The organism is Kribbella sp. C-35 (assembly GCF_046549195.1).
Classification (GTDB): Bacteria; Actinomycetota; Actinomycetes; order Propionibacteriales; family Kribbellaceae; genus Kribbella.
In genome coordinates this window covers 511,704-624,605 of sequence record NZ_JAJPWG010000005.1, presented here as the reverse complement: position 1 = coordinate 624,605, position 112,902 = coordinate 511,704, and the positions used below count along the sequence as shown (strand labels likewise).

Annotated in this window: 112 protein-coding genes and 1 pseudogene (2 of these 113 running past the window's edge); 79 read left to right on the top strand and 34 right to left on the bottom strand. The window is 68.9% G+C overall.

Annotated elements, in window-relative coordinates; translation table 11 throughout:
- The 5 genes in view from ACLJOO_RS33315 to ACLJOO_RS33295 are tightly spaced (at most 32 nt apart) and all read left to right on the top strand, a layout consistent with a single transcriptional unit that may run on beyond the window.
- A protein-coding gene (locus tag ACLJOO_RS33315; protein ID WP_410791620.1) for an alpha/beta fold hydrolase crosses the window boundary here: on the top strand, positions 1–745 show its 3' portion. Its footprint begins 260 nt before the window's first position; 745 of the gene's 1,005 nt are visible here — the last part of the coding sequence; its start codon lies off the left edge, out of view; it ends in the stop codon at positions 743–745.
- 13 nt (positions 746–758) lie between these two features.
- A complete protein-coding gene (locus tag ACLJOO_RS33310; protein WP_410791618.1) occupies positions 759–1,664 on the top strand; it encodes a proline iminopeptidase-family hydrolase in 906 nt (301 codons plus the stop codon).
- A 28-nt stretch (positions 1,665–1,692) separates the two neighbouring features.
- A complete protein-coding gene (locus ACLJOO_RS33305; protein ID WP_410791616.1) occupies positions 1,693–2,121 on the top strand; it encodes a helix-turn-helix transcriptional regulator in 429 nt (142 codons plus the stop codon).
- A 32-nt stretch (positions 2,122–2,153) separates the two neighbouring features.
- A complete protein-coding gene (locus ACLJOO_RS33300) occupies positions 2,154–2,579 on the top strand; it encodes a VOC family protein (RefSeq protein WP_410791614.1) in 426 nt (141 codons plus the stop codon).
- Positions 2,580–2,591: 12 nt separating this feature from the next.
- Complete coding sequence (locus tag ACLJOO_RS33295) at positions 2,592–2,945, top strand: GntR family transcriptional regulator (RefSeq protein WP_410791612.1); 354 nt, start codon at positions 2,592–2,594, stop codon at positions 2,943–2,945.
- Here ACLJOO_RS33295 and ACLJOO_RS33290 read toward each other — a convergent pair.
- Complete coding sequence (locus ACLJOO_RS33290; RefSeq protein ID WP_410791611.1) at positions 2,929–3,657, bottom strand: class I SAM-dependent methyltransferase; 729 nt, start codon at positions 3,655–3,657, stop codon at positions 2,929–2,931. The two genes, ACLJOO_RS33295 and ACLJOO_RS33290, sit on opposite strands and share 17 nt — an antisense overlap.
- Before the next feature lie 59 nt (positions 3,658–3,716).
- On the opposite strand from ACLJOO_RS33290, the gene ACLJOO_RS33285 reads away from it, so the two are divergent.
- The 3 genes from ACLJOO_RS33285 (at position 3,717) to ACLJOO_RS33275 (ending at position 6,913) form a co-directional block, all read left to right on the top strand.
- The gene (locus tag ACLJOO_RS33285; RefSeq protein WP_410791888.1) at positions 3,717–4,226 is read left to right on the top strand and encodes a DUF1990 family protein; all 510 of its coding nucleotides are present in this window, start codon (positions 3,717–3,719) and stop codon (positions 4,224–4,226) included.
- Positions 4,227–4,254: 28 nt separating this feature from the next.
- Complete coding sequence (locus ACLJOO_RS33280) at positions 4,255–4,782, top strand: hypothetical protein (RefSeq protein ID WP_410791610.1); 528 nt, start codon at positions 4,255–4,257, stop codon at positions 4,780–4,782.
- Positions 4,783–4,894: 112 nt separating this feature from the next.
- Positions 4,895–6,913 (top strand): GxGYxYP domain-containing protein, encoded by a 2,019-nt coding sequence (locus ACLJOO_RS33275; protein ID WP_410791609.1) that lies wholly within the window; start codon positions 4,895–4,897, stop codon positions 6,911–6,913.
- Between the two features lie 48 nt (positions 6,914–6,961).
- Here ACLJOO_RS33275 and ACLJOO_RS33270 read toward each other — a convergent pair whose 3' ends face one another.
- Together ACLJOO_RS33270 and ACLJOO_RS33265 are read right to left on the bottom strand one after the other, a co-directional pair.
- Positions 6,962–8,185 carry a vanadium-dependent haloperoxidase gene (locus tag ACLJOO_RS33270; protein WP_410791608.1) on the bottom strand — a complete coding sequence of 408 codons (1,224 nt, stop codon included), beginning with the start codon at positions 8,183–8,185 and terminating at the stop codon, positions 6,962–6,964.
- Positions 8,186–8,309: 124 nt separating this feature from the next.
- A complete protein-coding gene (locus ACLJOO_RS33265) occupies positions 8,310–8,945 on the bottom strand; it encodes a hypothetical protein (protein ID WP_410791607.1) in 636 nt (211 codons plus the stop codon).
- Between the two features lie 106 nt (positions 8,946–9,051).
- On the opposite strand from ACLJOO_RS33265, the gene ACLJOO_RS33260 reads away from it, so the two are divergent.
- The 17 genes from ACLJOO_RS33260 (at position 9,052) to ACLJOO_RS33180 (ending at position 27,856) form a co-directional block, all read left to right on the top strand.
- On the top strand, positions 9,052–9,858 hold the full coding sequence (locus ACLJOO_RS33260) for a GNAT family N-acetyltransferase (protein ID WP_410791606.1): 807 nt from the start codon (positions 9,052–9,054) through the stop codon (positions 9,856–9,858).
- A 45-nt stretch (positions 9,859–9,903) separates the two neighbouring features.
- Entirely contained in the window at positions 9,904–12,528 is a 2,625-nt protein-coding gene (locus tag ACLJOO_RS33255; RefSeq protein ID WP_410791605.1) for an accessory Sec system translocase SecA2, read from the top strand.
- A 35-nt stretch (positions 12,529–12,563) separates the two neighbouring features.
- Positions 12,564–13,499 (top strand): VC0807 family protein, encoded by a 936-nt coding sequence (locus tag ACLJOO_RS33250; protein ID WP_410791887.1) that lies wholly within the window; start codon positions 12,564–12,566, stop codon positions 13,497–13,499.
- The gene (locus tag ACLJOO_RS33245; RefSeq protein ID WP_410791604.1) at positions 13,496–14,431 is read left to right on the top strand and encodes a hypothetical protein; all 936 of its coding nucleotides are present in this window, start codon (positions 13,496–13,498) and stop codon (positions 14,429–14,431) included. The genes ACLJOO_RS33250 and ACLJOO_RS33245 overlap by 4 nt, the downstream gene beginning before the upstream one ends.
- 35 nt (positions 14,432–14,466) lie before the next feature.
- Positions 14,467–15,861 (top strand): replication-associated recombination protein A, encoded by a 1,395-nt coding sequence (locus ACLJOO_RS33240; protein WP_410791603.1) that lies wholly within the window; start codon positions 14,467–14,469, stop codon positions 15,859–15,861.
- Positions 15,858–16,166 (top strand): nuclear transport factor 2 family protein, encoded by a 309-nt coding sequence (locus tag ACLJOO_RS33235; protein WP_410791602.1) that lies wholly within the window; start codon positions 15,858–15,860, stop codon positions 16,164–16,166. The genes ACLJOO_RS33240 and ACLJOO_RS33235 overlap by 4 nt, the downstream gene beginning before the upstream one ends.
- A gap of 95 nt (positions 16,167–16,261) precedes the next feature.
- Positions 16,262–16,888, top strand: coding sequence for an excalibur calcium-binding domain-containing protein (locus ACLJOO_RS33230; RefSeq protein WP_410791601.1), 627 nt, complete (start codon positions 16,262–16,264; stop codon positions 16,886–16,888).
- 152 nt (positions 16,889–17,040) lie between these two features.
- Positions 17,041–17,451, top strand: a complete 411-nt coding sequence (locus ACLJOO_RS33225; protein ID WP_130388436.1) for a DUF948 domain-containing protein — start codon at positions 17,041–17,043, stop codon at positions 17,449–17,451.
- Positions 17,448–17,699, top strand: a complete 252-nt coding sequence (locus tag ACLJOO_RS33220; RefSeq protein WP_410791600.1) for a DUF6167 family protein — start codon at positions 17,448–17,450, stop codon at positions 17,697–17,699. Before ACLJOO_RS33225 ends, ACLJOO_RS33220 begins: the two co-directional genes overlap by 4 nt.
- A 5-nt stretch (positions 17,700–17,704) precedes the next feature.
- Positions 17,705–20,374: an alanine--tRNA ligase gene (gene alaS, locus ACLJOO_RS33215; RefSeq protein ID WP_410791599.1), complete on the top strand. Its 2,670-nt coding sequence runs from the start codon at positions 17,705–17,707 to the stop codon at positions 20,372–20,374.
- An 11-nt stretch (positions 20,375–20,385) separates the two neighbouring features.
- The gene (gene ruvX, locus ACLJOO_RS33210) at positions 20,386–20,844 is read left to right on the top strand and encodes a Holliday junction resolvase RuvX (RefSeq protein WP_410791598.1); all 459 of its coding nucleotides are present in this window, start codon (positions 20,386–20,388) and stop codon (positions 20,842–20,844) included.
- 11 nt (positions 20,845–20,855) lie between these two features.
- Positions 20,856–22,040 carry an endolytic transglycosylase MltG gene (gene mltG / locus ACLJOO_RS33205; RefSeq protein WP_410791597.1) on the top strand — a complete coding sequence of 395 codons (1,185 nt, stop codon included), beginning with the start codon at positions 20,856–20,858 and terminating at the stop codon, positions 22,038–22,040.
- A 6-nt stretch (positions 22,041–22,046) separates the two neighbouring features.
- Positions 22,047–22,871 (top strand): shikimate dehydrogenase, encoded by an 825-nt coding sequence (locus tag ACLJOO_RS33200; protein ID WP_410791596.1) that lies wholly within the window; start codon positions 22,047–22,049, stop codon positions 22,869–22,871.
- On the top strand, positions 22,858–24,402 hold the full coding sequence (locus ACLJOO_RS33195) for an FAD-binding protein (RefSeq protein WP_410791595.1): 1,545 nt from the start codon (positions 22,858–22,860) through the stop codon (positions 24,400–24,402). Before ACLJOO_RS33200 ends, ACLJOO_RS33195 begins: the two co-directional genes overlap by 14 nt.
- 14 nt (positions 24,403–24,416) lie before the next feature.
- On the top strand, positions 24,417–25,466 hold the full coding sequence (locus ACLJOO_RS33190) for a DUF2330 domain-containing protein (protein ID WP_410791594.1): 1,050 nt from the start codon (positions 24,417–24,419) through the stop codon (positions 25,464–25,466).
- Between the two features lie 19 nt (positions 25,467–25,485).
- Positions 25,486–26,193: a prepilin peptidase gene (locus ACLJOO_RS33185; protein WP_410791592.1), complete on the top strand. Its 708-nt coding sequence runs from the start codon at positions 25,486–25,488 to the stop codon at positions 26,191–26,193.
- Positions 26,194–26,281: 88 nt separating this feature from the next.
- On the top strand, positions 26,282–27,856 hold the full coding sequence (locus ACLJOO_RS33180; protein WP_410791591.1) for an FAD-binding protein: 1,575 nt from the start codon (positions 26,282–26,284) through the stop codon (positions 27,854–27,856).
- A gap of 1 nt (position 27,857) precedes the next feature.
- On the opposite strand, the gene ACLJOO_RS33175 is transcribed toward ACLJOO_RS33180, so the two are convergent.
- Positions 27,858–28,967, bottom strand: coding sequence for an ADP-ribosylglycohydrolase family protein (locus ACLJOO_RS33175; protein ID WP_410791589.1), 1,110 nt, complete (start codon positions 28,965–28,967; stop codon positions 27,858–27,860).
- A 125-nt stretch (positions 28,968–29,092) separates the two neighbouring features.
- On the opposite strand from ACLJOO_RS33175, the gene ACLJOO_RS33170 reads away from it, so the two are divergent.
- From ACLJOO_RS33170 to aroB, 6 genes are read left to right on the top strand one after another with little or no spacing between them, the layout of a single operon-like run.
- A complete protein-coding gene (locus tag ACLJOO_RS33170) occupies positions 29,093–29,293 on the top strand; it encodes a hypothetical protein (protein ID WP_410791588.1) in 201 nt (66 codons plus the stop codon).
- Positions 29,294–29,330: 37 nt separating this feature from the next.
- Complete coding sequence (locus ACLJOO_RS33165) at positions 29,331–29,597, top strand: type II toxin-antitoxin system Phd/YefM family antitoxin (RefSeq protein ID WP_410791587.1); 267 nt, start codon at positions 29,331–29,333, stop codon at positions 29,595–29,597.
- On the top strand, positions 29,594–30,004 hold the full coding sequence (locus tag ACLJOO_RS33160; protein WP_410791586.1) for a type II toxin-antitoxin system VapC family toxin: 411 nt from the start codon (positions 29,594–29,596) through the stop codon (positions 30,002–30,004). Before ACLJOO_RS33165 ends, ACLJOO_RS33160 begins: the two co-directional genes overlap by 4 nt.
- A gap of 43 nt (positions 30,005–30,047) precedes the next feature.
- Positions 30,048–31,247 carry a chorismate synthase gene (gene aroC / locus ACLJOO_RS33155; protein ID WP_410791585.1) on the top strand — a complete coding sequence of 400 codons (1,200 nt, stop codon included), beginning with the start codon at positions 30,048–30,050 and terminating at the stop codon, positions 31,245–31,247.
- Positions 31,244–31,744 (top strand): shikimate kinase, encoded by a 501-nt coding sequence (locus tag ACLJOO_RS33150; RefSeq protein ID WP_410791584.1) that lies wholly within the window; start codon positions 31,244–31,246, stop codon positions 31,742–31,744. The genes aroC and ACLJOO_RS33150 overlap by 4 nt, the downstream gene beginning before the upstream one ends.
- The gene (gene aroB / locus ACLJOO_RS33145) at positions 31,741–32,862 is read left to right on the top strand and encodes a 3-dehydroquinate synthase (protein WP_410791583.1); all 1,122 of its coding nucleotides are present in this window, start codon (positions 31,741–31,743) and stop codon (positions 32,860–32,862) included. Before ACLJOO_RS33150 ends, aroB begins: the two co-directional genes overlap by 4 nt.
- An 85-nt stretch (positions 32,863–32,947) precedes the next feature.
- Here the strand turns inward: aroB and ACLJOO_RS33140 are convergent, their stop codons facing one another.
- Together ACLJOO_RS33140 and ACLJOO_RS33135 are read right to left on the bottom strand one after the other, a co-directional pair.
- Positions 32,948–33,448, bottom strand: coding sequence for an RNA polymerase sigma factor (locus ACLJOO_RS33140; RefSeq protein ID WP_410791582.1), 501 nt, complete (start codon positions 33,446–33,448; stop codon positions 32,948–32,950).
- Between the two features lie 47 nt (positions 33,449–33,495).
- Complete coding sequence (locus ACLJOO_RS33135; protein WP_410791581.1) at positions 33,496–35,478, bottom strand: HelD family protein; 1,983 nt, start codon at positions 35,476–35,478, stop codon at positions 33,496–33,498.
- A gap of 48 nt (positions 35,479–35,526) precedes the next feature.
- Between ACLJOO_RS33135 and ACLJOO_RS33130 the strand changes: the two genes are divergently transcribed.
- From ACLJOO_RS33130 to ACLJOO_RS33120, 3 genes are all read left to right on the top strand, one after another.
- Positions 35,527–36,117 (top strand): TetR/AcrR family transcriptional regulator, encoded by a 591-nt coding sequence (locus tag ACLJOO_RS33130; protein ID WP_410791580.1) that lies wholly within the window; start codon positions 35,527–35,529, stop codon positions 36,115–36,117.
- 14 nt (positions 36,118–36,131) lie between these two features.
- Entirely contained in the window at positions 36,132–36,569 is a 438-nt protein-coding gene (aroQ, locus tag ACLJOO_RS33125) for a type II 3-dehydroquinate dehydratase (protein WP_410791886.1), read from the top strand.
- 107 nt (positions 36,570–36,676) lie between these two features.
- The gene (locus ACLJOO_RS33120) at positions 36,677–37,549 is read left to right on the top strand and encodes a helix-turn-helix domain-containing protein (RefSeq protein WP_410791579.1); all 873 of its coding nucleotides are present in this window, start codon (positions 36,677–36,679) and stop codon (positions 37,547–37,549) included.
- A gap of 66 nt (positions 37,550–37,615) precedes the next feature.
- Here ACLJOO_RS33120 and ACLJOO_RS33115 read toward each other — a convergent pair.
- Positions 37,616–38,437: pseudogene (locus ACLJOO_RS33115) on the bottom strand (EamA family transporter); the annotation flags it as partial.
- A 74-nt stretch (positions 38,438–38,511) separates the two neighbouring features.
- Between ACLJOO_RS33115 and ACLJOO_RS33110 the strand changes: the two are divergent.
- Positions 38,512–39,009 carry a MarR family winged helix-turn-helix transcriptional regulator gene (locus ACLJOO_RS33110; protein ID WP_410791578.1) on the top strand — a complete coding sequence of 166 codons (498 nt, stop codon included), beginning with the start codon at positions 38,512–38,514 and terminating at the stop codon, positions 39,007–39,009.
- Between the two features lie 6 nt (positions 39,010–39,015).
- Positions 39,016–40,167, top strand: coding sequence for a methyltransferase, FxLD system (gene fxlM, locus ACLJOO_RS33105; RefSeq protein WP_410791577.1), 1,152 nt, complete (start codon positions 39,016–39,018; stop codon positions 40,165–40,167).
- Here the strand turns inward: fxlM and ACLJOO_RS33100 are convergent.
- Positions 40,145–40,996 (bottom strand): hypothetical protein, encoded by an 852-nt coding sequence (locus ACLJOO_RS33100; protein WP_410791576.1) that lies wholly within the window; start codon positions 40,994–40,996, stop codon positions 40,145–40,147. The genes fxlM and ACLJOO_RS33100 overlap by 23 nt on opposite strands.
- 144 nt (positions 40,997–41,140) lie before the next feature.
- On the opposite strand from ACLJOO_RS33100, the gene efp reads away from it, so the two are divergent.
- Both efp and nusB read left to right on the top strand, forming a co-directional pair.
- A complete protein-coding gene (efp, locus tag ACLJOO_RS33095; RefSeq protein ID WP_131293876.1) occupies positions 41,141–41,704 on the top strand; it encodes an elongation factor P in 564 nt (187 codons plus the stop codon).
- A 35-nt stretch (positions 41,705–41,739) separates the two neighbouring features.
- On the top strand, positions 41,740–42,150 hold the full coding sequence (nusB, locus tag ACLJOO_RS33090; RefSeq protein ID WP_131293877.1) for a transcription antitermination factor NusB: 411 nt from the start codon (positions 41,740–41,742) through the stop codon (positions 42,148–42,150).
- Positions 42,151–42,425: 275 nt separating this feature from the next.
- Here nusB and ACLJOO_RS33085 read toward each other — a convergent pair whose 3' ends face one another.
- Positions 42,426–42,941 carry a transcriptional regulator gene (locus ACLJOO_RS33085; RefSeq protein WP_130388461.1) on the bottom strand — a complete coding sequence of 172 codons (516 nt, stop codon included), beginning with the start codon at positions 42,939–42,941 and terminating at the stop codon, positions 42,426–42,428.
- A gap of 206 nt (positions 42,942–43,147) precedes the next feature.
- Between ACLJOO_RS33085 and pyrR the strand changes: the two genes are divergently transcribed.
- The 15 genes from pyrR to coaBC all read left to right on the top strand — a co-directional run bounded on the left by pyrR (position 43,148) and on the right by coaBC (position 57,849).
- On the top strand, positions 43,148–43,789 hold the full coding sequence (pyrR, locus tag ACLJOO_RS33080) for a bifunctional pyr operon transcriptional regulator/uracil phosphoribosyltransferase PyrR (RefSeq protein WP_410791574.1): 642 nt from the start codon (positions 43,148–43,150) through the stop codon (positions 43,787–43,789).
- On the top strand, positions 43,786–44,724 hold the full coding sequence (locus ACLJOO_RS33075) for an aspartate carbamoyltransferase catalytic subunit (protein WP_410791573.1): 939 nt from the start codon (positions 43,786–43,788) through the stop codon (positions 44,722–44,724). The genes pyrR and ACLJOO_RS33075 overlap by 4 nt, the downstream gene beginning before the upstream one ends.
- Positions 44,721–46,013, top strand: coding sequence for a dihydroorotase (locus ACLJOO_RS33070; RefSeq protein ID WP_410791572.1), 1,293 nt, complete (start codon positions 44,721–44,723; stop codon positions 46,011–46,013). Before ACLJOO_RS33075 ends, ACLJOO_RS33070 begins: the two co-directional genes overlap by 4 nt.
- A complete protein-coding gene (locus ACLJOO_RS33065) occupies positions 46,010–46,507 on the top strand; it encodes a hypothetical protein (protein ID WP_410791571.1) in 498 nt (165 codons plus the stop codon). The genes ACLJOO_RS33070 and ACLJOO_RS33065 overlap by 4 nt, the downstream gene beginning before the upstream one ends.
- A complete protein-coding gene (gene carA / locus ACLJOO_RS33060; protein ID WP_410791570.1) occupies positions 46,504–47,625 on the top strand; it encodes a glutamine-hydrolyzing carbamoyl-phosphate synthase small subunit in 1,122 nt (373 codons plus the stop codon). Before ACLJOO_RS33065 ends, carA begins: the two co-directional genes overlap by 4 nt.
- Complete coding sequence (gene carB, locus ACLJOO_RS33055) at positions 47,625–50,930, top strand: carbamoyl-phosphate synthase large subunit (protein ID WP_410791568.1); 3,306 nt, start codon at positions 47,625–47,627, stop codon at positions 50,928–50,930. Before carA ends, carB begins: the two co-directional genes overlap by 1 nt.
- Complete coding sequence (locus tag ACLJOO_RS33050; RefSeq protein ID WP_410791567.1) at positions 50,923–51,954, top strand: quinone-dependent dihydroorotate dehydrogenase; 1,032 nt, start codon at positions 50,923–50,925, stop codon at positions 51,952–51,954. The genes carB and ACLJOO_RS33050 overlap by 8 nt, the downstream gene beginning before the upstream one ends.
- Positions 51,955–51,977: 23 nt before the next feature.
- Positions 51,978–52,814 (top strand): orotidine-5'-phosphate decarboxylase, encoded by an 837-nt coding sequence (pyrF, locus tag ACLJOO_RS33045; RefSeq protein WP_410791885.1) that lies wholly within the window; start codon positions 51,978–51,980, stop codon positions 52,812–52,814.
- Between the two features lie 85 nt (positions 52,815–52,899).
- A complete protein-coding gene (locus ACLJOO_RS33040; protein ID WP_410791565.1) occupies positions 52,900–53,883 on the top strand; it encodes a DUF4037 domain-containing protein in 984 nt (327 codons plus the stop codon).
- A 358-nt stretch (positions 53,884–54,241) separates the two neighbouring features.
- On the top strand, positions 54,242–54,619 hold the full coding sequence (locus tag ACLJOO_RS33035; protein WP_410791564.1) for a hypothetical protein: 378 nt from the start codon (positions 54,242–54,244) through the stop codon (positions 54,617–54,619).
- Between the two features lie 104 nt (positions 54,620–54,723).
- On the top strand, positions 54,724–55,098 hold the full coding sequence (locus ACLJOO_RS33030; RefSeq protein WP_410791563.1) for a hypothetical protein: 375 nt from the start codon (positions 54,724–54,726) through the stop codon (positions 55,096–55,098).
- A 117-nt stretch (positions 55,099–55,215) separates the two neighbouring features.
- The gene (gene mihF / locus ACLJOO_RS33025) at positions 55,216–55,530 is read left to right on the top strand and encodes an integration host factor, actinobacterial type (protein ID WP_130388471.1); all 315 of its coding nucleotides are present in this window, start codon (positions 55,216–55,218) and stop codon (positions 55,528–55,530) included.
- Positions 55,531–55,586: 56 nt separating this feature from the next.
- Positions 55,587–56,210 (top strand): guanylate kinase, encoded by a 624-nt coding sequence (gmk, locus tag ACLJOO_RS33020; protein WP_410791884.1) that lies wholly within the window; start codon positions 55,587–55,589, stop codon positions 56,208–56,210.
- A gap of 2 nt (positions 56,211–56,212) precedes the next feature.
- Positions 56,213–56,515, top strand: a complete 303-nt coding sequence (gene rpoZ / locus ACLJOO_RS33015) for a DNA-directed RNA polymerase subunit omega (RefSeq protein ID WP_130388473.1) — start codon at positions 56,213–56,215, stop codon at positions 56,513–56,515.
- A gap of 38 nt (positions 56,516–56,553) precedes the next feature.
- Positions 56,554–57,849 (top strand): bifunctional phosphopantothenoylcysteine decarboxylase/phosphopantothenate--cysteine ligase CoaBC, encoded by a 1,296-nt coding sequence (gene coaBC / locus ACLJOO_RS33010; protein ID WP_410791560.1) that lies wholly within the window; start codon positions 56,554–56,556, stop codon positions 57,847–57,849.
- Here coaBC and ACLJOO_RS33005 read toward each other — a convergent pair.
- Positions 57,826–58,740 (bottom strand): GNAT family N-acetyltransferase, encoded by a 915-nt coding sequence (locus ACLJOO_RS33005; protein WP_410791559.1) that lies wholly within the window; start codon positions 58,738–58,740, stop codon positions 57,826–57,828. The genes coaBC and ACLJOO_RS33005 overlap by 24 nt on opposite strands.
- 91 nt (positions 58,741–58,831) lie before the next feature.
- Here ACLJOO_RS33005 and ACLJOO_RS33000 point away from each other — a divergent pair, with 91 nt between their 5' ends.
- The 3 genes from ACLJOO_RS33000 to ACLJOO_RS32990 all read left to right on the top strand — a co-directional run bounded on the left by ACLJOO_RS33000 (position 58,832) and on the right by ACLJOO_RS32990 (position 63,423).
- Positions 58,832–59,944: a winged helix DNA-binding domain-containing protein gene (locus ACLJOO_RS33000; protein WP_410791558.1), complete on the top strand. Its 1,113-nt coding sequence runs from the start codon at positions 58,832–58,834 to the stop codon at positions 59,942–59,944.
- Positions 59,945–60,133: 189 nt separating this feature from the next.
- Entirely contained in the window at positions 60,134–61,327 is a 1,194-nt protein-coding gene (gene metK, locus ACLJOO_RS32995; protein WP_410791556.1) for a methionine adenosyltransferase, read from the top strand.
- A gap of 62 nt (positions 61,328–61,389) precedes the next feature.
- Entirely contained in the window at positions 61,390–63,423 is a 2,034-nt protein-coding gene (locus ACLJOO_RS32990) for a primosomal protein N' (protein ID WP_410791555.1), read from the top strand.
- On the opposite strand, the gene ACLJOO_RS32985 is transcribed toward ACLJOO_RS32990, so the two are convergent.
- Together ACLJOO_RS32985 and ACLJOO_RS32980 are read right to left on the bottom strand one after the other, a co-directional pair.
- Positions 63,420–64,493: a phosphotransferase enzyme family protein gene (locus tag ACLJOO_RS32985; RefSeq protein ID WP_410791554.1), complete on the bottom strand. Its 1,074-nt coding sequence runs from the start codon at positions 64,491–64,493 to the stop codon at positions 63,420–63,422. The two genes, ACLJOO_RS32990 and ACLJOO_RS32985, sit on opposite strands and share 4 nt — an antisense overlap.
- Before the next feature lie 7 nt (positions 64,494–64,500).
- Entirely contained in the window at positions 64,501–65,490 is a 990-nt protein-coding gene (locus ACLJOO_RS32980; RefSeq protein ID WP_410791553.1) for an ArsR/SmtB family transcription factor, read from the bottom strand.
- A 63-nt stretch (positions 65,491–65,553) separates the two neighbouring features.
- Between ACLJOO_RS32980 and ACLJOO_RS32975 the strand changes: the two genes are divergently transcribed.
- Positions 65,554–66,765 (top strand): MDR family MFS transporter, encoded by a 1,212-nt coding sequence (locus tag ACLJOO_RS32975; RefSeq protein WP_410791552.1) that lies wholly within the window; start codon positions 65,554–65,556, stop codon positions 66,763–66,765.
- On the opposite strand, the gene ACLJOO_RS32970 is transcribed toward ACLJOO_RS32975, so the two are convergent.
- Entirely contained in the window at positions 66,698–68,017 is a 1,320-nt protein-coding gene (locus ACLJOO_RS32970) for an MFS transporter (RefSeq protein WP_410791551.1), read from the bottom strand. The genes ACLJOO_RS32975 and ACLJOO_RS32970 overlap by 68 nt on opposite strands.
- A 96-nt stretch (positions 68,018–68,113) precedes the next feature.
- Here ACLJOO_RS32970 and ACLJOO_RS32965 point away from each other — a divergent pair, with 96 nt between their 5' ends.
- From ACLJOO_RS32965 to ACLJOO_RS32955, 3 genes are read left to right on the top strand one after another with little or no spacing between them, the layout of a single operon-like run.
- Entirely contained in the window at positions 68,114–69,097 is a 984-nt protein-coding gene (locus ACLJOO_RS32965) for an Lrp/AsnC family transcriptional regulator (protein ID WP_410791550.1), read from the top strand.
- Positions 69,094–69,714: an HAD family hydrolase gene (locus ACLJOO_RS32960; RefSeq protein ID WP_410791549.1), complete on the top strand. Its 621-nt coding sequence runs from the start codon at positions 69,094–69,096 to the stop codon at positions 69,712–69,714. The genes ACLJOO_RS32965 and ACLJOO_RS32960 overlap by 4 nt, the downstream gene beginning before the upstream one ends.
- A gap of 4 nt (positions 69,715–69,718) precedes the next feature.
- On the top strand, positions 69,719–70,261 hold the full coding sequence (locus tag ACLJOO_RS32955) for a DUF1707 domain-containing protein (protein WP_410791548.1): 543 nt from the start codon (positions 69,719–69,721) through the stop codon (positions 70,259–70,261).
- Positions 70,262–70,277: 16 nt separating this feature from the next.
- On the opposite strand, the gene ACLJOO_RS32950 is transcribed toward ACLJOO_RS32955, so the two are convergent.
- Positions 70,278–70,838 (bottom strand): CGNR zinc finger domain-containing protein, encoded by a 561-nt coding sequence (locus tag ACLJOO_RS32950; protein ID WP_410791547.1) that lies wholly within the window; start codon positions 70,836–70,838, stop codon positions 70,278–70,280.
- A gap of 91 nt (positions 70,839–70,929) precedes the next feature.
- On the opposite strand from ACLJOO_RS32950, the gene ACLJOO_RS32945 reads away from it, so the two are divergent.
- The gene (locus ACLJOO_RS32945) at positions 70,930–72,102 is read left to right on the top strand and encodes an epoxide hydrolase family protein (protein ID WP_410791546.1); all 1,173 of its coding nucleotides are present in this window, start codon (positions 70,930–70,932) and stop codon (positions 72,100–72,102) included.
- A gap of 17 nt (positions 72,103–72,119) precedes the next feature.
- On the opposite strand, the gene ACLJOO_RS32940 is transcribed toward ACLJOO_RS32945, so the two are convergent.
- Positions 72,120–72,641 (bottom strand): cupin domain-containing protein, encoded by a 522-nt coding sequence (locus ACLJOO_RS32940; RefSeq protein ID WP_410791545.1) that lies wholly within the window; start codon positions 72,639–72,641, stop codon positions 72,120–72,122.
- 74 nt (positions 72,642–72,715) lie between these two features.
- Here ACLJOO_RS32940 and ACLJOO_RS32935 point away from each other — a divergent pair, with 74 nt between their 5' ends.
- Positions 72,716–73,321, top strand: a complete 606-nt coding sequence (locus tag ACLJOO_RS32935; RefSeq protein ID WP_410791544.1) for a TetR/AcrR family transcriptional regulator — start codon at positions 72,716–72,718, stop codon at positions 73,319–73,321.
- A 16-nt stretch (positions 73,322–73,337) separates the two neighbouring features.
- Here ACLJOO_RS32935 and ACLJOO_RS32930 read toward each other — a convergent pair whose 3' ends face one another.
- Together ACLJOO_RS32930 and ACLJOO_RS32925 are read right to left on the bottom strand one after the other, a co-directional pair.
- Positions 73,338–74,477, bottom strand: coding sequence for a hypothetical protein (locus tag ACLJOO_RS32930; protein ID WP_410791543.1), 1,140 nt, complete (start codon positions 74,475–74,477; stop codon positions 73,338–73,340).
- On the bottom strand, positions 74,477–75,634 hold the full coding sequence (locus ACLJOO_RS32925) for a C39 family peptidase (protein WP_410791542.1): 1,158 nt from the start codon (positions 75,632–75,634) through the stop codon (positions 74,477–74,479). The genes ACLJOO_RS32930 and ACLJOO_RS32925 overlap by 1 nt, the downstream gene beginning before the upstream one ends.
- Before the next feature lie 353 nt (positions 75,635–75,987).
- On the opposite strand from ACLJOO_RS32925, the gene def reads away from it, so the two are divergent.
- From def to ACLJOO_RS32905, 4 genes are read left to right on the top strand one after another with little or no spacing between them, the layout of a single operon-like run.
- Positions 75,988–76,536, top strand: coding sequence for a peptide deformylase (gene def, locus ACLJOO_RS32920; RefSeq protein ID WP_410791541.1), 549 nt, complete (start codon positions 75,988–75,990; stop codon positions 76,534–76,536).
- Positions 76,533–77,465, top strand: a complete 933-nt coding sequence (fmt, locus tag ACLJOO_RS32915; RefSeq protein WP_410791540.1) for a methionyl-tRNA formyltransferase — start codon at positions 76,533–76,535, stop codon at positions 77,463–77,465. Before def ends, fmt begins: the two co-directional genes overlap by 4 nt.
- Positions 77,462–78,835 carry an RsmB/NOP family class I SAM-dependent RNA methyltransferase gene (locus ACLJOO_RS32910; RefSeq protein WP_410791539.1) on the top strand — a complete coding sequence of 458 codons (1,374 nt, stop codon included), beginning with the start codon at positions 77,462–77,464 and terminating at the stop codon, positions 78,833–78,835. The genes fmt and ACLJOO_RS32910 overlap by 4 nt, the downstream gene beginning before the upstream one ends.
- Entirely contained in the window at positions 78,832–79,809 is a 978-nt protein-coding gene (locus ACLJOO_RS32905; protein ID WP_410791538.1) for a DMT family transporter, read from the top strand. The genes ACLJOO_RS32910 and ACLJOO_RS32905 overlap by 4 nt, the downstream gene beginning before the upstream one ends.
- Here the strand turns inward: ACLJOO_RS32905 and ACLJOO_RS32900 are convergent.
- Positions 79,806–80,759 (bottom strand): DMT family transporter, encoded by a 954-nt coding sequence (locus ACLJOO_RS32900; RefSeq protein ID WP_410791537.1) that lies wholly within the window; start codon positions 80,757–80,759, stop codon positions 79,806–79,808. The two genes, ACLJOO_RS32905 and ACLJOO_RS32900, sit on opposite strands and share 4 nt — an antisense overlap.
- Positions 80,760–80,859: 100 nt before the next feature.
- Between ACLJOO_RS32900 and ACLJOO_RS32895 the strand changes: the two genes are divergently transcribed.
- The 4 genes from ACLJOO_RS32895 to ACLJOO_RS32880 are packed head-to-tail and all read left to right on the top strand — an operon-like array spanning position 80,860 to position 86,130.
- A complete protein-coding gene (locus tag ACLJOO_RS32895; protein WP_410791536.1) occupies positions 80,860–82,065 on the top strand; it encodes a cysteine desulfurase-like protein in 1,206 nt (401 codons plus the stop codon).
- A 33-nt stretch (positions 82,066–82,098) separates the two neighbouring features.
- Positions 82,099–83,646: a hypothetical protein gene (locus ACLJOO_RS32890; protein ID WP_410791535.1), complete on the top strand. Its 1,548-nt coding sequence runs from the start codon at positions 82,099–82,101 to the stop codon at positions 83,644–83,646.
- A 46-nt stretch (positions 83,647–83,692) separates the two neighbouring features.
- On the top strand, positions 83,693–84,853 hold the full coding sequence (locus ACLJOO_RS32885; RefSeq protein ID WP_410791534.1) for an ROK family transcriptional regulator: 1,161 nt from the start codon (positions 83,693–83,695) through the stop codon (positions 84,851–84,853).
- 8 nt (positions 84,854–84,861) lie between these two features.
- On the top strand, positions 84,862–86,130 hold the full coding sequence (locus tag ACLJOO_RS32880; RefSeq protein ID WP_410791533.1) for a glycoside hydrolase family 125 protein: 1,269 nt from the start codon (positions 84,862–84,864) through the stop codon (positions 86,128–86,130).
- On the opposite strand, the gene ACLJOO_RS32875 is transcribed toward ACLJOO_RS32880, so the two are convergent.
- The 6 genes from ACLJOO_RS32875 to ACLJOO_RS32850 form a co-directional block, all read right to left on the bottom strand.
- A complete protein-coding gene (locus ACLJOO_RS32875) occupies positions 86,123–86,968 on the bottom strand; it encodes an ABC transporter permease subunit (RefSeq protein ID WP_410791532.1) in 846 nt (281 codons plus the stop codon). The genes ACLJOO_RS32880 and ACLJOO_RS32875 overlap by 8 nt on opposite strands.
- Complete coding sequence (locus ACLJOO_RS32870) at positions 86,958–87,857, bottom strand: ABC transporter ATP-binding protein (RefSeq protein WP_410791531.1); 900 nt, start codon at positions 87,855–87,857, stop codon at positions 86,958–86,960. Before ACLJOO_RS32870 ends, ACLJOO_RS32875 begins: the two co-directional genes overlap by 11 nt.
- 81 nt (positions 87,858–87,938) lie before the next feature.
- Positions 87,939–88,604: a response regulator gene (locus tag ACLJOO_RS32865; protein ID WP_410791530.1), complete on the bottom strand. Its 666-nt coding sequence runs from the start codon at positions 88,602–88,604 to the stop codon at positions 87,939–87,941.
- A gap of 10 nt (positions 88,605–88,614) precedes the next feature.
- Positions 88,615–89,262 (bottom strand): response regulator, encoded by a 648-nt coding sequence (locus ACLJOO_RS32860; RefSeq protein WP_410791529.1) that lies wholly within the window; start codon positions 89,260–89,262, stop codon positions 88,615–88,617.
- Positions 89,259–90,401, bottom strand: a complete 1,143-nt coding sequence (locus ACLJOO_RS32855) for a sensor histidine kinase (RefSeq protein ID WP_410791528.1) — start codon at positions 90,399–90,401, stop codon at positions 89,259–89,261. The genes ACLJOO_RS32860 and ACLJOO_RS32855 overlap by 4 nt, the downstream gene beginning before the upstream one ends.
- A 62-nt stretch (positions 90,402–90,463) precedes the next feature.
- Complete coding sequence (locus ACLJOO_RS32850) at positions 90,464–91,186, bottom strand: FadR/GntR family transcriptional regulator (RefSeq protein ID WP_410791527.1); 723 nt, start codon at positions 91,184–91,186, stop codon at positions 90,464–90,466.
- A 74-nt stretch (positions 91,187–91,260) separates the two neighbouring features.
- On the opposite strand from ACLJOO_RS32850, the gene ACLJOO_RS32845 reads away from it, so the two are divergent.
- A complete protein-coding gene (locus ACLJOO_RS32845; protein WP_410791526.1) occupies positions 91,261–92,472 on the top strand; it encodes an alpha-hydroxy-acid oxidizing protein in 1,212 nt (403 codons plus the stop codon).
- Here ACLJOO_RS32845 and ACLJOO_RS32840 read toward each other — a convergent pair.
- The 7 genes from ACLJOO_RS32840 to ACLJOO_RS32810 all read right to left on the bottom strand — a co-directional run bounded on the left by ACLJOO_RS32840 (position 92,416) and on the right by ACLJOO_RS32810 (position 99,465).
- Entirely contained in the window at positions 92,416–93,888 is a 1,473-nt protein-coding gene (locus tag ACLJOO_RS32840; protein ID WP_410791525.1) for a sensor histidine kinase, read from the bottom strand. The two genes, ACLJOO_RS32845 and ACLJOO_RS32840, sit on opposite strands and share 57 nt — an antisense overlap.
- On the bottom strand, positions 93,885–94,550 hold the full coding sequence (locus ACLJOO_RS32835; protein ID WP_410791524.1) for a response regulator transcription factor: 666 nt from the start codon (positions 94,548–94,550) through the stop codon (positions 93,885–93,887). The genes ACLJOO_RS32840 and ACLJOO_RS32835 overlap by 4 nt, the downstream gene beginning before the upstream one ends.
- 32 nt (positions 94,551–94,582) lie before the next feature.
- Complete coding sequence (locus ACLJOO_RS32830) at positions 94,583–95,347, bottom strand: ABC transporter permease subunit (RefSeq protein ID WP_410791523.1); 765 nt, start codon at positions 95,345–95,347, stop codon at positions 94,583–94,585.
- Between the two features lie 34 nt (positions 95,348–95,381).
- Positions 95,382–96,251, bottom strand: a complete 870-nt coding sequence (locus tag ACLJOO_RS32825; RefSeq protein WP_410791522.1) for an ABC transporter ATP-binding protein — start codon at positions 96,249–96,251, stop codon at positions 95,382–95,384.
- Positions 96,252–96,358: 107 nt separating this feature from the next.
- Entirely contained in the window at positions 96,359–97,492 is a 1,134-nt protein-coding gene (locus ACLJOO_RS32820) for a sensor histidine kinase (RefSeq protein ID WP_410791520.1), read from the bottom strand.
- A 78-nt stretch (positions 97,493–97,570) separates the two neighbouring features.
- Entirely contained in the window at positions 97,571–98,209 is a 639-nt protein-coding gene (locus tag ACLJOO_RS32815) for an MSMEG_1061 family FMN-dependent PPOX-type flavoprotein (protein WP_410791519.1), read from the bottom strand.
- The gene (locus ACLJOO_RS32810) at positions 98,209–99,465 is read right to left on the bottom strand and encodes an MFS transporter (RefSeq protein ID WP_410791518.1); all 1,257 of its coding nucleotides are present in this window, start codon (positions 99,463–99,465) and stop codon (positions 98,209–98,211) included. The genes ACLJOO_RS32815 and ACLJOO_RS32810 overlap by 1 nt, the downstream gene beginning before the upstream one ends.
- 121 nt (positions 99,466–99,586) lie before the next feature.
- On the opposite strand from ACLJOO_RS32810, the gene ACLJOO_RS32805 reads away from it, so the two are divergent.
- Positions 99,587–100,033, top strand: a complete 447-nt coding sequence (locus ACLJOO_RS32805; RefSeq protein WP_410791517.1) for a hypothetical protein — start codon at positions 99,587–99,589, stop codon at positions 100,031–100,033.
- 6 nt (positions 100,034–100,039) lie between these two features.
- On the opposite strand, the gene ACLJOO_RS32800 is transcribed toward ACLJOO_RS32805, so the two are convergent.
- Entirely contained in the window at positions 100,040–100,684 is a 645-nt protein-coding gene (locus tag ACLJOO_RS32800; RefSeq protein WP_410791516.1) for an alpha-ketoglutarate-dependent dioxygenase AlkB, read from the bottom strand.
- Between the two features lie 793 nt (positions 100,685–101,477).
- On the opposite strand from ACLJOO_RS32800, the gene ACLJOO_RS32795 reads away from it, so the two are divergent.
- The gene (locus tag ACLJOO_RS32795) at positions 101,478–103,826 is read left to right on the top strand and encodes a DUF222 domain-containing protein (RefSeq protein WP_410791515.1); all 2,349 of its coding nucleotides are present in this window, start codon (positions 101,478–101,480) and stop codon (positions 103,824–103,826) included.
- Between the two features lie 517 nt (positions 103,827–104,343).
- Here the strand turns inward: ACLJOO_RS32795 and ACLJOO_RS32790 are convergent.
- Positions 104,344–104,586 carry a hypothetical protein gene (locus tag ACLJOO_RS32790; RefSeq protein ID WP_410791514.1) on the bottom strand — a complete coding sequence of 81 codons (243 nt, stop codon included), beginning with the start codon at positions 104,584–104,586 and terminating at the stop codon, positions 104,344–104,346.
- Between the two features lie 168 nt (positions 104,587–104,754).
- On the opposite strand from ACLJOO_RS32790, the gene ACLJOO_RS32785 reads away from it, so the two are divergent.
- From ACLJOO_RS32785 to ACLJOO_RS32775, 3 genes are all read left to right on the top strand, one after another.
- Complete coding sequence (locus tag ACLJOO_RS32785; RefSeq protein ID WP_410791513.1) at positions 104,755–106,134, top strand: amidohydrolase; 1,380 nt, start codon at positions 104,755–104,757, stop codon at positions 106,132–106,134.
- 15 nt (positions 106,135–106,149) lie between these two features.
- Positions 106,150–106,947, top strand: coding sequence for a dienelactone hydrolase family protein (locus ACLJOO_RS32780; RefSeq protein ID WP_410791512.1), 798 nt, complete (start codon positions 106,150–106,152; stop codon positions 106,945–106,947).
- A gap of 381 nt (positions 106,948–107,328) precedes the next feature.
- Positions 107,329–107,910: a hypothetical protein gene (locus ACLJOO_RS32775; protein WP_410791511.1), complete on the top strand. Its 582-nt coding sequence runs from the start codon at positions 107,329–107,331 to the stop codon at positions 107,908–107,910.
- Here ACLJOO_RS32775 and ACLJOO_RS32770 read toward each other — a convergent pair.
- Positions 107,907–109,241, bottom strand: coding sequence for a glycoside hydrolase family 71/99-like protein (locus ACLJOO_RS32770; RefSeq protein WP_410791510.1), 1,335 nt, complete (start codon positions 109,239–109,241; stop codon positions 107,907–107,909). The genes ACLJOO_RS32775 and ACLJOO_RS32770 overlap by 4 nt on opposite strands.
- Positions 109,242–109,398: 157 nt before the next feature.
- On the opposite strand from ACLJOO_RS32770, the gene ACLJOO_RS32765 reads away from it, so the two are divergent.
- The 3 genes in view from ACLJOO_RS32765 to ACLJOO_RS32755 are tightly spaced (each overlapping or abutting the next) and all read left to right on the top strand, a layout consistent with a single transcriptional unit that may run on beyond the window.
- Positions 109,399–110,670, top strand: a complete 1,272-nt coding sequence (locus ACLJOO_RS32765) for an ROK family protein (RefSeq protein WP_410791509.1) — start codon at positions 109,399–109,401, stop codon at positions 110,668–110,670.
- Positions 110,667–112,169 (top strand): sugar ABC transporter ATP-binding protein, encoded by a 1,503-nt coding sequence (locus tag ACLJOO_RS32760; RefSeq protein ID WP_410791508.1) that lies wholly within the window; start codon positions 110,667–110,669, stop codon positions 112,167–112,169. The genes ACLJOO_RS32765 and ACLJOO_RS32760 overlap by 4 nt, the downstream gene beginning before the upstream one ends.
- Positions 112,169–112,902, top strand: partial view of an ABC transporter permease gene (locus ACLJOO_RS32755; protein WP_410791507.1) — the 5' portion only. The gene runs 316 nt beyond the window's last position; only the first 734 of its 1,050 coding nucleotides appear in the window; it begins with the start codon at positions 112,169–112,171; its stop codon lies beyond the right edge, outside the window. The genes ACLJOO_RS32760 and ACLJOO_RS32755 overlap by 1 nt, the downstream gene beginning before the upstream one ends.

Here is a 112,902-nt window from a genome sequence, read left to right as displayed (position 1 = left end):
GTCGACGGACCAGGAGTTTCCGTCGCTCGTCACGATGGCGGACAACGTCCACGCGCAGCACCGGCTGCTCACCGAGCAGTTCGGGATCGATCGCCTCGCCGCGGCGTACGGGTTCTCGATGGGCGCCGGCCAGGCGTACCACTGGGCGGCCGGCTATCCCGACTTCGTCGAGCGCGCGATCGTCGTCTGCGGCAGCGCGCGGATCTCGCTGCACAACCGGGTCTTCCTGTCCGGGTTGCTGCGGATCCTCGAAGCCGCCCCCGAGTACGACGGCCAGGGGCGGTTCACGGCTGAGCCGGTCGCCGCCAAGCGCGCGTTCGCGCACGTGTACGCCGGGTGGGGGCTGAGTCAGGACTTCTACCGGGAGCGGTTGTTCGAGTCCGTGCTGGGAGCGCCGGATCTTGACTCGTACCTGCAGACTGATTGGGTGGATCGCTTCGCCGAGGGCGCTGCCGCCGACCAATACGCGCAGGCGCTCACCTGGTTGGAGGCTGACATCAGTACGCCGTTCGACGGAGACCTGGTCGCTGCGCTCAGGGCGATCACAGCCAGGGTGCTGCTGATGCCATCGGCCACCGACCTCTACTTCCGAACCGCGGACAACGAGCTGGAGCTGACCTCGTTGCGGACAGCGGAACTGGTGGAGATCCCCAGCATCTGGGGGCATCGCGCGGGCTCACCGCGCGACATCCCCGCCGACCTCGACTTCCTCCGTCGGCAGGTGCGTGACTGGCTGGACACCTGAAAGGACACTCTTGATGAGCTACGCGATCCTGCCGTCGACGAGCAAAGGGCGAGTGCCGTTCTCCGACGGCGAGACCTGGTACCGGATCACCGGTGACCTGAGCAGCGGAGTCACACCGCTGGTCGTCGCCCACGGCGGCCCAGGTGCGACGCATCAGTACCTGCTGTCGTTGACCGCGATGGCCGCGGACAGGCCAGTGATCCACTACGACCAGCTCGGGTGCGGCAACTCGACGCATCTCCAGGACGCGGACCCTTCGTATTGGACTGTCGACCTGTTCCTGGCCGAGCTCGACAACCTCCTGGACCATCTGGGGATCGCGGACGAGTATCACCTCCTGGGTCAGTCGTGGGGCGGCATGCTGTCGGCGGAGCACGCGGTGCGGCGTCCTGCCGGTTTGCGGCGACTGGTGATCTCCAACTCCCCGGCTTCGATGCCGTTGTGGCTCGAGGCCGCCGGGTCGCTGCGTGCGGAGCTGCCGGCGGAGGTCGAGGCGACCCTGCGCAAGCATGAGGAGGCCGAGACGACGGAATCGCCGGAGTACGAAGCCGCGATGAAGGTGTTCTACGAACGGCACGTCTGCCGGGTCGTCCCGAACCCGCCGGAGGTGGCGGCGGCCTTCGCGTCGATCGATGCGGACCCGACCGTCTATCACACGATGAACGGGCCGAGCGAGTTCCACGTCGTCGGCAGCCTGAAGGACTGGACGATCGTCGACCGGCTGCCGGAGATCGCCGTACCGACGCTCGTCCTCTCAGGTGCGTACGACGAAGCCCGGCCGGTGTGCGTGGCGCCGTACGCGGAGCTGATCCCGGGGGCGCGCTGGGAGGTGTTCCAGGAGTCCAGCCATCTGCCGAACGTGGAGGAGCCGGAGCGCTACGTCGCGGTCGTCGAGACGTTTCTGCGCGGCGAGGCCTGAGCGCCGGCCGACCGGCTACGCTCACAGTGTGTCGATCGTCGTACCGGTGGAGTTGTTGCCGCATCTGCGGCGGGCTCGGGACGTTGCCGATCGCAACTATGCCGAGCCGCTCGACCTGGCTGCGCTGGCGGCCGCGGCGGGTGTGTCGAAGTACCACTTCCTGCGGTGTTTCGCGGCGGCGTACGGCGAGACGCCGATGCAGTACGTCACGCGCCGGCGGATCGAGCGCGCGACGGATCTGTTGCGGGCGACGAACCTGACCGTCACCGAGGTGTGCGGGATGGTCGGGTACAGCAGCCTCGGGTCGTTCTCGCAGCGGTTCACCGAGCTGGTGGGGATGACGCCGACGCAGTACCAGCGGACGCAGGCCGGCGCGCGGATCCCGGGGTGTTTCGTGTTCATGCTGGGACTGAACTCAGCAATTCCGGAGAAGCCGGCGGGGGCGTCCGGGGCCTAGCGTCGTACCGAACACAACGATGAGGAGCTGCCGTGATCACCAACATCAGCCTGATCAGTGTCTTTGTCGACGACATCGACGAAGCGAAGGCCTTCTACACCGAGAAGCTCGGGTTCGCGCTGAAGAACGACGTGAGTCTGCCCGACTTCCGCTGGTGCACCGTGTACCACGCCGACCACCCGGAGCTGGAGCTGCAGCTCGCGCTGCCGGGCCCGCCGCTGGACGAGGAAGCAACCGCGGCGATCAAGCGGATGATGGCGAAGGGCACCATGCACGGCTTCGGCATCGCCACCGACGACTGCCGCAAGACCTTCGCCGAACTGACCGCCAAGGGCGTCGAGTACATCCAGGAACCCTCGGACCGCCCGTACGGCGTCGAAGCGGTACTGCGCGACAACTCGGGCAACTGGCTGGTCCTGGTAGAGCAGCGCCCGTACACCGCGGAGGACTTCACCTGAGATGCTGACCGGATGGACATCACAGTCGATCCGGTCGGGCTGACGCCGCCGTACGAGCAGGTCCGCTCGCAGATCGAGGCGTTGATCCGCGCGGGCGAGCTGGCGCGGGGCACCCGGCTGCCGACGGTGCGCCAACTGTCGCTGGACCTCGGGCTGGCCGTGAACACCGTCGCCCGCGCCTACAAGGAACTGGAAGCCGACCACCTGGTCGAGACCCGAGGCCGCAACGGCACCTTCGTCCTGGCCTCCCGCAGCCAGATCAACGACGCCGCGACGCATGCCGCGGCCGTCACCTTCGCCCGAGCCGCCCACAAAGCGGGCCTGTCATTGGCCGAAGCAACCCAGATCCTCACCCACGCCTGGTAGGCGTGCAGATCACGTCGCCTCTGAGCTCGCCTTCCTGGGAGAGGACCTGAAGGCCGTTGGCTTCCAGTTCGGCACGGAGGGCCTCGGGGCGCAGGTGGCGGCGGTGGGGGAGGTACCAGGTGTTGTCGAGTTGTACGGCGTCGTCGGCTGGCTCGGTGGATCTCTCGTAGCAGATGCCGGTGGTGGCGTCGTACCGGAAGTTGTCCTCGTAGACGCGGTCCGGGTCGTACATGGCTGTGGAGAGGATGTAGTGGCCATTGGGTTTCAGGCGGTCGCGTACGGCGGTGAGGACGCTGGCACGATCGGGGTCCGTGACGATCGACTGGAGGCAGTAGCTGTCGAGGATGACGTCGTACTGCTTGCTTCCGGCCGGCATCGCACACACGTCCTGCACACTGAAGTTGACGCTCACACCTCGCTGTCGCGCGAACCGGCGGGCGAGGGCGATCGCTTCCGGGATCAGGTCGATCGCGTCGACGCGGAACCCACGCGCCGCGAGGAAGCATGCCGCGGCGCCGGTGCCGCAGCCGTACTCCAGTACGTCGGCTGTGGTGAGCCCTAGGCGGACGAGGGCGCGTTCGAGGAACGCCCGGTTCGGGAACGCGTCGAAGTCACCGGTCCGATCGTCCTCGAACAGGTCGTTCCACTGCGTCAGACCTTCTTGCTCGAGCCGCCGGTAGGCCGCCTGGTGCTCGGCGTAGTAGTACCGCACCCGCTCACTATGTCTCGCCGCGCTCCGGCGAACCACACAATTAGGTTGTGAACACAGGCATGACGTACTCAGCCGTCGGGGCGACGTGCGTCTCCGACCCCGACTGGACAGTCGCGCCGCCTGGGTATCGATGCCTTGAGCGGACGACCCGCATCGGACAGGGGCTGGAGTGCTGGGACGTCGTGACGGCTGCCATGGGGCAGTGGACGATCAAGACCCGCAGCGGGTTCTCCGTCCGGCCCTGTACCGACGGCGAACCGGCAGTTCGGGAAGGCCAGGACTACACGCTGCTCGCTGCGCTCGGACCGTGCACCCTGAGAGAGCCGGTTCGGGTTGTCGCGGTGGTCGCTCGTCCTGATCGCCGGGGCTTTGCGTACGGCACGCGACACGGCCACCCCGTCTCGGGTGAGGAAGCGTTCATCGTGCACCGCTCACCCGACGGGGCGGTGTGGCTGACGATACGGTCCATGACCCGGCCTGGCCGAGGGCTGTGGTGGTTGGCCTTTCCGGCAGTTCTGGTTGCCCAACGCTGGTATCGCCGGCGCTATCAGAGGGCCTTGATGCCGTGACGGCCCGTGGCTCCGGGAAGATGTGCGCATGAACGAGGATGAGGATCTCCAGCTCGAGCAGGCGGCCCGCGAGACAGCCGAGCTGGAAGCCGAGCAGATCCGCGCAGACGTGGAGGATGCGAAGACTGACCCCGCGGTTCAGGAGGAGTGGATCCGGCAGTCGAATCTGATGTACGGCGGACTGGCTGCCGCCGGACTGGTGGTCGTCCAACCGTTCCTGACTGCGTCGCCGCTGGATCTGACCGCGACGATCTGCGTTGTCGCGTTCGCGGTCGCGATCCCGTTGCTCGCGGCGCTCCTGGTCCTGAACCGGCAGGAGGCGTTCCGCCGCCAGGTGACCAGGTCCGTCCTTGTCAGCGTGGCCAAGGCGGCCGCCGAAGGGTCCGCGTTCGTCGGCCTCACCGCGGCGTTCTGGCACATCTCGACGATCGCCGGCATCACGTTCCTCGCCGTCGGCATCTTCGCCGTCGGCGTCCACTCCGCCGGTTACTCGAAGCTCGAGTACGACGGCAAGTTCCGCTCCCGATTCCCCCGTACCAAGCCGCCCACTTCCTGACCCCGCGCGGAAACGATTCCAAAAGTACGGCGTGAGGTATGTACACGCTCTCTTGGCGTTGCTAGATTCCGGGCTGATTTGACATCGATGTCAACCTCAGGGAGTGGTCGCGATGGTTTCGAGACGTGCGTTCCTGGCGGGCAGCGGTGCGGTGACGGCGGGTGGTCTCGGCTTGGTTCCGGGGCTTACGACGACAGCGCAAGCTGCAGTTTCATCGACGTCCGGCAGCCCCGCTCGGCTGCTGCCGGTGTTCAACCGCCCGAGACACCTGGATTACGGCGATGTGAGCAAGCTCAGCGGGGGAGACCAGACCCTGCTGACAACGTTGCAAGGCATCGTCAACCGTACAGAGCCCGAGTTGTACTTCCTGTACGACACCGGCACGGTGAGCGTGCCGGATGCCAAGTGGCTGGCCGACATGCATCTGCCGACCAAGCTGTACAAGAACCCGCTGGACCTGGTCGCGAAGTACAGAAGCCGGATCCGCGGTGCGATCGTGCACGACCCCGACGTACCGGACTCGCTGAACGTGGCGACGACGCTCGCCGGGCTCGAGAACGCGGTCGTCGCCGACGCGGATCAAGCGAAGGCGCACGGTCTGAGGATCGTGAAGGACCTGCGCGGGATGTTCGACGACGACCGCGTGAAGACGTACCGCTGGCAGCTGGACAACCTGTTCCCGAAGGTCACCCACAAGCTGCTCGCCGGCCTCCCGCCGACCCGCGTGGTCGACGTCGAGGGCGTGCAATGGCAGGAGATCGCCCGCGAGACCCAGCAGATCCGCGACTCGTCGAACCGCGGTACCTACAACCTGGACGTCTCCGCGAAGCTCGGTAAGGAGGCCGTGTACGTCCGGTTCGCGGACTCGTTCACCGACGACGGCTGGGGTGCGTCGGTGCGCCACGTGTCCATCAAGGCCAACGACACCGTGATCGCCACCTTCGAGCCGAACACCCCGGAGGAGGCGCCGTACCTGTTCGACGGCTCGCACTCCTCGATCGGCGGCGAGGCCAATCGCTTCGCCGACGGCGGCAACTACTGGATCTACCGCATCGAACCACCAGCGGGTACGACGTCCCTCGTCGTGACCGTGGAGATGTGGAACCAGTACCTGGTCTCCGCGACCGACACGTCGCCGACCCGCATCGAACCGTTCGCGTACTTCCGCGACTATGTGGTGGCCACCAAGGCCCTGGTGAGCTGGCTACCGCCGGGCGGTGCGACGGGCGAACTGCTCATCGAGCACTACGCGAAGTACCCGACGCTGGCGCCGTACATGGGCTGGTTCGCGAACGACGTCTCCGGTGAGTGGGACGGCGTCGATCTCGCGAGCAAGGGTGGTTCGCCCGTGGTCGCGGCCGACTTCTACATGAACGGCACCGTGCACGCCGGCTTCACGGCGCCGATCTCCGACAAGCCTCGGCCGGTACGGCGGATCGACAAGCCGAAGAACAAGGTCTACCTGACGCTGACCTTCGGCGAAGGCGACAACATCCAGTACTGCCAGCGCCGGCTGCGCGAGATCTGGGACGACCCGAAACGCGGCCAGGTGCCGACCAACTGGACCATCAGCCCGTTGCTCGCCGAAACCGGACCCGGCCTCTACAGCTACTTCCAGCGCACCGCGACCGCCAACGACCTCCTGGTCTGCGGACCGTCCGGCGGCGGCTACACGTACCCGGGTTCGTGGGTGCCTGCCGAGCTGACGGAGTACCTGAAGATGACCGGCGGCTTCATGCGCCGTACCGGGCTGGACGTGGTGTACGCGTACAGCAGCAGGCAGGACGACAAGTGGATCCTGCTGTCGGAGGAGATCGCCGGCGGGTACAACGAGTACACGCCGGTCAAGGGGATCATGCAGACCTGGGACGGCGACCCGCTCACCGTCCGGCAAGGCGGTCTGCCGATCACCGGCCAGTGGGGCGCACCCGGTAAGGCCGCCGAGTTCAAGGCCGCGCTCGACCAGCGGATCGCCAACTGGGACGGTGCGAGCCCGCTGTTCATCTCCGGCGGGATCGGTGCCTGGTCCTGGGCGCCGTCCGACATGGCCGAGCTCGGCGCACTGCTCACCGACCCGTACGAGGTGGTTCTGGCGAACAGCTTCTACGACCTGCTCAACAGGTTGCTGTAGAAAGCACGCTCCGGCGGGCGGTTCGCTCTCCGCCCGCCGGAGCGTGGGTCAGTAGAACAGTCTGTAGGCGTTACGGAGTGCGTTGGCCGCCACCTGTCGACCAAGGGTCACTCCGACGGTGTCCGCCGTACGGGTGTGGATGCCGGACCAGACGCGTGCGTCGACGTTCTCGAGCGTGAGCTGGTGCCAGTTGCTGTAGGTGCGGGTCACGCCCGGCGCGGTCGGGCTGCCGATCGTGTAGGGCTTCGCGGTGCGTGCGCCGACCAGTGTGGTCAGTACCTGCTCGGCCGAGCCGGAGTACGTGTTGTGGCCGCTCGGGTAGTCCGGGTGGGCCGGAGTGTCGTGCAGTGGTGTCCAGTCAGCGTCGACCGTTGCGCGGAGTGCGGTGACCGGACGCCAGCGCAGGTAGGTGTACTTCGTGTCGGACGTGGCGATCTGTGTGTCCACTGCGGCCACGTGGAACAGCGCGACCAGCTTCGTTCGCTCCGCCAACGGACGGTGCGCTGCTTCGGACAGCGCCGCTCGCAGCGGCCCGGTGTAGAGCACGTACGACGAGCCGAGCCAGAACGTGGCTGTGTCCGTCTGGGCCTGCGTGCGCGTCGTACTGTTGCGCGCCCCATCGGCGCGTACCTCTGCCAGGTCGCGGTTGTAGCGGGGCGAGCCCAGAACGGGCGGCGGACCTGGACGGAACTGGTCGGCACTCTCGAGCAGGAACGGCTTCGCCAGCCGGTTCCCGTACTGAGTCCCCGGGCTGTACGTCGGTGGCGTCGACCGCCAGATCCCAGCATCGGTGGACGGTGGCGTGAATGGTGCATTGACCGAAGCCGGGTCCAGTCCGTCGTTGGCACGCGATGCCAAGACCGCCTGTGCCTGTTGGCGTCCTGCCGCAACACCTGCTGTCTCTGCACTGCCGTCGGGGATACGCGCGAGAGTGGTGGTCAGAGCCTGGTCGAGCTCGGTCTTACGAGCCGGTGCGAGAGTCACCAGGGTCTCGTGGACCGCACTGGCCAATGCGGCTTCTTTGTACGGCGTTGGTGCGGCAGGTGATCGGAGGAGCGCGCGTGTCGCTGCGGTCCAGCCGATCGCCCAGGTGCGGTTGTTCGTCACCTGGGTCGGGGCGCCGGCTGCTGCGATCGTGTCAGCTGTGACGTCGTACCACTCGAGCGCGACGTCGGTGCGGGGCGTCGTACCGGCAGCCGGCACGGAGATCAACGTGGACAGGGCAAGGGCGGGAACTGCCGCCAGGGCAAAGGGTTTGCTTAGATTCGTCACGCCTGGATCGTGACAGGCGACAGCGTCGCGCAAAGTGCCATATCACTACTTGGAAACTAGACATTCCGCTTGACACCTCGAGGCGCGGCCGCCCGCGGGGAACGGGCGGCCGCTGGGGTGGGGCTTACCAGTGGTGAGCGACGTCGATCACCAGGCGGGAGTTCGAGCCCGGTCCTGCGAGCGTGAAGACGCGGAACGGGAGCCGAGCGCGGACGCCCAGGCCGATCGTCGTCTGGCCCTCGAAGCTGCCGGCGAAGGCGACCTGCCGGAACGTGCTGTACCCGCTCACGTTGGTCAGTTCCTTGGGGTTCTTCGGCGCGTACGTCGTCCTGCCGGTGTCGATGTTGTACGCCGGCGCGCGGACGACGATCTGCAGTTTCGCCCCGCCGCGCAGCGGGACCAGGAACCCCGAGCCGTCCTGGTAGACGTTGCGGACGTAGCGGACGTCGTACCCCGTGGGGCCGTTGGCCAGGTCGACGACGAGCCGGTCGTAGCAGGCGTGCCGTCCGGTGCGGACGTTGGTGACCGACGTCGTCGCGGGCGTCGTCGCCCGTACCCGGTTGTTTGTCTCGGGCAACGATCCCCAGCCGCGCGGGCAGGACGCGGTAGTTGCCGAGGCGGTTGTCGAGGAGGTTGCCGAGGTGGTCCGGGGGGCGGACGCGGAGCCGGCGAGGTTCGGTGCGGCGATGGCGGCGGCGGGGATCGCCAGGATGGCGACTGCGGCGAGCATCGTCTTGCGCGTGATGTGGTGGATGTTCATGGTGTGTTCCCCCCTTATGAGGACACTTACTTGGACGACACCAGTGGCCAACTGGTTTACTTTTTATGCCGGTGATTTCAGGTAGTCGATCGGGCACGATGTGCAGATGACCCCTGAAGAGCTGCTCGACGTGTTCCACCGCCGGATCCGGCTGCCGGACGCCGACGCGATCCCCGGCTGGAAGCAGGAGCACGACGGCCCTGACGGCATGGTGCACCGCTCGTACGTCGAGGGAGTCGAGGGAGCCGGGTTCGTCGAGACGCCGCGTGGGCTGGGCGACGACCCGGATGCGGTGATCGCCCAGGAGGTGGCGTTCTTCCGGGAGCGCGGTCTGCCGTTCGAGTGGAAGACGTACGCGTACGACGAACCGGCTGACCTTGGTGAGCGGCTGGTCCGGGCCGGGTTCACGCAGGAGGAGCCGGAGACGCTGATCCTCGGCGAGGTGGACCGGATCCTCGAGCGTCCGTCCGCGCTGCCGTCGAAGGTCCGGCTGCGGGAGGCCGACGGGCCGGACGACTACCACCGGATCGGCGTACTCACCGACACCCTGTGGCACAACGGTCTCGAACGGATCGTCGAGCGGCTCGCGGGTGAGGCGCGGATGTTCCCGGACCGGCTGTCGGTGTTCCTGGTCGAGGACGCGCTGAAAGGTCCGGACGGACCCGCCGTGTCAGCTGCCTGGATCCGGTTCCATCCGGGCACCGGGTTCGCCAGCCTGTGGGGCGGCGGCACGCTGCCGGAGTGGCGCCGGCAGGGCATCTACAGCGCCCTGCTCGCCCACCGCGCCCGCCTCGGGAAGGAGCGTGGCTACGAGTTCCTCCGCGTCGACGCGTCCGACGACTCCCGCCCCATTCTGCAGAAACTCGGCCTCTACGGCGTCACTGTGACCACACCGTACGAATGGACACCCTGACCTGACCTGCGGAACGACACACGAAGGCTGTACGTTGCCTGCATCATGGCCCTGAAAATCGCTTCTCGCTTCCGCCGGCTGCTGCAGCGCCCCGGCTCGATCGATCTCGGCCCGTACGAACGGCTCACCCAGCTGGTCGGCGAGGCGGAGGAATCGGTCCTCTCCCTGACCGACGAAGAGCTCACCGAGGCGGTCGCGGAACTCCGCACCACCGGCGGGCTGCACGAGGACGAGCAGATCGAGTTCCTCGCGCTGGCCCGGGAAGCGGGGAACCGGGCGATCGGCGAGCGCGCGTTCGACGGCCAGGTCGTCGGCGCGCTGGCGATGCTGCAGGGCCGGGTCGTCGAGATGGCGACCGGTGAGGGCAAGACACTGGCCGGCGCGATCGCCGCCGCCGGGTACGCCGTGGGCGGCCGCAAGGTGCACGTGCTGGCGGTCAACGACTACCTGGCCAAGCGCGACGCCGAGTGGATGGGCCCGGTGTACGAGCTGCTCGGCGTCACCGTGTCGCACGTCGGCCAGGCGTCCACGCCGGAGGAGCGCCGCGAGGCGTACCAGGCGGAGGTCTGCTACGTCCCGGTCAGCGAGATCGGCTTCGACGTACTGCGGGATCGCCTGGTCACCGACGTCGCGGACCGGGTCACCGTCGAGGCCGACGTGGCGCTGGTGGACGAGGCCGACTCGGTGCTGATCGACGAGGCCCGCGTGCCGATGGTGCTCGCCGGCGCGACCCGCAACGAGGCGCTCGATGACGACGTCGTCCAGCTGGTCCGGACGCTGCGCGCGGGAGTCGACTACGAGGTCGACGGCGACGGCCGCACGGTCGCGCTGACGGATCGCGGCACCGACAAGGTCGAGCAGGCACTCGGCGAGAGCGCGGCCGCGGCAGCAGCTGAGGTCGGCGAGGCAGCTGAGGTCGACGAGGTCGACCCCGAGGAAGATGCCGACGCCGGCGTCGAGACCGATGCCGACGCCAGCACAGACGCTGTCGCGGACGACGCTGTCGCGGACGACGCTGACGCGGAGGACGAGGTCGCGGAGGAGGCTGAGCTTCCGCGGTTCAATCTGTACGACGACGAGAACCTGGATCGGCTGACCCAGATCAACGTCGCGTTGCACGCCGAGGTGCTGCTGCGCAAGGACGTCGACTACCTGGTCCGGGACGGCAAGGTCAGCCTGATCAACAACAACCGCGGCCGGATCGCCAAGCTGCAGCGCTGGCCGGACGGTCTGCAGGCCGCAGTCGAGGCGAAGGAGGCCGTGCCGGTCAGCGACTCCGGCGAGGTTCTCGACAGCATCACCGTGCAGGCGCTGATCAAGCAGTACAAGTCGCTGTGCGGCATGACCGGTACCGCGGTGGTCGTGGGGGAGTCGCTCCAGGAGTTCTACGACGTCGAGGTCGCCGTCGTACCGCCGAACAAGCCGAACGTCCGCAAGGACGACCAGGACCGGCTGTACCTGACCGTCGACCAGAAGAACACGGCACTGGTCAAGCACATCGGCGAGGTGCACGAGACCGGGCGCCCGATCCTGATCGGGACCCACAGCGTCGAGGAGTCCGAGCAGCTCAGCGACAAGCTCGAGGCGGCCGAGATCGAGCACGTCGTACTGAACGCGAAGAACGACGCCGAAGAGGCGGCGATCATCGCGGAGGCCGGCGTGCCGGGGACGGTGACCGTGTCGACACAGATGGCCGGCCGCGGTACGGACATCCGGCTCGGCGGCAAGGACGAGACGCACGACAAGGACAAGGCCCTCGAACTCGGCGGCCTGTACGTCGTCGGCACCGGCCTCCACGCATCGCGGCGGCTGGACGACCAGCTGCGCGGTCGCGCCGGACGCCAGGGCGACCCGGGCGGGTCGCTGTTCTTCGCGAGCCTCGCCGACGAGCTCGTCACGCGGTACTCCGTTTCGTCCGGCCTCCGCCCGCACCCGGACGACACCGGCCGGCTCACGGACCGCAAGTCGGTCGGCATGCTTGAGCACGCGCAGCGGGTCGCGGACGGCGCGAACGCGGAGCTGCACCGTACGACGTGGCAGTACAACCGGCTCACGGGACAGCAGCGCGCGATCCTGCTGGAGACCCGCGAGAAGGTGCTGACCGAGGACCTGGCCGCGGACGAGCTCGCCGAGCGCGCCAAGGAGCGGTACGACGAACTGGTCGACGAGGTCGGCGAGGACGTGGTGAAGGCCGCGGCGCGGCGGATCGCGCTGCGGCATCTGGACCGGCGCTGGACCGACCACCTGGCGTACCTGGCGGACCTGCGCGAGGGCATCCACCTGCGGTCGCTGGCCGGCGGCATCGTGCACCTGAAGCCGATCGACGAGTTCAACAAGTCGGCGATCGCGTCGTTCGACACGCTGATCGAGGACTCCTGGAAGGACGCGGCCGAGACGTTCGCGGACGCGGAGATCACCTCTGACGGCCTGAACGAGGAGACGAGCGGGATCCCGCGGCCGACCGCGACCTGGACGTACCTGGTCAACGACAACCCGTTCGGCACCGAGGCGGACCGGATCCTCGGCCGGCTGCGGAACGCGATCAAGCCCGAATCGGTCTCCGAGCCCGAGGAGATCCTCGCCGAGCAGTTCGACGAGGACGACCTCCCCGAAGAACTCCGCGACGCCGACGACGAGGACGACGACGCGGACAAGGGTTCTAAGAAGTAGCCTGGAGATCGGGTTCGACTTTGGTCTAGGTGCGGATGGCCGTCGGCTCGATGCCGGTCGGCGGCTCGGTGGGCGACGCTCTCGTCATGCCCAGCACGCACAGCGGTCCCCGGCTCCTCGTCGTCGACATCGCCCTCCCACTCGGACTCTTCTACGGTCTGCGGGCGCTCGGTGCGAGTGACCTGACCGCGCTGGTCGTCGGCGTGGTCCCGGGCCTGATCAGTTCGGCGGTGTCGCTCGTGCGCACCCGCCGTACCGACCTGGTCGGGATGGCTGTCGTGGTGAGCATGGTGGCGAGTTCGGTGGTCGCCGTGCTGGGCGGGGACGCGCGGTTGCTGCTCGTCCGCAACGCATGGATCAGCCTCCCGTTCGCCGGCATCACGTTGTGGTCGCTGCGGCATCCGCAACCGCTCACCTACATCGTGACGCTGGCGATGATGCCGCGGCGGGCGCGCGTGATGGAGGAGTTGTGGGAGACCAGCCCGCGGTTCCGGGACGCCTGGAAGTGGATCACGGTGTGGTGGGGGATCGCGACGATCATCGACGGGTTCGTGCGGATCGTGTTGGCGTACACGTTGCCGATCGCCGTCGTACCGGCCACCGACCCGGTGATCACCGCCGTCACGATCGTCGTACTGCAGGTCCCGACGATCGTCCTGCTCCGGCGGAGCGGGACATGGCACCTCGTCTTCGCCCCTCGGCGGCCTACAGTCGGGAGAATGACGGACGACAAGCTGTCACAAGAGCGCATGCGTGACCTGCTGGCCTCCGGCGAGGCGACGTCGATGCTCGCCGGGATGGAGGTGGGTCCGACCTGGTACGACGACCGTTGGTGGTACATCCCGGCCGAGGCCCCGGAGGACGCCGACTACCAGCCGGCCGACCCGGAGAAGTCCGAGCGGTTCGACCGGCTCCGGCGCCGCGCGGAAGCCGTGGACCGTGTGCAGGCCGAGCTGGACAGCAGGCAATGAGTCCGCGGGCCGAGCTGCGGGAGCCGAGCCGGGACGAGCTCGTCGCGGCGCAGCAGGTGGTGGACCTGTTCGCTGCCGAGGCGCTGCTCGCCATCGACCGGTACGAGCGGGCGTTTCCGGCGGACGCGCCCGACAAGGAACGGCGTACGGCGGACCGGCTCGCGCACTGGTGGCGCAAGCTCGACCTGGACGACGTACGCATCGATCCGGAGGGAACGGACGCCGAGCAGATCCTGGTGGCGGCGGCCGATCTGGCCCTCGACCCGGAGAACCACTGGGGCCTGAGCCTCGAGGAAGCATCTGCCCAGGCCGTCAACCGGGCCGCGATGGACGGCCGCACGATGCCGACCACGACCGTCGCGGACCTCCGCAAGGACTTCGCCGACGCGTACGGCGGGCGGGTCGACCTGCCCGCGCGGGACGACGAATGGCTCGCGCAGTCGCTGACCCGGCTGGCGCGCGCGAGCGTGCTGCGGGACGTGATCGCGGCGGGTGCACAGGTCCGGGTGAGCGAACCGCTGCGCGCCGCGGCCGACGACCTGGTCCGGCAGGGCCGGCAACTGATGGACGACCGGCTCCATCTCGCTCGGCGTCAAGAGGCGCCGGTCAACCGGCGTCCGTTGATCGCCCGGCAGGCGAAGACCACGTCGATGTTCTTCGCGTACAGCATGGGCGTGGAGCTCACCGGTGCCCCGCTGTGGGCCGACCTGCTGATGAAGACACCCGCGGTCGCGATCCTCTTCAAGGAAACCCGCGACGCCTGGCGAGAGCACGATCACGCCGTTGCGACCCGGCTCGATCCCGCCCAGGCCCAGCTCCGCTCCGTCCGCACCGACCTCACGAACACCCTCGACACCCCGACCCCAGCCACCCGCCGGGACACCCGCGCCCTCCGCAACCCCCACAACCGCCCAGGCGGCCCCGCCCGATAAGCAGGTTTGTCGGTGGGGCTGGTTAGGCTTCTGGGGTGAGTGATGGGTTGTTCGAGCTTCCGGGTGCGCCGGCGCCTGCCCGTGGTGGTGGGAGTTTGGCGGATGCGGACCACACCGCGGCTCCGCTGGCGGTGCGGATGCGGCCGCGCAGTCTGGACGAGCTGGTAGGCCAGCAGCATCTGCTGGCGCCTGGCTCGCCGTTGCGTCGGCTCGTGGAGGGCGATCAGCCGATGTCGCTGTTGCTCTGGGGACCCCCGGGGACGGGCAAGACGACGATCGCGGCGGTCGTCTCGCACCAGACAAACCGGAAGTTCGTGGAGCTCTCGGCAGTCACGGCCGGTGTGAAGGACGTACGGCAGGTGATCGACGGGGCCCGACGCGACCTGTCTCGCGCGACCGGTGCGGTCGAGACCGTGCTGTTCATCGACGAGGTCCACCGCTTCACGAAAGCCCAGCAGGACGCGCTGCTGCCGGGCGTCGAGAACCGCTGGGTGACCCTGGTCGCGGCCACCACCGAGAACCCGTTCTTCTCGGTCATCTCGCCGCTTCTCTCTCGCAGTCTGCTGCTCACGCTCGAGTCGCTGACCGACGACGACATCGCGCTTCTGCTGGACCGGGCGCTGGCCGACGAGCGCGGGCTGAATGGCGAGTTCGAGCTGGCCGCGGACGCGCGGGATCACCTGCTCCGGATGGCCGGCGGGGACGCCCGCCGCGCCCTCACGTACCTGGAAGCCGCCGCCGGCGGAGCCCGCGCCAAACACGAACCGACCGACCAGTCCGAGGCGGCTGCGGCGGTGATTGATCTGGTGACGTTGGAGACGGCGGTCGATCGGGCTGCGGTGCGGTACGACCGGGCCGGGGACCAGCACTACGACGTCACCTCCGCGATGATCAAGTCGATCCGCGGCTCGGACGTCGATGCGGCGATGCACTACCTGGCCCGGATGATCGAGGCGGGGGAGGACCCGCGGTTCATCGCGCGCCGGCTGGTGATCTCGGCCAGTGAGGACATCGGCATGGGGGATCCGACCGCGCTCGGTGTCGCGATCGCGGCGGCCGAGGCGGTGCAGCTGATCGGGATGCCCGAGGCGCGGATCAACCTCGCCCAGGCAGTCGTCGCACTCGCGCTCGCGCCGAAGTCCAACGCGGTGATCATGGCCGTCGACGCGGCGATCGCGGATGTGAAGGCGGGCAAGGTCGGCCCGGTTCCGCCGCATCTGCGGGACGCGCACTACGCCGGCGCGAAGAAGATCGGCCACGGCTCGTCGTACCAGTACTCCCACGACGACCCGCGCGGCGTCCTCCCGCAGCAGTACGCCCCGGACGTGATCGACGGCACTGACTACTACAAGCCCACCCGCCGCGGCGGCGAAGCAGCGTACGCCGACCGCGTCGCCGCCATCCGCAAAATCCTCCGGGACCGCAAGTGAGCCGTACGGCGGACCACGTCGCAGCCTTCAACCTGGCGGTGACGACGGGTGATTGGGACACGTTCGCCGATCGGTTCGCGATGGACGCGACGATGCGGTTCGTCGGGGTTCCGGTTGGGCCGTTCGAAGGGCGGGCGGCGATCGCGGCGGCGTACCGGGAGAATCCGCCGGGCGAGACCATGACGCTGGTCGAGGACGGTGACGGGCGGGCGCGTTTTCGCTGGTCAGGTGGTGGGATCGGCTCGATGGAGCTGCACTGGGGCCCGGACGGAGCCGTCCAGGCACTCACCGTGAGCTTCGATTGAAGCGTTCGAGTCGGTAAGCTACCTCTCGGCCTGGGGGCGGAAGGTATTTGGTTTTGAGGCAGCCCCATCCTCGGCATGTACGTAAGCGTCCGCCGGTGCTCAAGCTCGGCGCAGGCGTGGCCACCGTCGCTGTTCTGGTCGGCGCGGTGTTCCTGTTCTCGTTCAGGTCCCAGCAGTCGGAGTCCGGCCAGGCACCGCAGGCCGCCGATTCGTCCAGTCCGACCATCGATCGGTCGGAGGGTACGTCGCGGTCGAGCGCGCGCCCGTCACTCCCGGTCGGAAAGCCGCTGAATCCGCTTGCACCGCAGACGAGCGCAGGATCCACGTCCAACTCACCGCTGACCGGCCCGGGCACGAACAACCCGACCACCGCGGACCCCACGACGGGCACTCCGCCCGGCACCCCGTCAGCAAGCACCCTGGCGACAACCCCACCGACGACGCCGACGGCAACGACCCCGACCCCACAGACGACCACCACGCCGACCACACCGGCCCCCACCACCCCGGCCCCGACCACCCCGGCACCCAGCAGTACGCCGACCGCCGTACCGTCGGCCACCCCCAGCAGCACGCCCAGCACGACCCCCGCGGTCGTCTACCGGGACTGCGCCGAGGTCCGGGCCGCCGGGAAGGCGCCGCTCTACCGCGGCGAGCCCGGTTACACCCCGGAGCTCGACAGCAACGGCGACGGAATCGCCTGCGAACGCGGCAACTCCTGACCCTCGCACGCGGTTTGGTGAGGGACTGTGATGTGAGGGATGGTGTCCTGGAGCGGAGTGCGATAGGGGCGCGCGATAAGGTCGGGCGGTCCAAAGTTGCGCAGAGTTCGCATCGGGTCGCATGAGGTCGCTACGGAAGGTGGATCGTTTCCATGAGCGTCGGTGAAGTCGCGGGGCTGATAGCCGCCTGCGCGCTGCTCATCCTGGTGGGCCTGCTGGCCTATCCGATCCTGAAGCTCGGCAAGGTGTTCGACGAGACCCGGATCATGGTGAAGGGCGTCTCCGACTCCAGTGTCCCGCTGCTCGGCGAGGTGACCACCACGGTGGCGACCACGAACGCCCAGCTGGCGAAGGTGGACACGATCACCGACAACGCGACCACCGTGACCACGAACGCGGCCGCGCTGATGTCGCTGTTCTCGGCCACCGCCGGCGGTCCGCTGGTGAAGGCGGCCGCGTTCACCTACGGCGTCCGCCGGGCGCTCGGTGAGCAGCAGCGCAAGGACGTGTCGCGGCGCGTCAAGGAAGAGATGAAGGCCGAGCGGAAGGCGCGGAAGCGATGAAGCGGATCTTCTGGCTGATCATTGGGATCGCCGTCGGCGTGTACGCCGTGACCCGGCTGAAGAAGCGGGCCCAGATTCTCGCTCCGGAGAGTGTCCAGGAGTCCGCGGCCAAGCTGGCCGCCGCGGTCCGGCACTTCGGCGACCAGGTCCGCGAGGGCATGGCCGAGCGGGAGACCGAGCTGCGCGACGCGCTGGGCATCGAGAACGCATCCCAGACTGATTCGACACAGCGTGAGGACTACCGGTAACACCCATGGAAACCAGTGAGATCAGGCGGCGGTTCCTGCAGTACTTCGAGGACCGGGGCCACACCGTGGTGCCGAGCGCGCCGCTGCCGTCGCCGGACCCGAACCTGCTGTTCAACGTCGCCGGCATGGCCCAGTTCGTGCCGTACTTCGTCGGCCAGCAGACGCCGCCGTACCCGCGCGCGACCAGCGTGCAGAAGTGCGTCCGGACCCTCGACATCGAGGAGGTCGGCAAGACCACCCGGCACGGCACCTTCTTCCAGATGAACGGCAACTTCTCGTTCGGCGACTACTTCAAGGAAGACGCCGTCAAGTTCGCCTGGGAGCTGGTCACCAAGCCGCAGAACGAGGGCGGCTACGGCTTCGACGAGTCCGTTCTCTACGCCTCGGTGTACTACGAGGACGACGAGGCGATCGACATCTGGAAGCGGGTCGCCGGGCTGCCCGACGACCGGATCGTCCGGCTCGGCATGAAGGACAACTTCTGGTCGATGGGCATCCCGGGTCCGTGCGGCCCGTGCTCGGAGATCCTGATCGACCGCGGCCCGGAGTTCGGCGCGGACCGGGACTGGGAGGCGGGCGACCGCTACCTGGAGTTCTGGAACCTGGTCTTCATGCAGAACATCCGCGGCGAGGGTGGCGGCAAGGACGGGTACGAGATCCTCGGCGAGCTGCCGAAGAAGAACATCGACACCGGTCTCGGCCTGGAGCGGGTCGCGTACCTGCTGCAGGGCGTCGACAACATGTACGAGATCGACGAGATCTACCCGGTGATCGAGAAGGCGTCCGAGCTGAGCGGCCGCAAGTACGGCGCGGAGCACGAGGACGACGTCCGGTTCCGGGTGGTCGCCGACCACGTACGCAGCGCGCTGATGCTGATCGGCGACGGCGTCACGCCGGGCAACGAGCAGGGCGGGTACGTGCTGCGCCGCCTGCTGCGCCGGGCGATCCGCTCGATGCGCCTGCTCGGCTACGAGGACCCGAGCCTGGTCGAGCTGCTCCCGGTGAGCCTGGAGCAGATGAAGAAGTCGTACCCGGAGCTGGTCACCGACTTCGGCCGGATCAGCCAGGTCGCGTACGCCGAGGAGGAGGCGTTCCGCCGTACGCTGACGGCCGGTACGACGATCTTCGACGTGGCGGTGCGCGACACCAAGGCGAGCGGGGCGCACCAGCTGGAGGGCGCGAAGGCGTTCCAGCTGCACGACACGTACGGCTTCCCGATCGACCTGACCGTCGAGATGGCGGCCGAGCAGGGCCTGAACGTCGACACCGAGGGCTTCCGCTCGCTGATGAAGGAGCAGCGCGAGCGGGCCAAGGCCGACGCGCGCGCCAAGAAGGCCGGTCACGCGGACACCTCGGGGTACCGGGAGCTGCGTGAGAAGGGCGTCACCGAGTTCACCGGGTACCAGGAGCTCTCCAGCGACTCCCAGGTTCGCGGCCTGCTGCGCGACGGCACGGTCGCGTCGTTCGCCGAGCAGGGCGAGACCGTCGAGGTCGTGCTCGAGAAGACCCCGTTCTACGCCGAGTCCGGCGGCCAGATCGCCGATGAGGGCCTGATTCTCGGCGACGGCCTGAAGCTGAAGGTGCTCGACGTACAGCGCCCGGTCAAGGGCCTGATCGTGCACAAGGTCGAGGTTGTCGAGGGCGTACTGCGTCCAGGCGAGGACGTGCACGCTGCGGTCGACCACGAGTGGCGGGTCTCGGCCTGCCAGGCGCACTCCGGCACGCACGTCGTGCACGCCGCGCTCCGCCAGGTGCTCGGCCCGAACGCGTTGCAGAGCGGTTCGTACAACAAGCCCGGTTACCTGCGGCTCGACTTCGCGTGGTCGTCGGCGCTGGACCCGGCGACCCGGTCCGAGATCGAGGAGATCGCGAACCTCGCCGTACGCAAGGACCTTCCGGTGTCGGCGCAGTACATGACGCTGCCGGAGGCCCGGGAGTGGGGCGCGCTGGCGCTGTTCGGTGAGACGTACGACGAGCAGGTCCGCGTGGTCGAGATCGGTGGCCCGTGGTCCCGCGAACTGTGCGGTGGCACGCACGTCAAGCACTCGTCGCAGGTCGGCGCGGTCACCGTCACCGGTGAGTCGTCGGTCGGCGCCGGGGTCCGGCGGATCGAGGCGTTCGTCGGCATGGAGGCGCTGCACTACCTCGGCCGCGAGCGGGCGCTGGTCCGGCTGCTCAGCGAGAACCTGAAGGCCCGCCCGGAGGAGCTGCCCGCCAAGGTCGCCGACCTGGCCGAGCGGCTGCGGGTGGCCGAGAAGGAGCTCGAGCGGATGCGCGCCGCGCAGGTGCTGGAGGCCGCCGCCGAACTGGCGAAGAACCCTAAGGACGTCTTCGGCGTCCAGTACGTCGGCCATCGCGCACCCGACGGTGTGAACGGCGGCGACCTGCGCAAGCTGGCGCTGGACGTCCGCGGCCGGATGCCGAACGACAAGCCGGCCGTGGTCGCCGTGCTGAGCGTGAACGACGGCAAGCCCGGCGTGGTGATCGCGCTCAACGACCTGGCCCGTGAGTGGCGGCTGAAGGCCGGCGACCTGGTCCGGATCGCGGCCGAGAAGCTCGGCGGCCGCGGCGGCGGCAAGGACGATGTCGCGCAGGGTGGCGGCACGGACGCGGCCGGTGCCGACGACGCGCTGAGCGCAGTCGAGCACGCGATCGGCCACCAGGTCACCGGCTAGATGAGCCGCCGATGAGGACGGGCGTGCGGATCGCGCTCGATATCGGCGACGCCCGGATCGGCGTCGCGAGCAGCGATCCGCACGGAATCCTGGCCACGCCTGTGGAAACCGTCCGGCGTGGGCCTGGCGATCTGGATAGGATCGCGGCACTCGCCGCCGAACTGGAGGCGTTCGAGATCGTGGTCGGCCTGCCGCGCTCCCTGTCCGGGGGCGAGGGACCGGCCGCGGTGAAGATCCGGGAGACGGCGGAGCAGGTGCGGGACAAGGTGCTGGTAGTGAACTCGGGGACGACGGTGCGGCTGGTGGACGAGCGGTTCACCACGGTCACCGCCGAACGGATGCTGCGGGAACGGGGAAAGAAAGGCTCCAAGCGGCGGGCAGTGGTCGACCAGGCCGCGGCCGTCGTGATTCTGCAACATGCGCTCGACCTCGAGCGCGAGACCGGCAACCCACCCGGGAGGCCCCTGTGAACGGACCATCGGTGGAAGAAGAAGTCAACGAGGGCGAGCGTGATGATCTGGGCAGCGGCCTCGGGCTGCGCGCGGAGACCCGCGTCGAGCGCCGCGCCAACCGGCGCCGCGCGCGCGGCCGCCGCGCCTTCGGCTGCTTCGCCGGCCTGATCTCGCTGCTCGTCGTCGGCGCCCTGGTGGCCGGCGCCGTGCTCGGCTTCGGCAAGGGCAAGGACGCGCTCGAGGGACTCTTCTCCGCTCCTGACTACGAGGGCGCGGGTACCGGCACGGTGGTCGTCGAGATCACCAAGGGCCAAGCGACGGCGTCGATCGCGGACACCCTGGAGAAGAAGGAAGTCGTGAAGAGCGCCCGCGCCTTCGAGCGGGTGGCCCGCGACGATCCGCGGTCGCTGCAGATCCAGGCGGCCACCTACACGCTGCGCAAGCACATGTCGGCCAAGGCCGCTCTCGACCTGATGCTGAACACCGCCGAGTCGGTCCGGGTGGCGCGGATCAGCGTCGCGGCCGGCAAGACCAAGGCCGAGGTCGCGGTGATCCTGCAGGGCTCGAAGATGAAGCTGCCGGCCGGCGCCGCCGCCACGGCACTCGGCAAGCCGGCCTTGCTCGGTCTCCCGCCGTACGCGCACAACAACGCCGAGGGCTTCCTGTTCCCGGGGACGTACGACGTGCCGAAGAACGCGAACGCGTACACGATGCTCAAGCTGATGACCGCTCAGTACGCGAAGACCGCGGCGTCGCTGGACCTGGTGAAGTCCGCGACCAACAAGAAGCTGGATCCGTACCAGGCGGTCATCGTGGCCAGCATCATCGGCGCCGAGACGAACCGGTCGGAGGACTACGCGAAGGTCGCGCGGGTGATCTACAACCGGCTCGCGGCCGGGATGCGGCTGCAGATGGACTCGACGATCCACTACGTGGTCGGCAAGGACGGCGGTGTCTTCACCACGCCCGAGCAGCGCGAGAACCCGTCGCGGTACAACACCTACAAGTACAAGGGCCTGCCGCCGACACCGATCAGCTCGCCGACGCGTGACGAGCTGCGGGCCGCGATCAACCCGGCGCAGGGCTCCTGGCTGTACTTCACGCTGGTCAACCTGGACACCGGCGAGACCGCGTTCGCGAGCTCGGCCGAGGAGCACCAGGCGAACGTGAAGAAGCTGCAGGCCTGGTGCCAGGCCCACAAGGGCAGGTGCTGACCCACCATGACCCGGTGTGCCGTTCTCGGTTCGCCAATCGCGCACTCGCTGTCGCCGGCCATGCATCGGGCTGCGTACGCCGCGCTCGGGCTGGACTGGAGGTACGACGCTTTCGAGGTCGAGGAGGACGAGCTTCGTGGATTCGTCGCGTCGCTCGGTGACGACGTCCGCGGGCTGTCGCTGACCATGCCGCTGAAGCGGGTCGCGCTCGACCTGGTCGACACGGTCGATCCGGTCGCGGAGCTGATCGGCGCGGCGAACACGATGCTGTTCGAGCCGGACGGATCACGGTCGGCGCACAACACCGACGTACCCGGGCTGGTGAACGCGTTCGCCGAGGGGGGCATCACGGCCGCCGAGACTGCGGTGGTGATTGGTGGAGGCGCGACGGCCGCGTCCACTCTGGCCGCGTTGCGGGGCATGAAGGTCACCGAGGTGACGATCGTCGTGCGTGATGTGGCGAAGGCCGAGCGGTTGCTGGATCTGGCCGCGGAGTTGGGACTCCGGACGTCGGTCGCGGACTTCTCGCAGGTCGAGCAGATCGGCGGCTTCGACCTGTGTGTGTCGACGCTGCCCGGCGGCGCGGTCGACCCGTGGGCAGAGCACTTCGCGGCCGTCGCGCCGGTGGTGTTCGACGTGGCCTACCACCCTTGGCCGACCCGGCTCGCGATCGCGGCGCACCGGATCGGTACAGAGCTGTTGAACGGACTTGACCTGCTCGTGCATCAGGCGACCCTCCAGGTGGAGATGATGACGGGTAGGTCGCCGGCTCCTCTGGCGGCCATGAGGGCTGCTGCGCGTGAGGAGCTGGGGGATCGTGAGCCTGCTTGACCGTCGTACCGTTCTGATCGCCGGCGTCGCTGTCACCTTGGCCGGCTGCGGTGACTCGAAGGACTCCGCCAGTACGCCGTCGCAGACCCCGAGCACTGCACCCAGCTCGACGACCGCTCCTCCCAGCACGAGCGCGCCCACCACGACCGCTTCCACCACGCCGAGCGGTACCCCGAGCACGTCGGCGCCCACCCAGACCGCGGCCGGGCCGAACTGGAACTCCCTCGCCGGCTCCCTGAAGGGCCGCCTCTACCTGCCTTCCACCTCCGGGTACGCCGCCGCGCACCAGCTCTTCAACCCGCGCTGGGACAGCGTCCGCCCGACCGCCGTGGTGAAGGCCGCGAACCCCGCCGATGTACAGAAGGCGATCAACTTCGCCCGTGCCAACAAACTCGTCCTCGTCCCGAAGAGCGGCGGCCACTCGTACGTCGGCGCGTCGACGATCGCCAACGGCCTGCAACTCGACGTCGGCGCACTGAAGGGCATGAGCTACGCGAACGGCGTACTCACTGTCGGCGCCGGAGCCCGCCTGTACGACGTGCACGCGTTCCTCGACCGCTACGGCCGCTCGCTGCCGACCGGTACCTGCCCGACCGTCGGCGTCGCCGGCCTGACGCTCGGCGGCGGGATGGGGATCCACACGAGGACCTACGGCCTCACCTGCGACCGTGTCGTGTCGATGGGCGTGATCACCGCGGACGGCAAGGCGCACAACGTCAGCGCGAGTGCTGAGTCCGATCTCTTCGCCGCACTGCGGGGGAGCGGCGGCGGCAACCTCGGCGTGGTCACATCGTTCCAGTTCGCGACGATCCCGGCGACCAAGCTCGGCTTCTTCCGGCTGACCTGGCCGGAATCGCAGGCCGCGGCCGTCGTCCGCGGCTGGCAGAAGTTCGCGCAGAGCGCACCGACCACGGTGTGGGGCAACCTGCACATCGATGCCAAGAGCAACGGAACGCTGTCGATCCGGGTGCTCGGCGTCTCCACCACCGGCGACGCGACCGCGGCCGCCGCGCAACTGGAGTCGTTCGTCGGCGCGAAGGCGTCGGAGCGGTCGCTCTCGGTGAAGTCGCACATGGAAGCGGTCAAGTACCTCGGTGGCGGTACGACGAGCCCGCGCCAGGGTTTCCTCGCCGGTTCCGACGTACTCAAGGGGCCGATGGACGCGACGACGATCACCGGCCTGCTCGGCGCGGTGAAGGCGGCCGCGCGCGCCGGGACGCCGGCGTCCGCGATCCTTGACCCGCTCGGCGGACAGGCCGCGAAGGTGCCGGCCGGCGGCTCGTCGTGGCCGTGGCGCGGCGCGCTGGCCGTGATCCAGTGGTACTCGTCGGCGCAGGGGAAGAGCGCGCAGACGTTCATCTCGAACGGGCACCGCGCGGTCCGGTCAGCCTCGGCGGGCGGCTACGTGAACTACGTCGAGTCCGGACGGTCGGTCAGCTCGTACTACGGCGGGAGCGCATCCAAGCTGCAGGCCGCGAAGAAGAAATACGATCCGACGAACTTCTTCCACACCCCGTACACCCTTAGCTAGCTAGTGTTCGGCCCGTGAAGCTTTGGCGTGTGATCGCGGGTGTGCTGGCTGCTGGACTCGTCGCGGCTGGGGTGACGCCCGCGTGGGCGTGTGCGTGCGGTGGTTACCTGCCGGACGCGCAGTCGCAGGCCCGGGCGTACGGCGAGAACGCGCTGGTCCAGTACGCCGGGGGCACCGAGCAGATCACGCTCTCGATGTCGGTCCACGGCGCGTCGAAGAAGGCGGCCTGGATCATGCCGGTCCCGTCTGCCGCGAAGGTCGACCTCGGCGACGACAACTACCTGTTCTATCGGCTCGACCAGCTGACGCGGCCGAAGCGCGTGGTGAAGAAGACGTACTGGCCGTTCCGCGATCTCGGATTGGGTCGCGGTCGGGGTGACTCGGCCGGCGCCCCGACGGCGGGAGCGGGGGTGAGCGTCAAGGAGCAGATGACGCTCGGCCCGTTCGCGGTCACGCGTCTCGGCGGCTCCAGCGGTACGGCGGTCACGGACTGGCTGCGCACGAACGGGTACGTCGTACCGTCGACGCTGGCCGCGAACCTCACGCCGTACCTGACCGAGAAGTGGGAGATCGTCGCGGTGAAGCTCGCGCCCAAGCAGGCCGGCGAGAGCCTGTCCGGCGCGACACCGCCGCTGCGGCTGACGTTCGCGTCGGACCGGATCGTGTACCCGATGCGGCTCAGCAAAGGCGCGAGCACGACTCAGACCGTCACGGTGTACGTCGCGGCGGAGCACCGGGTCGACGCCACGAAGGTGCCGGACGCCGCCGTGACTCCAGAGTTGCTCTTCGCCGGCCGGCTCGAGACCGACATGCTGCCGAAGCCGACCGACTTCCTGACCGCGTACACGGCGACGTACCGCGAGCCGGGGAAGATCACCGACGACTTCACGTTCGCCCGGGCCGCGAACGACGACGAGTACCAGCGGATCACCTACGTCACCAGGAACGACGGGTTCTGGAGCACCCTCGGGGTGCTGGTCGGCCTGGTCCTGCTCCTGGGCGGCGGGGCGTTCGTGCTCGCGCGGGTGCTGGCCCGGCGGGCGGCCGCGGGCGTCCGCAAGTAGTCGTCTAGGGTCGTGGATCGTGCCGGCTGACAACGCGTTGCTCGCTGCGGGAATCGGCGTGGTCGCCTGCGGTTCCGTGGCGTCCGTGCTCGGCCCTTGGCTGATGCGCCGCATCCCCGAGCCGGAGCTCGAGGAAGGCGAGGCCAAAGTCCCGTACGCCTCGCTGGCCGGTCGGCGAGCGGCGTACTGGTGCGGCGGGCTCGCGGCGGTGGCCGGCGGCATCCTCGGCTGGATGCTCGGTCTGGACGCCGTACTGCCCGCGTGGCTGGTGCTCGTGGTGGCCGGCTCGGTGCTCGGGTACATCGACGCGCGCACGCGGTTCCTGCCGTCGGTGATCATCTGGCCGACGTACGTCGTGGTCGCGGCCGGGCTGGTGGCCGCGGCGCTGGCGACGGGGGAGTGGGGCTCGTTGCGCCGGGCGGCGATCGCCGGCGCGATCGGGTTCGCGGTGTTCTACGTGCTCTGGTTCGCGTTCCCGCGCGGCGTCGGGTTCGGTGATGTGCGGTTGTCGGGGCTGCTCGGGATGGCCCTCGGCTGGCTCGGCTGGGGCGAGTTCGTGTCCGGGTTGTACGGCGGGTTCTTCCTCGGCGCGATCGTCGGGATCGTGCTGATCGCGGCCCGGATCATGACCCGCAAACAGATGGTTCCGTTCGGGCCGTTCATGCTCGTCGGCGCGCTCGGCGGCGTACTGCTCGGCGTCCCGTTGGAGCGGTTGTACGCCGGATAGGGGAGTCCTTCACTCCACCAGATGGCTGATGTGCCGACATCGCTCACCTTCCTAGGGTCGAAGCATTCGAACTCGGGAGGGAATCTCAATGCCAGTCAGTCGTCGTGGTCTCCTGGCCGGAACAGCCGTTGCGGGTGCAGCACTCGCCATACCTGGTACGGCGTCGGCAGCCGTCGTCGTTGGTGACAAGGTCGGCCCGGACGATGCGCGATACCAGGATCTTGTCCTGCGTGGACAGAACCGCCGTTTCGTCGGGAAGCCTGATTACGTGCGCGTGATCCAGTCGGCCGAGGACGCCGTCGCGGCCGTGCAGGACGCGGTCCGCAGCGGGAAGCGGATCGCGGTGCGCGGCGGCGGGCACTGCTTCGAGGACTTCGTGGACAGCAGCGACATCGAGGTGCTGCTGGACATGTCGACGTACGACGCGATCACGTGGGACCCGCAGTACCGGGCCTTCTCGATCGGCGCCGGGGCGATCCTCGAAACCGTCTACAAGGAACTGTTCTTCGGGTGGGGTCTCACGGTGCCCGGCGGCGGATGCGTCGGCGTCGGCGTCGGCGGTCACTTCGCCGGGGGCGGATACGGGCCGCTGTCCCGCAAGTACGGCTCGGTCGTCGATCACCTGTACGGCGTGGAGATCGTGGTCGTCGACGCCCGCGGACGGGCGCGATCGGTGGTCGCCACGCGCGACAACGAGCATCGCGACCTGTGGTGGGCGCACACGGGTGGCGGCGGCGGGAACTTCGGTGTCGTCACCCGGTACCTGATGCGATCTGCCGGGTCGTCCGGCCGGACACCGGGCGAATCGTTGCCCAAGGCACCGGCTGCGTTGCGGTCCAGCATCCTGGTGTACGACTGGAAGACGACGACGCAGGCCGGCTTCCTGCGGACGGTGCGGAACTGGTTCGACTTCTTCGAGCAGCACAACACCGCGGACTCGCCGTACGCGACGCTCTACGCGCCGTTCATCCTCACGCACACGTCGGCCGGGCAGTTCCTGCTCTCCACCCAGATCGACGCGGCCGCGCCGAACGCGGCGGAGCTGATGAAGGCGTTCAACGCGGCGATCGTCGCCGGCGTGGACCCGAAACCGCAGGTGATCGACGTCGGGGAGGGTCCGTTCCTGCACACCACGATGGAGCGGTCGATCGGCGAGACGGCGACGCCGGGGCGCGGGAAGTACAAGGCCGGGTACCTGAAGAAGGGGTACACCGACGAGCAGATCCTCGCGATGTACCGCGGGCTGACCGACTCGACGTACACGGGCCCGGAGTCGTCGGTGCTGCTGATCCCGTACGGCGGCAAGGTGAACACCGTGCCGTCCGACGCGACCGCCGCCGCGCAGCGCGACGTGGTCGCCAAGATGGTGCTCAGCGCGTCGTGGGCCACCGCGGCCGACGACGCCAAGAACCTCGCCTGGGCACGGAAGGTGTACGCCGACATCTACCGCGACACGGGCGGTGTCCCGGTGCCGAACGCGACCAACGCCGGGTCGTACATCAACTACCCGGACGTGGATCTGGCGGATCCGGCGTACAACACGTCAGGTGTGCCGTGGCACGACCTGTACTACCTCGGCAACTACCCGCGGCTCCAGCAGATCAAGTCGAAGTGGGATCCACGCAACGTGTTCCACCACAAGCTCTCGATCGAGCCGCGCTAAGTCACCAACCGGGGTAGCGGGTGGTCCAGGCGGTGTGCGGCCCGTAGTCGCCGTGCAGCCGCTTCCCCTGGCTGAACTCCAGCGCGAAGTCGTCGGCGAGCTGGAGGATCACCGGACGTCCCTCGACGGTGAAGACGAGCTCCGCGGGCAGAGCCGTCTCACCGTGGAGGGCGCCGAGAATGTTCCCGCAGATCGCTCCGGTGGAGTCGCTGTCACCTGAATGGGTGACAGCGAGTGCGAGCGCGTCGAGGAACTGCTCGGGCTCCGGGTAGGCCAGGGCCGCGAAGACCGCGATCGCGAGCGCCTCCTCCGCGATCCAGCCGCCGCCGAGCCGCTCGACGGTGACCGGTCCGGCCGGTGCCGTGGCGGCCAGATGCCGGGCGAACGCGAGCGCCGTACTGGTCTCCTCGTGGCCCTCGTGCTTGACCAGGATGCTGGTGGCGCTGGTGATCGCCTCGTCGAGTCCTGCGCCGCCGCACAGCTCGCGGATGATCGCGGCCAGCGCGCCGGACGCGAGCTTGCCGGTCGCGTGGCCGTGCGTGTAGCCCGCGGCGGTCGCGGCCGAGTCGAAGATCCAGTCGGCCGGGAAGTACTCCGGCAGCAGTCCGAACGGCGCGACCCGCATCACGCCCCCGCAGCCCTTCGAGTCGTTGACGGCCTGGTCGCCGTACTGCGCGATCCGCGCCTCACCCTTGCGGGCCTGGGTCAACGCGCTGAGGCAGGTGTTGCCCGGCGCACGGCGGGCGTACAGCCACTGCTCGCCCAGCAGCCAGCCGTCGGGTTCGCCGGTCGGACCGGGCAGGTTCTGGGTGTCGAGCCACCGGTCGTACGCGTGGTGGACGACGCCCACGGTGAAGCCGAGGCCCCGGTCGGTCCGGACACTCGCCCGGATCAGGCCCTCGACCGTGAACAGCGTCATCTGGGTGTCGTCGGTGATCGTGCCCGCCGGCCATGCTCCGGCGACGAACGTCCGCAGGCGATCCGGGTAGTTCGCGACGATCGAGCGACCGTCATCGAACTCCACCGGCCCACCCAGCGCGTCCCCGATCGCACCGCCCAGCAGGCACCCACGCACCCGCGCCCGCCACGTCTCCTCACCCTGCCGAGTCATGCCAGGACCCTATCGGGGGTGGTGTCAGCGCTACCCGCAAGACGGGAGCTGAAGCCAGTTCGCGCGGCGTTCGTTGCTTCTACGGTCGTTGGTATCAGGTAATCGATCGTCTGAAGGAGCGCACGATGACCACCGCATTCCGTCGTACCGCCGGGCGCCTGGCCGTGGCGGCCCTCGCCACGACCGCCCTCACGGGCGCCGCGATCGCCGGCGGTCAGGCAGCCACGGCCAGCACCAGCTGCAAGGACTCTCCGATCGCCAAGACCTTCAACGCGGTCCTCGCCGTCCGCACCGGCCCCACCCAGGACAACCAGACCTGCGACTGAATTGATGAATCTGTCTAGTCTGTCTAGACTGTTGTCCATGACGGTCACAGCTGGGCAGTGGCAGCTGCAAGAGGCGAAACAGCATTTCAGCGAGCTGATCCGGGCGGTCCGGACGGATGGTCCGCAGTTCGTGACGAAGCACGGGCAGCAGGTCGCCGTCGTGCTGGACATCGTGGACTACCGGCGGATGGTGGGAGTGGAACTGGTGGAGGACTTCAAGAGTTTCCTGGCCTCGGCGCCAGATCTGAGCGATCTGGAGATCGAGCGGTCGACGGAACCGGCGCGGCAGGTCGACTTCGAATGAGCTTTCTGCTCGACACGAATGTCGTGTCGGAGTTGCGCAAGAAGTCTCCGGACTCGGGCGTAGTCGACTGGCTCAAGTCGGTGAAGTCGGCCCAGTTGTACCTGAGTGTGCTCGTCGTCGGAGAGATCAAGCAGGGGGTCGAGCGGCTCGCGACCCAGGATCCCGAGCGAGCAGCTGCGATCGACGACTGGCGGCAGCGACTCGTCCGCGGCTACTCGGACCGGATCGTCCCCGTGTCGCTGGAGGTCGCCGAGGCCTGGGGCCGGCTGACCGCGACCGTCCCGCTCCCGCTGGCCGACGGGCTGATGGCTGCGACAGCCCTCGTCCACGACTGGACGTTCGTCACCCGCAACACCGCCGATGTCGAGCGCACCGGCGTTCGTCTGCTCAACCCCTTCGGCAACTGAGACCGCTGTCCGGGGTGTGAGCGTGCCGTGAAAGAATCGGGGCATGCTGCGCTGGCTCACCGCCGGCGAGTCGCACGGACAAGCGCTCGTCGCCGTACTCGAAGGTCTTCCCGCAGGCGTTGAGGTCACCACGGATGACGTGGCCGACGCCCTGGCTCGTCGTCGGCTGGGGTACGGCCGCGGCGCCCGGATGAAGTTCGAGCGGGACGAGGTGACGTTCGTCGGCGGCTTCCGGCACGGGCTGACTCTCGGCAGCCCGGTCGCGATCGAGGTCGGCAACACCGAGTGGCCCAAGTGGGAGCAGGTGATGAGCGCGGATCCGGTCGACGCGGAGACGCTCGCCGGGCTCGCGCGGAATGCTCCGCTGACCCGCCCGCGGCCCGGTCACGCCGACCTGGCCGGCATGCAGAAGTACGGGTTCGACGAGGCCCGCCCGGTGCTCGAGCGCGCCAGCGCCCGCGAGACCGCGGCCCGCGTCGCGCTCGGCGAGGTCGCGGCCCGCTTCCTCCGCCAGGCGTACGGCGTGACGGTCGTCAGCCATGTGGTCGAGCTCGGCACCGTCAAGGCGCCGTACGGCGTGATCCCGGCGTACGGCGATGTCGCGGCGCTGGACGCGGACCCGGTCCGCTGCCTCGACCAGGACGCGAGCAAGCAGATGGTCGCCGAGATCGACGCCGCGCAGAAGGCCGGCGACACGCTCGGCGGTGTCGTCGAGGTCGTCGTCGACGGTCTTCCGCCGGGCCTCGGCAGCTACGTGCACTGGGACCGCCGCCTCGACTCCAAGCTGGCCGGCGCGCTGATGGGTATCCAGGCGATCAAGGGCGTCGAGCTCGGCGACGGCTTCGAGCTGGCCCGGACGCCGGGCTCCAAGGCGCACGACGAGATCGTCGCCGAGGACGGCTCGGTCCGCCGGACCAGCGGCCGTTCGGGTGGCACCGAGGGCGGTATGAGCACCGGCGAGACGCTCCGGGTCCGCGCCGCGATGAAGCCGATCGCGACCGTCCCGCGCGCCCTCCGCACCATCGACACCGCCACCGGGGAGGCCGCTGCCGCGCACCACCAGCGCTCGGACGTCTGCGCCGTACCGGCCGCCGGCATCGTCGCCGAGGCGATGGTCGCGCTGGTGCTGGCCGAGGTCTCGCTGGAGAAGTTCGGCGGCGACTCGGTCGCGGAGACCGCGCGCAACCACCAGTCGTACCTGGCGGACCTGCCGAAGACGATCACCCCGCGGGAGTGGGAGTGAGCCCGGTCGTCGTCCTGGTCGGCCCGCCCGGATCGGGCAAGTCCACGATCGCGGCGGTGCTGGCGAAGCGACTCGGCGTACCGCACCGCGACACCGACGCCGACATCGAGGCCGCGGCGGGCAAGCCGATCTCGGACATCTTCGTGGACGAGGGTGAGCCGCACTTCCGCAAGCTCGAGCGGGAGGCGATCGCGGCCGCGCTGCAGGGCGATGGGGAGGTGCTGTCGCTCGGCGGCGGCGCGATCCTCGATGCCGCCACCCGCGCGGACCTGGCCGGTCACACGGTGGTGTTCCTCGACGTCAGCCTGGGGGAGGCGGCCAAGCGCGTCGGCCTCAGCGTCGCGCGTCCGCTACTGCTCGGCAACGTCCGGACCCAGTTGCGCAATCTGATGGAGGCCCGTCGCCCGCTGTACGGCGAGGTCGCCAAGCAGACCGTGCTGACCGACGGCAAGACCCCGGACCAGATCGCCGACGAAATCCTGGAGCAACTCGGATGACAGACGACGCGACCGGACCGGTGGGCGCCGAGCCGACTCGGATCCGGGTCGCTGCCGCGGCGCCGTACGACGTTGTCATTGGCAACAATCTGCTCGGTGAGCTGCCGGTGCTGCTCGGTGAGGGAGTGCAGCGGGTCGCCGTCATCCACCCGCGGGCGCTGCGCTCCACCGGTGACGCGATCCGTGACGACCTGACCGGCTCCGGGTTCACCGCGCACGCGATCGAGATCCCGGACGCCGAGGAGGCCAAGACCGCCGAGGTGCTGGCGTACTGCTGGTCGGTCCTCGGACAGGCCGGCTTCACCCGCTCGGACGCGATCGTCAGCGTCGGCGGCGGTACGACAACCGATCTCGCGGGCTTCGTCGCGGCGACCTGGCTGCGCGGCGTGAAGGTCGTGCACATCCCGACCACCCTGCTCGGCATGGTCGACGCGGCCGTCGGCGGCAAGACCGGGATCAACACGGCCGAGGGCAAGAACCTGGTCGGCGCGTTCTGGGAGCCGGCCGGCGTACTGTGCGACCTCGCCTCGCTCGAGACGCTGCCGGTCAACGACTACATCAGCGGCCTCGCCGAGGTCGTGAAGTGCGGTTTCATCGCCGACCCGGTGATCCTCGACCTCGTCGAGAAGGACCCGGCCGGCGCCACAAGTCCGTCGTACGGCGCGACCGAGGAGCTGATCGCCCGGTCCATCCAGGTGAAGGCGGACACGGTCGGCGCGGACCTCCGCGAGCGGACCACCACCGCAGGTGGGCCGATCGGCCGCGAGGCACTGAACTACGGCCACACGCTAGGCCACGCGATCGAGCGCGTAGAGCGTTACAAGTGGCGCCACGGCGCCGCGATCAGCATCGGCATGGTGTTCGTCGCCGAACTGTCCCGCGCCGCCGGCCGCCTCGACGACGCCACCGCCGACCGCCACCGCGCAGTCCTGGAGTCCCTAGGCCTCCCCGTCACGTACCGCCCCGACGCCTGGCCCCACCTCCAAGACGCAATGAAGCTAGACAAGAAGACGCGAGCCGACCGCCTCCGCTTCGTCATCCTGGACGCCCTGGCCAAACCCACCATCCTCGAAGCCCCCGACCCCAGCCTCCTGGTCGCGGCGTACGCCGAGTTGTAACAACCTGGCCGACGGACGGGCCGCGGAGTGCATGGCCGCGAGGTCAGCGGCTGACGGAGATGCCCTGCACCCGGTCACCCGGTTGTCACCCGGCGGTACGCCGTTGCCGCCGACGCTGTGTCCGACCATCGCGATCGTCCACTCCTCGCCGCCGTGCCAGCCGCTCTTGATCTTGGTCGCGTGCACGACCTTCTGGGCGGTGCCGTTCTGCCGCGGTCTCCGCAGAGTGGTCGGGCACGGAATCGGTACGGTTCAGCTGGAGCCGGTCACGCAGCGCCCGGAGGCGCCGCACCGATCGGGTCGCGTGGTTGCACTCCAGCCGGGCGATCGACAACAGGAGCGGTCGCGCGGTCTCCAGCGTGAGCGCGTCGATCCGGTGGTCGGTCGCCCGCCGCCAGAGCATCGTGAAGGTCGCCTGGACGACGTCCTCGGCGATCGACCACGAGCCCGTCCGCCGGAATGCGAAGTTGTAGACCGCGTCGCTGTGCCGGTGGAACAGATCGGACAGTGGGTACTCGTCGGCCTCGCGGAGCCGCTCCCACAGCTCCCGGTCCGACGCCACCGCCTGTCCCGGTCTGTCGTCCATCCGCACCCCCCAGGCTTGGTGTCCTCATACCCGGGAGAGTCCGGTGCTCAGGATCCGGTTCCCTCCAGCTCGGTCGGTAGGTCGGCCTGGTGGAGGATGTCCAGGCGAGACACCGCTCGGGTGAGGACAACATAAAGCCGGTTCAGGCCGCGGGTCTCGGAGGCGACGATCTCGGCCGGCTCGACTGCGATCACGTGGTCGTACTCGAGCCCTTTCGCCAGGCTCGCCGGTACGACGGCGACCCGGCCGTCGCCGTCCGCTGCCGACGTCTCGATCCCGGCCGCCTTCAACGCATCGCTCACCGCGGGCAACTGATGATCGGCGGCAATGACGCCGATCGAGCCCTCGACAGAGAGCGCTCTCCGGATGTTCTCGACGCACGCGGCCGCCAGGTCGTCGACGCGGGTGATGGTCAGCTCGCCGTCGGAGCGGTACGACGTGGTCGGTGGGACCGCGACGTCGAGCGCCTCCAGCAGACGGTTCGCCAGTTCGACGACGGTCGCCGGGACGCGGTATCCGGTGCTCAAGGCAACGATCTCCGTCGCAGGCTTCCCGAGGTGCGTGAGCTGCGTCGCCCAGTCGTCAGCGGCCCAGGCCGTCGTACCTTGTGCAAGATCGCCGAGCACTGTGATCGAGGTGTGCTCGCTGCGCCGCGCGATCGCCCGGCATTGCATGGGGGAGAGGTCCTGCGCCTCGTCCACGATCACGTGACCGTACGTCGTAGAGCGCTCCAGCAACGCGCTCACCTCGTCGAGCAGTACGGCGTCCGCGGCCGTCCAGCGCGCGCTCTTCGCCTTGCGCGGGCGCGACCACGCGATGGCTCGCTGCTCGTCCGCCGTCAGGATGCCCACCTGACTGGGATCGCTCAGATACTCGGCCAGCACCTCGTCGGCCTTGAGCAGCGGCCACACCTCCTCGACGTACGGCGTCACGGCCCGCGCCATCCGCCGCAGCCAGACGCCGTTGCAGTTCTGCCCACGCGCCTCGGCCTGGCGTTGGAACGCGGCGACCAGCCGGGCGATCACTCGCTCGCGACCGGTCAGGTACGTCGTCGCCTCAACCTCGGCCTCGGCCACCATCTCCGCGAACTCGTGCTGATTGACCCGCCACTTGTACGACTCGTCCCGCACCACGACCGCCTGTTCCGGCCGCGCGATCCGGTCGTAGAGCGCTCTCCGAAGGATCTCGGCCATGCGTACGTCGTGCTTGACCGCGGCCGCCGCCATGTCGTCGACCGCGCGGACCTCGCGATCCAGCAGTTGCTCGATCGTGGTCTGCTCCACGTCCACCTCGCCGAGCGTCGGGAGTACGGCGGAGATGTAGTGCAGGAACGCCTGGTTCGGGCCGAGGACGAGGACACCGTTGCGTTCGAGCCGCGACCGGTGCGCATACAGGAGATAGGCCGCGCGGTGCAGGCCGACCGCGGTCTTGCCGGTCCCCGGTGCGCCCTGGATACAGACCGAGACGTCGAGCCCGGTTCGCACGAGCGTGTCCTGCTCCGGCTGGATCGTGGCGACGATGTCCCGCATCGGGCCCACACGGGCCCGCTCGATCTCCCGCCGTACGAGCTCGCTAGCGGTGTCACCAACGCCCGTCTGGAGGTGTTCGTCCTCGAAGCTGGTCAGCCTGTTGCCCGACCAGCCGAAGCGGCGGCGGGTGTCGATCCCACGGGGCTCGACGGCGGACGCCTGGTAGAACGTGGCCGACACCGGCGCGCGCCAGTCGATCACCAGCGGCGGGCGGCCGATCGCGTCCGAGATGTGCCGACGGCCGAGGTAGTACGTCTGCCGGCGGTGCTCGCCGGCGTCCGTGTCGCCGTACGCGATCACGCCGAAGAACGGCGGGTTGTCGCCCTCCTCAGCCATGTCCCGCGCCAGCGTCTTGAGGTAGAAGCCCAGCCGCTCGGCGGTGTACCGGTCACCCCAGGTGTCCTCGCCGACGACCACGTTCTCCCGCGCGCCGGCCACCATCCGCCGCAACGCCTCCCGGCAGCGGCCGGCGTACGCGCGTTCCTCGTCGAGATCCCTCATCCATCCTCCGCGAAAGATTAACCCGGTCAATCTTTTGCCTAGGTTAACATGATCGCTGTGACCGGACTCCGCGAACGCAAGAAGCAGCAGACGCACGACGCCTTGTCGCAGGCGGCGATCGGGCTGTTCCTCGAGCACGGCTTCGACGAGGTGCCGGTCGCCGACATCGCGGCCGCCGCCGACGTGTCCAAGCCGACACTGTTCAAGTACTTCCCGACCAAGGAAGACCTGGTCATGCACCAGATCGCGGACCACCAGGGGGAAGCGGCCCGGATCGTCCGCGCGTCGTCGGCGCCGCCGGTCGAGGCGCTCCGCGACCACTTCCGCACCGGCCTGGCTGAGCGGGAGCCGACGACCGGGCTGAACGACCACCCGCAGGTGGTTGCCTACTACGACCTGGTCTTCGGTACGCCGGCCCTTGCGACCCGGCTGCGCGCGTTCATGGACGAGGACGAGAGAGCGCTCACCGAGGTTCTCGGCGGCGATCTCACCGCGGAGTTGCTGGCCGCGCAACTGCTCTCGACGCAGCGGATCCTCGCCTACCGCAACTGGCTGGCGATCTCCGGCGGGCAGTCCGCCACCGAGCGCTACCCCACGGCAACCGCGGAGGCTGACCTGGCATTCGAGCGACTAGGGTGAACGCTGTGACGGATGTGAGCAGGCGGGTGCTGGTGCTGAACGGGCCGAACCTCGGGCGGCTGGGTTCGCGGGAGCCGGAGAAGTACGGTACGACGACGTTCGCCGAGCTGGTCGGGGTGTGCGAGAAGACCGGCGCCGAGCTCGGGTTCGAGGTCGACGTACGGCAGACCGACGACGAGGCCGAGCTGGTCGGCTGGCTGCACGAGGCCGCGGACAGCCGGATCCCCGTCGTCCTCAATCCGGCCGCGTTCACGCACTACTCGTACGCGCTGCGGGACGCGATCGCGCAGCGGACCGCGCCGCTGATCGAGATCCACCTGACCAATCCGGCCACCCGCGAGGAGTTCCGGCACACCAGTGTGGTCGCCGGGGTCGCGACCGGGACCATCGCCGGATTCGGGCTCGACTCGTACCGGCTCGCGCTCCGCGCGCTCACCACCCTCGATTCATAACCAATCTGCCCTTTCGGGCATCAGGTGGTTGTGGGCAGATTTCGAACCGCAGTGCGGACAGGTTTCTCCGGCGGACGGCCAAGAGATCGGGGTGAGACGCCGGTGAAATGCCGGTGCCGCACCCTAGGCGTTGGATCGTGGTGCCGGCTGATGGTCCGGAAGGGCCGACGGTCCGGTCGCACGATCGGGAGGAAATCGACGCATTGGGGGTTCGTGTGACTACGGATTCGATCCGTTCCGTTCAACAACGCTCTGGGGGAGTGACAAGGATGACGACACAAAAGGTGGGGCAGCCTCTCGGTCAGCAACACCGGATTCCGGTCTGGGTCAAGGCGCTCGACCCGCTGTCGCAGTTCGGGCTGGTGCACACGCTGCGGCAGCGCCCGGAGATCAGCCTGATCGGTGACGCCGACCTGGCGGCCCAGGCATCCTCACAGCTGCCCTCGCAGTCGGCCGACCAGCGCACCGCCCCGCCAGTGGTCGCGTTGGTCGCAGTCGACTCGCTGGATGCCGGTGCTGTTCAGGTACTGCGGGCCGCGACGCAGCGGGGCTGCAGTCGGACCGTGCTGATCGGCAGCACGATTGACGACGAAGCGCTGATGACAGCGGTCGAGCTGGGGGTCTCCGGCGTACTACGGCGTACCGAGGCGACCGGTGACCGGATTGTGCACCTGGTGCAGGCTGCTGCTGCAGGGGACGGCAGCCTGCCCCCGGATCTGCTGGGACGGCTGCTCGGCCAGGTGTCGCGGATGCAGCGGCACGTACTCGCGCCGCGGGGACTGTCCCGCACCGGTCTGTCCGACCGGGAGACCCAGGTACTGCGACTGGTCGCGGACGGCAAGGACACGCAGGAGATCGCCCGGGAGCTGTCCTACTCGGAGCGCACGGTCAAGAACGTCCTCCACGACGTCACCAGCCGGCTGCAGCTCAGGAACCGCTCCCACGCCGTCGCCTATGCACTGCGTGAGGGTCTGATCTGAGGCACTGAACCTGCAGCTCGACAGGTCCTGTCGAGCTGCAGGTCGTACCTGCGCAAACACGAGGGCTGCTAGCACGATGAGGCCACCAACCGCCTGCAGTGCGGTCAGGTGCTGGGCGAGAACCAGCCAGCCCACTGTGGTGGCTACTACTGGGCTGAGCAGGCCCAGGAACGTGACCTCGGTCGGAACGAGTTCCCGGAGTCCGCGGAACCACAGTGCATAGGCGACTGCCGAGCCGAACAGCGCCAGGTACGCGTAGCCGGCGAGGTTCCGCAGGGTGAAGGCGGGGAAAGCGCCCTCGATCAGGAAGGTCACTGGTAGGAGCACCAGCCCACCAGCGACGAGTTGCCAACCAGTCGTGGCCAGCAGGGGAGCAGGTGACGTCCAGCGCTTGCTGAGTACGACGCCGAACGCCATAACGACCGCAGCGCCGGCGGCCGCGAGTACGCCCCACATGTCGAGCCGTGCCGTAGCCCGCAGTACCAGCAGACCGACGCCGAACACGCCTGCCAGCGCAGTGAACACGGTGCGCAGCGAGAGGCGCTGCCGCAGTAGACCAGCTGACAGTAGAGCGACCAGTAGCGGCTGGATCGCACCGACGGTCGCAGCCACGCCACCTGGCAGCCGATACGCACCAACGAACAGCAGCGCGTTGAAGGCGCCGATGTTGAGCGTGCCGAGGACCAGCGAGCGCCACCACCAGCTGCCGCGCGGCAGGACACGGGTGATCGCGACGAGCAGGAGACCGGCCGGCAACGCCCGCAGGAGTGCGGCCAGCAGCGGGCGATGGGGCGGGAGGAACTCGGTGGTCACCACGTAGGTGGTGCCCCAGAGCATCGGCGCGATCGCCGTGGTGAGGAGGATGGTCGAACGTCGATTGCTTAGCACTAAGATAAAGTATCTCAGCGCTAAGGAACTTTCAAGTACCTCACCGCTAAGCGATCTAGGGCTAGGCTGGGTGCATGGCAGATCATGTCGACCTGGTGCTCGAGCAGTGGCGGGCGCGACGGCCCGACCTGGATCCCTCGCCGATGGGGATCATCGGGCGGATGAGCCGCCTCGGCGCGCTGTTCGACGCCGAGCTGCGGCGGAATTTCAGCAAGCACGATCTGGACCGCGCGTCCTTCGACGTACTGGCGACCCTGCGGCGCAGCAACGCCGAGCACAGCCTGACGCCGGCCGGGCTGATGCACTCGTCGATGGTTACGTCGGGCGCGATCAGCCAGCGCCTTGATCGGCTGGAGGCTCGCGGACTGGTGACGCGGGCTCCGAGTGAGACCGACCGCCGTGGCGTGCTGGTGACCCTGACGCCTGAGGGCCTAGAGCTGATCGACAAGGTGCTGCCGACACACGTCGACACCGAGTCCCAGTTGCTCGCCGGTCTGTCGTCGGCCGAACGCGACCAGCTAGCAGGTCTGCTGCGGACGTTGCTGGAGTCGCTCGGGGACAAGCGGGACTGACAGGTCATGACGGGCGTCAGCAGTGACTCAGCACCGGCGGAGTTGCTGCGGACCGCTCTCGTCCGGCAGTTGGTAGCTGATGGCACGATCCGCGACGAGCGGGTGGCAGCTGCGTTCGAGGCCGTCCCACGGCACGTGTTCGTCCCGCACGCTCCGCTCGACATCGCGTACGCGGACGACGTCGTACCGATGAAGCAGAACCAGGCCGGTGTGGTGATCAGTTCGGTGTCGCAGCCGAGCATTGTCGCGCTGATGCTGCAGCAGGCTGAGATCCGGCCGGGGGACAGGGTGCTCGAGATCGGTTCTGGCGGCTACAACGCCGCACTGCTGCGGGAGCTGGCCGGGCCGGGTGGTGCGGTGACCTCGGTCGATATCGATCCGGAGGTGACGGACCGGGCGCGCGAGTCCCTCGACGAGGCCGGGTACGGCGACGTGGCCGTGGTGCGGGCCGATGGTGCGTTCGGGGTTCCGGAGCGGGCGCCGTACGACCGGATCGTGGTGACGGTGACCGCGTGGGACATCGCCAGCGCGTGGCTGCGGCAGCTGCGGCCGGGCGGGCGCATCGTCGTACCGCTGCGGATGCGTGGGCAGACGCGGGCGATCGCGTTCGACCTGGTCGGTGACCACCTCGAGAGCCGGTCTACGACTGTGTGCGGGTTCGTCAACATGCAGGGGGCGGGTGCGGGCTACGAGCGGTTGGTTCCGTTGCAGGAAGGCGTGCTGACGTTCGACGAGGACCAGGAGGGCGAGCCGCATCCGCAGTACGACGTACTGACGTTGCCGACCGAGCAGACGTGGTCCGGGGTCGAGGTGCATCGTGAGGAGCCTTTGCTCGACCTCTACCTGTGGCTGGCGAGCAAGCTGCCCGGGTACTGCGTTCTGTCAGGTGGTGACTGGCCCGCCGTTGCCACGGCGGACAGCCTGGCCTACCTTGCGTCACGCAGCGGCAGTGACGAGGTGCATGTAGAGCTCGGCTGCAGCGGTCATGGTCCGCACGCCGGCCAGCTGATCGATCACATGGTCAACCTGGTGCAGAGCTGGGACGCCATGCACCGCAGGGGTCCGGCGTTCCAGGTGCATGGCTCAGACGCTGTGCTGCCGCCCGGCTTCCATATCGCCCGGCGGCACAGCTACATCACTGTGACGTGGGCGGAGTAGGCCGTGGCGGGTTGCTGACGGTCTGCCACAGCTCCTCGATGTCGGAGCGATCCTCCGGCTCGGGCTCGTCGACCCAGCCGCTGGCCCACACGTTCTCGTCTCGGTCGTTCACGTTGAAGATCGACTCCGCGAACGCCGCCGAACCGACGTACCGCTCCTCATCAGGCTCATCCTGTCCGTCGGAATCGTGCTGAGCTGCCGGCGGAGCGACCAAGGTGCGGGCGTACTTCTGCGCCTCCAGGATGCCCATTTCGCGCTCGTCGCTCAGCAACCGGATCGCGCCGACCTCGTTGTTCGCGTTCATCAAGGCCCGCACCCTGGCGTCCAGGTCCTGCTTCGGCGCCGGCAGGTTGTTCTGCTGCGGCCGGTGCGCCGGCGGCTGGTACGGCCCCGGGTTGTACTGCACCGGGAACTGCGAAGGCTGGAACTGCGCCGGCGGCTGGTACATCCCGGCCGGCGGGTACGGCGTACCGAAGCCGGGCTGCTGTGCCGCCTGGCCGGGGGAGTTCCGCTCACCCGCGTGTCGTGGCTGCCGACCGTTCTGCAGGAGTTGCTGGAGAACCGCCGCGGCCTGCTGACTGCCCTGCGCACTCCCGGTCTGCATCTGCCCCGGTATCGGTGCCGGAGGCGGTCCGCCCGGCCCGGCGGCCTGGGTGAACTGGCCCTGGAACTGGACCGGCTGGTTGCCGCCCTGCTGGGCCTGGATCCGCTCGATCAGCGCCTGCATCCGGGCGCTCTGCTGGCCGTTGCCGCCCTTGGATCCCTGCCGGGCCTTGCCGATCAGGCTCAGCACGATCATCACGACGACGAAGATCACGAACTCCGTCATGCCGGCCTCCTGGCGCCTCCGTGGACGTTCTGGACCACCAGCCTAAGGCCGATCGGGTCTAGTAATTCGGCGGAATCGGAGGAAAGCGGTAGTGACCGCTACAATCTGCTGTTACCGCTGATCGATTTCGAAGGGCATACCCGCGTGGCATCGACGAACGACCTCAAGAACGGCATGGTGCTCGACCTGGACGGACAGCTGTGGTCCGTCGTGTGGTTCCAGCATCACAAGCCGGGCAAGGGCGGCGCCATCGTCCGGACCAAGCTGAAGAACGTGCTGTCCGGCAAGGTGGTCGACAAGACCTTCAACGCCGATGTCAAGGTCGACGTGGCCACGGTCGACAAGCGTGACATGACGTACCTGTACAACGACGGCACGGCGTACGTCTTCATGGACAAGAGCACCTACGACCAGCTGCAGCTGACGCCCGAGGTGGTCGGCGACGCGGTGCACTTCCTGCTCGAGAACCAGGACGCCATCGTCGCGGTGCACGACGAGCTCCCGCTGTACGTCGAGCTCCCGGCCTCGGTCGAGCTCACGGTCGAGTACACCGAGCCCGGTCTGCAGGGCGACCGCTCCAGCGGCGGCACCAAGCCGGCCAAGCTGGAGACCGGTTACGACATCCAGGTCCCGCTCTTCCTGACCACCGGCGAGAAGGTCAAGGTCGACACCCGCACCGGGGACTACCTCGGCCGCGTCACCTCCTGAGCAGCGCAACCTCTAGCGAAAGCCGACAACAGAAGATGTCTGCCCGGAGCAAGGCCCGCAAACGCGCGCTCGACGTGCTGTTCGAGTCGGAGGTCAGGGGGTTGCCGGTCGGCGGCACCCTGGCCGACCGGGTGGCCGACAACGACCCGCCGGTGAACGAGTTCACCGTGGCGCTGGTCGAAGGGGTCGCGAAACACAGCGAGCAGATCGACGACCTGCTCGAGACCCACTCGGTGGGCTGGACGCTGGACCGGATGCCGGCCGTCGACCGGAACATCCTGCGGATCGGCGCCTACGAGCTCCTGTTCGACGACCAGGTGCCGGACGTGGTCGCGGTGAGCGAGGCGGTCGCGCTGGCGCGGGACCTGTCGACCGACGAGTCCCCGACGTTCGTCAACGGCCTGCTGGCCAGACTGCTGCAGCTGAAGCCCACACTGGGCGTCTGACAGCTGCTGGTACGTCGCTGCAGGGCAAAGTCACTGCGCGAGAGATGAGGGGGGCGAGCCCTCTCTGTCAGGCCCGGTGACCGTCTCGGTACGGTCCCGGGCCGCCGTTGCGTCCCCGTGCGCGGCCGGTGAGGTGGTACCTGCCGCATGTACTGCGTTTGGTACTGCGTTGGTAGTGCTCTGTTCCGTCTGTTGAGGAAGGCGGGCGGCCGCGGGCCAGCTGCTACAAGCCCCGACCGTCTAGTGCCTTCGCCAGATTGCTGCCCTCTCAGGCGTCAGGCGCCGGCGGCCTCGGACGATTCCTCGACGTCACCCTTCGCCTCCGGGTTCAGCACACCCCAGGAGATGAAACGCTCGGTCAGCGTCGTCGGCGACTCGTCGTAGATCACCGCGAGCGTCCGCATGTCGTCCTGACGGATCGACAACACCTTGCCGTTGTAGTCCCCGCGCTGAGCCTGGATCGTGGCCGCGTACCGCGTCAGCGGACCGGCCTCGCTCGCGTCGAGGTGTTGCAGGGCCTCCAGGTCGAGGATCAACCGGGGAGGAGCGGCAGCCGCGGCAGCCGCGCTGGCGGACCCAGGGAGCAGCTCACGGATCGGCACGCCGTAGAAATCGGCGAGCTCCGCGAGCTTCTGGACCGTGACGGCTCGATCGCCGCGCTCGTACGAGCCGACGACAACCGCCTTCCAGCGACCCTTGGACTTCTCTTCCACGCCATGCAGCGACAAACCTTGCTGCTGGCGGATGGCACGTAGCTTGCCACCCAGTGTCTTCGCGTATTCGCTCGGCACGCTGGTTCTTCCCTCCGACTAGTTTCGTCATGTCCGGCCCGCAGGGAACGGGCCAGAAGGTGAAACCCCCCTCGATTACACAGAGTAACAATATTCCGGGGTGGAGGCCAGCGTCAAGACGGCGTGTCACATCCGATACCATGTCAAGCGGTCCGAACGTCCTTTAAAGACCCGTCCAGAGAGGCGGGAAAGGAGGAACGGTAGCGATGAGCCCTGCCCAGAGCGCAGAGCACCCCGAGACCGCGCAGCCGCCGAAACGCAGCAGCCGCGAGGTCCTCGACGCTTCCGACATTTCCCGGGCACTGACCCGGATCGCCCACGAGATCCTCGAGCGGAACCGCGGCGCTGACCCGGTCGTCCTGCTCGGCATCCCCACCCGCGGAGTCCCGCTGGCCCGCCGCGTCTCGGCCCGGATCCAGGCCGTTGAGGGGCAGAGCGTGCCGACAGGGTCACTCGATGTGACCATGTACCGCGACGACATCGGTCTCAAACCACCCCGTGGCCTGGAACACACCGACATCCCGGCGGACGGTATCGACGGCAAGGTCGTCGTACTCGTCGACGACGTGCTGTTCTCCGGCCGGACGATCCGCGCGGCCCTCGACGCGCTCGGCGACATCGGCCGCCCGCGCGCCGTACAGCTCGCCGTCCTGGTCGACCGCGGCCACCGCGAGCTGCCGATCCGCGCCGACTACGTGGGCAAGAACCTGCCGACTTCCCTGGTCGAGCGGGTGACCGTGCACCTCACCGAGTTCGACGGCGAGGACGCCGTACTGATCGCCGACAGAGCAGCCGACAGGGCAGCTGACAAAGGGGCCGACACGGCGCCGACAGGGGTGAAGGCATGAAGCACCTGCTGAGCGCCGCGGATCTGAGCCGCGACGAGGCGCAGCTGATTCTCGACACCGCCGAGGAGATGCGGTCGCTGGCCGACCGCCCGATCAAGAAACTGCCCGCGCTGCGCGGGCGGACCGTGGTGAACCTGTTCTTCGAGGACTCCACCCGGACGCGGATCTCGTTCGAGGCGGCCGCCAAGCGGCTGTCCGCAGACGTCATCAACTTCTCCGCGAAGGGCTCGAGCCTGAGCAAGGGCGAGAGCCTGAAGGACACGGCGCTGACCCTGCAGGCGATGGGCGCCGACGGCGTCGTCTGCCGGCACGGATCGTCCGGTGCGCCGCACCTGCTGGCGAAGTCGGGCTGGATGACCGGATCGGTGGTCAACGCCGGCGACGGCACCCATGAGCATCCGACGCAGGCGTTGCTCGACGCGTTCACGATGCGCCGGCACCTCGGCTCGCTGGAGGGTCGCCGGATCACGATCGTCGGCGACGTCCTGCACTCGCGGGTCGCGCGGTCGAACGTGCTGCTGCTCTCGACGCTCGGCGCCGAGGTCACCGTGGTCGCCCCGCCGACGCTGGTCCCCGTCGACATGAGCAGGTGGCCGTGCGCCACGTCGTACGACTTCGACTCGGTGCTGCCGAAGAGCGACGCGGTGATGATGCTGCGGGTGCAGCGGGAGCGGATGAACGACGCGTTCTTCCCGAGCGCCCGCGAGTACACGCGCCGCTACGGCCTGGACAAGAACCGGATGGCGCAGCTGCCGGACGAGGCGATCGTGCTGCACCCCGGGCCGATGAACCGCGGTATGGAGATCAGCGCCGAGGTCGCCGACTCCACCCGCTCCGTGATCGTCGAGCAGGTCACGAACGGCGTGGCGATCCGGATGGCCGTCCTGTACCTGCTGCTATCTGGAAGTAACGAGACCGAGGAGCACACGGCATGACCGCATATCTGATCACCGGCGCGAAGATTGTTGGCGGTGACCAAGCGGACCTGCTGATCGACAACGGCGAGATCGTTGCCACCGGCACCGGACTGGACGTGCCGGCCGACGTGCAGACGATCGACGCCCAAGGGCTGGTCGCGCTGCCGGGTCTGGTGGACCTGCACACCCACCTGCGCGAGCCTGGCCGGGAGGACGCCGAGACGGTCTTCACCGGCACCCGCGCGGCCGCGAGGGGCGGGTTCACCGCGGTCTTCGCGATGGCCAACACCGACCCGGTCGCCGACACCGCCGGTGTCGTCGAGCAGGTCTGGCGTCTCGGCCGCGACGCCGGGTACGCCGACGTGTACCCGATCGGCGCAGTCACGGTCGGACGTAAGGGCACGCAGCTCGCGGAGCTCGGCGCGATGGCTGACTCCGCCGCCCGGGTCCGGGTGTTCTCCGACGACGGCGACTGTGTCTGGGACGCCGCGCTGATGCGTCGCGCCCTCGAGTACGTGAAGGCATTCGGCGGTGTGATCGCCCAGCACGCGCAGGAGCCGCGGCTCACCCAGGGCGCGCAGATGAACGAGGGCGCGCTCTCCGGCGTTCTCGGTCTGACCGGCTGGCCGAGTGTCGCCGAGGAGGCGATCATCGCCCGCGACATCCTGCTGAACGCGCATGTCGGGTCGAAGCTGCACGTCTGCCACCTGTCCACCAAGGGCTCGGTGGAGATCGTCCGCGCGGCGAAGCGCCGCGGGCTCGAGGTGACCGCCGAGGTCACCCCCCACCACCTGCTGCTGACCGAGGAGCTTGCCACCTCCTACAACCCGGTCTACAAGGTGAACCCGCCGCTGCGCACCAAGGAGGATGTCGAGGCGGTCCGCGAGGGTCTGGCCGACGGCACGATCGACATCGTCGCCACCGACCACGCGCCGCACCCGGTCGAGGACAAGGACTGCGAGTGGAGCGCCGCCGCGTTCGGTATGACCGGCCTGGAGACCGCTCTCTCCGTGGTCCAGCACGCGATGATCGACACCAAGCTGCTGACCTGGGCCGACGTCGCGGACCGGATGAGCTACCGGCCGGCCGCGATCGGTCAGGCCGCCGACCACGGCCGCCCGCTGGAGGCGGGTGCGCCCGCGAACGTCGTCCTCTACGACCCCAGGGTCGAGCGGACCGTCGTACCGGAGGAGTCGGTGTCGCTGTCGCGGAACACGCCGTTCGACGGGATGACGCTGCCGGGCAAGGTGGTGGCGACGTTCCTGCGCGGTACGCCGACCGTCCTGGACGGTGAGCTCACCAGGTGAGGGCGTTCCTCGGCATTCTCGGCACGCTGCTGGTGCTGGCAGCGGGCTACTTCGGCATGTACCGGGGCTGGCGGAACCGCCAGTCCCGGCAGGCCGACCTGGCGCCTTTGCCCGAGGCGCCGCCAGAAAACGACTCAGCGACGACGCGTGGTATCGAGGGTGTGTACGTCGCCACGACCAGCGCCGGCGACTGGATGGACCGGATCGCCGTGCACGAACTGGGCGTCCGCGCTACCGCGGACCTGGCCGTCAGTGAGGCCGGCCTGATCTTCCACCGGCAGGGCGCCGCGGATGTCTTCATCCCCGCGGACCACCTGACCGGGGTCCGGACCGACCGTGGCATCGCCGGCAAGGTGACCGCGGAGAAGTCCGGCCTGGTCGTGGTCACCTGGACCCACGACGGCCGTGAGCTCGACACCGGGTTCCGTCCGCGCCGTAAGGCCGACACCGCCGCCCTGACCGCATCAATCTCGACCTTGATCGGAGCACTATGAGCCAGCCAGCGCTGCTCGTCCTGGAGGACGGCCGGTCGTTCGCCGGTACGTCGTACGGGGCGACCGGATCCACGTTCGGCGAGGCGGTGTTCACCACCGGGATGACCGGCTACCAGGAGACACTGACCGACCCGTCGTACCACCGGCAGATCGTCACCCAGACCGCGCCGCACATCGGCAACACCGGGATCAACGACGAGGACGACGAGTCGCAGAAGATCTGGGTCGCCGGGTACGTCGTCCGCGACCCGGCCCGGGTTCCGTCGAACTGGCGCGCCAAGCGATCGCTCGACGACCAGCTGAAGGGCCAGGAGATCGTCGGGATCTCCGGGATCGACACCCGCGCGCTGACCCGGCACCTGCGGGAGCGCGGCGCGATGCGGGCCGGGATCTCCACCGAGATCCTGGACCCCGCCGAGCTGCTGCAGAAGGTCCTCGAGCAGCCGCCGATGGTCGGCGCCGACCTCGCCTCGGAGGTGACGACGTTCGAGCCGTACGTCGTACCGGCCGAGGGGGAGAAGCGCTTCACGGTGGTGGCGCTCGACCTCGGGATCAAGACGATGACGCCGAAGCGGATGTCCGAGCGCGGCATCGAGGTCCACGTCATGCCTGCGAACACCTCTTTGGACGAGGTGCTCGCGGTGAACCCGGACGGCATCTTCATGAGCAACGGCCCGGGTGACCCGGAGACCACCGAGCACCCGACAACGCTGCTGAAGGAACTGCTGCAGCGCGGGAAGCCGTACTTCGGGATCTGCTTCGGGAACCAGGTGTTCGGGCGGGCGCTCGGACTGGGCACGTTCAAACTCAAGTACGGGCACCGCGGCATCAACCAGCCGGTGCTCGACAAGGCGACCGGCAAGGTCGAGATCACCGCGCAGAACCACGGATTCGCGGTGGATGCGCCACTCGACTCGGTGGTGGAAACGCCGTACGGGACGGCTGAGGTCAGCCACGTCTCGCTCAACGACAACGTGGTCGAAGGGCTCAAGCTCACCGGCAAGGACGGGCGTGTGCTCGCCTTCTCGGTGCAGTACCACCCTGAAGCGGCGGCGGGTCCGCACGACTCGGCGTACCTCTTCGACCGCTTTGTAGAACTGATGGAAGGGCGGAACTGATGCCGCGCAGGACAGACATCGATTCGGTCCTGGTGATCGGGTCCGGGCCGATCGTGATCGGCCAGGCCTGCGAGTTCGACTACTCCGGCACCCAGGCCTGCCGAGTGCTCCGCGAGGAGGGCTTCCGGGTCGTCCTGGTGAACTCCAACCCGGCGACGATCATGACCGACCCGGAGTTCGCCGACGCCACGTACGTCGAGCCGATCACCCCGGAGTTCGTCGAGAAGGTGATCGAGAAGGAGCGTCCGAACGCGCTGCTCGCCACCCTCGGCGGCCAGACCGCGCTGAACGCGGCGATCGCCCTGCACGACAACGGCGTACTGGAGAAGTACGGCGTCGAGCTGATCGGCGCGTCCGTCGACGCGATCCAGCGCGGTGAGAACCGGGAGTCGTTCAAGCACATCGTCGAGAAGCTCGGCGCCGAGGTCGCACGGTCGCGGATCTGCCACACCCTGGACGATGTGATGGGTGCGGCCGCCGAGCTCGGCTACCCGCTGGTGGTGCGACCGTCGTTCACGATGGGCGGCGTCGGCTCCGGGATGGCGTACGACGAGCCGGACCTGCGCCGGATCGCCGGGGCCGGACTGCACGCCAGCCCGACCACCGAGGTGCTGATCGAGGAATCGATCCTCGGGTGGAAGGAGTACGAGCTGGAGGTGATGCGCGACAAGGCCGACAACGTCGTGATCATCTGCTCGATCGAGAACGTCGACCCGATGGGCGTGCACACCGGCGACTCTGTCACCGTCGCGCCGGCGATGACGCTGACCGACCGCGAGTACCAGGTGATGCGGGACCTCGCGATCGGCATCATCCGCGAGGTCGGGGTCGACACCGGCGGCTGCAACATCCAGTTCGCGGTCAACCCGGAGGACGGTCGCCTGATCGTCATCGAGATGAACCCGCGGGTGTCCCGCTCGTCCGCGCTGGCGTCGAAGGCGACCGGGTTCCCGATCGCCAAGATCGCGGCGAAGGTCGCCATCGGCTACACGCTGGACGAGATCCCGAACGACATCACCAAGCAGACGCCGGCCAGCTTCGAGCCGACGCTGGACTACGTGGTGGTGAAGGTGCCGCGGTTCGCGTTCGAGAAGTTCCCGGCCGCGGACGCCACGCTGACCACGCACATGAAGAGCGTCGGCGAGGCGATGGCGATCGGCCGCAACTACACCGAGGCGCTGCAGAAGGCGCTGCGGTCGCTGGAGAAGCCGGAGGCCCGGTTCTCCTGGGCCGGCCAGCCCGCCAGCGAGCTCGAACCGTTGCTGGAGGCAATCAAGACGCCGCAGGACGGTCGGCTGCGGATCATCATGGACGCGATCCGGGCCGGCGCCACGCCGGAGCAGATCTTCGATCAAACTCGCATTGATCCGTGGTTCGTCGACCAGCTGTACCTGATCCACGAGACCGCTCTCCAGGTTGCGGCCGCGCCGCGGCTGACGCCTGAGGTGATCAAGCTGGCGAAGCGGCACGGGTTCTCCGACCTGCAGCTGGCCGAGATCCGCGGCCTGACCGAGGACGTCGTCCGCGGTGTCCGGCAGGCGCTCGGGATCCGGCCGGTCTACAAGACGGTCGACACCTGTGCGGCCGAGTTCAAGGCCGAGACGCCGTACCACTACTCGTCGTACGACGAGGAGACCGAGGTGGCGCCGCGCTCGGAGCCTGCCGTGCTGATCCTCGGCTCCGGGCCGAACCGGATCGGGCAGGGGATCGAGTTCGACTACTCCTGCGTGCATGCGTCGATGGCGCTGCGCGAGGCCGGCTACTGCACGGTGATGGTGAACTGCAACCCGGAGACGGTCTCGACCGACTACGACACCTCCGACCGGCTGTACTTCGAGCCGCTCACCTGCGAGGACGTGCTCGAGATCGTGTACGCCGAGTTGCAGGCCGGGCCCGTCGCGGGCGTGATCGTCCAGCTCGGCGGCCAGACGCCGCTCGGGCTGGCGCAGCGGCTCGCGGATGCCGGCGTACCGATCGTCGGAACGTCGCCCGAGGCGATCCACCTCGCGGAGGAGCGGGGCGCGTTCGGCAAGGTGCTCGCGGACGCGAAGTTGCCGGCGCCGAAGCACGGTACGGCGATGTCGGCCGAGGCGGCCCACGAGGTCGCAGAGGAGATCGGGTTCCCCGTCCTCGTCCGGCCGTCGTACGTCCTGGGCGGTCGCGGGATGGAGATCGTCTACAGCTCGGCCGAGCTGACCGCGGCGCTGGACCGGCTGAGTGCCGGCTCGGGCTCGTGGGAACACCCGGTGCTGATCGACCGGTTCCTCGACGACGCGGTCGAGATCGACGTCGACGGGCTGTTCGACGGCGAGGAACTGTTCCTCGGCGGCGTGATGGAGCACATCGAGGAGGCCGGCGTGCACTCCGGCGACTCGTCCTGCGCGCTGCCGCCGATCACGCTCGGGAACGCGGACATCGAGAACATCCGGAAGTCCACCGAGGCGATCGCCCGCGGCGTCGGCGTCCGGGGCCTGCTGAACGTCCAGTACGCGCTGGCCGGCGACGTCCTGTACGTGCTGGAGGCGAACCCGCGGGCGTCCCGGACGGTGCCGTTCGTGTCGAAGGCGACCGCGACACCGCTGGCCAAGGCCGCGGCCCGGGTGATGCTCGGGGCAACTATTTCCGAGCTGCGGACCGAGGGCCTGCTGCCGGCTACCGGAGACGGCGGCACGCTGCCGACGACGACGCCGATCGCGGTCAAGGAGGCCGTGATGCCGTTCAACCGGTTCCGGACCATCGACGGTTCGTCGGTCGACACCGTGCTCGGGCCGGAGATGAAGTCCACCGGCGAAGTGATGGGCATCGACGACACGTTCGGTACGGCGTTCGCCAAGTCGCAGGCGGGGGCGTCGCAACCGTTGCCGATCAACGGCAAGGTGTTCGTCTCGGTCGCGAACCGGGACAAGCGGCACATGATCTTCCCGGTCAAGCGGCTGGCCGATCTCGGCTTCCAGATCTACGCGACCGAAGGCACGGCCGACGTACTGCGGCGCAACGGCGTCGAGGCGGTCACGGTCCGCAAGAGCAGCCAGGGCCCGGGCCCGAACGGTGAGCCGACGATCGTCCAGATGGTCCAGGACGGCGAGCTGAACCTGATCGTCAACACGCCGATCGGGATCACCCAGGGCGGTTCGCCGCGGATCGACGGGTACGAGATCCGCAGCGCGGCGGTGGCGCGGAACATCCCGTGCATCACCACCGTGCAGGGGCTGGCGGCCGCGGTGCAGGGCATCGAGGCGCAGCGCGCCGGCGACATCGGCGTCCGCTCGCTGCAGGACTGGGTACCGAGGATCCGCGGTGTATAGGCGGGTCGTTCGGCCCGTTCTTTATCGGTTGGGTAAAGGCGATGCCGAGATCGCACACGAACAAACGCTGAACGGGATGCGCCTTCTCGGGCGCATCCCGGGCACCGCGCGACTTGGGTCCCGGGTCTTCGGTTCGGTTTCACCACGTACGGTCTTCGGGATCCGGTTCCCGTCGCCGGTCGGGCTGGCGGCCGGGATGGACAAGAACGGGGTCGCGTTGCGCGCGTGGCCCGCGATCGGGTTCGGGTTCGTCGAGGTCGGCACCGTGACGGCACACCCGCAACCGGGCAACGAGAAGCCCCGCCTGTTCCGTCTGGTGGAGCATGAGGCCGTCATCAACCGGATGGGCTTCAACAACCTCGGCAGCGAAGCGCTGGCCGCGCGACTGGCGGCGTACGGCGACCTCGGCTACCCGCTCGGCATCTCGATCGGGAAGTCGAAGGTGACGCCGCTGGAGGAGGCGGTCGAGGACTACGTGACCTCGCTGCGCCGCCTCTACCGGTACGGCGACTACTTCGCGGTCAACGTCTCCTCGCCGAACACGCCGGGATTGCGCTCTCTCCAGGACGCCGGTCACCTCCGCGAACTGCTGACCGCGCTGCACAGCGAGGCCGACTCGCTGACCGTCGCCGGGCTGGCTCCGAAGCCGATCCTGGTGAAGATCGCGCCGGACCTGACCACGTCGGCGATCGACGAGCTCCTCCAGGTCTGCACGGGCACCGGCGTCGCCGGCATCATCGCCACCAACACGACGATCGACCGGGCGGGCGTCGCGGGGCATCCGCTGGCAGGTGAGACCGGCGGCCTGTCCGGGCGGCCGCTCGCCGAGACCTCGGCGAAGGTCGTCGCACACATCCACGGGGAAACCGGGGGAGCGCTCCCCGTGATCGGGGTCGGCGGGATCGTGGACCCGTCGGACGCGGCCCGCCTCTTCGACGCCGGCGCGAGCCTCGTCCAGGTGTACACAGGATTGATTTATCGGGGGCCGGGGCTGATCCGGCAGATCAACAGGAGATTGCCTTGAGCAACGAGACCTTCGGGAGCGACATGGCTGGCAAACCGTTCGGCGCCCGGTTGCGGGCTGCGATGGACACGCGCGGGCCGTTGTGCGTCGGCATCGACCCGCACGCGCACCTGCTCGACGCCTGGGGTCTGCCCGACACTGCGGAGGGCCTGGCCTCGTTCACGTACGGCGTCGTCGACGCGCTCGCCGACCGGGTCGCGGTGTTCAAGCCGCAGTCCGCGTTCTTCGAGCGCTTCGGGTCGGCCGGGGTCGCCGTTCTGGAGCAGGCGACGATCCGGCTGCGGGAGGCCGGGGCACTGGTGATCATCGACGCGAAGCGCGGTGACATCGGTACGACGATGGCGGGCTACGCGTCGGCGTACCTGGCCGAGAAGGGGCCGCTGGCGTGCGATGCGCTGACGGTCAGCCCGTACCTCGGGTTCGGCTCGCTGCAGCCCGCGATCGACGAGGCCCGGGAGGCGGGGGCGGGGTTGTTCGTCCTCGCGCTCACCTCGAACCCGGAGGGCCCGCAGTTCCAGACGGCCCGCACCGCCGACGGCCCCACCGTTGCCGGCGCGGTCCTGGATGGCCTGCGCGCGTTGAACGCCGACGCCGAGGGCCTCGGGTCCTTCGGCGCGGTCGTTGGCGCGACCATCAGTTCGACCGATGAGAACCTGGACATCAACGGCCCGCTGCTCGCTCCCGGTCTCGGCGCCCAGGGCGGTATGGCCGAGGGCCTCATCGAGGTCTTCGGGTCCGCGGTGCGCAACGTCGTACCGTCGAGCTCCCGGGAAATCCTCGGAGCCGGCCCCGACGCCACGGCCCTCCAGGACGCCGCCGCCCGCACGAACGACGCCTACCGAACGGTCCTCGGTTACTGACCCTGAAATGCGGTAGAATATGAATTAGCAAATGGCGCAGATGAATTTCTGCGCCATTTGCTGTTTTTCTTGAAATTGTGTGGGGGTGCGTGCGATCTTCGTCGGCATGGATTCGGGGCTGGAATTGTGCAGGCGGTTCTACTTCGACGTCGTCCGGCCGACGGCGGACGGGCCGCACAGCGCGGGGTTGCTCGGGCGGGGCTCGGAGGTGCTCGGGTTCGACGACGAGATGTCGACGGACCACAACTGCGAGGCTCGCGCGCTGGTGTTCGTCCCGGACGGCGTCGAGCTGCGACTCGAGGTGCCGCAGACGTTCGAAGGGCGGCCGGCGCTGGTCGAGGTCCACACACTGCGCGAGTACTTCCTCGACCAACTCGGGTTCGATGTCGACGTCGCATTGACGGTTCGCGATTGGCTCACCTTTCCCGAGTCGGTTCTGCGGCAGTTCACCGCGGGCGGTGTGTTTCACGACGAGCTCGGTCTGGAGGACGTCCGTGACCGGCTCGCGTACTACCCGGACGACGTCTGGCGGTACCTGATGATCACCGCCTGGTGGCGCGTCCATCCCGAGATGAACCTGGTCGGGCGGGCCGGGTACGTCGGGGACGACCTCGGGTCGGCGTTGATCGGTGCGCGCATGGTCGAGGACCTGATGCGGTTGTGCTTCCTGATGGAGCGGCAGTACGCGCCGTACTCGAAGTGGTTCGGGACCGCCTTCAACCGGCTGTCCTGCGGTCCGTCGATCGGGCCGCTGTGCCGCGAGGTGTTGCGGGCGGAAACCTGGCAAGAACGTGAGAGAGCGCTCTCTGCGGTTTACCGGGCGGTGGGGGAGTTGCACAACCAGTTCGCGATCACACCGCCGGTCGAGCTCGGCGTCGTGCGGATGTGCGACCGGCCGTTCGAGGTCGTCTGGGGAGACTTCATCGGCGCGCTCACCGCTGACATCCAGGATCCAGAGGTACGGCGACTTCTGGAGCGCTGGCCGGTCGGCGGGATCGAGCAGGTCCGCACTGTGCTGTGGCGGGTGCCGGATCGTCGTCAGCTACTCGGGCTGCTCGACTCCCGGTAGAGCGCGATCAGCAGTCTGCTCAACCGGAAGGTCGGAAGAGAGTTGCCGGGCGCAACCGGTTCGGCCGCGGCGTCGTACGCGCTGGTGGCCGGCGTGCTCTCGTCCGCAGTTCCATTCCTCGTTGATCTATTGACGTTGCGCCGCGTCCCGGTGCAGTTCTTCGGCGTCTCCTCGTCATCGTTCCGCGAATTCGGTGGCGATCTCCTTCGGTGGCGACGCGGTAGATCACAACCCGGTTCCAGTCGGCCGGTGCGATGTTCTTCACGGCGTGCCGGAGCTCGCGGTGACCCCGGCGTTCGGAAAGGTGTCGGCGGACGGGGAGCCACGGACTTCCCGCGTGACACAGTGAAGGAACACGATGCGGAAGCTGGCAGCCCTCGCGGCCGTTGTGACGATGAGTGTTGGCACCCTGACGGCCTGCTCGGGCGGCGACTACTGCGGAGACCTGAAGGGCTACGTCGACTCGGCGAAGGACCTGGACATCAAGGACTCCGACGCGGTCGGCAAGATGCTGGACCAGGCCAAGAAGGTCTCGAAGTCGGCGCCGAAGGACATCCAGGACGACTGGAAGGTCGTCATCGACTACGCCGAGAAGGCGCAGGCGGCCAAGGGTGACACGAACAAGCTGATGGAGCTGGCCAAGTCCGACGGTTCCAAGATCCAGCCGGCGATGGACGCGATCACCAAGCAGGCGAAGGACACCTGCAAGATCGACCTGCCGGGCGCCGGTAGCTGATCCGCCGTTGGCGCACCCTGGTGGGACGGCTCTGCCCGTTCCGTCCCACCAGCGCGTGCCCTCGGTTTCACCCGGTAGTCCCGCCTACCTGTAGCGTGAACGTCGTGAAGCGCTCTCTCGCCGTTCTCGCGACCATGGCCGCAACCGCAGGTGTGCTGACTGCCTGCACCGACGAGCAGGCGTACTGCGTGGACCTCGCCAAGTACGCCGCCAAGGCAGTCGACGTCGACCCGCAGAAGCCGGTCGACTACGTGAAGATCCTGGACGACGCGAAGAAGCTCCAGGAGTCCGCGCCGAAGGACGTGAAGGACGACTGGGGTGTCGTCGTCGCCTTCGCGGAGAAGGCCAAGAAGGCCGGTACGGACGCCACCGAGCTGGCCGCGTTGAGCAAGCAGACCGGCAGCGTGATGACGGCGTACAAGAACATCACCAGCCAGGCCAAGGACAGCTGCAAGGTCGACCTCCCGGCACTGAACTGATCAACTGATCGTTCCAATCGCCTGGTCGTCCCGCGACTCGGTTCCACCACCACCAGACCTCGGGCTGAACCCGTGTTAGGTTCCCTTGCGAAGCCATACAACGGGACAGGTGAAACGGTGCCACTTCCTTCTTTGACGCCGGAGCAGCGTGCGGCTGCTCTGGACAAGGCCGCGGCGGCGCGGCGTGAACGAGCCGAGATCAAGAACCGGATCCGGCACTCGGGAGCGTCTCCGACGGAGGTGCTCCACGAGGGGCAGAAGAACGACGTCATCGGCAAGATGCGGGTCAGCCAGCTGCTGCAGTGCATCCCGGGGGTCGGCAAGGTCCGCGCCCAGCAGATCATGGCGCGCGCGGGGATCTCGGAGACGCGGCGGGTGCGCGGCCTCGGCTCGAACCAGATCGCCGCGCTCGAGCGCGAATTCGCCGAGTGATCCAGACTGAGAGCGTGTCTGAAACCTCGACCGGCTCGTTGGACACTGGTGTGACGATGACCACGCACCCCGAGAACGTTTCGAACGAGCCGGCCGCAGCGGATCACGGCCCGGCCCGGCTGACCGTGCTGGCCGGACCGACCGCGGTAGGCAAGGGGACCGTCGCGGCGGACATCCGCGAACGGTTCCCGGACATCTGGATCTCGGTCTCGGCGACCACCCGGAAGGCCCGGCCCGGCGAGGTGCACGGCGTGCACTACCTGTTCGTGTCGGACGCCGAATTCGACCGGATGATCGCCGACGGCGAGTTGCTGGAGTGGGCCGTGGTGCACAAGGCGGCCCGTTACGGGACGCCGCGGCAGCCGGTGCTCGACAAGCTCGCCGAGGGCCGGCCGGCCCTGCTGGAGATCGACCTGCAGGGCGCGCGCCAGGTCCGGGCGACGATGCCGGAGGCGCAGTTCGTCTTCCTGGCCCCGCCGAGCTGGGACGAGCTGGTACGCCGGCTGCTCTACCGCGGCACCGAGACGCCCGAGGAGCGGGAGCGGCGGCTGGAGACCGCGACCGTCGAACTGGCGGCCGAGAAGGAGTTCGACGTGACGATCGTCAACGCCTCGGTTCGGGAGGCCGCCGATCAGTTGGTAAAGTTGATTCGATCACCCTCCATCTCTGGAAAGAGCTGACCTTGTCTGGCAACCAGCCCGTCGCCATCGGCATCACGTCCCCGCCGATCGACGACCTGCTCACCCGCACCGACTCCAAGTACAAGCTGGTGCTGTACTCGGCCAAGCGCGCGCGGCAGATCAACGCCTACTACTCGCAGCTCGGCGAGGGCCTGCTGGAGTACGTCGGACCGCTGGTCGAGACGCACGTCCAGGAGAAGCCGCTGTCGATCGCGATGCGCGAGATCAACGAGGGCGTGCTGACCTGCACCGACATCGACCCCGAGGCCGAGGCGGAAGCCGCTGCCGCGGAGAAGTCCGAGTAGCCACCTAGAACAGACGACCGGGAACGGAGCTCGCGCAGATGTCCGCAACCGGTGACCAGACCCCCGAAGCCACGACTGCTCCGGGGGCTGACGTCGTTCCCAAGCACAAGCCCAACGTGGTGCTCGGTGTCGGCGGCGGCATCGCGGCGTACAAGGTCTGTGATCTGCTGCGTCGGCTGACCGAGTCCGGGCACAGCGTGCGCGTGGTGCCGACGGCGGCCGCGCTGGAGTTCGTCGGCGCGGCGACCTGGGCGGCGCTGTCCGGGCAGCCGGTGACCGCCGATCCGTTCGACAACGTGCAAGAGGTGCCGCACGTCCGGATCGGCAAGGCGGCGGAGCTGGTCGTGGTGGCGCCCGCGACCGCGAACCTGATCGCCAAGGCCGCCCACGGGCTCGCCGACGACCTGCTCACGAACACCCTGCTCACCGCGCGCTGCCCGATCCTGTTCGCGGCCGCGATGCACACCGAGATGTGGGAGCACCCGGCGACCCAGGCGAACGTCGCTACGCTGCGTTCCCGCGGGATCACGGTCCTCGACCCTGCCGTCGGGCGACTGACCGGCGCCGACACCGGCCGCGGCCGGCTGCCGGAGCCGTCGGAGATCTTCGCGATCAGCCAGCTGATGCTCGCCGACGAGGCCGCCCGCGCGGCCGGCCAGTCGGTCGCCGACCTGACCGGCAAGCACGTGCTGATCAGCGCCGGTGGGACGCGCGAGCACCTCGACCCCGTGCGGTACCTGGGCAACTCGTCGTCCGGCAAGCAGGGTTACGCCCTCGCCCGGATCGCGGCCGCCCGCGGCGCCAAGGTCACCCTGGTCGCGGCGAACTCCGAGCTGCCCGACCCGGCCGGCGTCCAGGTCGTCCCGGTCACCAGCACCCGCGACCTGTACGACGAGATCACCGGGCGCGCCGCCGACGCGGACGCGATCGTGATGGCCGCCGCCCCGGCCGACTTCCGCCCGGCCGACGTCGCCGAGCACAAGATCAAGAAGACCGCCGACGGCTCGGTGCCCGCGGTCAGCCTCGTGCAGAACCCCGACATCCTGCAGACGATCTCGCACGACCGGTCCCGCACCGATCAGGTGATCGTCGGCTTCGCCGCGGAGACCGGCGACGCCGACCACACCGTCCTCGAGCTCGGCCGTGCCAAGCTGGAACGCAAGGGCTGCGACCTCCTGGTCGTCAACGACGTCTCCGGCGGCAAGGTCTTCGGCAGCGACGTCAACGAGGCCGTCATCCTCGACCGCTCAGGCAACGCCCTCCCCGTCCCCTCCGGCAGCAAAGACGCCCTGGCCGGCGTCATCTGGAACCTAGTCGCCACTCACTGGCGCTAACCCGGTCAGCGGCAGCGGCGCCCGCATGGTGATGCTGACGATGCCGTAGGTGAAGCCGAGGTGTTCGTTGAGGCGGCGCATGGCGTCGTTGCCGCGCTGTGTCCAGGTGTAGATCTCGGTGATTCCGTTCTCGGCGGCCCACGCCATGCTGGTGCGTTTGAGGGTCGCGGCGACCGATTTGCCGCGCCACTCCCGGCGTACGGCGGTGTAGGCGACCTCCGCGCGGTCCGGGCGATCGGAGTCGAGCATCAGGCCCGCGACGCCGATCACCTCGTCACCGGCGACGGCCACGAACATCGCGGCCGGGTCGTTGATCCATTCCTTCTCCCAGTCGTCCTCGGAAACCTTCAGCGCGACCGGAAGGTCCATGTCCGGGAAGGTCGGCAGCGCGACCTGGTGATAGGCGTCCGCCCACAGCTCCGGGCGTTCGGCGACCGAGACGATCGTGTACTCCGTCGGCACCGCCGGCCGCGGTTCGTCGCCGATCTTCCGCAGCTGTTCGACCTGCCGATTCGTTTCCACGAAGCCGAACCGCTCGGCGAAGAGCCGGGACTCCGCGTCGTCGACCTCGGCACCCGCAACGTCGTAGCCCTGGGCAATGGCATGGTCGGCGAGCATCCGGAGCAGGCCGGTCCCCACGCCGCGGCGGCGGAAATCCGGGTGGACGCGCGCCGCCAGCGAGGCCCGCTCGCCGTCGCCCGAGCGATCCGCCTGTCCGCTGCCGACCACCTCGCCGTCGATCTCCGCCAGCAGCATCAGCCGGCCGGGGCGGTCGAGGTCGCGGAGTTCGGCGACGGACGGGCAACGCTCGTACGGCATGATCGCGATCCGCACCGCGCGCCAGGCTTCGTAGTCGGCGTCGGTGATCGCGGTCCTGATGGTCGTGGTCATGACGTCAGCTTGCCTCAGCTCGCCGCAAAGGGCTCCAGGTTTTGCGGCCTAGAGGTCAAAAGCTGTCCGCTTCCACTCCTAGGCTGAGGGCATGGAGATCTCCTGGGAGGCCGTGGTTGCGCGGCGGATGCGGCGGCACTTTCTGATCGAGGGCGCGGAGTCCCCGGTGGATGCCGTGCGGGCGATGTGTGGTGCGCATGCGCAGATCGCGGCGGCGGGGGAGGTGTCCGTGGCGCTGCGTGTCGATGGGGCGAACCGGGAGTCGGTGCAGCGCGACGAAGGCCTGGTGAAGACGTTCGGGCCGCGCGGGACCGTCCATTTGCTGCCGCTCGACGACCTGCCGATGTGGACCGGAGCGCTGAGCGCGCTACCGGCGGGCGGCCAGCAGCCGGAACCGATCCGGATGACGCCGGACGAGCTCGACCAGGTCGTCGCCGCGATCGGTGAGGCGCTTGCCGACGCCGATCTGACCGTCGACGAGCTGACGGAGGAAGTCGTACGGCGTACCGGTGAATGGGCCCGCACGCCGACGATCCCGGCGTTCCAGGGCGCCTGGGCCCGCTGGAGACAGGCCGTCTATCTCGCCGCGCACGCCGGTGTCCTCTGTCACGGGCCGATGCGCGGCCGGCTCACGACGTACGCGAACCCGCATCGGCTCCGCCCGTTCGACCCGATGCCTGCGGAGAAAGCGCTCACCGAACTCCTGCACCGGTACCTCTACTCGTACGGCCCCGCGACCCCGCAGCAGTTCGCCCGCTGGCTCAGTACCACCCCGACCAGAGTCAAGCGGTACTTCGACGACCTGCCGCAGGTCGAGCTCAACGGTGAGACCGCCTGGGTCGCTCCGGGCGACGACGAGTTCCCCGACGAGCGCGCGGAGGGCGTCCGGCTGCTGCCGTACTTCGACGCGTACGGCGTGGGCAGCTTCCCGCGCGAACTGCTCTTTCCGGGCAAGGCGTTCGACCGCGCGACCGCCCGCGGGCAGGCCGGCAACTACCCGCTGCTGCTCGTCGACGGCATCGTGGCCGGCGTCTGGCACCAGAAGAAGGCCGGCCGGAAGCTGCAGGTCACGGTCGAGGCGCTGACCCCGCTGAACCGGCGCCGCCGCACGCTGCTGGACGCCGAGGTGGACCGGTTGGCTGCGATCCTTGATTGTGCGCCGTCGCTCACACTCGGCGACGTGACGGTCGGCGCGCACGCCTGAACCGCGGCCGGTCGTCCAGAATATGATCACGAATCTCGTATCCTGGATGAATTCGGAGCGTCACCGGGACGCGGGTGGAAACTGCTGGCATACTTCCCAAGATGCATCGCCAACCGCCGGTGCATGGGGGGATCGTGCGGCTGTGCCAACGCGCAACCGGGCGGCACAAGAGGAATCCGAGGGAGAACTGTGGCGAGGCGCCTTTTCACGTCCGAGTCCGTGACCGAAGGTCACCCGGACAAGATCGCTGACCAGATCAGCGACTCCATCCTCGATGCGTTGCTGGCCGAGGACCCGAAGAGCCGGGTCGCGGTCGAGACCCTGATCACCACGGGTCTGGTCGTCGTCGCGGGTGAGGTCACAACGACGGCGTACGTCGACATTCCGGGGATCGTGCGGTCGCGCATCCTCGAGATCGGCTACGACTCGTCCCTGAAGGGTTTCGACGGCGCGTCCTGTGGGGTGCAGGTCGCCATCGGGAGCCAGTCTCCGGACATCGCGCAGGGTGTCGACACGGCGTACGAGACGCGCTCGGACGCGTCCAAGGACGAACTGGACCTGCAGGGGGCAGGCGACCAGGGACTGATGTTCGGCTACGCGTCCAACGAGACGCCGGAGCTGATGCCGCTGCCGATCACGATCGCGCACCGGCTGTCCGAGCGGCTCGCCGAGGTCCGCAAGAACGGCACGCTGGCCTACCTGCGGCCGGACGGCAAGACCCAGGTCACGGTCGAGTACGACGATGACAAGGCGGTCCGGATCGACACCGTGGTGGTGTCCAGCCAGCACGCGGCGGACATCAACCTGGACTCGATGCTGACGCCGGACATCAAGAAGCATGTGGTCGACCCGGTGCTCGAGCAGTTCGACATCGACGCGGCCGACTACAAGCTGCTGGTGAACCCGACCGGCCGGTTCGAGATCGGCGGCCCGATGGGCGACGCCGGGCTGACCGGGCGGAAGATCATCATCGACACCTACGGCGGTATGGCGCGGCACGGCGGCGGCGCGTTCTCCGGCAAGGACCCGTCCAAGGTGGACCGGTCGGCGGCGTACGCGATGCGCTGGGTGGCGAAGAACATCGTCGCGGCCGGGCTCGCGGACCGGGTCGAGTGCCAGGTCGCGTACGCGATCGGCAAGGCCGCGCCGGTCGGTTTCTACGTCGACACGTTCGGCACCGAGAAGGTCGCGGTGGAGAAGATCGCCGCCGCGGTCCGTGAGGTCTTCGACCTGCGGCCGGCCGCGATCATCCGCGACCTCGAGCTGCTCCGGCCGATCTACGCCCAGACCGCCCGGAACGGCCACTTCGGCCGCACCGGCGAGGGCTTCACCTGGGAGCGCACGGACCGCGTCGAGGCCCTCAAGGCCGCGGTCAGCAAGTAGTTGTCCACAGCGGGTCGGCAGTGCGCACGCGCACTGTCGGCCCGCTGCTCTAGCATTCCTCAGTGACATCGAACGGAGACTCGCCGGAGCAGCTGACGCTGCTGCGCGACACCGTTCGCAAGTCGCGGACCAAGGAACCCGCCGAGATCACCACGACGTTGCCGGTGGCCCGGATCGCGGTCGATGTCTCGCTCCCGCATCTGGACCGGCCGTTCGACTACCTGGTGCCGGACGACCTGGCCGCGGCCGCGCAGCCCGGGGCGCGGGTGAAGGTGCGGTTCGCCGGCAAGGACCTCGACGGGTTCGTGCTGGAGCGGCTCGACGCGTCGGACCACGACGGCAAGCTGGTCCGGCTCCGCAAGGTCGTTTCGCCCGAGCAGGTGCTGACGCCGGAGATCGCGGATCTCTGCCGGGCGGTCGCCGATCGGTACGCCGGGGTGCTCGCGGACGTCACGCGGCTCGCGGTGCCGCCGCGGCACGCGAAGGTCGAGGGCGAGGCCCTGCGCTGCGATCAGCCGCCGCGCCCGCCGGTGTCGACGTCCCGCTCTGAGTGGTCGCCGTACCCTCCTGGCTTTCTGGACGCGGTTGCCAGAGGAGAGGAGCCGCGCGCGGTCTGGACCGCGGTACCGGGAGCTGATTGGCCGCTCGCGTTCGCGCAGGCCGCGGCAGTGTGTGCGGCATCAGGCCGCGGCGCGCTGTTGCTGGCGCCGGACGCGCGGGACCTGGAGCGGCTCGCTGCTGCGTGTGCCGAGGTGCTGGGGGAGTCCGGGTTCGTCACGTTGTCCGCGGATCTGGGGCCGACGGCTCGCTATCGCGCGTTTCTGTCCGCGTTGCACGGCCGTGCGCGAGTCGTGATCGGGACGCGCGCGGCGGCGTTCGCTCCGGTGGCGGATCTCGGACTGGTGGCGATGTGGGACGACGGCGACGAGTCGTACGCCGAGCCGCGCGCGCCGTACCCGAATGCCCGGGAAGTCCTGCTGCTGCGGGCGTTCCGGCAGAAGTGCGCGGCGTTGCTCGGCGGGTACGCGCGGTCCGCGGAGGCGGCGGCCCTGGTCGAGTCCGGGTTCGCGCACGAGCTGATCGCGGACCGGAAGGTGACGCGGGCGGCGGCGCCGTCGGTGCACATCGCGGGGGAGTCGGACATCGATCTGGCGCGCGATCCGTCGGCGCGGGCGGCGCGGTTGCCGTCCCGGGCGTTCGAGATCGCGCGCGAGGGCCTGCGGACCGGGCCGGTGCTCGTGCAGGTGCCGCGGGCGGGGTACTTGCCGAGTCTGGTGTGCCAGACGTGCCGGGCGCCGTCGCGGTGCTCCACGTGCGGCGGGACGTTGCGTCGTACCGGAGGCTCCGGGCCGGCGAGCTGCAGCGTGTGCGGCCGGCCGGCGGCGGATCATCGGTGCCCGGAATGTGGTGACACCCGGATGCGCGCGGCGATCATCGGCGCCCGGCGTACGGCGGAGGAACTCGGGCGCGCGTTCCCCGGTGTCGTTGTCCGTACGTCGGGCGGGGACAACATGCTCGACGTCGTACCGGACGCGCCGGCGTTGATCGTCAGCACGCCGGGGGCCGAGCCGGTCGCCGAGGGCGGGTACAGCGCGGCGCTGCTCCTGGACACCTGGCTGATGCTCGCCCGACCCGACCTCCGGGCGTCCGAGGAGGCGGTACGCCGGTGGTTCAACGCGGCCGCACTGGTCCGTCCGGCGAGTTCCGGCGGGATGGTGATTCTGGTCGGCGACCCGTCGGCGCTGCCGCTACAGGCGATCGTGCGCTGGAGCCCCGAGGGGTACGCCGCCCGCGAGATCGAGGAACGCCGTACCGCGCGCCTCGCCCCGGCCGCCAAACTCGCCGAACTCACCGGCCCCTCCGAATCCGTCAACGACCTCGTCACCCGCCTCCGCGACCTGATGCCGCCGTCGGCCGGCCTAGAGGTTCTCGGCCCGGTGGACCTGGACGAGGAAACGGTCCGAGCAGTGGTCCGCACGCCCCGCGCGCACGGCACCACGCTCGTCCGCTCCCTCAAAGAATCCCAATCGGCCCGCACCACCAAGAAGAATCCCGGCACAGTCCGCATCCAGGTGGACCCACCGAGCTTCGGCTAGCTCCGGAACGCGGCCCGGGTCGCGGCGGCGGTGGAGGTGAAGTACTCCGGCGGCTCGATGAACGCCCACTCGTTGAACTGCACGCCGTTGGTGAGGTCGCGCCGATAGCCGATGCACACCAGGTAGAGCGGCCTGATGTACATCACCCCTTCGAGCCGGTCGAGTTCCTCGTCGGTCAGCTCGACGTGCCGGCGGTAGGCACTGACGACCGCGTCGACGCGCTCCTCGTTGGTGCGCCGCGAGGGAGACCAGTCCCCGGTTCCCCACAGCAGGTACGCCAGGTCGGCGAGCCGCGGGCCGCGCCCGGACGCCTTCCAGTTGATTGCCACCGGCCCGTTCTTGCTCATGACCGCGTGATCGGGAGCATTCAGGAGGTTGCCGTGGAGCAGTGCCTCGGGCAGACCGTCGCCGTCGTCCGCGGAGCGCACCTGGTCGAGGAGCCGCTCGAATCGCTCGCGGTCGGCCGCCGCGACCTTCGTGTCCACCGCGTCGAGAAACGCCAAGCCCGCCAGGAGGTCCTGCCGCGGCCTGCCCATCCGGTGGGGATCCTCACCGCTCGCCCCGCCCGGACGGCTGACGGACTCGTCGTACGGCAGGGCGTGCAGTCGTCCGAGCAGGTCGCCCATGATGCCGAACCCCTGACCGTCGGGCATCGGGACGGTCTCGACGAACTCCGTGACGAGGACCGCGCTCCCGTCGAAGTCGGACACCGCGTCGTCGACCGCGAGACGTTCCGCGGGGAAGTCGTGCTGCTCGAGAAAACGCAGTACTGCGGCGTCGCCCTCGACGCCGGCCCGCGACCGTGCCGGCGGAAACGCCCGCGCGATCCACGGGACGCCGTCGTTCCTGTCGATGCGGAAGACGTACGTCTTGTGCACACTGAGCTTCGTGGCCGCGACCGCGTCGATACCGTAGCGATCCCGGAGGTGGACGAGCAGCCGATCGCCGTCCGGCTCGTGGTAGATGCGGTCGTTCAGACCCTCGAGATCGGTCAGCGCTTCGGTGTACCGCTGCCCGGTCTCCTGCGCGTGCCGCCGTACGACCTTCTTGAAATTCCCGTCCTTCGTCATGAAAAGATCACGCAGTCGTTGCCAGGGGCGTGGAGGCGGAGAGTAGTTGGCTGCCGAGCGAGGTGCGCTGGTACAGGACGGCGCGGCCGTCGCGGTGGGATGTGACGACTCCCGCGTTGCGGAGGATGCTGAGGTGGACGCTCAGGGTGGGGGCGGTGACGCCAAGCTGGTTGGCCAGGTGGGTGGTGGACATGGGGAGGTCCAGATGGCTGACGATGGCGGCTCTCGTGCGGCCGACCAGGTCCGCGAGGGGTGAGTCCGTGGTGTCCTGACGGTCCTCCCACAAGCGGCCGAGACCGCGCGGCGGGTACGTGATGGTCGGGACGTGCGGCGCGCCGGTGACAGCCAGCCCAGCCGGCCAGGTGAACACGCACGGCACCAGCAGCAGGCCCTGGCCGGTCATCGGTTCGCCGTCGCAGCAGAACGGCCGGTCGATCTCGATGCGGTCGCCGGCGTACTTGATCGACGGATGCAGGTTGCGGAACAGTCGCTCGATCCCGCCGCTCGCCAGCTCGTCCAGCCGGAAGGCGAGATCTTCCTGCAGCAGCGACCGCATCCGCCGCCAGTCGGGTTCGATCGCGCGTCGCCAGTACGTCTCGAGCGCCTTGGTGATCAGGTCCAGCGCCTTCGCCGGATGCGCGATCAGCTCGGGCAGCACCGGATCCGGGTTCTCGGCGTACAGCTTCGCGAGCTCACCGGCGACCAGGTCGTGCGGGGTCGCGGCGATCGCGGCGAGACCCGATTCGAGGCTCGTCGAACGCCGCGGCGGCGCCGGGGTGATGAAGTCCGGGATATAGCCGTACGACGGAATGAGGGCCCTGAGCAACGTCAGGTCGTCGCCCTCGATCGTCGGCCGGACCTTCTGCAGCCACGGTCCGTGCACGCTGCGCGCGGTGTTGTTGCTCAGCGCCCGCACACTCGTCACGGCCTCCCACACCGGCGACAGCGCGAACCGGATCCGCCCGATGTCCCCGGCGTTCAGCCTGATCGTGATCACCGAGCCAGATTAGACCTGAGCCTAATCGTCGACAAGGCCGCAGTGACCCCGGACAGTTGACCTATGAGCGCAATCGCCGTCGGCAACCCCACGCCCACCGCACTGCCGCGGGCCTTCTGGGCGTTGTGGGTGTGCCAGCTGGTCAACCGGCTCGGCAGCTTCGTACAACCGTTCCTCGTTCTCTACCTGACCCACGACCGGCACCTCTCCGCGGGTACGGCGGGAGCGGTCGCGGCCGCTGTCGGCGCCGGAAGCGTCTGTGCGCAACTGGTCGGCGGCTGGCTGTCCGACCGGGCCGGACGCCGGGTGACGATGCTGATCTGCTTCTTCGGCACCGGCGCCGCGCTGATCCTGCTCGGTTCGGCCCGTTCGATGGTGCTGATCTGGGTGACCGCCTTCCTCGTCGGCCTGCTGGGCGATCTGTTCCGTCCGGCGGTCCAAGCGACGGTCGCGGATCTGCTGCAGCCGACCGAGCGGGTCCGCGCGTACGGCCTGCTGTTCTGGGCGATCAACCTCGGCTTCTCCGTCTCGACGGTCAGCGCCGGCGTGCTGGCGTCGTTCGGGTACGGCCTGCTGTTCTGGGTGAACGCCGCCACGTCGGTGATCGCCGGTCTGGTCATCTGGACGATGGTGCCGGAGAGCCGTCCGGCGCCCGAAGACAACTCGGTCGGCCGGGCGCTGCTGCCGGTGGTCGCGCGCGACACGGTGTTCCTGCTGATGGTCCTGATCCAGATCGGCTACGCGACCATCTACATGCAGGGCTATTCGACTCTGCCGCTGGCGATGGCCGGGGACGGTCTGTCCTCCCGGACGTACGGGCTCGTGATCGCGCTCAACGGTGTGGTGATCGTGCTCGCCCAGCCGTTCCTCGGCCGGTGGATAGCGAGGCTCGACCGGCCGAAACTGCTCGCCTCCTCGATGCTGGTGGTCGGGCTCGGGTTCGGTGTGGGAGCGGTCGTGCACACCTGGTGGGGATACGGGGTGTCGGTCGTGGTGTGGACGCTCGGGGAGATCGGGTTCGCCGCGGTCATCGGCGCGGTGTTCGCCGACCTCGCGCCGGTCGACCTGCGCGGTCGCTACATGGGCCTGTCCGGTATGGCGTTCGGCGTCGGCACGGTGATCGGGCCGCTGGCCGGAACCAACGCCCTCGAGCGCCTCGGTCCGACCGCGACCTGGCTCGGCTGCGCCGTGCTCGGTGTCGCGATCTTCATCGGCCAGTACGCACTGGCTCCCGCGTTGCACGCCCGCGCCGAGTCGAACGCGGCGAACGCATGAGGTGAGCGGTCGCGACCGTCACCACGATGGCCCCGACCGCTACCCACGCCGCGCGATCGATCGTCGCCGGGTGCCGCAGGAAGATCGTGCCGAACACCGCGACCCCGAGCGTTCCGCCGAACTGCTGCACCGCGTTCAGCAGCCCGGCCGCGGACCCGGTTTCGTGCGGTCCTACCCGGTGCAACGCCTCGGTGAAGAACGCGGTCGTGAACAATCCGACGCCGACGCCGCCCACTGCGAGTGCGGGCAGGAGTGCGTACGGCGCGGTCGCGAGGCCGAGGAGCAGTACGCCGAGTCCGACGTACATCAAGCGGGATCCGAGTCGCGTGACCAACCATTGGCCGGCGACCAGGGAGGCGATGCCGGTGGCCGCGGACCAGGGGAGCAACGCGAGGCTCGCGCGCATCACGCTGTGGTGCAGCGTCAGTTGCTGATGCAGTACGACGACCAGCGTCAGGCCGCTCATCACCGCGAAGAACAACGCCGACGTGACGAGCGCCGGCGCGAAACCTCGGTGCGCGAACAGGCTCACCTCGATCAGGCGCCCGTCCTTCCGCAGCAGGCAGAGGCCGAGCAGCACGACTCCGGCCGCCAGGAGGAACCAGTCGCGGGATTGCAGGATCGGGTAGACGACGAGCGCCGTACCGCCGGTGAGCAACAGCGTTCCGAGGACGTCGATCCGTGGCGGTTGGGGCGATGCGGACTCGGGGAGGAGGTGCGACAGGGCGAGGACGCCGATGCCGAGTGGGACGTTCACCAGGAAGACGACTCGCCAGGAGCTGGCGTCGGTGATGAACCCGCCGAGCAGCGGACCCGAGATGCCGGCCAGGCCCATCACCGGGCCGATCGTGCCGAGCGCCTTCGAGAGAGCGCTCCCCGTGAAGCTCGACCTGATCAGGCCGATGGTCTGTGGGATCACCAGGGCGGCTGAAGCCCCTTGGACCGTGCGGAATCCGATCAGCTCGCCCGGCGCCGTCGCGAATGCGCAGGCGGCCGAGGTCAGGACGAAGACCGTCACGCCGACGCGGAACATCCGCCGCCGGCCGAAGCGGTCGCCGAGTCGGCCGCCGGTGATCAGCAGGGCCGCGAAGGGCAGCGTGTACGCCGCGCTGAACCACTGGATGTCCGCGGTGCGGCCGCCTAGGTCCGTGTGGATCACTGGCGCTGCGACCTGGACGATCGTCGCGTCCAGCAGGTTCATGGCCTCGGCGACCAGGAGGGCGATCAGGCCGATCCATCGTTTGTTCGTCATAGCGCCACCATCCGCGCGGGCCGGATGATCTTCCACTCAGCAGACACAATCTGGTGGAATCTTCCATCTGAGTGCTGTTCGAGCGATGATCGTCACATGGTGGATGCGATCGACCGGGCGCTGGTGCACGCGTTGCAGCTCGACGGCAGGGCGCCGTACAGCCGGATCGGGGAGGTGCTCGGCGTCTCCACGCAGACGGTCGCGCGGCGGTTCAACCGGTTGCGGGCCGAGGCCGGGCTGCGGGTGATCGGCCTGCCGGATCCGCAGGTCGCTGGGCGATCGCAGTGGCTGCTCCGCCTGACGGCTGCCCCGCATGCGGCGCAGGATCTTGCGGGAGCGCTGTCCCGGCGTTCCGACACGAGCTGGATCAAGCTGGCGTCCGGCGGCACCGAGATCGTGGCGATCGTGCACACCACCCAGACCGACGGAAACCCCCTTCTCCTGCACGACATCCCGCGCACCGCGGGCATCACGTCTGTGTCGGCGCACTATCTGCTGCATCTGTACGTCGGTGGTCCAACGGCCTGGCGCGGCCGCGCAAAAAGCCTCACCGCAGCCCAGGAGAGCGCACTCCGCAGCTTCCCGCCGACCAGGGCGTCGACGGGGTCGGTGCGGGGGTTGAATGCTGGTGACGGGAAGTTGCTGGCTGGGCTTGCTGCGGACGGGCGGGCTACGCATGCGGATCTTGCCGTACGGACAGGGTGGTCGGCGGCGACTGTTGCGCGGCGGATGGAGGAGCTGCAGCAGAGTGGTGCGATCTACTTCGATGTCGACATCGATCCGGTCGCGCTCGGCTTCACGACGAGCGCCATGTTGTGGCTGTCCGTGCCGCCCGCACACCTCGACGCCGTCGGTCGCGCGCTGGCCGAGCACGACGAACTGGGGTTCGTCGCCGCGACAACCGGCCGGTCCAACCTCGTCGCCCAGGCGGTCTGCGCGAGCCCGAACGCCCTGCACACCTACCTGACCGAACGCGTCGGCGCGATCGAGCACATCACCGCGATCGAGACCGTCCCGGTCCTGCGAACGGTGAAAGCCGCAGCACCGTTCTCGGCGGGTCTCGTAGGGTTGCCGGTATGAACGCGCGGACGATCGACGTAGTGGTGTTCGACATCGGTGGGGTCCTCCTGGACTGGAGCCCGACGTACCTGTACGCCGAGCTGATCCCGGACGAGGAGCAGCGAACGCACTTCCTGACCAACGTGGCCACGCCGGCCTGGAATCACCAGCAGGACGAGGGGCGCCCGTGGGCGGAGGCGGTCGCCGAGCTGACCAGCCTGCACCCGGAGCACGCCGAGTGGATCCAGGCGTACGACACCGGTTGGCTGAAGATGGTCAAGGGCGTGTTCGAGGACACCGCGGCAGTACTCGCGGAGCTCCAGGACGGCGGCGTACCGACGTACGCGTTGACGAACTTCTCCGGCGAGAAGTGGGAGGTCGCCAAGGAGGCGTTCCCGATCCTCACCCGTTTCGACGGGGAGGTCGTGTCCGGGGTCGAGCAGACGGTGAAGCCGGACGAGAAGATCTACCGCATCCTCATCGAGCGCTTCGGTCTGGACCCGGCGCGCACGTTCTACACCGACGACATGGCGTACAACATCGACGGTGCGCGCGCGGTCGGGCTCGACGCCGAGGTCTTCACCGGCGCCGCGGACCTGCGTACCCAGCTGCGTGAGCGCGGCCTGCCACTACAGTGATCCGGTGACTTCTGTGCCAGAGGATCGCTCGCCCGCGATCGGGGACGTGGACCGCAACGCTGCGGTGGAGCGCGTGCAGGCGGCGTACACCGGCGGGTACCTCTCCCACGACGAGTTGGAGCAGCAGCTGCACCAGGTCTTGGCCGCCAGGACCCGCCAGGATCTCGAGGTCGCAGTCGCAGCGCTCCCGGCCGAGCAGCCGGGCCGCTCGGCGACGATCGGCGCATCCGCCGGCCGGATCGTACGGCGGGGTGTCTGGCGGGTGCCGCGGCATCTCAAGGTCGAGTCCATGCACGGGCGGGTGCGGCTCGATCTGTCGCAGGCGCAGTTCGAGCACGGGGACGTCGACATCGACCTGAACGTGATGCACGGCGGCGTCAAGATCACGCTGCCGCGCGACGCGGTCGTCGACTTCGACGCGGTCCACACCGAGTGGAAGGACACCCGCTACAAGCCGCCGAGGGACTCCACCGGCGACGGTCCCAGGGTCCGGATCACCGGCGTGATGGGCTTCGGCCGCCTCAAGATCCGGCACGCCCGCCGCTAGAGCGCTGGCTGTTGCGTTAGTTGGCGCGCTGGTTGGCGAGGAAGCGCGCCTTCTTCTGGCGGTTCCCGCACGTGTTCATGTCGCACCATCTGCGGGTGCGACTCTGACTGGTGTCGAAGAACGCGGCTCGGCAGGTCGACGACGCGCACAAGGCCAATCGTCCGTCTCGTTCGCCCGCGATGATGCTGATCGCGTCGGCCGCGATCACGCCGAGCGCATCTTCCACCCAGGAATCCGAGCCAAGTTGCCATCGCCGCGTGCCCTCGGGCGTCAGGACCGCCGCAGCCCGACCCTGAGCGCTGCAGTCATTGATGACCTGGACGGCAGACGCGGGGAGAGCGTCCTGAATCGCAGCCGCTGTCGCGGCGGCGTGAATCGACTCCCTCAGTTCCCGAGCGAGGTCGAGTTGGGTAGTGGTGCAGGACGGCACGGCGAGGCCGCTCACTGTCAGCCAGTCGACTAGTCGCTGCGGCGTCGGAATGCGCTCCACAGGGTTGCCATGACGCTCCGACAGAGTCCCCGTGAAGCTGGTCGCCAGCACGGTGCCGAGGCGAAAGTCGGGGAACCCATCACGCATGGAACCACCTTAGCCGGTTGCGCGCCGACGAGGGGCATGACATGGTGGAACCGTCTTAGGCGGTTCCACGGACGATGGCCAGGGAGGTCTCATGCCCCTGCAAACCAGCGACGTACAAGCATTCGAAGCCCACGCAACTGACGCCGAGCTCGACGAGCTGCGCGCGCGATTGGCCGCGGCGCGACTACCGGAGGCCGAGACGGTCTACGGCGTCGCGCCCGGCCGTGGCCGATGGGGACAGGGCGTTCCGCTCGCTGACCTCGTCGAGGTCGTGAACTACTGGCGCACCGGGTACGACTGGCGGTCGTTCGAAGCGCGACTTGACCGGATCGGCCAGTTCCGTACGACCATTGACGATCTGGGAATCCACTTCCTGCACCGCCGATCCGCGCGGGCAGATGCCACTCCGCTGATCCTGACGCACGGCTGGCCAGGCAGCATTGCCGAATTCGTCGATGTGGTGGACGAGCTGGCAGATCCGAAAGCCGCAGACGCGCCGGCGTTCCACGTCGTGGTTCCGTCGCTACCGGGCTTTGGTTACAGCGACAAGCCGGCCACGACCGGGTGGGGAACCGAAAAGATCGCGGCCGCCTGGGTGGAATTGATGGGAAGGCTCGGCTACCGCAAGTTCCTGGCGCACGGCGGCGACTGGGGAGGCAATATCACCACGGTTCTCGGCGGCAGGTTCCCCGAGCACGTTCTCGGCATCCACACAACGTTCGCGGAGGCGCCGCCCGGAATGACAACGGACGGGCTGACGGCCGCCGAGCGCAAGTGGACCGAGGAAACCCACCATTTCTGGCGCCACCGTGCGGCATACGCGAAGCAGCAGGCGACCCGGCCGCAGACCATCGGCTACTCGCTCGTCGACTCACCGGTCGGGCTGCTGGCCTGGATCCTCGACAAGTTCGCCGAATGGTCGGATACCGACGACAGCCCGTTCGAGACGATTTCCAGAGACCGCATCCTTGACGACGTCACCCTGTACTGGCTGACGCGGACCGGCGCATCCGCGGCCCGTATCTACTACGAAAGCCACAACTCGCTCGACCCCGAACTCCGGGTCGACGTCCCGTCGGCGATCACCATCTATCCCCGCGACATCGAGAAGTATCCGCGCGCCTGGTCTCAGGAACGGTACCGGCAGATCGTCCGCTGGAGGTCACCCGAAAGCGGTGGACATTTCCCGTCGCTGGAGGTTCCCGAGCATTTCGTCAAGGACCTGCAAGAAGGCCTCGCGGCAGTGCTGGCCGCCAGTCGGTGAAGTACCACGGCCGTAGATCAAGACGTCGGCATGGAGAGCTGGTAGCGCTCGATGACGTCCGCGAACCATTCGGGCTGCGCGATGGGGACCTCGTAGCGGTTCGCGAGCTCGACGATCTTCGACATTTCTGCTTCGCCGCGCTCGGTCAGGTCGACGACCGTCCGGAAGAGCTCTTCGAGTCCGGCCGGCGAGATGATCTCGATCATGCGCGCCGGCGTCGGCCCGGCGTTCCACATCGCGTGGACCTCGCCGCGCGGCTTCACGATGTATCCGCCCGGACCGAGCACGATCTCCTTGTCCTCGGACCGGAAGCCGATCTCGCCCTCGAGCACGATGGAGATCTCATCCTCGCGGTGGTGGACATGGGGCGGGACGAGTCCGCCGACCTCGAAGGGGTGTTCGACGACGGCGAGGGCTCCACCGGAGTCGGCACCGTCGATCTTGAAGATCACCCCGACGCCGGGCATCACTTCGCCGCGCCGGCCTTCACCGGGCTGGACAACCTTGACGGTCGTGGCCGCTGCAGTCCCTGCGCTCATGCCGCACCTCCATTTGGCTGACACCTGTGTACAATGAAGCAGCAGAACAGCGCCGTGTCAAGATTGGCTAACATATGTGTTCAGCGAACATTGAGTCGCCACGTCCGTACCGGAAGACGAAGCGTGCGCTGACCGAAGCCGAGACCCGGCAACGAATCGTTGAAGCGGCGGTCGAGCTCCACCAAACGCTCGGACCCGCGAAGACGACCATCAAGGCCATCGCCGAGCGTGCGGGCGTGCAGCGTGCCACGGTGTACAACCACTTTCCCGATCTCCAGGCCCTCTTCGAGGCGTGCAACGCTCACTACTACGAGCGGCATCCCATGCCCGACCCAGCGTCGTGGGTCGGCATCGCCGCACCCGACGAGCGCTTTCGCGTCGCGGTGCGCGAACTGTATCGGTGGTACGAGGAAACGGAGGCGATGCTCTCGGCAGGCATCCGCGATATCGATGCTGTCCCGCCGGCGGCGCGCGAGGCGTTCTTCGGATACTTTCGCCACGCCGCTCGTTCACTGATGACGGGACGCCGCGCACGAGGTCGGGTGCGCGTACGCACGGCGGCAGCCGTCGGCCACGCGATCTCGTTCGCGACCTGGCACTCGCTGGTTCGGGAGGGATCGCTCACGAGCGAAGAAGCTGCCGATCTCATGGAGGCGATGGTCGGCGCGGCAGCGGGATGACCTCCTGGCTACCAAGCTAGAGCGCGGCTGAGATGGTTTCGGTGTACGTCGGGGTGCTCGCGAGGTACGCCGCTTCGACGTAGACCGTGTTGTCCTGGCAGGTCATCGGAGTGAGTGCGACGCCGGGTTTGGCGGCGTACAACCGTTGTGGGGTGGAGAGACCGGAGCGCCAGCGGTTGATCTGGTAGGTCTCCTCGCCGCCCGAACCGACAGTCCTCGTCTCCCACAGGATCCAGTTGCCGCAGGCAAGGATGGTGTCGGTGACGACGGTGCCGAGCGGGCGGGTGGGGGAGTCGCCCGACTCACGCACGTACGCCTTGCTCTGGTACTGGTCCGGGTCCGAGGCGCCGACCTCCGACCAGACCGTCGCGCCGCGCAGCGTCGCGCCGCTCCATTGGACGCAGTTGGTTGCTGCGGGCACCGGTTGTGCGGCGCCTCCGGACAGCGGAGCGGTGAGGATCCGCTTGCAGCGGCGGGCGGTCTCCGGCGCGATGATCTCGCTGAACGTCACCGTGTCCGCGGACACCACGGGATCGGCCACGTAGCCGGGGGCCGCGACGCAGGTGACGGTGCGGGACTTGAGCGTCGCGAGGTCGGCGACGATCAGGCAGGAGCGGTTCTTCGCGTCGGTGGAGCTGTAGGCGAAGGTGCCGTCGTACGCGCCGATCTCCGGCTCGGAGACGGGCGGCAGTGCGGTCGGAGGGGTCGCCTTGCCCGTCGTGAGGTCGTAGCGGAGTACCTTGATCTGCGGGTCGGGGCCGTCGGAGCGGATGTCCTCGATCAGCGCCCAGCGGTCGTCGATGACGACGGGGGACTGGGCGATGAAGCCGCTCGCGGGCACGTGCCGTACGACGACCTTCTTGCTGGCGCGGTCCGCGATGGTCGTCGTACCGGCTTCGTCGCTGCCGCGCGTCACGACGTACTTGCGCTGCTGGGTGACGAGGTGCTGCCCGTCGACCGGTTGGCGCAGCACGTTCGCCCACGCGGGCAGCGCTGTACCGGTGTCCGTCGGCCGGCCTGGCGTCGTGGGGGTTGGCGTCGGGGTACTGGTCGGTGATGGCGTGCTGCTCGGTGACGGGCTGCTCTGCGGTGGGTTGGAGGAGCAGCCCGCCACGGTCAGGAGCAGAAGGGTGCCAATGGCAACGGTGCGACGCATCAAAGCCCGATGTTCTGGAAGGAGTTGGCCAGAGTGGCGTTGAACAGGGCGCTTGCGGGGATGTTCTTCGGGCCGTCGGTGACGTTGCCGCGGCTGTTGAAGCGGCGCTCGTTGAACACCTCGAAGATCGCGATCGTGCCCTTCGCCTTGTCGTAGCCGCGGCCGACCTGGTAGTGACCGCTGTGGTTGAAGGCGAGGTACGGGAAGTACCGCTTCAGCAGCTGCACGTGCTCGATCACCGGGGCCTTGTACACGCCGAGGTGCTTCTGGTGCACGGTGAAGAACGTCTGTGCGTTCCAGTTCGAGACGTTCTGCACGATGTAGGTGCCGGCGGACTTGGGCCAGGTGGTCTTCAGGTTCGTCTGCTTGACCATCGCGGAGATCGCCGTACCGGACGAGGTCGAACCGAGGTCCTTCGCCCAGGACGCCTGGGTGTCCTTCTGGTTGTCATCCGCCCAGTCGATGGACTGGAACGTCGCGGGACCGCACCAGTACCCCTTCTCCTGCGAGGTCTGGAACCCCTTCATGATGTACGCCGAAGCAGGCGCCACCACCGGAGCTGCCGGCGTCGAAGGCACCGGAGTCGACGTCCCAACCGTAGGAACAGTCCGCGTCGGCACCAGAGTCGGAGTGGACGTCGGAGTGGACGTCGGAGTGGACGTCGGGGTCGCAGTAGGAGTCGACGTCGGGGAAGGAGTCTCCTCGGTCGACGGCGTTGTCGCGCTTTCCGGTGCCTGTGGGTTGGGGGGTGGCGTCTCGGCCTCGGCCAGCTCGCGGAGTTCGCGGGCCTTCTGGCGGCCGTTCCAGGCGGCTTGCATCTCGTCGAGTTCCGCGGTGACGCGCTGGCTCTTCGGCAGCGCGGCGCGCTCGGCGACGAACGCGGCCGGCGTCAGATCACCGGTCGGGATGTCCTGCGCGGTGGTGTCCGGCTTGGTGCTGTCCTGCGCGGTGCCGGTCTCGTCCGCGGTGCGGAGGTTCGGGTTGGCCATCAGGGTGTGCCGCTGGGCGCCGGTCGGCACCTGGCTGACGAAGCCGAGGCCGAGGCAGTAGTTCTCGGTGTCGAGTTTGAAGCACCGGAGCATCGAGGCAGCCTGCGCCGACGTGTCCGCCGACCTGAGCTGCACATCACCCGGCGAGGTCTCCGTGACCTGCTGCACCACCTCACTCCACGACCGCGCAACGGGCTCCCCTGGCCCAGCAGAGGTCGGTGCGCTGGGTGGCGGCGCGGTAGGTAGCGGCGCGGCCGGACCTGCGGGGTCGCGTGGTTGGTAGGCCTGGGCGGTGAGGGGTGCCTGGGCGAGCAGTGCACCCAGGAGGATCAGAGTGGCCCCCCGTGCTGCTGTGAGCATTGGGTCTCCCGAGCGGCGTGTGACGGCAGTGACTGAGGGTACGCCTGGGACCACAGTACGTGCTTGTGGCAACAAACGGGAGAGGCCTCCCGTCGGGAATCCATCAGACGGGCCCCGTAGACTTGCTCGGTCCCGGTCCGTGGAACCCGTGTGGAGAGTCTGTGTCGGTCCAACCCATCCGCCTGTTCGGCGACCCTGTGCTGATCACCAAGGCCGAGCCGGTCGTCGACTTCGACGCCGAGCTGCGCCGCCTGGTCGCGGACCTCACCGACACCATGCAGGACGCGCCCGGATCGGGCCTGGCCGCGCCGCAGATCGGCGTCGGCCTGCGGGTGTTCACGTACCACGTCGAGGGCGAGCTCGGGCACCTGATCAACCCGGAGCTGACGCTGTCGCTCGAGGAGCAGTTCGGCCCCGAGGGCTGCCTGTCGATCCCCGGCCTGACCTTCGACTGCCGCCGCGCCGAGTCGGTGATCGCGAAGGGCTTCAACATGTACGGCGACCCGGTGGTGATCGAGGGTTCGGACCTGCTCGCCCGCTGCATCCAGCACGAGACCGACCACCTGGACGGCGTCCTGTTCGTCGACCGGCTCGACCGGGATACCCGCAAGCAGGCGATGAAGGCGATCCGCGAAGCCGAGTGGTCCGGCCTGGCCGGCCCACCGCAGATCAAGGTCTCACCCCACCCGACGAATGGTTTTGGCCTGTGAGAGTCGTCTTCGCCGGTACGCCGGAACCAGCTGTCACCGCCCTCGAGGCGATCGTTGCCAGTCGCCACGAACTCGTCGGCGTCGTCACTCGCCCCGACGCGCCCGCCGGCCGGGGCCGCAAGCTCGTGGCGTCGCCGGTCGCCCAGTACGCCGAGGAGCTCGGCGGGATCGAGATCCTGAAGCCGGTCAAGCCGAGCGACCCCGAGTTCCTGGCCCGGCTGCGGGAGATCGCGCCGGACTGCTGCCCGGTCGTCGCGTACGGCGGGCTGCTGCCGCAGGCGGCGCTCGACATCCCGCAGCACGGCTGGATCAACCTGCACTTCTCGGTGCTGCCCGCGTGGCGCGGGGCGGCGCCGGTGCAGCACTCGATCATCGCGGGCGACGACGTGGCCGGGGCGAGCACGTTCCGGATCGTGAAGGCGCTCGACGCCGGCCCGGTGTACGGCGTACTCACCGAACCGATCGGTCCCGAGGACACGTCTGGCGACCTGCTGCACCGGCTTGCGGTGTCCGGGTCGAAGCTGCTCGTCGACACGCTCGACGGGATCGAGGCGGGCGTGCTGGAGGCCCGTGAGCAACCGGCCGACGGGATCACGTTGGCGCCGAAGCTCACGGTCGAGGACGCCGAGCTGGATCTGACCGCGCCGGCGCAGCGGGTCGATCGGCTCGTGCGCGGGTGCAACCCGGCGCCCGGGGCGTGGACGACGTTCCGCGGCGAGCGGTTGAAGGTCCTCGCCGTACGGCTGACCGACGACGAGCTGAAGCCCGGTGAGCTGCAGGCGACCAAGTCGAGTGTTCGCGTCGGCACGGGAAGCAAGGCGGTCGAGCTGGTGACGGTGCAGCCGCAGGGCAAGAAGCCGATGGCCGCGGCCGATTGGGCGCGCGGTATCCGCCTGACCGACGAGGACCGGCTGGGACCGTCCGCGTGAGCGACCGGAGTCCACGCAACAGGGCGCCGCAGCGGCGTTCGGATCCGGTGCGGCGGGTCGCGTACCAGGTCGTCCGGCAGGTCACCGCAGAGGGCGGCTACGCGAACCTCGCGCTCAACAAGGCCCTCCGTGACGCGCGACTCGGCGGCCGTGATGCCGCGTTCTGCACCGAGCTGGTGCACGGCACGTTGCGCTGGCAGGGGACGTACGACGCCTTCCTGGCGCGGTGCGTGACGCGCCCACTCGCGGACCTCGACCCTGAACTCCTGGACGTGCTGCGCCTCGGCGCCCACCAGCTGCTCAACATGCGGGTCGACTCGTACGCCGCGGTGGACGAGATGGTCACGCTCACCCGCTCGGAGCTGGGGCAGAAGCGCACCGGCCTGGTCAACGCCGTACTCCGGAAGATCAGCCAACGCTCCCTCGACCAGTGGATCACGACGACCGCGCCGCGGCCGGACGAGGATCTCCTCGGCTACCTGGCGATCGCCGAAGCGCACCCGCGCTGGGTGATCGAGGCGTTCGCGCGGGCTGTGCCGGCGGATGGGCTTGAGGAGTTGTTGGTTGCCGACAACGAGCCGCCGCGGGTGACGTTGGTGGCTCGGCCTGGGTTGTCGGACGTGGATGAGCTGGTGGATGCCGGTGCGGTCCCGGCGCGGTGGTCGCCGTACGGTGCGGTGCTCGACGGGGGTGGGGATCCGGGGCGGATCGCAGCGGTCGCGACCGGGCGGGCCGGCGTACAGGACGAAGGGTCGCAGCTGGTTGCGATCGCGCTGGCGTCGGCGAAGGTCGACGGCGACGACGCGAACTGGCTCGACCTGTGTGCGGGGCCCGGCGGCAAGTCGGCGTTGCTGGCTGCCCTCGTGCCGGACGGTCAGCTGACCGCCGTGGAGCCGCTCAAGCACCGCGCGGAGTTGGTCCGCCAGAATCTGCGGGCGATCCCGGGTAAGCACAAGGTGCTCGTCGGCGACGGGACGAAGCCAACCTGGCCGGAGGGCTCGTTCGACCGGGTGCTGGCCGACGTACCGTGCAGTGGCCTGGGTGCGCTGCGCCGCCGTCCGGAAGCCCGCTGGCGCCGTACGCCGGAAGACGTCGAGGAGCTCCGCCCGCTCCAGGAGGCGTTGCTCGACTCGGCGATCACGTCGGTCCGGCCGGGCGGCGTCGTCGCCTACGTCACCTGCTCGCCGCATCCCGACGAGACCCGCGCGGTGGTCGACGCCGTCCTGGGGCGCCGCGACGACGCGGTCCTCGAGGACGCACGGCCGCTGTTCCCCGGCGTACCGGATCTGGGCGACGGGCCGGATGTCCAGCTCTGGCCGCACCTGCACGGCACCGACGCGATGTACCTGGCGCTGATCCGCCGGTCATGATGCGGACCTCCTCGACTCGGCGGCACCACGTCGTCGGTCTCACCTCGGCCTTCGGGATCGGGATGCTGGTAGCGGTCCAGTCACGCCTGAACGGCGAGCTCGGCGGCATCCTCGGCGACGGGATCCCGGCGGCGCTGATCTCGTTCGGCACCGGTCTGCTGATCCTGCTGGTCGCGACGGCGGTGGTGCCTCCGGTGCGGCGCGGACTGGTCAAGGTCTGGCGCACCATCCGCCGGCCGATGCGCGGGTACGGCGGTTTGCGCTGGTGGCAGTGCCTCGGCGGACTCGCGGGCGCTTTCCTCGTCGCGACGCAGTCGATCACCGTCTCCGTGATCGGTGTCGCGGTGTTCCTGGTGGCGGGTGTGGCCGGTCAGGCGATCAGCAGCCTGGTCGTCGACCGCCTCGGGTTCGGCCCGGCCGGCCCGCAGCCGCTCACCGCCGTACGGATCGTCGGGGCATTGATCGCCCTGGTCGCGGTTGGCCTGGCCGTGTCGGAGCAGCTGAGTCACCCCGACGGACTGATGCTGGCGCTCCTGCCCGCGCTCGGCGGCGTCGGCACCGCGGTGCAGCAGGCGATCAACGGGCGGGTGGCGCGCGCCGCCTCCCCAGATGCGTACGGCGCGGTCGCGGCCGGAGTGGTGAATTTCCTGGTCGGATTCGTTGCCCTGCTGATCGTGTTCGCCGTCGATCTCGCGCTCCGCGGTGCGCCGCGGCACCTGCCGAGCGAGCCCTGGCTGTACCTCGGCGGCGCGTGCGGCGTCATCTTCATCAGCGCCGCGGCCGCCGTGGTCCGAGTGGTCGGCGTCTTCGTGCTCGGCCTCGGAACGATCGCGGGCCAACTGATCGCGAGCCTGTTCGTCGACATCTTCCTGCCGGTCGCCGACAAGCCGATCACCACACCAGTTGTCGCAGGCACCCTGCTCGCCTTGGTTGCCGTGGTGGTCGCAGCGGTACCGAACCTCCGCCACGCCTAGGTGGCGGGTGCCTCCACAGGAACCTTGCGGCGGACGTTTCCGAGGACGCCTTGGGAGACGGCGACGCCGAGCAGGACGATGAGGCCGCCGACGGGCTGGTACCAGGTGATGTGTTCGTGCAGGACGAGTACGCCGACGATGATCGAGAAGATCGGCATCAGGTACGTGACCATCGAGGAGCGGCTGGCGCCGATCAGCCGGATGTTGCGCATGTTGAGCACGAACGCGAGTCCGCTGCCGAGCGCGCCGAGGGCGAGGACGCTCAGTACGGTCTTGGCCGACAGTGACCACGGCGCCGGGGGAGCCTGCCCGGTGACCAGGGGAGCGACGACGGCCAACTGGACCGTTGCGCACAGCAACAAGCTGGTCGACAGCGCGGTGCCGGACAGTGTCGTCCCGGCCAGGAACCGTTTCTGGTAAGGGATCGCGAGCCCGTAGAAGACCGCGGCCAGCATGCACAGTCCTTGGCCGAGGAGGTCCGCCCCGGCATTCACCCGCCAGGCGCCGAGAACGACGAGCATGCCCACGAACCCGATCAGCAGCCCGAATCCGCGCTGCGCCGAGAACCTTTCGGTCCGGAAGATCAGGACCGCGATCGGCAGCACGACCAGCGGGGTGATCCCGTTCCAGATGCCCGCGAGCAGCGACGGGATCCGCTCCTCGCCGTACCCGAACAGCGTCCACGGGATCGCCGAACCGATCGCCCCGACCACGAACGAGTGCGCCCACAGCCGCCGGTCCCGCGGCAGCGGCTCGCGCTTCAGGGCGAGGATCGCGAGCAGTACGACGGACCCCGCGACCACCCGTCCGAGCGCGAGATAGAGCGGCGGCAACTCGCGGACGCCGACCGAGATGAACAGAAAGCTGCAGCCCCAGATGGCCGCCAGCGCCACCATGACGGGAAGCCACGCCCGCACCGGCGCCTTGTCAGTAGTCGTTACCGTGCTCACTCCTGACATCCTGCACTACTCCGCGGACAGTTCGCGCATTTATATCCGCATTCGGGCAGGCGGTAGCGCCGCTTGTCAGCAGCGAGAGAGGATGACGCGCATGAGTGCCTTCGATGTGGTCGCCGTCCGCAAGCAGTTCCCCGCGCTCGACGAGGGAGCGGCGCACTTCGACGGCCCCGGTGGTTCGCAGACCCCGCAGGCCGTGGCCGACGCGGTGGCGCGGACCATGACCTCGGCGCTCGCCAACCGCGGCCAACTGACAGCGGCCGAGCGCCGCGCCGACGAGATCGTCGTCGGCGCCCGCCAGGCGATGGCCGACCTGCTCGGCACGACCGCGCAGGGGATCGTGTTCGGCCGCAGCATGACGCAGCTCACGTACGACTTCTCCCGCACCCTCGCCAAGACCTGGTCCGCGGGCGACGAGGTGATCGTCAGCCGCCTCGACCACGACGCGAACGTGCGTCCGTGGGTCCAGGCCGCCGAGGCCGCCGGTGCCACGGTCAAGTGGCTCGGCTTCGACCCGGAGACCTCCGAGCTGGACGACATCGCCCCGCTGCTCACCGACCGCACTCGCCTAGTCGCGGTCACCGCCGCGTCCAACCTCCTCGGCACCCGTCCCGACACGCAGAAGATCGCCGATCAGGTGCACGAGGCCGGAGCGCTGATCTACGTCGACGGCGTCCACCTCACCGCGCACGCGCCGGTCGACGCCCGGTACGCCGACTTCTACGTCTGCTCGCCGTACAAGTTCTTCGGCCCGCATCTCGGCGCGCTGACCGCGGCGCCCGAGCTGCTCGAGACGCTGAAGCCCGACAAGCTGCTGCCGTCGACGGACGTCGTACCGGAGCGCTTCGAGTTCGGGACGCTGCCGTACGAGCTGCTCGCCGGCACGACGGCCGCCGTCGACTTCATCGCTGGTCTCGCAGGCACCGGCGAGACCCGGCGTGAGCGCCTGACCAGCTCTCTCAAGAGCGTCGAAGCGCACGAGGACGCTCTCCGCGACGACCTCGAGGCCCGCCTGAAGGCGATCCCCGGCGTCACCCTCTACGGCCACGCCGCGGACCGCACGCCGACCCTGCTCTTCACCCTCGACGGTCACACCCCGGCGGCGGTCTCCGAGCACCTCGCGAAGGCGGGTGTGAACGCCCCGGCCGGTTCCTTCTACGCGTACGAGCCCGCCCGCCACCTCGGTCTCGGCCCCGCCGGTGCGATCCGCGCCGGTCTCGCGCCGTACACCGACCAGTCGGACGTCGACCGTCTCGTGGCCGCGGTCTCCGCCTTGACCGGCCCGAGAAGCACTAACTAAAGTCTCTGGGGAAATTACCCCCGAGGGAGCCACGTGAGAGAACCGAGCGCTGTTTTCGTCCAGGTGGACCCCTCGGGAGAGTTGGTCGCCCCAGTGCGCGCCGGGGCCGAGATCACCTGGAACGACGGGGCCGTCGAGGTCACGGCCGAGCGGATCTCCCGGGTCGCGCTCCGCTGGTCGGAGAAGCTGCCGAGCGACGCGCTGATCCTCGGTGACGCGTGGGAACGTTCGTACGGCGACCTGCAGTGGCGTCACCAGCAACCCGAGCGCCTGCTGCCCTGGTACTTCCTCGCCCACTCGGGAGCAGGCACGTTCGGCATGGGCGTCGACGTGCAGCCGAACGCGTTCTGTGCGTGGACCGTCGACGGTGACGGGTTCACACTCTGGCTCGACCTGCGCAACGGCGGCGGGCCGACGCTTTTGGACGGCCGTACGCTGACGGCAGCAGTCGTGCGACGATTCGAAGACGCGGGCACACCCTGGCAGACCCTGCACGCAGCGGTCGCCTCCATGAGCACCCGACTACCGGCGCGACCTGAGCCCGCGCCGGTGGTCGGGGCTAACAATTGGTACTACGCGTACGGCGAGAACTTCGACGAGAAGGCCGTTCTGAAGGACGCGTCGACGATCGTCGAGCTCGCCGACGGTCACCCCGTGAAGCCGTTCAGCGTCGTCGACGACGGCTGGTACCCGGGCGGCATCGCGTCCGGCGGCCCCTGGGACAGCGGTACGCCGGGAGTCTTCGACGACCTGGCCGGTACGGCGGCCGCGATCAAGGAGATCGGTGCGCGACCGGGTCTGTGGTTCCGCCCACTCCTGGTCCGCGAGCCGTCGACGCTGGCCTCGAAGGGCCCGCACGACAAGCCGGGGCGGGCGCTCGACCCGACGTACCCCGAGGTCCTGGACGGTGTTCGCGCGGACCTGCAGCGGTTCAAGGACTGGGGTTTCGAGCTGGTCAAGCACGACTTCAGCACGTACGACGTGTTCGGCGCATTCGGCCCCGCGATGGGCTCCCGGCTGACACGCGACGGTTGGCAGTTACACGACCGGTCGCGGACCACGGCCGAAATCATCTTGGCGTTCTACCGCGAGATCCGCGCGGCCGCGGAGGGCGTCGTACTGATCGGCTGCAACACCGTCGGCCACCTCGCCGCCGGGCTCGTCGACGTGCAGCGGACCGGCGACGACACGTCCGGCCGGGACTGGGAGCGGACCCGGAAGATGGGCGTCAACACGCTCGCGTTCCGGCTCCCGCAGCACAACCGGTTCTTCACGGTCGACGCGGACTGCGTCCCCTGTACGCCGCAGACGCCGTGGGAGCTGAACGAACGGTTCCTCGACCTGGTCGCCCGCTCCGGTACGGCGTTGTTCTTGTCGATCGATCCGGCGGCCCGGACGGAGCGGACGGACCGCGCGTTGCGCGACGGTATACGGTTGGCGCTCGACGGCGGTACGGTGAGTGATTCGGGGATCGAGCCGACCGACTGGCTCGTCAACACCACGCCGAACGTGTGGCGGGCGGGCGACGACATCATTCGTTACGACTGGTCGCAACCGTGGGGTGCGGATCCAATTGGTTAGACGGGGGACGAACCTCGATCGCGTCGGGGGATTCAACGATGCCGTGGTGCTGGACGCGATCCGCCGCAGCGAGCAGCTGAGCCGCGTCGAACTGGCCGAGGCGACCGGCCTGTCCGGTCAGGCGATTTCCAACATCGTGCGCCGCCTCCTCGACGCCGGCCTGGTCCGCGAGGCCGGTCGGCTGCGCGGCGCCGGCATCGGAAAACCACGGACGCTGCTCGAGCTCGAGCCCACCGGACAGTACGCCGTCGGCGTGCACCTCGACCCGTCCGTCGTCACCGTCGTACTGCTCGATCTCACCGGTGAGGTGGTCGCGCGGCGGCCGGTCGACCAGTACGCCGACGACCCCGGCGTACTCATCGACGGCATCGCGAAGACGATCGAGGAAGTGATCGCCGCGTCCGGCGCACCGCGCGACCGGGTCACGGGTGTCGGGATCGCCGCGCCCGGGCCGATCGACGTCGAGCGCGGCGTGGTCGTCGACCCGCCGAACCTCTCGACCTGGCACCTCGTCCCGCTCCGCGACGCGTTGAGCGAACGGACCGGTCTGCCGATCGTCCTCGACAAGGACGTGACCGCGGCCGCGTCCGCGGAGAAGTGGGCCGGGCAGGGCGGCAGCTTCGTCTTCTTCTACCTCGGCACCGGTGTCGGCGCCGGGCTGGTGATCGGTGACGAGGTGGTCCGCGGTTCGTCGAGCAACGTCGGCGAGATCGGTCACGTGATCGTCGATCCCGGCGGGCCGCTCTGCTACTGCGGGCGGCGTGGTTGTGTCGGTGAGGCCAGCCAGCCCAGGTACCTGGTGGAGCAGGCGATGCGCGCCGAAGTACTTGCTGAAGGCATTGATCTCGACGACCGGCTCGCGGTTGAAGCCGCCTTTGCCGAGCTGTGTGCGCAGGCCGCCGGCCCGGGTGCTGCTCGGGACATCCTGACCACGCTCGCGGAGCGGATCGCCAAGGTGGTCGAGGACATCGCGAACCTGCTCGACCTGGAGCGCGTGGTCTTCGGCGGCCCGCACTGGGAGCAGCTCGCCCCAGTTCTGCAGGACCGCGTGCGCACCGCGCTGGAAGGACGCTTCCTGCTGGCGGCGGTGCACCCGTTCGACGTCACGGGAACGGCGCTCGGCGCGGATGTCGGCGCGATCGGCGCCGCGAGCCTGATCCTGGACCGCACGTTTTCCCCGAACCAGTCACTCGTTGGTGAAAGGTAGATGTTTTGATGATCGACCCCGAGGTCCTCGCCCGCGCCGCCGCGGCCGTCCGGGAGGCCACCGGTGACGACGTGATCGCGGAGATGTTCCAGCGCTCGATGTCCGGCAACCTGCCGGCCGTCGCGGAGCGGTTGCCGGACGGTACGACGTTCGTACTCACCGGCGACATCCCGGCGATGTGGCTGCGAGACTCGGCCGCGCAACTCCGCCCGTACCTGCTGCTGTGCAAGGACGACCCGGGCCTGCAGGACGTCCTGATCGGCGTGCTGCACCGGCAGCTCGAGTACGTCGTCCTGGACCCGTACGCGAACGCCTTCAACAAGGAGGCGAACGGCGCCGGGCACACCTCCGACGAGACCGAGATGTCGGCGTGGGTGTGGGAGCGCAAGTACGAGATCGACTCGCTGTGCTTCCCGCTCGAGCTGGCGTACCGGCTCTGGCGGATCACCGGCCGCGCGGACGTGATCGACGACCGGTTCCGGGCCGCGGCGGAGGCGATCGTCGAGCTGTGGACCGTTGAGCAGGACCATGAGGCGCGTTCGCCGTACCGCTTCCAGCGTCTCGACGACCGTCCGTCGGACACGCTCGTCCGCGAGGGCCGTGGGCGGCTGACGCGGCCGACCGGGATGTCGTGGAGTGCGTTCCGGCCGAGTGACGACGCGACGGAGCTGGGCTTCAACGTGCCCGGGAACATGTTCGCGTCAGTGGTGCTCGGGTACCTGCAGGAGATCGCGACCGAGGTCCTGCGGGACGTGCCGCTGGCCGATCGCGCGAAGGCGTTGAAGGCCGAGATCGACGAGGGCATCGCTTCGTTCGGCACGGTGGAGCATCCGGAGCACGGTCGCGTCTACGCCTACGAGGTGGACGGTCTGGGCGAGACACTGCTGATGGACGACGCCAACATGCCGAGCCTGCTGTCGATCCCGCTCACCGGGTACGCCGCCCCGGACGACCCGACGTACCTCGCGACGCGTTCTTTGCTGCTCAGCCCGGAGAACCCCTACTACTACAGCGGAACGGCGGCCGCCGGCATCGGCAGCCCGCACACCCCGCCGCGCTACATCTGGCACATCGCCCTTGCTGTACAAGGCATTTCGAGCACGTCGGCGGAGGAGCGCCAGCACCTGCTGGAACTCCTCCGCGACACCACCGGCGGCACCGGCCAGATGCACGAGGGCTTCGACGTCGACGACCCCCGCAAGTTCACCCGCGAATGGTTCTCCTGGGCCAACGCGATGTTCTGCGAACTGGCCCTGGTCCACGCCGGCATCAGGTGACGTCGCGGCGCCGGGTGGTCCAGGCGGCTAGTACGGCGAACACAGCGCAGTAGGCCATCAGGGTTAGTAGGGCTCGGCCGCCGCCGACTGCGTCGCGTACGCCTGGTGGGGCGTCGGTGGCTGCCATGCCGGTGACGCTGAAGACGAGGGAGCCGGCGTTGGTGCCGGGCAGGACGTTGGCGAGCCACTTCAGGCTCGGCAACAGGCTGCTCACCACGCCGGCCAGCAGCGTCTCGATGCCGAGGATCCACACCACGCCGAGTCCGATCGGGAGCGCGACGTTGCGGAAGGCAACGGCCAGGACGGCGCCGGCCAGGCACCACATCATCAGGACCAGCCAGCCGCCCGCGAGTCCTTGGACGAGATCACCGATACCCGGCCAGCTCGTCGAGCCGTTCTCGGCCGCGGCGATGCCGACGCTGCAGAGCGCGCAGGCGGCGAACATCCCGAGCACCCAGAGCGCGATCATCGTACCGAGCGCCAGGAACTGGGCACTGAGGATCGTGCTGCGCCGGGGCCGCTGGGTGAGGATGGTCTTGAGGGTTCCCCAGGTGTACTCGCCGCCGATCACGATCGCGCCCAGGACCAGCGCGAGCGCGCCGGCGAAGATCGGGTACCCGCCGATCGTGTTGTCGACGACCCGCTCCGGGAGCATGCCGCGGAGGATCTCGGCGCGCGGTACGCCGTCGGTCTGCGGGTTGTCGTCGCCGGTCGCGTAGCCCAGGTACGGCAGCAGGTAGCCGAAGATCAGGCTCAGCACCTGGCCGGCGCCGAACAGCACCCAGACCGCGGATCGCTTGCGGAGCTTGAGCATCTCCGCTCGGTAGCTACCCAACATCAGCCTGCTCCTTCGCCGTGGTCAGCTCGAAGAAGATGTCCTCGAGCGCGCGTTCGGCGGTGTGCAGCTCGGACACCTCGATACCGGCCTCGACGAGCGTGCGGTTCACTTCGGCGGCCTTCGCGGGATCCACCTGCACCCGCAGCGTGTCGTCGTACTGGTGAACACTGCCGAACCGGGTCAGGAGCCGCTGTGCATCCTCGCGAGGGGTGGCGCGGACGACGAGTTCCTGCTCGCCGCGCAGCTCGTCGACGTTGTGCTCGGCAACCATCCGGCCGGCGTTGATGATGCCGACCCGGTCGCAGATCTGCTGTACTTCGCCGAGCAGGTGGCTGGACAGCAGCACGGTCCGGCCTTCGGTGCCGAGCTCGCGGATCAGGCGGCGCATGTCGCGCATCCCGGCCGGGTCGAGGCCGTTGGTCGGCTCGTCGAGGATCACCAGCTCCGGATCCTTGAGCAGCGCGGCCGCGACACCGAGGCGCTGCTTCATCCCCAGGGAGTACGTCGAGAACCGGTCCTTCGCGCGATCGGTGAGGTCCACGAGCTCCAGTACCTCGTCGATCCGCTGCCGCGACACCCCGGCGTACTCGGCCAGCAACCGCAGGTTGTCGAGCCCCGACAGGTACGGGTAGAACGCCGGCGACTCGATCATCGACCCGGTTCCTTTGAGTACGGCGGTATCGCCCGGCCGCCCGCCCAGCACCCGCACGCTCCCACTCGTCGGCGCGATCAGCCCGGTCAGGATCCGGAGCGTGGTCGTCTTCCCCGCCCCGTTCGGCCCCAGAAACCCGTACACCTCACCCGGCAACACCCTCAGATCGACACCATCAACCGCCAAGGTGCCGCCATACCTCTTAGTCAGCCCACTGACCTCAACTAACGCATCCATACAACGAGAGTGCCGCCACCACCCCACCCACCGCGTCGCCTCGGGGGAGTGATCCCAGCTACCCCCGTCGGAGTAGTGCGATCAACCCAACCAGCCCGGACGTACCAGCCCGGTCTGATAGGCGAGTACGACGAGTTGGGCGCGGTCGCGGACGCCTAGTTTGATCATGGCGCGGCTGACGTGGGTTTTCGCGGTGGCGGGGCTCAGCACGAGGCGCTCGGCGATCTCGTCGTTCGACAGGCCTTCGCCGACGAGTGCGACGATCTCCTTCTCGCGTTCCGTGAGTACGTCGAGTTCCTTGCTCGCATGCGGCTGCCGGGACCGCGACGCGAACTCCGCCACCAGCCGCCGCGTCACCCCAGGCGACAGCAGCGCGTCCCCGCGCGCCACCACCCGCACGGCCTGCAGCAGCTCGACCGGCTCGGTGTCCTTCACCAGGAACCCGCTGGCCCCGACCCGCAGCGCCTCGAACACGTACTCGTCCAGGTCGAACGTCGTCAGGATCACCACGTGGACGTCGGCCAGCTCCGGATCCGCGCCGATCTGCCGCGTCGCCTCCAGCCCGTCCGTCCCGGGCATCCGGATGTCCATCAGCACCACGTCCGGCTTCTCCCGCCGCGCCACCACGACCGCCTCGGCGCCGTCCGGCACCTCGCCGACCACCGTGATGTCGTCCTCGGCGTTCAGCAACGACCGGAACCCGGCCCGCACCAACGCCTGGTCATCCGCCAGCAACACCCGAATCATGCGACGGAGCTTATGCGAGCCCAGCGTCGTGGGCGAGCAAGGCGATCTGGGTTCGGTTGCCGAGTTCGAGCTTGGTGAGGATGTGCGAGATGTGCGCCTTCACCGTCGCCAGGCTCATGAACAGCTCCGTACCGATCTGCGCGTTCGCCTTACCCTGCGCCACCGCGAGCATCACGTCGTACTCCCGCGGCGACAACCGCTGCAGCTTCTGTTGCGCGATCGTGTGCGCATCGGCCTGGGTCGCCGCGCGGTCCATCAGCCGCCGCGTGATCGCCGGCGACAGGATCGGGTCACCGGCCGCGACCCGCCGCACGGCGTCGACGATCTGCGCCGGCGGCGTGTCCTTCAGCAGGAATCCGCTGGCCCCGGCGCGGAGCGCGTGCAGGACGTTCTCGTCGGTGTCGAAGGTGGTGAGCACCACGACCTCGGGCGGATTGGTCCGCGCCCGCACCCGCCGCGTCGCGACGATGCCGTCCACCCGCGGCATCCGCAGGTCCATGAGCACGATGTCCGGGAAATGCGCGTCGACCGCAGCCGGTACTTCGTCCCCGTCCGCGGCCTGCCCGACCACGGAGATCCCGTTCGCGCCGTCGAGCATCATCTCCAGGCTGGCTCTGACCAACGCGTCGTCGTCCACCACCAGCACCCGGATGTTCATGAGGGCCACGGTAGCGAGGCCTCCAGCCGGAACCCGCCACCGGGCACCCGGCCGTGGTCCAGCGTCCCGCCCGCGAGTTGCACGCGCTCGGTCAACCCGATCAGCCCGGTCCCGCTACCCGGCGCCAACGGCGTACCGTTCGACGCCGGGTTCGTCAGCTCGATCCGCAGCCGGTCGCCCGACCGTCCGGCCACCCGCACGGTCACCGGATGCCCGGCGGCGTGCTTGCGAGCGTTCGTCAGTCCTTCCTGCACGACCCGGTATGCGGTCCTCCCGGTTGCCGGTGGCAACGATGTCGGGTCCGCCACCTGGTCGTCGTACGCGATCGTCGTACCAGCCTCCCGCGACTCGTCCACCAGCGCGCGCAGATCCCCGAACGTCGGCTGCGGCCGCCCCTCGTACACATCCTCGTCACGCAGGACGTTGATCACTTCGCGGAGCTCGTCGAGCGCCTGGTGTACGCCGGTCCGGATTACGCCGGCCGCCTTGGCGAGCTTCTCCGGCGACGAGTCCGGCCGGTACTCGAGCGCACCGGCGTACGTCGCGAGCAGCGACAACCGATGCGCGAGTACGTCGTGCATCTCCCGCGCCATCTTGGTGCGCTCGTTGGACCGCGCCTCGGCGACCCGGCGCCCCTGCTCGGCCTCCGCGCGAAGGGCACGCTCCCGCAGCGACAACAGCAGCTGCTGCCGCGACTGAGTGCCCTGGCCCCAACCGACCAGCGCGGCGTGCACAACGACATCTAGTACGGCGAACCAGAGGAACGGCAGGCCGTGGATCGGTTGCCACAGGCCCTGAATCAGATGCGCGACCGTACCGGCGAGGCCGACCAGGACCGCCGTACGCAACGGCCGGCGCAACGCGACGGACAGCGTGCCGACGGTGGACGGCGGGGTCGCGGCGGGGGAGAGGACGGCGAGCACCGCCAGCGCGATCGCCGCAGGAACCGGGCGGCGGATCACCACCGGGATGAGCGCGACGGAGGCGAGACCGACCGCGATGTCGAGCAGCAGGAGACTCCGGTGCTCCGGGTCCGAGAGCCGCCCGACGAGTGTCATCGCGACCAGGACGCCGATCGCGCCGGTCGCGACGAAGTCGACCCATTTCGACGGCTTCCGCGGCACGCACAACTCCTCCATGCCGCCGAGACTAAGCGGCCACAGTCGATTCCCACCACCGACCAAAGTCGAACCCACCCTCCTTACCCCGTACCGCCCTCACCGCCGCCGAACGGTGCTAACTGAGCCTTCTGGTAGAACCCTCGGATGTGCGCGGTCACGAGTTCGGCCGCGCGCTCCGGCTCACCGCCCCGCACCGCCGCGAGGATCGCCCGGTGCTCGGACCGCAGCCCGAGCGCCGTCGCCTCCCAGTCCGGCAGATTGGGTACGGCGGCCAGCACGTACCCATGGATCGCCGTCCGCAACGACGTCATCACCGCGGCGATCAGCACGTTCCCGGCGAGCCCGGACAGCGCGACGTGGAACTCCGCGTCGAGCAGATGGAACTCCTCGGGCGACAACCCGGTGTCGTCCATCCGATCCAGCAGCTCCTCCGCCACCTTCAGCTCGCCCGCCTCGAGTTCCCGCGCCGCCGCCTCCCGCGCCGACCAGGACTCCAGCAGCAGACGGGTCTGCACAACGTCGCCCATCGGCAGGTGATTGGTTGCCAGGTGCAACCGCAGTACGGCGGTCAGCGGCGACACCGGCTCCGCCACGATCACCGCACCCGCCTCGGGACCGGATCCGGTCGCGGTCCGTACAACGCCCATCGCCTCCAGGACCCGGACCGCCTCCCGCACCGACGGCCGGCTGATCCCGAGCTGCTCGGCCAGCGCCCGCTCACCCGGCAACCGCCCGCCGATCCGCAGCCGCCCCGCCGCCAGGTCGGCCTCGACCCGATGCAGGACCAGCTCGTAGTTCTTCATCTGGACGAGCCTACCTGTGTGGTCGGACCACAGGGTAGGGTGTGGTCCGACCACAGATTGAGCCGGGAGTTGTGATGACCGATCGCCAGTTGCCCAAATGGTCCGAGTTGAAGCCGTTGCTGCGGCCGAAGCCGGTCACGGTGAACCCGACCGAGCGGCGGCTGGAGAAGGCGCTGACGATTGCGGACCTGCGGGCGATCGCGAAGCGCCGGACGCCGCGCTCGGTGTTCGACTACACCGACGGCGCCGCCGAGGCGGAGATCAGCCTGCGCCGCGCCCGCCGGCTGTTCGCCGAGATGGAGCTGCAGCCGTCGATCCTGCGCGACGTCTCGGACATCGACCTCGGTACGTCGATCCTCGGCGGTCGCTCCGAGCTGCCGTTCGCGTTCGCGCCGACCGGCTTCACCCGGATGATGAACCACGAGGGTGAGAGCGCGGTCGCGAAGGTCGCCGAGCAGGTCGGCATCCCGTACGCGTTGTCGACGATGGGCACCACCTCGATCGAGGACGTGGCGGCCGCGGCGCCGAACGCGCGCAAGTGGTTCCAGTTGTACGTCTGGAAGGACCGCACCGCCGGTGAGGATCTGGTGAAGCGGTCGGCCGCCGCCGGGTACGAGGCGCTGATGCTGACCGTCGACGTACCGGTCGCCGGCGCTCGTCTCCGCGACGTACGCAACGGCTTCACGATCCCGCCGTCGCTGACCGCGAAGACCGTGCTGGACGCGTCCCTGCACCCGGCCTGGTGGGCGAACCTGCTCACCACGCGACCGCTGACGTTCGCCTCGCTGTCCACGTGGGACGGCACGGTCGCCGAGCTGCTCGACAAGCTGTTCGACCCGACGATGACGATCGACGACCTCAACTGGCTGCGGTCGATCTGGGACGGCCCGCTGATCGTCAAGGGCATCCAGACCGTCGAGGACGCCCGCCGGGTGGTCGACGCCGGTGCCGACGCGGTCGTGCTGTCCAACCATGGCGGTCGTCAGCTGGACCGCGCTCCGACACCGCTGCGCATCCTCCCGGAGGTCCGCAAGGCGATCGGCAGCGACGCGGAGGTCTACCTCGACACGGGCATCATGTCGGGGGCCGACATCGTCGCGGCGATCGCGCTCGGCGCCGACGCCTGCCTGGTCGGCCGCGCGTACCTGTACGGCCTGATGGCCGGTGGCCAGCGCGGTGTCGCCCGCGCCGCGGACATCCTCACCAAGGAGGTCCGTCGCACGATGGCCCTACTCGGCGTCTCCAGCGTGGCCGAGCTGAACCCGTCCCACGTCCGCCTGCCCTAGTACCGGCAACCACAACTGGAACGACGCGCCCGCACCAACAGCGGTCCGCAGTATGAGGTCGCCGCCGTGCGCCCGGGCGATCGACCGCGCGATCGCCAGCCCGAGACCGGTGCCCGCACCCGCCGAGTGCTTGCGGGCCCGGTCAGCACGATAGAACCGGTCGAACACTCGACCGGCCTGCTCATCGGTCATCCCGGGGCCTTCGTCCTCGATGAACAGCATCGCTTGATCGCCGATCGTTCCGACTCTGATGCCAACCGGTGTACCGGCTGGGGTGTGGGCTATCGCGTTCCCGACCAGATTGGTGACGACCTGACGGAGCCGAGCCTCGTCGCCGTTCACAGGAGCTGGATCGAGGCGGCCGCGACGCTGTGATCCGGTGAGAGTGATCGACCGGGTCGGATCCAGCGCACGGAGGTCGTGCCGCGCGTCGTTGGCGATCGTCCGCAGATCCATCGGTGCGCGGTCGAGCTGTCCTTCCGGCGCCTCGTCCAGCTGTGCGAGCAGGAGCAGGTCTTGGGTCAGCACGGTCAACCGAGTGGCTTCGCGGTCGATGCGGCCCATCGCCTCGTCGACATCGGATCCGCCCATCCGGTACAGCTCGGTAGAGCCTTTGATGCCGACCAATGGCGTACGCAGCTCATGGCTGACGTCGGCGAGGAAGGATCGCATCCGGGTCTCAGCGGCGGCCCGGTCCGCGAATGCCTGCTCCAGCTGGCCGAGCATCGTGTTCAGCGATGCCGCCAGATGGCCGATCTCGGTCTTCGGCGCGGCCAGTCCGGGTACGCGTTGGGTCAGATCGCCGTCCGCGATGGCGGCCGCCGTGCTCTCGATCCGGCGCAGCGGACGCAATCCGCGTCCGAGCGCCCACCAGCCGATCGCCGTGAGCAGGACGAGCAGCGCGGCCCCGCTGATCACGCTGGTGGTCCGGAGCTTGGCGATCGTGGCATCGGCCTCGGCGAGCGGCGTGGCCGCGATCACCGTCCCGCTCCAGCCGACCGCCGGTCGCGCGACCGCCCGCCAGCGGCCGTCTTGGTTGGCCGCCCGCAGCATGCGGGCCGATCCGTCGACGGGCAGCGATCGGAGCTCGTCGTCCGCGGGGAACGACTCGGCAGCCACTCGGGACGAGCGCAGAGTGCCGACGACCACGCCGTCCGGGCCGAGGTACGCCAGGTACGGCGCACCGATCAGATCCAGCGCCGGGTCGAGGAGCTCTGGCCGGGCGGGCTGTTCGCGGTTCGGCCCGCTCGGGGACACGTTCGCGATGATCTCGGTGAACGAGCGGAGCTGACTGTCGAGTCGATCGAGCTGGTACCTCTCCAGCTGACTCGACACGACCGCACTGATCAGGGTCAGCCCCGCGAGCAGCAGGCCTGTGGTGAGCAGCAGCAATCTGGCGCGCAGCGACAGCTTCACGACTTGGGTGCCCGCATCACGTAGCCCATGCCGTGCACGGTGTGGATGAGTTTCGGGTCCTGGTCGTCGACCTTGCGGCGCAGGTACGAGATGTAGGTGTCCACGATGCTGGTGTCTCCGTTGAAGTCGTACCGCCAGACGCGTTCGAGGATCTGCGCCTTGGACACCACCCGGCCGGCGTTCTCCATCAAGTAGTGCAGCAGCCGGAACTCGGTAGGGGAGATGCGCAGCGGATCGCCGCCCCGCGTGACTTGGTGGCCCTCGGCATCGAGTGCGAGCGGACCGACCGTCAGTACGTCGTCGCTCGGCCGGCCCGTCGTACGGCGGAGTACCGCGCGGATCCGCGCGATCAGTTCCTCCAGGTCGAACGGTTTCGTCACGTAGTCGTCCGCGCCGAGCGACAGTCCCTGGATCTTGTCGGCCTGCCCGTCGCGAGCCGTCAGGAACAGGACCGGCGTCGGGCGCAAACGACGTACGACCTCGAACCCGTCCATGTCCGGCAGCATCACGTCGAGCAGGACGAGGTCCGGCGACTCCTCGGCCGCGGCGACCGCCTCGGCCGCGGTCGCCGCTGAAGTCACGTCGAAGCCGGCGAACCGCAGTGTCGCGGACAGCAGTTCGCGCACCGTCGCCTCGTCGTCCACCACGAGCAGCCGAGTCATGATCGCCAGAATACGGATTCAGATTTGTGCAGTCAGACGTCTCGTCGCCGGAAGACGACGAACGCGGCGGTCAGTACGGCGGCGACGCCGAGCCACAGCCCACCGAGATTCAGCCAGGGATGCGGGAAGTTCTCGTCCGGCACCGTACCGAAGACGGCGGCCGCTCCGAGAGTCGGCCAGAAGTCGAAGATCCCCTGCATCCAGTCCGGGAAGAGCCCCGCGAGCGCCGGAACGAGGAACACGATCCCCACCAGCGTCGCGAGCGCGCCCGCCGTCGCGCGCAGGATCGCACCTAGACCCACGGCCAGCAAGGCGATCGCGGACAGGTACAGCCCGCCGCCGACGACCGCTTTCAGGACCCCAGGATCGCCGAGGTGTGCGTAAGGCACATCCTGCCCCGCCAGCAGCGCCTGACCGATGAAGAACGACAGGAACATCAGCACCTGGCCCGCCACGGCCGCGACCGCGGTGGCAACGATCGCCTTCGCCGCCAGCAGCCGGTTCCGGCGTGGGGTGGCAGCGAGGGTCGTCTGCATCAGTCCGGTCGCGAACTCCGATGTCACCACCAGGATGCCGAGCACACCGACAATCAACTGGGCCACGATGAACGTCTTCAGGCTCTGACTGGTCGGGTCCCAAGCAGCACGGTCCGCATCGGTCCCGCCCCGGTACTCCGTGCCCGCGCCGCTCATCGACAGACCCGTGATGCCCAGTCCGAGGAGGAACAGGCAGGCCACCGTGTACCAGGTCGAGCGCAGGCTGCGCAGCTTGATCCACTCCGCATGCAGTGTGTTCATACGGCTGCCCCCTGATACTCGACGCTCTCCTTGGTCAGCTCCATGAACGCGTCCTCCAGCGACACCCGCTGCGGGTCAGCTCGCTCAGCGGCACCCCGTGGTAGGCCGCCAGTTTGCCGATCTCCGTGCTCGACAGACCGGACACGACCAGCGCGCCTTCGAGCCCGTCCCGAACTGTGCCGCCGGCCGCGGTCAGGTGATGTGCGAACGGTTCACCTGTGCGGACCAGGACGGTGCCGTCGCCATTCGCGTGCATCAGGTCGGCCATGCCCATGTCGGCGATCAGCCGGCCGCGACCGATCACGACCAGGTGGTCCGCCGTCTGCGCCATCTCGCTCATCAGGTGGCTCGACACCAGCACCGCGCGTCCCTCTGCCGCCAGCGAGCGCATGAAGTCGCGGATCCACCGGATCCCTTCCGGATCGAGCCCGTTCACGGGTTCGTCGAAGATCAGCACGCTCGGATCGCCGAGGAGCGTCGCGGCGATCCCGAGCCGCTGCCGCATCCCGAGCGAGAACCCGCCGGCCCGCTTGCGAGCCACCCCTTCGAGCCCGGTCCGGACGAGCACCTCGTCGACCCGGCGCCGGGGGAGACCGTTGCTCACGGCAAGCGCCAGCAGATGGTCGTACGCCGTCCGCGCGCCGTGCACCGCACTCGCGTCGAGCAGCGCGCCGACCTCCGTCAGCGGCACCGGCAGGTCCTGGTACCGCCGGCCGCCGACCGTCACGGTGCCACGGGTCGGCGCGGCCAGCCCGATGATCATCTTCATGGTCGTGGACTTGCCGGCACCGTTCGGCCCGAGGAACCCGGTCACCTGACCCGGCTCGACCGAGAACGACAGATCGTCCACGACGACGTCGGAGCCGTACCGCTTGGTCAGCCCGCGCACTTCGATCGTTGTCATGCCTCGCAGCCTGACGAACCGATCTGAGCGCTTACCGGGAGTTTCTGGGAGAACTCTGTGAATCCGCTCCGGCGGGCGTCCGGCGTCCGCCCGAATTCACAGGAAACCTACAGCGGCAGAGTCGCGGTGATCCGCAGACCGCCGGCCGGTGTGCGGTTCGCGGTCAGCGTCCCGCCGAGGGCGGTCGCACGCTCACGCATCCCGGAGATGCCGTTGCCTTCCTTCGGCGCCGCGGTCATGCAGTCGCCGTTGTCGTCGATCTGCAGCACCAGCGCCTGCTCGCCGTACTGGATCCGCACCGTCGCCGACGTCGCCCGCGCATGCCGTACGACGTTCGTCAGCGACTCCTGGATGATGCGGAACGCCGCCCGGTCGAGTCCGCTCGACAGCGGACGCGGCTCGCCGTGAACGATCTTGTGCACCTCGAGCCCGGCCCGCTCGGTGCGACTGATCAGGTGGTCCAGGTGATCGAGGCCGGCGACCGGTTGCCGGGGCGCGGACTCGTCGGACTGCCGCAGTACGCCGACGATCGATCTGAGCTCGACCAGGGCTTCCTTGCTCGCGTCCTTGATCGCGGAGAGCGCCGGGGCGGCCTGCTCAGGCTGACGGTCGACCAGGTGCAGCGCGGTGGACGCCTGCACATTGATGAGCGAGATGTGGTGTGCCACGACGTCGTGGAGCTCCTGCGCGATCCGCAGGCGTTCCTCGCCGGCGCGGCGCAGTTCTTCCTCTTTCCGGGTCCGCGCCGCGGCCATGACACGGTCGCGATGGGCGCGGAAGAGTTCGGCAAGGAACCCGAGGACGCAGAAGCACGTGCCGACGAGCAGGACCTGGTACACGCCCTGCTCGTTGATGCCGAGGATCATCCGTCCGCCGACATGGCCGACGTACAACGTGATCAGCCCGACCCAGCCCGCCAGCCGGTGACCGAGCCGGATGGTGGTGAACACGGCGATCACGAACGCGAACACGACCGGGCCCCACGGGTACTCGCGGAGCATGTAGATCAGCGTCGAGATGACAGTTGCCCACAGCACCGGGATCGGCTTGGTGCGCAGCCAGTACAGGGAGAGCGCGCCGACCAGGAGCAGCACGACCATGAACCAGTCCGGCGCGTGGCGGTCGGTCTGACCACGCGACGCACCGAACGACCCCACCACCGAGAACACGGCCAGCACCACCGGCAGCAGGACGCGGCGCACGCGGGCCCCGAAGGTCGGGACGTGGACAGGTTCGGTCACACTACGAAACCGTAGAGGGCGGCCGGGGCGATGTCATCGTCGCCACGGAGTACATCGGCCTGCTCCCACTGCGGTAGTTCAGTACTTGACCTTGTAGATCTTCTCCTCGTACGCCGTCCCGTAGTACTCCTCGAGCGTCTCGAGCTCCTCGTCTGGGCGCTCCAGCGTCTTCGAGATCCGCGCCCGGGTCGGCACCGCGTCAGGCTCCCAGGTCTCCGGCCTCCACAGCTTCGAGCGCAGGAACGCCTTCGAGCAGTGGTGGAAGATCTCCTCGATCTCGACCAGCAGGGCGAGCTGCGGGCGGTTGCCCTTCACGATCATCTCGTCGAAGAACGGCGCCTCGCGGACGATCCTGGCGCGGCCGTTGATCCGCAGCGTGTCGCCGCGGCCGGGCAGGAAGTAGATCAGCCCGACGTGCGGATTGGAGAGGATGTTGGTGAACCCGTCCACGCGGCGGTTGCCGGCGCGCTCGGGGATCGCGATCGTGGAACCGTCGAGGACCTTGGTGAATCCGGCCGGGTCGCCCTTGGGGGAGACGTCGCACGTACCGTCCTCGGCGGAGGTGGCGACGAGGCAGAACGGCGACGCCGCGAGCCACTCGCGATCCAGGGCGTGCAGCTCCTTGCGCGCCTTGCCGGCAGCTGCTGCCAGCGGTTGCGGGACGATCGCCCGCAGCTCGTCCTGCGTAGTGATTTCGACCAGTCCGGGAATCTCCATCAGGCGGCGCTCTCCTCTACCAGCGACGGCGTGGCGTCCTCGTTGACGGCCCTCGTCCGCGCAGCCCATCGTACGGCGGGACCAGTTGCGCAACTGGTCCCCAGGAACAGTGCGCCGACCACCAGCCAGCCGATCGGACCCCATCCGAGGACGACTGTGGTGAGCAGCGCCGGGCCGAGCATCCTGGCGATCGCGGGGCCGGTTCCGAAGAAGCCCTGGTACTGACCCTGCTTGTCGGCCGGCGCGAGTCCGAAGCTGATCTCCCAGGCTCCGGACGCCAGCTTCATCTCGCCGAGGGTGAGCAGCGCGGCGGCGACTACGAGCACACCGGCCGCGGTTGCTGGGCCGAGATCCGCGGCCGTGATCGCGAACACCGCGCAGGCGGCCAGCATGGCGACACCGGCGTACCGGACCGAACGGGCCGCAGTACGGAGATCCTTGACGCTCCTCGCGATCCGGACCTGGAAGAACGTGACGCCGAGCGTGTTCACGATCATCAGCGAGGCGACAACCCAGCTGGGAGCGTTGGTCCGGGCGACGATCCACAGTGGACCGACCAGGCTGATCAGCGGCATGAAGAGCAGCATCACCGCATTGATCAGCGCGAGAACGGCGTACGGACGATCGTGCAGCACCGCCAGCCTTGGCTCGCCTGTTGCGCGGCGGGTCGTCGCGATCGTCGGCACCCGGCGTAGCAGCCCGGCCGCGATCAGGAAGCTGAGCGCGTCGATCCCGAACACGATCAGGTACGCCGCTTCGCTGTCGAACCGGAGCGCCACACCGCCGAGGAGCGCGCCGAGCGCGAGCCCTGCGTTGACGGTGGACTGCAGGAACGCGCGGATCCTGGTCCGCTCCGCCGGGGCGACCAGTCCGGCCAGCAACGCCTGCCGCGCCGCGGTGAGCCCGGTCTGGCTGCAGGCGTAGACGATGGCAGCGATCAGGAAGCCGGCGAAGCTCCGGACGACCAGGAACGACGCGACAGCTGTCGCGGTCGTCAGCGCCAGCAGGACCGCGGTGCCGCGCGCTCCCCGCCGATCCGCGAGGTTCCCGAGCGGCACGCCTGCCAGGAATCCCACCAGCCAGGCGATCGTCAGCCCGAGCCCGACCTCCGCGGTCGAGAGCCCGACGACACGGGTGAAGAACAGCGCCGAGGTGACGACGAACGCACCGTCGCCGACCGAGTTCGCCAACTGCGCCATCGCCAGGTCCCGCGGCGCTCCGGCCGGGGGAAGCATCTGCCCAAGTCTGCTGCTCATGTCCTTGAGCCTAGGGTTTCAGCGGCCCAGGTGAGAGATCCATTTGTGCTGCGAAAGCATGGGCCACTTTGCCCTGTGGACAACCCGGATCGGCAGCCGGAATCACGGCACATTTACAGGCATGAGCTTCGAGAATCTCTCTGCCACCTGGGCCGACCAGCCACTCAGCGACCCCGAAGTCGCCGCCGACGCCGTAGACCTGATGATCAGCCTCGGCGACCGCCGCCGAGGCACCTTCACCGTCCTCATCTGCGACCCCGACGCCCGCTACCGAGCCACCGTCGCCATCGAACTTCCCTCAACCTTTGCTCTGGACCCCAGTCCCGCTCAACTTTGCGAGACGGCCCTCGACCCGGTCATCCCCGCCGTCCACACCGCCCCTGGCACAGCTCTCGTCTTCGCCCTCGGCCGCCCCGGCCCAGCCCACCTGCCCGACCTGGACGCCCAATGGGCCCAAGCCGCCACCACCATCTGCCAGGCAGCCGGCATCCGCCTCCTCGGCTTCTACGTGGCCACCAAGGACGGCATCTACCAACCAGCCCTCACCGAACCAGCGGCCGCCGCATAACCGCTGTCACCGCACCCCACGAGGCCGGAACTGAATACTGATCCGCGGCCCGACCCGCCCCGTCGCCTTCGGAATCGCGTGCTCCCAGGTCCGCTGACACGAACCGCCCATGACGATCAGATCCCCATGCCCCAACGGATACCGCACAGTCGACCCGACCGGCCCACTCGACGCCCCCGGCCGCGGCCGCAGCGCCAGCACCCGAGGCTCACCCACCGACAAGATCGCCACCATCGTGTCCTCGCGGTCCCCCCGCCCGATCCGATCCCCGTGCCACGCGACGCTGTCCCGCCCGTCCCGGTAGAAACACAACCCCGCCGTCCGGAACGGCTCACCCAGCTCGTCCGCGTAATACGCACTCAACGCGTCCCGAGCCTCATCCAGAATCGGCACCGGCAACTCCGCGTTCTCCCCGTAAAAACACAACAACCGAGGCACATCGACCACCCGGTCGTACATCTGCCGCCGCTCCGCCTGCCAAGGCACCTCCCGAGCCAGCCGCTCGTACACCTGATCCGCCCCCGTCAACCACCCAGGCAGCACATCAACCCAAGCCCCCCGCCCCAACTCAGCCCGCGCCATCCCACCCAAAGACCCCAACCCAGGATCCGCAAAAGCATCCAGCAACGACCCCTGAATCTCACCACCCATCCCCCCACCCTACCCGAAACTCGAACAAACGTTCCCCTACCAACCCACCCAACCACCCACCCCGCCCACATCCGCCAACCACAACCACCAAGCCCCTCCATTGCACGACCCAAGCCCGACCTCCTAAGCCCGACCTCCTAAGCCCGACCTCCTGGGCCCCGGCCCTCCATCCCAGGCCCTGCAGGCCCAATGGCGCCGCCTGCACGCCGACCGCATGCCCCCGCCTGCACGCGCACTCTGCCCATGCCCCGCCGGCGCAGACCCTCCGCGCTCACATGCCCGGCACTCGCACCGTGCTGGCCGCGCCTCAGGCCCCCGACTGCGCCTCCCGCCTTCATGCCAACAGCCGCACCCCCTATGCCCGTCCGTGCACGCCGGCCCACGGCCCGTATGCCCGACGCACTCCCAAGCCCTGTCGCAGGCGCCCGCAATGGCTCACAGCGCCAACCCACGCCAGACCCGCCCACGCCAGACCCACCCACGCCAGACCCACCCACGCCAGACCCACCCACGCCAGACCCACCCACGCCAGACCCACCCACGCCGCGCCCACACCTGCCTGCCCACGCCCCGTCCGGTCCCGCGCGACTATGTTGGCCGGATCCAACCGCTCCATGGCGCGATTCAGCCCACCTGCCCGTTCAGGCTGCCGGCCGTTCATCCCGTGCGCCGGACGGTTAGCCGGCGCCATCGCATACACGCTTCCTGGCCCGTCGGGCATGTGACGTTTCCCCTTGTGGATAAGGGAAAACGACCTAGACCAGCGGCTCGCGGGTGGCATAGAATCGAACGCATGTTCGAGGAAGATCTGGAGTCGCTCCCCACCCGCGACCTGCTAGAGCAGGCCGCGGACTGTCGCACAGTGGCCAGCCGGGCCGACGCGCGGCTACTGGAATGCGCCCAGATCTACGCCGACCGCTTCCACCCCTCCGTGTGCGGAACCCGCCCGACCCGCCGCGCCTCCGACGGCCGCGAACGCGCCGTGATCCTGGGCGGCGAGGGCTGCCCGGAGATCGCCGAGTTCGCGATCGCCGAGTTCGCCGTCGTGCTCGGTGTCTCACCCGGCGTCGGCCGCGACCTGCTCGCCGACGCCCTCGCCCTGCGCCACCGCTTCCCCCGCACCTGGACCCGCATCCGGGCCGGCCAAGCCACCCCCTGGAAGGCCCGCCAGATCGTCCGGGCCTGCACGAAACTCGACCATGCGGCCGCGGAGTACGTCGACCGGAAGGTCGCCGCGATCATCGACACCATCTCCCCGCACCGGCTGGAAAAGATCGCCAGTGCCGCCCGCAAGCACGCCGACCCCGCCCGCGCCACCCAAGAGGCCTCCGAAGCCGCCGACGAACGCGGTGTGCATGTCGGGCACGGCGACGGGCACGGCAACAAGACCATCTACATCAAAGCCGCGGCAGCAGCCGTCAACCGCTGCAACGCGACGATCACCGACATCGCCGAAGCCCTCAAATCCCTCGGCGACACCCGCCCGGTCCAGCACCGCCGCGCCGAAGCCATCGACATCCTCGCCGACCCCCGCTTCACCCAAGAACTCCTCAACCAAGCCGGCACCCAACCCCACCCAAACCCGCCGAGCGACCCGACAACCACCCCCACCGAACCCCAGCCAGACACCACCTGCGAACCCCGCACCCCCACAACGCCCGACAACCCAGCGCAGCCAAGCGACGCGGCAGTGCCGAACGATGCGGCGGCGCGGGACAGGTCGGTGATGCACGACCCGATGCCCCGGGACGACGGGGTGCTGCACGACGACGCGGTGGCACCGGGTGATGTGGCGGTGCCGGACGAGCTGGTGCTGCCCGGTGACGTGGTGGTACCGGCTGATGCGGTGGTGCAGCGCGACCCGGTGGCGCCGGACGATGTAGTCGTGCCGGTTGAGGACCGCGGCGCGGACAGGCCGCACGGCAGCCCTCTCGGCTTGCCGCTGCCCGACGTCCGGCACCTGCCAGACCCGCCGGAACCACCGGACGTGCTCAAGCGGCCGGGATCGCTCGAACCATTGGACTCGCTCGAACCGCTGGACTCGCTCGAATCCTCGGAGTCTCGCGAGGTGCCCGGGTCGCTTGAACTACTGGGGTCGCTCGAGGTGGTGGAGCCGGTGGGTCCGCCGGACGATCCGTGGCTGGAAGCTGCCGCGCCCGATGATCCCGATCCGCTGACCGACCCGTTCGACCGGCGAACACAAGGCGCGATCGAGGTCGCGGCCGTGGACGCGTGCAACGAACCCGGCGAGGGTTCGGCGATGGATGCTGCTGCGTTGCGGGCACTGCGCGCCCGGCTCGCGCAGATCAAGAACGACGCCTACGCCAACCCGAGCTACTTCACCCACCCCGCCGGCCCAGACAGCCCAGCCCCCGCGATCGGGCAAGACACCACAGGCCGTGTCGTCGGCCAGGGCATCCCACTGCCAGCGATCAGTCCCGGAGATCTGGGCGGTTCAGAAGCTCCCGGCGGCCCAACGGGCATGGGCGCCTCGATGCCGTCGGCTCGGCAGGCGGACCGGGTCAATGGAATCAAGGGACAGGTGCGTCCGGGTCGGGCGCGGGCAGGACAAGAGCGTCCGGGAGAGGCGAGTCCGGGACACGTGCGGCCGGGACGGGTGCGTCCGGGACGGGCGCCGGCAGGACAGGTGCGTCCGGGGCAGACCGAGGTGGTTGTGCATCTCACTGATCACACGCTGGCCGCCGGCACCGGCGTGCTGCGTGCCGAGAGCATCGGGCCGTTGCTCGCGGCCCAGCTCACCGAGCTCATCGGCTACGGTCCGTACACCGTCAAGCCGGTCATCGACCTCAACGACGCCGTCAGCGTCGACGCCTACGAAATTCCCACCCGGATCCGCGAGCGCGTCAAACTCACCCACCCCGCCGAACTGTTCCCGTACGGGACCCGCGAAACCACCGACACCATCGACCTCGACCACATCCAGCCGTACGACCCGCACGGGCCCACCGGGCAGACGAATACGACGAATCTCGCGCCTCTCGGTCGCTTCGGGCACCGGGTGAAAACCCACGCGCGCGGATGGAGTGTGCGCCGGATCGACGACAGGACACTCGAATGGACCACGCCCCACGGGTTCACCTTCCACGTCGACCCCAACGGCACCCACCGAATCGACCCGTGAGTCGACCCGTGAGTCCCCGTTGAGCCCCCGCCGTACCCGACCTGAGTGCGACCAGTCGATGCCCCGCGTCGTCGTGCCCCACGTCCCGCGGCGGCGTGCCTTCTCGCGCCGGGCGGCGTGTGCTGGCCTGCGTCGTCGTGCCACGTGCTGCTGCCACGTCCTGCTGCCGCGTGTGTTCCCGTGCCGCGTGTGCTGTGCCGCATGTGATGCCCCGCGTCGTCGTGCCCCCACGTCCCGCGGCCGCGTACTTTCCCGCGCCGCGCCGCGTGTGATGTGCTACGTGTGCTGCCCCGCCGTCGTGCCACGTTCCGCTGCCAGGTCCCGGTGTCGGGTGTCTTCCCGCGCCGCGCCGTGTGTGCTGCGTCGTGTGTCTTGGCACCCTCCTGCTGGTGCCGTTTCTTGCTGAGTGCGTCGCGTTGATTGGTCCGCGGGTGGAGGCGGTGCCTGCGGTGGCGGTCAGGGTGGTGGGCCGGTGTGCGGGCTTTGCCGGGCTTCGGTGTCCAGGGTGCGGAGGGGGTTAGTCCTGGGTGGTTAGGGCTAGGGACGGGTAGTCGGGGTGGGTTGCGAAGCGGGCGGCGATTTGTTGGATTTCGGATTCGGCCTGCGGCCAGGTGGGCGGTTCCAAGGCGCGCAGGGCGTGGACGGCGGTCTCCAGGCGGGCGCGGAGGTGGACGGCCTCGGTGTTGCCTGCGTTCTGCGACGCCTCCAGGCGTGCGATGCAGAAGGATCGAATGGCCGGAAGGTGCTGGTACGGAAACACGTCGGCAGTCTGGCGCAGATCGCTGGCCGCGACCAACGAGTTGACGGGAGCGGGGCGGAGAGCACAAGCCGGTGCACAAGCTGGTGCACTTCTGAGGCGCTAGGGCTCTCGGGTGGACCTGGGGATCGACAAGACTGGTGTACGTCGAGCAGCGCGCTGGGAGGGTGAATGTCGCGAGTACTGATCCGCAATGTCGACGTCCTGATCGTCCCCGAACAGGGGGAGTGCCGCGTCGACGAGGCGCAGGACATCCACGTGCAGGACGACCGAATCGTCGCGATCACGCCAACCGCGATCGCTCCGGATGCAGGTCAACCGCCAACCGCGATCGCCCCGGATGCAGGTGAACCCGAGGTGGTTGACGGAAGTGGCCTGTTGGCAGTGCCGGGGTTGATCAATTCGCATACGCACAGCCCGATGGTGATGATGCGCGGTGCCGCGGAGGACCTGGCGATCGAGGATTGGTTCAATCGGCGGATCTGGCCGATGGAGGTGAACCTGACGCCGGAGCGGGTGCGGGTCGGTGCGCGGCTGGCGTGTGCGGAGATGTTGCTGGCCGGCGTGACCACGTTCGTCGATCACTACTTCCACGCCGTCGAGATCGCCGCCGCCGCGATCGAGTCCGGGATCAGGGCGGATCTCGCCCCGACGTTCTTCTCCTCCGCGGACTCCGCGGGCCAGGACGCAATCGACGCAGCATTCGAAACGACCCGCGACCTGAGCACAAGACATCCACGCATCACCACGAGCCTCGGACCCCACGCGACGTACACGGTGACCGACGGCGACCTGCGACGTACGGCGGATCTCGCCCGGGCCGACGGGCGACGGATCCATCTGCACGCCGCCGAGACCGACGACCAGACGCAGGCCTCGCTCGACAAGCACGGTGTCACGCCGATCCAGGTGCTCGAGCGGACCGGTGTCCTCGAGGCCGGTGCCCTCATCGCGCACGGCTGCGGCATCCGAGAGGAGGATCTGCCGATTCTCGAGCGGTACGCCGACCGTACGACGGTCGCGTGCTGCCCGAAGGTGTACCTCAAGCTCGCGATGGGCGAGGTCACCCCGATCAAGGGACTCCTAGAAACCGGCGTCGACGTGGGCATCGGCACCGACGGAGCCGCCGTACACAACACGCTCGACGTCTGGGAAGCGATCCGCATGGTCGCCCTCACCCAGAAGCAGCGAGAACACAATGCCGAGTGGATGACCGTCGACGACACGCTCCGCCTCGCGACAAGAGGCAGTGCCGCAGCAGCTGGACTCAAAGACCAGGTCGGCGTACTCGAGCCCGGCCGGCAAGCCGACATCGCCCTCGTCGACCTGACCGCACCGCACAACCAACCGATCCACGACCCACGCGCCGCGCTGGTGTACTCCGTCCGCGCCTCAGACGTCGTCACCGTGCTCGTCGCCGGCCAGATCGTGGTGCGCGACCGCCAACTCACGACCATGGACCTCACAGAAGTCCTCGCCGACGCGAAGTCCTTGGCCCACACGCTCGTCGACCTCTCCAAAGGCGGTGCCGTCCAGCACTACGCCCCGTGATGCAGACTACTCGCTATGCATGCGGAGCTGGGTTCCTGGCGGAGGGCGCCGTTCAGTGGCGGCGGCCTGACCTATGACTGCTTCGAGAAGGGCGAAGGGCCCGGTGTCGTGCTGATCCCGGAGATCCCCGGATTGACGCCGGAGGTGGCCGCGTTCGGCGAGCATCTGGTGAGCGAGGGGTTCGCGGTCGTGATCCCGTCTCCGTTCGGTACGCCGGGGCGCCCGGAGACCACCGGATACGCGCTGGGCGTGATCGCGCGCCTGTGCGTCTCGAAGGAGTTCAGGTGCTTCGCGGCGAACGCCGAGCGCCCGATCACGAAGTACCTGCGGGCCGTCGCGACCGACCTCGCCGCGCGGACGCCGGGCCGCGGAGTCGGTGTGGTCGGGATGTGCTTCACCGGCGGGTTCGCGCTCGCCACCGCCGTCGAGGACGTGGTGAAGGCGCCGGTACTGAGCCAGCCGTCGACGCCGTTCGCGGTGAGCGCGAAGCTGCGTCGCGATCCCGGTCTGTCGAAGCGGGAGCTCGAAGCGGTCAAGGAGCGCACGCGGAACGACGGCCTCTGCATCCTCGGGATGCGGTTCAGCAACGACCGGATGGCGCCGGCGGAGCGGTTTGTGACGCTCCGTGCACAGCTCGGTGACGCGTTCGAGGTGATCGAGCTGGACTCGGCGCCGGGCAACCCGGACGGGTACGGGCGGAGCGCGCACTCGGTGCTCACCCGGGACCTGCGCGAGGACCCGCCGAACTCGGCGTACCACGCTCGGACGCGGACCGTGGAGTTCCTCCGGGAGCACCTGACAGCAACGGCCTGACGACGGTCCGTGGGGAAATGTCAAAACCACGTTGAGTAACCCGCACGGTGTGATTTGGTGCCCCCGCCGTAGGGAATTCTGGCATTGCCTGGGGGTTGATCGTTGCGGTCCGCAAGTGCGGGGGAGCGGTGGGTGACGCCGTCGTTGTTCCTCTGGTCGTGGGTACCGCCGGCATGGCACGATCGGCCACCAGAGGCACTACAGGGGACGCGCGATGGCGGGTGTCATGCACTGGACGAGTGAGGCTGTATGAACGGGCGGACAGCGCAGGAAAGCCGAGTCCCGATGACCGGGACCGGACCGGCCAACGGAGCTAATGGTCACGCTCCGCAACCAACCACTCACGTTGATCCACCAACGGAGTGGCAAGGTGAGCAGCAGGTGGGCGAGATCCGCCTGGACCAGCCGCAGGACGTCGTACCGCGTTCGGAGTGGCTGTCCGAGGTGCGCGACCGGCCGCGCGAGCAGAGCAGTACGACGCTGCGCCAGTTCAACACGCCTGTCCGGGTCGACGAGATCGCGGTCGCGGCGATGACGCTCGCCGAGGACCTGCACGCCGCGACGCAGAACATGCCCGAGTCCGTCGAGCTGCGGCGCTTCCGGCGCGACCTCGACCAGGCCGCGACCACCTTCCGCGACCTGGCGACCAAGCTCGAGGTCACCGCCGGCAAGCTCGTGCGGCTGGCCGCGAACGAGGGACAGGCCTGCGGCGTCGGCTGGGGCGTCTGTCCCGAGCACGGCCTGACGCTGATGAACGTCGGCGACACCGTCACCTGCCACGTCCTCGGCTGCGGCCGCGAGAACGAGGGTGAGGTGGAACGCTGCGTCCACCCGGTCGGGTACCGCGTCGTCGACGCCGCCGGTCCGTCGCTCCTGACCTGCGCCGGCCACGCGATCGCCTGCCGTCTCTACTTCGACAACCCGGTCATCACCGCCACCGCCGACAGCATGGAACTGTTCTAGGAGATCCGGCAGGACGTCAGCTGGTCGTTCGCGTTGGGCGACAGCGCGATGAAGTTCGGCGTGTCCGCCGCGCCGCCGTAGTCCACGTGTTCGTAGAAGATCACCCCACCCTCAGCAGGCATCGGAGCAGTCGGCCGCACAGAAGTCAGTGGAGCTTGGCCTTTGAACATCCGGCCGCCGTCGTTGGTCAACCTCAAGTAGTAGTCCGAGGAGCAGGCCGTACCGTCCTCGTCGAGGGCACGGATGCCCGAGCTCACAGGGACCCAGGCGGACGTCTCGGCGGTCTTGGCGATCTGGTTGCCCTCGTTGAACTCGTCGAACATCGAGATGTACAGCCCCTGCACGCCGACGCGGGTGAGGTTGTAGAACTGCCGCCACATCAGGTCACCGTGCCGCCGGTGGCCGGACGACAGATCACCGGGGATCACGCACGGCTGGTAGTCGATCCCGTGGGCGTTGCAGTCCGCCTGATCCTGCTGATTCACGTTGTTGTAGTAGTGATCCGCGCCCGCGATGTCGCTGATCCGCCCGACCATCCACGGCGACAACATGTTGAACGCGTGGTACACGTCCAGGTACCCGGGCCGCGAGTCCTCGTTGCCCGGCAGCCAGTGCGTCGGTACGCCGCCGATCACGTAGCAGCCCTGCCCCTTGAACCAGTTGACGACGTCCAGGCACACGTCGGCCGGCCACGCCTTGTTGGCCTCGTCGAACCCGAACCCCCAGATGCAGACGACGGGTTTCCCGTTCTGCCGCGCGTACGCCGGTGACGACGTGTACGCGCTCATCTTCGAGGTCCAGTCCGCCTTCATCTCCGACTGCATCGACGTCCAGCCGGCCGCGTCGTACATGATGTAGAACTTCCGCCCGTACTGTTCCGCGGCCTGCCGGACCTTCACGGCCATCGCGTCCCGCGTCGGTCCTTCGCCGCCGGTCGGGTTGAACCGCTGCAGCGCGACCGTGTCGCAGCCGTTCTGCTGCATCCACTGGAAGTGCGTGTTCACCGTCTGCTGGTCGTACGACGAGAACAGCCGAGCCGCTTGCCCGTTCCCGAGATTCGCGTACGCGGTCTGGTACGTCGACGTGAAGTCGCGGACGTCCGGCCAGCTGACGATCGCGGTGTTGGTCGGCGACGGCGGCTGACCCCAGTTGTTGCTCCAGTGCCACCACCCGTTGATGGGTGCGCCGTCGCCGGCGCAGGCGAACCAGCCTTGGTAGCCGACGGTGACCTTCCCGACGACGTCGCCCGGGGGACTGGCGGCGGAGGCGGACCTTCCGGTCAGGGCAAAGGCGGCAGTGCCGGCGAGGAGGGTACGGCGCGTGAGCTTCATGGGCGTGCTCCTGGAGGGGGCGGGCAGGAGAGATTGCGGCGAGCGTACAAAAGGCTACAAAGTCCTGCAATAACTTGACTGTTGCGAACTCTTGACGGGCTTCTCTGCGTGAACTTAGTTTGTTGGCTCAACAGACAAAATCGGGAGGGGTGCCCAGATGACGCTGGCCGACGGCCGTCGCCCGGGGAGCCGGGGCGTTGCCGCCGATCACGTGTCGCTCCGGCGCAACAACCTCTCGGTGGTACTGCGGCACGTCCGCGACCTGGGCCCCCGGTCCCGGGCCCGGATCGCGGAGGAGACCGGCCTGAACAAGGCGACCGTCAGCAGCCTGGTCGCCGAGCTCGTCGAACGCGGCCTGCTCCGCGAAGGCCTGGCCGACTCCAGCCGCGCCCTCGGGCGCCCGGGGCAGCTCGTCGAACTCGACGGCACCGGCGTCTGCGGCGTCGGCGCGGAGATCAACGTCGACTACCTCGCGGTCGCAGCCCTCGACCTGGCCGGCCGGGTCGTCCTGGAGAAGCGCGTCCCGGTGGACGTCGCGCACCTCGAGCCGGAGACGACGCTCGACCGGCTCGCGGACCTGGTCCGCGAGGCACTCGCGGCCGTGGACGCCCGGGGTGGACAACTGGCGGGAGTGACGCTGGCCGTACCGGGTCTGGTCCAGGGCGAGACGGGGGAGCTGAAGCTCGCGCCGAACCTGGGCTGGGGCGAGGTCTCGGTCGCTCAGGGGATGCGCACCCGGCTGGGCGAACCCGACTACCCGCTGCACGTCGACAACGAGGCGAACCTCGCGGCGCTGGCCGCCTACGCCGAGATCCACCGAGCCGAGGACGGCCGAGAGGCTCCGACGCACGACCTCGTCCTGCTCACCGGAGCGGTCGGTGTGGGTGGTGGGATGGTCTCGAACGGGCATCTGTTGCGTGGCGGGCGCGGGTACAGCGGCGAGGTGGGCCACATGCCGGTCGCGCCGCCCGGGCGGACCTGCGGCTGCGGGCGGACCGGGTGCTGGGAGACGGTCGTCGGGCTGACCGCACTGTTGCACAAGGCAACGGACAGGGACGACCCGGTGCGGGATCCGTCGCTGGACGTGGAGCAACGGCTGGCCGGGATCACCCGGCGGGCCGAAGCGGGGGACGCGCGGACGCTGTCCGCGTTGAAGGACGTCGGCACTTGGCTGGGGATTGGGGGAGCGATCCTGGTGAACATCCTGAACCCGGACGTGCTCGTACTGGGCGGCTACTTCGCCGTCCTCGGGCCGTGGCTGAAAGAACCACTGGAGAAGGCGATCCAGGAGCGGGTGATCGCACCGAACGGCGGCGGCTGCCGGGTCGTCCGGTCGGAACTCGGTTTCGCGGCGGCTGTCCGCGGTGGCGCGCAGATCTCGCTCGACCAGGTCTTCGTCGACCCGACGCGGATCGGGGCCGCGGCATGACGGACCTGCTGAACATGATGGGCATCGTCAAGGAGTTCCCCGGCGTACGGGCGCTCGACGGTGTGGACCTCGACGTACGGGCCGGTGAGGTGCACTGCCTGCTCGGTCAGAACGGCGCGGGGAAGTCCACGCTGATCCGGGTGCTGACCGGGGCGCACCAACCGGACGCGGGCATGATCCGGATCAACGACGAGCCGGTGCAGCTCAACAGCCCGACCGCGGCGATCCAGCGTGGTATCGCGGCGATCTACCAGGAGCTCGACCTCGTACCGGACCTGACTGTTGCCGAGAACATCTTTCTCGGCCACGAACCGTCCCGCTACGGCTTCAGCCGGACCCACGAGGCGAACACGAAGGCACGCGCGATCCTGCAGGGCCTCGGTCACTCCGAGATCCCCACGCACCGGTCCGTCGGTTCGCTGCCGGCCGCCGGTCAGCAGGTCGTCAGCATGGCCCGCGCACTGTCCCGCGACGCCCGCCTGATCGTGATGGACGAGCCGTCCGCGGTGCTCGATCCGGAGGAGGTCGCGAATCTGTTCCGGGTGATCCGCGGTCTCACCGATCGCGGTGTCGCGGTCGTCTACATCTCGCACCGGCTCGAGGAGATCCGCGAGATCGGCGACCGGGTCACGGTGCTCAAGGACGGCGCGACCGTGGCGACCGGCCTGGACGCCCGCCAGACGCCGACCAAGGAACTCATCCAGCTGATGACCGGGCGCTCGATCGAGTACGTGTTCCCGCCCCGCAAAGAGGTCCCGGACACCGCGCCCGTCGTCCTCGAGGTCGTCGATCTGAGCCGCCCCGGTGAGTTCGCCGGGATCGGGTTCGACGTGCGCGCCGGCGAGATCGTCGGGCTGGCCGGGCTGGTCGGCTCCGGGCGTTCCGAAGTATTGGAGACCGTGTACGGCGCGCGACGCGCGGCGACCGGATTCGTCCGCGTCGACGGCGCCGTACTGCGGCCCGGCCGGGTGCAGGATGCGGTGAAGGCCGGTGTCGGACTCGCACCGGAGGAACGGAAGAGTCAGGCGCTGCTGCTCGACGAGGCCGTGTTCAAGAACATCACGGTGTCGACGCTGGGGCGGTTCGCCAGTAGTGGATTCCTGAACAACCGGGCCGAGCGGGAGGCGGCCGCGAAGTTGGCCCTGGCGCTGGATGTGCGTCCGCCGGGCGTGGATCATCCGGTGCGCAATCTGTCGGGCGGCAATCAGCAGAAGGTGGTGCTCGCGCGCTGGTTGCTGCGGGACTGCCGGGTGCTGCTGCTCGACGAGCCGACCAGGGGTGTCGACGTCGGTGCGCGATCGGAGATCTACGCGTTGATCAGGAAGCTGGCGTCCAACGGGGTCGCGATCGTGCTGGTCTCCAGCGAAGTTCCGGAAGTGCTCGGTCTGTCGGACCGGGTCGTCGTACTGCGGGAGGGGCGTGCCGTGCACATAGGGCCCGCGCAAGAGATCGACGAGCACCAGGTCCTCGACCTGGTGATGGAAGGAAGTGCGAGGTGATGAGTGAGGCCAACACAACGAAAGAGGGGGGCACGACACCGTCCAAACAGGACACGGTCACCCAGCCTGCGAGGCCACGGTCGTCGGCGGACCTGCTGAGGTCTGGTTTCGGCCGCAACCTGGGCCTCGTCGTCGCCCTGGTGCTGCTGTGCATCGTCGGCGTAGCGACCGCGGGCAGCACGTTCGCGACCGGTGCGAACGTGCTGACCATCCTGCGGCTGGCCGCGGTCATCGGGGTGGTCAGCGTCGGCATGACGTTCGTCATCACCGGCGGCGGGATCGACCTGAGCGTCGGTGCGATGGTCGCGCTGGCGTCGGTCTGGGCGACCACGCTGGCGACCCAGCAACTGGCCGCCGACTACCACTGGATCTTCATGGTCAGTACGGCGCTCGCGGTCGGCGCCGCCTGCGGTCTGGTCAACGGCCTGCTGGTTGCCTACGGCAAGATCGTGCCGTTCGTCGCGACACTGGCGATGCTGGCGTCGGCCCGTGGCCTGGCCGAGATCATCTCCGACCGCAAGACCCAGATCATCACGGTCAACTCGTTCGCCGACTTCTTCGGCGGCTCGTTCATCGGCGTACCGGTGCTGATCTGGATCTTCCTGCTGGTCGCCGCGGCCGGCTGGGTGCTGCTGAACCGCACCACCTTCGGCCGCCGGACCTTCGCGGTCGGCGGGAACGCCGAAGCCGCCCGCCTGGCGGGCATCAAGGTCCAGCGGCACACCGTTGCGCT

Coding starts and splice junctions, on each gene's coding strand:
- ACLJOO_RS33310 (WP_410791618.1), top strand. CDS start 759: ATGAGCTACGCGATCCTGCCGTCGACGAGCAAAGGGCGAGTGCCGTTC.
- ACLJOO_RS33295 (WP_410791612.1), top strand. CDS start 2,592: ATGGACATCACAGTCGATCCGGTCGGGCTGACGCCGCCGTACGAGCAG.
- ACLJOO_RS33285 (WP_410791888.1), top strand. CDS start 3,717: ATGACGTACTCAGCCGTCGGGGCGACGTGCGTCTCCGACCCCGACTGG.
- ACLJOO_RS33280 (WP_410791610.1), top strand. CDS start 4,255: ATGAACGAGGATGAGGATCTCCAGCTCGAGCAGGCGGCCCGCGAGACA.
- ACLJOO_RS33275 (WP_410791609.1), top strand. CDS start 4,895: ATGGTTTCGAGACGTGCGTTCCTGGCGGGCAGCGGTGCGGTGACGGCG.
- ACLJOO_RS33265 (WP_410791607.1), bottom strand. CDS start 8,945: ATGAACATCCACCACATCACGCGCAAGACGATGCTCGCCGCAGTCGCC.
- ACLJOO_RS33260 (WP_410791606.1), top strand. CDS start 9,052: ATGACCCCTGAAGAGCTGCTCGACGTGTTCCACCGCCGGATCCGGCTG.
- ACLJOO_RS33255 (WP_410791605.1), top strand. CDS start 9,904: ATGGCCCTGAAAATCGCTTCTCGCTTCCGCCGGCTGCTGCAGCGCCCC.
- ACLJOO_RS33250 (WP_410791887.1), top strand. CDS start 12,564: ATGGCCGTCGGCTCGATGCCGGTCGGCGGCTCGGTGGGCGACGCTCTC.
- ACLJOO_RS33245 (WP_410791604.1), top strand. CDS start 13,496: ATGAGTCCGCGGGCCGAGCTGCGGGAGCCGAGCCGGGACGAGCTCGTC.
- ACLJOO_RS33225 (WP_130388436.1), top strand. CDS start 17,041: ATGAGCGTCGGTGAAGTCGCGGGGCTGATAGCCGCCTGCGCGCTGCTC.
- ACLJOO_RS33220 (WP_410791600.1), top strand. CDS start 17,448: ATGAAGCGGATCTTCTGGCTGATCATTGGGATCGCCGTCGGCGTGTAC.
- alaS (WP_410791599.1), top strand. CDS start 17,705: ATGGAAACCAGTGAGATCAGGCGGCGGTTCCTGCAGTACTTCGAGGAC.
- ruvX (WP_410791598.1), top strand. CDS start 20,386: ATGAGGACGGGCGTGCGGATCGCGCTCGATATCGGCGACGCCCGGATC.
- ACLJOO_RS33200 (WP_410791596.1), top strand. CDS start 22,047: ATGACCCGGTGTGCCGTTCTCGGTTCGCCAATCGCGCACTCGCTGTCG.
- ACLJOO_RS33180 (WP_410791591.1), top strand. CDS start 26,282: ATGCCAGTCAGTCGTCGTGGTCTCCTGGCCGGAACAGCCGTTGCGGGT.
- ACLJOO_RS33175 (WP_410791589.1), bottom strand. CDS start 28,967: ATGACTCGGCAGGGTGAGGAGACGTGGCGGGCGCGGGTGCGTGGGTGC.
- ACLJOO_RS33170 (WP_410791588.1), top strand. CDS start 29,093: ATGACCACCGCATTCCGTCGTACCGCCGGGCGCCTGGCCGTGGCGGCC.
- ACLJOO_RS33165 (WP_410791587.1), top strand. CDS start 29,331: ATGACGGTCACAGCTGGGCAGTGGCAGCTGCAAGAGGCGAAACAGCAT.
- ACLJOO_RS33160 (WP_410791586.1), top strand. CDS start 29,594: ATGAGCTTTCTGCTCGACACGAATGTCGTGTCGGAGTTGCGCAAGAAG.
- aroC (WP_410791585.1), top strand. CDS start 30,048: ATGCTGCGCTGGCTCACCGCCGGCGAGTCGCACGGACAAGCGCTCGTC.
- aroB (WP_410791583.1), top strand. CDS start 31,741: ATGACAGACGACGCGACCGGACCGGTGGGCGCCGAGCCGACTCGGATC.
- ACLJOO_RS33140 (WP_410791582.1), bottom strand. CDS start 33,448: ATGGACGACAGACCGGGACAGGCGGTGGCGTCGGACCGGGAGCTGTGG.
- ACLJOO_RS33135 (WP_410791581.1), bottom strand. CDS start 35,478: ATGAGGGATCTCGACGAGGAACGCGCGTACGCCGGCCGCTGCCGGGAG.
- ACLJOO_RS33130 (WP_410791580.1), top strand. CDS start 35,527: ATGATCGCTGTGACCGGACTCCGCGAACGCAAGAAGCAGCAGACGCAC.
- ACLJOO_RS33120 (WP_410791579.1), top strand. CDS start 36,677: ATGCCGGTGCCGCACCCTAGGCGTTGGATCGTGGTGCCGGCTGATGGT.
- ACLJOO_RS33110 (WP_410791578.1), top strand. CDS start 38,512: ATGGCAGATCATGTCGACCTGGTGCTCGAGCAGTGGCGGGCGCGACGG.
- fxlM (WP_410791577.1), top strand. CDS start 39,016: ATGACGGGCGTCAGCAGTGACTCAGCACCGGCGGAGTTGCTGCGGACC.
- ACLJOO_RS33100 (WP_410791576.1), bottom strand. CDS start 40,996: ATGACGGAGTTCGTGATCTTCGTCGTCGTGATGATCGTGCTGAGCCTG.
- nusB (WP_131293877.1), top strand. CDS start 41,740: ATGTCTGCCCGGAGCAAGGCCCGCAAACGCGCGCTCGACGTGCTGTTC.
- pyrR (WP_410791574.1), top strand. CDS start 43,148: ATGAGCCCTGCCCAGAGCGCAGAGCACCCCGAGACCGCGCAGCCGCCG.
- ACLJOO_RS33075 (WP_410791573.1), top strand. CDS start 43,786: ATGAAGCACCTGCTGAGCGCCGCGGATCTGAGCCGCGACGAGGCGCAG.
- ACLJOO_RS33070 (WP_410791572.1), top strand. CDS start 44,721: ATGACCGCATATCTGATCACCGGCGCGAAGATTGTTGGCGGTGACCAA.
- carA (WP_410791570.1), top strand. CDS start 46,504: ATGAGCCAGCCAGCGCTGCTCGTCCTGGAGGACGGCCGGTCGTTCGCC.
- carB (WP_410791568.1), top strand. CDS start 47,625: ATGCCGCGCAGGACAGACATCGATTCGGTCCTGGTGATCGGGTCCGGG.
- pyrF (WP_410791885.1), top strand. CDS start 51,978: ATGGCTGGCAAACCGTTCGGCGCCCGGTTGCGGGCTGCGATGGACACG.
- ACLJOO_RS33035 (WP_410791564.1), top strand. CDS start 54,242: ATGCGGAAGCTGGCAGCCCTCGCGGCCGTTGTGACGATGAGTGTTGGC.
- gmk (WP_410791884.1), top strand. CDS start 55,587: ATGACCACGCACCCCGAGAACGTTTCGAACGAGCCGGCCGCAGCGGAT.
- coaBC (WP_410791560.1), top strand. CDS start 56,554: ATGTCCGCAACCGGTGACCAGACCCCCGAAGCCACGACTGCTCCGGGG.
- ACLJOO_RS33005 (WP_410791559.1), bottom strand. CDS start 58,740: ATGACCACGACCATCAGGACCGCGATCACCGACGCCGACTACGAAGCC.
- ACLJOO_RS33000 (WP_410791558.1), top strand. CDS start 58,832: ATGGAGATCTCCTGGGAGGCCGTGGTTGCGCGGCGGATGCGGCGGCAC.
- ACLJOO_RS32985 (WP_410791554.1), bottom strand. CDS start 64,493: ATGACGAAGGACGGGAATTTCAAGAAGGTCGTACGGCGGCACGCGCAG.
- ACLJOO_RS32975 (WP_410791552.1), top strand. CDS start 65,554: ATGAGCGCAATCGCCGTCGGCAACCCCACGCCCACCGCACTGCCGCGG.
- ACLJOO_RS32970 (WP_410791551.1), bottom strand. CDS start 68,017: ATGACGAACAAACGATGGATCGGCCTGATCGCCCTCCTGGTCGCCGAG.
- ACLJOO_RS32965 (WP_410791550.1), top strand. CDS start 68,114: ATGGTGGATGCGATCGACCGGGCGCTGGTGCACGCGTTGCAGCTCGAC.
- ACLJOO_RS32960 (WP_410791549.1), top strand. CDS start 69,094: ATGAACGCGCGGACGATCGACGTAGTGGTGTTCGACATCGGTGGGGTC.
- ACLJOO_RS32950 (WP_410791547.1), bottom strand. CDS start 70,838: ATGCGTGATGGGTTCCCCGACTTTCGCCTCGGCACCGTGCTGGCGACC.
- ACLJOO_RS32945 (WP_410791546.1), top strand. CDS start 70,930: ATGCCCCTGCAAACCAGCGACGTACAAGCATTCGAAGCCCACGCAACT.
- ACLJOO_RS32940 (WP_410791545.1), bottom strand. CDS start 72,641: ATGAGCGCAGGGACTGCAGCGGCCACGACCGTCAAGGTTGTCCAGCCC.
- ACLJOO_RS32935 (WP_410791544.1), top strand. CDS start 72,716: ATGTGTTCAGCGAACATTGAGTCGCCACGTCCGTACCGGAAGACGAAG.
- ACLJOO_RS32930 (WP_410791543.1), bottom strand. CDS start 74,477: ATGCGTCGCACCGTTGCCATTGGCACCCTTCTGCTCCTGACCGTGGCG.
- ACLJOO_RS32905 (WP_410791538.1), top strand. CDS start 78,832: ATGATGCGGACCTCCTCGACTCGGCGGCACCACGTCGTCGGTCTCACC.
- ACLJOO_RS32895 (WP_410791536.1), top strand. CDS start 80,860: ATGAGTGCCTTCGATGTGGTCGCCGTCCGCAAGCAGTTCCCCGCGCTC.
- ACLJOO_RS32880 (WP_410791533.1), top strand. CDS start 84,862: ATGATCGACCCCGAGGTCCTCGCCCGCGCCGCCGCGGCCGTCCGGGAG.
- ACLJOO_RS32875 (WP_410791532.1), bottom strand. CDS start 86,968: ATGTTGGGTAGCTACCGAGCGGAGATGCTCAAGCTCCGCAAGCGATCC.
- ACLJOO_RS32870 (WP_410791531.1), bottom strand. CDS start 87,857: ATGGATGCGTTAGTTGAGGTCAGTGGGCTGACTAAGAGGTATGGCGGC.
- ACLJOO_RS32865 (WP_410791530.1), bottom strand. CDS start 88,604: ATGATTCGGGTGTTGCTGGCGGATGACCAGGCGTTGGTGCGGGCCGGG.
- ACLJOO_RS32860 (WP_410791529.1), bottom strand. CDS start 89,262: ATGAACATCCGGGTGCTGGTGGTGGACGACGACGCGTTGGTCAGAGCC.
- ACLJOO_RS32855 (WP_410791528.1), bottom strand. CDS start 90,401: ATGGAGGAGTTGTGCGTGCCGCGGAAGCCGTCGAAATGGGTCGACTTC.
- ACLJOO_RS32850 (WP_410791527.1), bottom strand. CDS start 91,186: ATGAAGAACTACGAGCTGGTCCTGCATCGGGTCGAGGCCGACCTGGCG.
- ACLJOO_RS32845 (WP_410791526.1), top strand. CDS start 91,261: ATGACCGATCGCCAGTTGCCCAAATGGTCCGAGTTGAAGCCGTTGCTG.
- ACLJOO_RS32835 (WP_410791524.1), bottom strand. CDS start 94,550: ATGACTCGGCTGCTCGTGGTGGACGACGAGGCGACGGTGCGCGAACTG.
- ACLJOO_RS32830 (WP_410791523.1), bottom strand. CDS start 95,347: ATGAACACACTGCATGCGGAGTGGATCAAGCTGCGCAGCCTGCGCTCG.
- ACLJOO_RS32825 (WP_410791522.1), bottom strand. CDS start 96,251: ATGACAACGATCGAAGTGCGCGGGCTGACCAAGCGGTACGGCTCCGAC.
- ACLJOO_RS32815 (WP_410791519.1), bottom strand. CDS start 98,209: ATGGAGATTCCCGGACTGGTCGAAATCACTACGCAGGACGAGCTGCGG.
- ACLJOO_RS32810 (WP_410791518.1), bottom strand. CDS start 99,465: ATGAGCAGCAGACTTGGGCAGATGCTTCCCCCGGCCGGAGCGCCGCGG.
- ACLJOO_RS32805 (WP_410791517.1), top strand. CDS start 99,587: ATGAGCTTCGAGAATCTCTCTGCCACCTGGGCCGACCAGCCACTCAGC.
- ACLJOO_RS32800 (WP_410791516.1), bottom strand. CDS start 100,684: ATGGGTGGTGAGATTCAGGGGTCGTTGCTGGATGCTTTTGCGGATCCT.
- ACLJOO_RS32795 (WP_410791515.1), top strand. CDS start 101,478: ATGTTCGAGGAAGATCTGGAGTCGCTCCCCACCCGCGACCTGCTAGAG.
- ACLJOO_RS32785 (WP_410791513.1), top strand. CDS start 104,755: ATGTCGCGAGTACTGATCCGCAATGTCGACGTCCTGATCGTCCCCGAA.
- ACLJOO_RS32780 (WP_410791512.1), top strand. CDS start 106,150: ATGCATGCGGAGCTGGGTTCCTGGCGGAGGGCGCCGTTCAGTGGCGGC.
- ACLJOO_RS32770 (WP_410791510.1), bottom strand. CDS start 109,241: ATGAAGCTCACGCGCCGTACCCTCCTCGCCGGCACTGCCGCCTTTGCC.
- ACLJOO_RS32765 (WP_410791509.1), top strand. CDS start 109,399: ATGACGCTGGCCGACGGCCGTCGCCCGGGGAGCCGGGGCGTTGCCGCC.
- ACLJOO_RS32760 (WP_410791508.1), top strand. CDS start 110,667: ATGACGGACCTGCTGAACATGATGGGCATCGTCAAGGAGTTCCCCGGC.